The 113078-nt window shown below is 69.5% G+C and carries 106 protein-coding genes, 2 tRNA genes, 3 pseudogenes and 1 riboswitch (1 of these 112 running past the window's edge); of the genes and pseudogenes, 52 read left to right on the forward strand and 59 right to left on the reverse strand.

The genetic code is table 11. From position 1 onward, the window contains the following. The first annotated feature begins 31 nt into the window (after positions 1-31). The 3 genes from OG385_RS07990 to OG385_RS08000 are packed head-to-tail and all read left to right on the forward strand — an operon-like array spanning position 32 to position 2732. Positions 32-982: an ABC transporter substrate-binding protein gene (locus OG385_RS07990; RefSeq protein ID WP_266853169.1), complete on the forward strand. Its 951-nt coding sequence runs from the start codon at positions 32-34 to the stop codon at positions 980-982. 29 nt (positions 983-1011) lie between these two features. Continuing rightward, positions 1012-1950: an amino acid ABC transporter permease gene (locus OG385_RS07995; RefSeq protein WP_266853170.1), complete on the forward strand. Its 939-nt coding sequence runs from the start codon at positions 1012-1014 to the stop codon at positions 1948-1950. Beyond that, positions 1947-2732 carry an amino acid ABC transporter ATP-binding protein gene (locus OG385_RS08000; RefSeq protein WP_323183642.1) on the forward strand — a complete coding sequence of 262 codons (786 nt, stop codon included), beginning with the start codon at positions 1947-1949 and terminating at the stop codon, positions 2730-2732. Before OG385_RS07995 ends, OG385_RS08000 begins: the two co-directional genes overlap by 4 nt. A 175-nt stretch (positions 2733-2907) precedes the next feature. On the opposite strand, the pseudogene OG385_RS08005 reads toward OG385_RS08000, so the two are convergent. Further along, positions 2908-3629, reverse strand: a pseudogene (locus tag OG385_RS08005) (trans-aconitate 2-methyltransferase). Between the two features lie 219 nt (positions 3630-3848). Here OG385_RS08005 and OG385_RS08010 point away from each other — a divergent pair. Next, positions 3849-4478, forward strand: coding sequence for a CGNR zinc finger domain-containing protein (locus OG385_RS08010; protein ID WP_266853172.1), 630 nt, complete (start codon positions 3849-3851; stop codon positions 4476-4478). Here OG385_RS08010 and sodX read toward each other — a convergent pair. After that, entirely contained in the window at positions 4382-4807 is a 426-nt protein-coding gene (gene sodX, locus OG385_RS08015) for a nickel-type superoxide dismutase maturation protease (protein WP_266853173.1), read from the reverse strand. The two genes, OG385_RS08010 and sodX, sit on opposite strands and share 97 nt — an antisense overlap. A 142-nt stretch (positions 4808-4949) precedes the next feature. Between sodX and sodN the strand changes: the two genes are divergently transcribed. After that, positions 4950-5345: a superoxide dismutase, Ni gene (gene sodN / locus OG385_RS08020; RefSeq protein ID WP_266853175.1), complete on the forward strand. Its 396-nt coding sequence runs from the start codon at positions 4950-4952 to the stop codon at positions 5343-5345. A gap of 7 nt (positions 5346-5352) precedes the next feature. On the opposite strand, the gene OG385_RS08025 is transcribed toward sodN, so the two are convergent. Further along, positions 5353-6507, reverse strand: a complete 1155-nt coding sequence (locus tag OG385_RS08025; protein WP_266853177.1) for a site-specific integrase — start codon at positions 6505-6507, stop codon at positions 5353-5355. Positions 6508-6531: 24 nt separating this feature from the next. Then, positions 6532-7032 (reverse strand): helix-turn-helix transcriptional regulator, encoded by a 501-nt coding sequence (locus OG385_RS08030; RefSeq protein WP_266853178.1) that lies wholly within the window; start codon positions 7030-7032, stop codon positions 6532-6534. A gap of 120 nt (positions 7033-7152) precedes the next feature. Here OG385_RS08030 and OG385_RS08035 point away from each other — a divergent pair, with 120 nt between their 5' ends. The 7 genes and pseudogenes from OG385_RS08035 to OG385_RS08065 all read left to right on the forward strand — a co-directional run. Continuing rightward, positions 7153-7347, forward strand: a complete 195-nt coding sequence (locus OG385_RS08035) for an AlpA family transcriptional regulator (RefSeq protein ID WP_030628141.1) — start codon at positions 7153-7155, stop codon at positions 7345-7347. Positions 7348-7490: 143 nt separating this feature from the next. Next, entirely contained in the window at positions 7491-8930 is a 1440-nt protein-coding gene (locus tag OG385_RS08040) for a DUF3631 domain-containing protein (RefSeq protein WP_266853180.1), read from the forward strand. A 315-nt stretch (positions 8931-9245) separates the two neighbouring features. Next, positions 9246-9815: a hypothetical protein gene (locus OG385_RS08045; RefSeq protein ID WP_266860707.1), complete on the forward strand. Its 570-nt coding sequence runs from the start codon at positions 9246-9248 to the stop codon at positions 9813-9815. Next, positions 9805-11502: a mobilization protein gene (locus OG385_RS08050; RefSeq protein ID WP_266853182.1), complete on the forward strand. Its 1698-nt coding sequence runs from the start codon at positions 9805-9807 to the stop codon at positions 11500-11502. Before OG385_RS08045 ends, OG385_RS08050 begins: the two co-directional genes overlap by 11 nt. A 785-nt stretch (positions 11503-12287) precedes the next feature. After that, positions 12288-14243 (forward strand): hypothetical protein, encoded by a 1956-nt coding sequence (locus tag OG385_RS08055; RefSeq protein WP_266853183.1) that lies wholly within the window; start codon positions 12288-12290, stop codon positions 14241-14243. After that, positions 14240-14653 (forward strand): hypothetical protein, encoded by a 414-nt coding sequence (locus OG385_RS08060; RefSeq protein ID WP_266853185.1) that lies wholly within the window; start codon positions 14240-14242, stop codon positions 14651-14653. The genes OG385_RS08055 and OG385_RS08060 overlap by 4 nt, the downstream gene beginning before the upstream one ends. Positions 14654-14723: 70 nt before the next feature. After that, positions 14724-14888, forward strand: a pseudogene (locus OG385_RS08065) (tyrosine--tRNA ligase); the annotation flags it as partial. Positions 14889-15041: 153 nt separating this feature from the next. Here the strand turns inward: OG385_RS08065 and OG385_RS08070 are convergent. The 4 genes from OG385_RS08070 to OG385_RS08085 form a co-directional block, all read right to left on the reverse strand. Further along, entirely contained in the window at positions 15042-15587 is a 546-nt protein-coding gene (locus OG385_RS08070; RefSeq protein WP_266853187.1) for an HAD domain-containing protein, read from the reverse strand. A 15-nt stretch (positions 15588-15602) separates the two neighbouring features. After that, complete coding sequence (locus OG385_RS08075; RefSeq protein WP_266853189.1) at positions 15603-16295, reverse strand: cyclopropane-fatty-acyl-phospholipid synthase family protein; 693 nt, start codon at positions 16293-16295, stop codon at positions 15603-15605. Next, positions 16296-17207 (reverse strand): phosphotransferase, encoded by a 912-nt coding sequence (locus tag OG385_RS08080; protein ID WP_266853190.1) that lies wholly within the window; start codon positions 17205-17207, stop codon positions 16296-16298. Between the two features lie 76 nt (positions 17208-17283). Continuing rightward, positions 17284-18033 carry a hypothetical protein gene (locus OG385_RS08085; RefSeq protein WP_266853192.1) on the reverse strand — a complete coding sequence of 250 codons (750 nt, stop codon included), beginning with the start codon at positions 18031-18033 and terminating at the stop codon, positions 17284-17286. Between the two features lie 203 nt (positions 18034-18236). On the opposite strand from OG385_RS08085, the gene OG385_RS08090 reads away from it, so the two are divergent. The 4 genes from OG385_RS08090 to OG385_RS08105 all read left to right on the forward strand — a co-directional run bounded on the left by OG385_RS08090 (position 18237) and on the right by OG385_RS08105 (position 25099). Beyond that, on the forward strand, positions 18237-19592 hold the full coding sequence (locus OG385_RS08090) for a tetratricopeptide repeat protein (protein WP_266853194.1): 1356 nt from the start codon (positions 18237-18239) through the stop codon (positions 19590-19592). Position 19593: 1 nt separating this feature from the next. Then, positions 19594-20124 carry an NUDIX domain-containing protein gene (locus OG385_RS08095; RefSeq protein WP_266853195.1) on the forward strand — a complete coding sequence of 177 codons (531 nt, stop codon included), beginning with the start codon at positions 19594-19596 and terminating at the stop codon, positions 20122-20124. A 204-nt stretch (positions 20125-20328) separates the two neighbouring features. Beyond that, positions 20329-23763, forward strand: a complete 3435-nt coding sequence (locus OG385_RS08100; RefSeq protein WP_266853197.1) for a serine/threonine-protein kinase — start codon at positions 20329-20331, stop codon at positions 23761-23763. Beyond that, complete coding sequence (locus OG385_RS08105; protein ID WP_266853199.1) at positions 23750-25099, forward strand: hypothetical protein; 1350 nt, start codon at positions 23750-23752, stop codon at positions 25097-25099. Before OG385_RS08100 ends, OG385_RS08105 begins: the two co-directional genes overlap by 14 nt. A 529-nt stretch (positions 25100-25628) precedes the next feature. Here OG385_RS08105 and OG385_RS08110 read toward each other — a convergent pair. Further along, positions 25629-26387, reverse strand: a complete 759-nt coding sequence (locus OG385_RS08110) for a tyrosine-protein phosphatase (protein ID WP_266853201.1) — start codon at positions 26385-26387, stop codon at positions 25629-25631. Between the two features lie 153 nt (positions 26388-26540). Between OG385_RS08110 and OG385_RS08115 the strand changes: the two genes are divergently transcribed. Both OG385_RS08115 and OG385_RS08120 read left to right on the forward strand, forming a co-directional pair. Beyond that, on the forward strand, positions 26541-27275 hold the full coding sequence (locus OG385_RS08115) for a helix-turn-helix domain-containing protein (protein WP_266853203.1): 735 nt from the start codon (positions 26541-26543) through the stop codon (positions 27273-27275). After that, a complete protein-coding gene (locus OG385_RS08120; RefSeq protein ID WP_323183643.1) occupies positions 27275-28060 on the forward strand; it encodes an MFS transporter in 786 nt (261 codons plus the stop codon). Before OG385_RS08115 ends, OG385_RS08120 begins: the two co-directional genes overlap by 1 nt. Here the strand turns inward: OG385_RS08120 and OG385_RS08125 are convergent. The 9 genes and pseudogenes from OG385_RS08125 to OG385_RS08165 form a co-directional block, all read right to left on the reverse strand. Then, positions 28014-28520 (reverse strand): DUF1349 domain-containing protein, encoded by a 507-nt coding sequence (locus OG385_RS08125; RefSeq protein ID WP_323183932.1) that lies wholly within the window; start codon positions 28518-28520, stop codon positions 28014-28016. The two genes, OG385_RS08120 and OG385_RS08125, sit on opposite strands and share 47 nt — an antisense overlap. 78 nt (positions 28521-28598) lie before the next feature. After that, positions 28599-28937 (reverse strand): annotated as a pseudogene (locus OG385_RS08130) (DUF952 domain-containing protein); the annotation flags it as partial. A gap of 9 nt (positions 28938-28946) precedes the next feature. After that, positions 28947-29381 (reverse strand): carboxymuconolactone decarboxylase family protein, encoded by a 435-nt coding sequence (locus OG385_RS08135; RefSeq protein ID WP_266860711.1) that lies wholly within the window; start codon positions 29379-29381, stop codon positions 28947-28949. A 395-nt stretch (positions 29382-29776) separates the two neighbouring features. Then, complete coding sequence (locus tag OG385_RS08140; protein WP_266853205.1) at positions 29777-30127, reverse strand: GntR family transcriptional regulator; 351 nt, start codon at positions 30125-30127, stop codon at positions 29777-29779. Beyond that, entirely contained in the window at positions 30127-31092 is a 966-nt protein-coding gene (locus tag OG385_RS08145) for a DUF1648 domain-containing protein (protein ID WP_266853207.1), read from the reverse strand. The genes OG385_RS08140 and OG385_RS08145 overlap by 1 nt, the downstream gene beginning before the upstream one ends. Positions 31093-31316: 224 nt before the next feature. Beyond that, on the reverse strand, positions 31317-31742 hold the full coding sequence (locus OG385_RS08150; RefSeq protein ID WP_266853209.1) for a DUF6304 family protein: 426 nt from the start codon (positions 31740-31742) through the stop codon (positions 31317-31319). Between the two features lie 242 nt (positions 31743-31984). Continuing rightward, the gene (locus tag OG385_RS08155) at positions 31985-32578 is read right to left on the reverse strand and encodes an N-acetyltransferase (RefSeq protein ID WP_266853211.1); all 594 of its coding nucleotides are present in this window, start codon (positions 32576-32578) and stop codon (positions 31985-31987) included. A 114-nt stretch (positions 32579-32692) separates the two neighbouring features. Then, positions 32693-33733: a family 2 encapsulin nanocompartment cargo protein polyprenyl transferase gene (locus tag OG385_RS08160; RefSeq protein ID WP_266853212.1), complete on the reverse strand. Its 1041-nt coding sequence runs from the start codon at positions 33731-33733 to the stop codon at positions 32693-32695. 111 nt (positions 33734-33844) lie between these two features. Then, the gene (locus OG385_RS08165; RefSeq protein ID WP_266853213.1) at positions 33845-35251 is read right to left on the reverse strand and encodes a family 2B encapsulin nanocompartment shell protein; all 1407 of its coding nucleotides are present in this window, start codon (positions 35249-35251) and stop codon (positions 33845-33847) included. Positions 35252-35428: 177 nt separating this feature from the next. On the opposite strand from OG385_RS08165, the gene OG385_RS08170 reads away from it, so the two are divergent. From OG385_RS08170 to OG385_RS08180, 3 genes are all read left to right on the forward strand, one after another. Beyond that, a complete protein-coding gene (locus tag OG385_RS08170; protein ID WP_266853215.1) occupies positions 35429-35875 on the forward strand; it encodes an Rrf2 family transcriptional regulator in 447 nt (148 codons plus the stop codon). 191 nt (positions 35876-36066) lie between these two features. Further along, positions 36067-37305 (forward strand): globin domain-containing protein, encoded by a 1239-nt coding sequence (locus tag OG385_RS08175; RefSeq protein WP_266853217.1) that lies wholly within the window; start codon positions 36067-36069, stop codon positions 37303-37305. Positions 37306-37372: 67 nt separating this feature from the next. Further along, positions 37373-38266, forward strand: coding sequence for a 1-aminocyclopropane-1-carboxylate deaminase/D-cysteine desulfhydrase (locus tag OG385_RS08180; RefSeq protein WP_266853218.1), 894 nt, complete (start codon positions 37373-37375; stop codon positions 38264-38266). Here OG385_RS08180 and OG385_RS08185 read toward each other — a convergent pair. After that, positions 38242-39840: a Na+/H+ antiporter gene (locus OG385_RS08185; RefSeq protein ID WP_266853220.1), complete on the reverse strand. Its 1599-nt coding sequence runs from the start codon at positions 39838-39840 to the stop codon at positions 38242-38244. The two genes, OG385_RS08180 and OG385_RS08185, sit on opposite strands and share 25 nt — an antisense overlap. A 44-nt stretch (positions 39841-39884) precedes the next feature. Between OG385_RS08185 and OG385_RS08190 the strand changes: the two genes are divergently transcribed. The 3 genes from OG385_RS08190 (at position 39885) to OG385_RS08200 (ending at position 41778) form a co-directional block, all read left to right on the forward strand. Next, positions 39885-40145, forward strand: a complete 261-nt coding sequence (locus OG385_RS08190) for a UBP-type zinc finger domain-containing protein (protein ID WP_266853221.1) — start codon at positions 39885-39887, stop codon at positions 40143-40145. A gap of 299 nt (positions 40146-40444) precedes the next feature. Next, positions 40445-40858, forward strand: a complete 414-nt coding sequence (locus OG385_RS08195; RefSeq protein WP_164265750.1) for an anti-sigma regulatory factor — start codon at positions 40445-40447, stop codon at positions 40856-40858. Positions 40859-40917: 59 nt separating this feature from the next. After that, positions 40918-41778, forward strand: a complete 861-nt coding sequence (locus OG385_RS08200) for an RNA polymerase sigma factor SigF (protein WP_266860713.1) — start codon at positions 40918-40920, stop codon at positions 41776-41778. Between the two features lie 203 nt (positions 41779-41981). On the opposite strand, the gene OG385_RS08205 is transcribed toward OG385_RS08200, so the two are convergent. After that, positions 41982-42410, reverse strand: coding sequence for a hypothetical protein (locus OG385_RS08205; RefSeq protein ID WP_323183646.1), 429 nt, complete (start codon positions 42408-42410; stop codon positions 41982-41984). An 82-nt stretch (positions 42411-42492) separates the two neighbouring features. On the opposite strand from OG385_RS08205, the gene OG385_RS08210 reads away from it, so the two are divergent. Next, positions 42493-43461 (forward strand): diacylglycerol kinase family protein, encoded by a 969-nt coding sequence (locus OG385_RS08210; protein WP_266853225.1) that lies wholly within the window; start codon positions 42493-42495, stop codon positions 43459-43461. Positions 43462-43781: 320 nt separating this feature from the next. Then, positions 43782-44039, forward strand: a complete 258-nt coding sequence (locus OG385_RS08215; RefSeq protein ID WP_004937597.1) for a WhiB family transcriptional regulator — start codon at positions 43782-43784, stop codon at positions 44037-44039. Between the two features lie 257 nt (positions 44040-44296). Here the strand turns inward: OG385_RS08215 and OG385_RS08220 are convergent, their stop codons facing one another. Next, positions 44297-45763, reverse strand: a complete 1467-nt coding sequence (locus OG385_RS08220) for a sensor histidine kinase (RefSeq protein WP_266860714.1) — start codon at positions 45761-45763, stop codon at positions 44297-44299. A gap of 470 nt (positions 45764-46233) precedes the next feature. Here OG385_RS08220 and nagB point away from each other — a divergent pair, with 470 nt between their 5' ends. Further along, the gene (gene nagB / locus OG385_RS08225; RefSeq protein ID WP_266853226.1) at positions 46234-47019 is read left to right on the forward strand and encodes a glucosamine-6-phosphate deaminase; all 786 of its coding nucleotides are present in this window, start codon (positions 46234-46236) and stop codon (positions 47017-47019) included. Positions 47020-47106: 87 nt separating this feature from the next. Here nagB and OG385_RS08230 read toward each other — a convergent pair whose 3' ends face one another. The 4 genes from OG385_RS08230 to OG385_RS08245 all read right to left on the reverse strand — a co-directional run bounded on the left by OG385_RS08230 (position 47107) and on the right by OG385_RS08245 (position 51803). Next, entirely contained in the window at positions 47107-48618 is a 1512-nt protein-coding gene (locus OG385_RS08230) for a glycoside hydrolase family 3 protein (protein ID WP_266853228.1), read from the reverse strand. A gap of 9 nt (positions 48619-48627) precedes the next feature. Beyond that, a complete protein-coding gene (locus OG385_RS08235) occupies positions 48628-49458 on the reverse strand; it encodes a carbohydrate ABC transporter permease (RefSeq protein WP_266853229.1) in 831 nt (276 codons plus the stop codon). Then, positions 49455-50441, reverse strand: coding sequence for a carbohydrate ABC transporter permease (locus OG385_RS08240; RefSeq protein WP_266853231.1), 987 nt, complete (start codon positions 50439-50441; stop codon positions 49455-49457). The genes OG385_RS08235 and OG385_RS08240 overlap by 4 nt, the downstream gene beginning before the upstream one ends. Positions 50442-50522: 81 nt before the next feature. Further along, positions 50523-51803: an extracellular solute-binding protein gene (locus OG385_RS08245; RefSeq protein WP_266853233.1), complete on the reverse strand. Its 1281-nt coding sequence runs from the start codon at positions 51801-51803 to the stop codon at positions 50523-50525. 304 nt (positions 51804-52107) lie between these two features. Here OG385_RS08245 and OG385_RS08250 point away from each other — a divergent pair, with 304 nt between their 5' ends. From OG385_RS08250 to OG385_RS08275, 6 genes are all read left to right on the forward strand, one after another. Next, a complete protein-coding gene (locus OG385_RS08250) occupies positions 52108-52872 on the forward strand; it encodes a GntR family transcriptional regulator (RefSeq protein WP_266860715.1) in 765 nt (254 codons plus the stop codon). Positions 52873-53116: 244 nt separating this feature from the next. Continuing rightward, positions 53117-53359 (forward strand): DUF3311 domain-containing protein, encoded by a 243-nt coding sequence (locus OG385_RS08255; RefSeq protein WP_266853235.1) that lies wholly within the window; start codon positions 53117-53119, stop codon positions 53357-53359. Next, a complete protein-coding gene (gene mctP, locus OG385_RS08260) occupies positions 53356-54987 on the forward strand; it encodes a monocarboxylate uptake permease MctP (protein WP_266853237.1) in 1632 nt (543 codons plus the stop codon). Before OG385_RS08255 ends, mctP begins: the two co-directional genes overlap by 4 nt. Before the next feature lie 143 nt (positions 54988-55130). Next, positions 55131-55291: riboswitch (cobalamin riboswitch) on the forward strand. Positions 55292-55418: 127 nt separating this feature from the next. Beyond that, positions 55419-57788 (forward strand): ribonucleoside-diphosphate reductase subunit alpha, encoded by a 2370-nt coding sequence (locus OG385_RS08265; protein ID WP_266853238.1) that lies wholly within the window; start codon positions 55419-55421, stop codon positions 57786-57788. Next, positions 57788-58813, forward strand: a complete 1026-nt coding sequence (locus OG385_RS08270) for a ribonucleotide-diphosphate reductase subunit beta (RefSeq protein WP_266853239.1) — start codon at positions 57788-57790, stop codon at positions 58811-58813. Before OG385_RS08265 ends, OG385_RS08270 begins: the two co-directional genes overlap by 1 nt. A gap of 60 nt (positions 58814-58873) precedes the next feature. Then, a complete protein-coding gene (locus tag OG385_RS08275; protein ID WP_266853241.1) occupies positions 58874-59095 on the forward strand; it encodes a hypothetical protein in 222 nt (73 codons plus the stop codon). A gap of 77 nt (positions 59096-59172) precedes the next feature. Here the strand turns inward: OG385_RS08275 and OG385_RS08280 are convergent, their stop codons facing one another. Beyond that, positions 59173-60792, reverse strand: coding sequence for an MFS transporter (locus tag OG385_RS08280; RefSeq protein ID WP_266853243.1), 1620 nt, complete (start codon positions 60790-60792; stop codon positions 59173-59175). Between the two features lie 201 nt (positions 60793-60993). Between OG385_RS08280 and OG385_RS08285 the strand changes: the two genes are divergently transcribed. After that, a complete protein-coding gene (locus tag OG385_RS08285; RefSeq protein ID WP_266860716.1) occupies positions 60994-61449 on the forward strand; it encodes a MarR family winged helix-turn-helix transcriptional regulator in 456 nt (151 codons plus the stop codon). Positions 61450-61483: 34 nt separating this feature from the next. On the opposite strand, the gene OG385_RS08290 is transcribed toward OG385_RS08285, so the two are convergent. Beyond that, entirely contained in the window at positions 61484-61708 is a 225-nt protein-coding gene (locus OG385_RS08290; RefSeq protein ID WP_266853244.1) for a hypothetical protein, read from the reverse strand. An 82-nt stretch (positions 61709-61790) separates the two neighbouring features. Between OG385_RS08290 and OG385_RS08295 the strand changes: the two genes are divergently transcribed. Further along, positions 61791-62756 (forward strand): helix-turn-helix domain-containing protein, encoded by a 966-nt coding sequence (locus OG385_RS08295; protein ID WP_266853246.1) that lies wholly within the window; start codon positions 61791-61793, stop codon positions 62754-62756. Positions 62757-62776: 20 nt separating this feature from the next. Here OG385_RS08295 and def read toward each other — a convergent pair whose 3' ends face one another. From def to OG385_RS08335, 8 genes are all read right to left on the reverse strand, one after another. Continuing rightward, a complete protein-coding gene (def, locus tag OG385_RS08300) occupies positions 62777-63424 on the reverse strand; it encodes a peptide deformylase (RefSeq protein ID WP_266853248.1) in 648 nt (215 codons plus the stop codon). A 79-nt stretch (positions 63425-63503) separates the two neighbouring features. Next, the gene (locus OG385_RS08305) at positions 63504-64487 is read right to left on the reverse strand and encodes a hypothetical protein (protein WP_266853249.1); all 984 of its coding nucleotides are present in this window, start codon (positions 64485-64487) and stop codon (positions 63504-63506) included. A 154-nt stretch (positions 64488-64641) separates the two neighbouring features. After that, a complete protein-coding gene (locus OG385_RS08310; RefSeq protein ID WP_266853251.1) occupies positions 64642-65931 on the reverse strand; it encodes an HD-GYP domain-containing protein in 1290 nt (429 codons plus the stop codon). Beyond that, complete coding sequence (locus OG385_RS08315; RefSeq protein WP_266853253.1) at positions 65928-67265, reverse strand: HD-GYP domain-containing protein; 1338 nt, start codon at positions 67263-67265, stop codon at positions 65928-65930. The genes OG385_RS08310 and OG385_RS08315 overlap by 4 nt, the downstream gene beginning before the upstream one ends. A gap of 231 nt (positions 67266-67496) precedes the next feature. Further along, complete coding sequence (rsrA, locus tag OG385_RS08320) at positions 67497-67811, reverse strand: mycothiol system anti-sigma-R factor (RefSeq protein WP_266853255.1); 315 nt, start codon at positions 67809-67811, stop codon at positions 67497-67499. Beyond that, positions 67808-68464, reverse strand: a complete 657-nt coding sequence (locus OG385_RS08325; RefSeq protein WP_266853257.1) for a sigma-70 family RNA polymerase sigma factor — start codon at positions 68462-68464, stop codon at positions 67808-67810. Before OG385_RS08325 ends, rsrA begins: the two co-directional genes overlap by 4 nt. Positions 68465-68709: 245 nt before the next feature. Then, positions 68710-69363 carry an alpha/beta family hydrolase gene (locus OG385_RS08330; protein WP_266860718.1) on the reverse strand — a complete coding sequence of 218 codons (654 nt, stop codon included), beginning with the start codon at positions 69361-69363 and terminating at the stop codon, positions 68710-68712. Between the two features lie 13 nt (positions 69364-69376). Beyond that, complete coding sequence (locus OG385_RS08335; protein WP_266853259.1) at positions 69377-70225, reverse strand: SOS response-associated peptidase; 849 nt, start codon at positions 70223-70225, stop codon at positions 69377-69379. 49 nt (positions 70226-70274) lie between these two features. Between OG385_RS08335 and OG385_RS08340 the strand changes: the two genes are divergently transcribed. The 4 genes from OG385_RS08340 to OG385_RS08355 all read left to right on the forward strand — a co-directional run bounded on the left by OG385_RS08340 (position 70275) and on the right by OG385_RS08355 (position 73788). Further along, on the forward strand, positions 70275-70961 hold the full coding sequence (locus tag OG385_RS08340) for a M50 family metallopeptidase (protein WP_266853261.1): 687 nt from the start codon (positions 70275-70277) through the stop codon (positions 70959-70961). A gap of 44 nt (positions 70962-71005) precedes the next feature. Further along, positions 71006-72346 carry a 3-phosphoshikimate 1-carboxyvinyltransferase gene (gene aroA / locus OG385_RS08345; protein ID WP_266853262.1) on the forward strand — a complete coding sequence of 447 codons (1341 nt, stop codon included), beginning with the start codon at positions 71006-71008 and terminating at the stop codon, positions 72344-72346. Between the two features lie 4 nt (positions 72347-72350). Next, positions 72351-73361, forward strand: a complete 1011-nt coding sequence (gene rsgA / locus OG385_RS08350; protein WP_266853264.1) for a ribosome small subunit-dependent GTPase A — start codon at positions 72351-72353, stop codon at positions 73359-73361. Positions 73362-73464: 103 nt separating this feature from the next. Next, positions 73465-73788: a multidrug efflux SMR transporter gene (locus OG385_RS08355; protein WP_266853266.1), complete on the forward strand. Its 324-nt coding sequence runs from the start codon at positions 73465-73467 to the stop codon at positions 73786-73788. A gap of 10 nt (positions 73789-73798) precedes the next feature. Here OG385_RS08355 and OG385_RS08360 read toward each other — a convergent pair whose 3' ends face one another. From OG385_RS08360 to OG385_RS08370, 3 genes are read right to left on the reverse strand one after another with little or no spacing between them, the layout of a single operon-like run. Beyond that, on the reverse strand, positions 73799-75961 hold the full coding sequence (locus OG385_RS08360; RefSeq protein WP_266853268.1) for an ABC transporter ATP-binding protein: 2163 nt from the start codon (positions 75959-75961) through the stop codon (positions 73799-73801). Continuing rightward, positions 75958-76893 (reverse strand): ABC transporter permease, encoded by a 936-nt coding sequence (locus tag OG385_RS08365; protein WP_266853269.1) that lies wholly within the window; start codon positions 76891-76893, stop codon positions 75958-75960. The genes OG385_RS08360 and OG385_RS08365 overlap by 4 nt, the downstream gene beginning before the upstream one ends. A gap of 14 nt (positions 76894-76907) precedes the next feature. Beyond that, positions 76908-77891, reverse strand: coding sequence for an ABC transporter permease (locus tag OG385_RS08370; protein ID WP_266853270.1), 984 nt, complete (start codon positions 77889-77891; stop codon positions 76908-76910). A gap of 291 nt (positions 77892-78182) precedes the next feature. Between OG385_RS08370 and OG385_RS08375 the strand changes: the two genes are divergently transcribed. Then, positions 78183-79874 (forward strand): ABC transporter family substrate-binding protein, encoded by a 1692-nt coding sequence (locus OG385_RS08375; RefSeq protein ID WP_266853271.1) that lies wholly within the window; start codon positions 78183-78185, stop codon positions 79872-79874. Between the two features lie 10 nt (positions 79875-79884). Here OG385_RS08375 and OG385_RS08380 read toward each other — a convergent pair whose 3' ends face one another. Continuing rightward, positions 79885-80493 carry a TetR/AcrR family transcriptional regulator gene (locus OG385_RS08380; protein ID WP_266853272.1) on the reverse strand — a complete coding sequence of 203 codons (609 nt, stop codon included), beginning with the start codon at positions 80491-80493 and terminating at the stop codon, positions 79885-79887. Positions 80494-80652: 159 nt separating this feature from the next. Between OG385_RS08380 and hisN the strand changes: the two genes are divergently transcribed. Further along, the gene (gene hisN, locus OG385_RS08385; protein WP_266853274.1) at positions 80653-81453 is read left to right on the forward strand and encodes a histidinol-phosphatase; all 801 of its coding nucleotides are present in this window, start codon (positions 80653-80655) and stop codon (positions 81451-81453) included. 138 nt (positions 81454-81591) lie between these two features. Beyond that, on the forward strand, positions 81592-81996 hold the full coding sequence (locus OG385_RS08390) for a cyclic nucleotide-binding/CBS domain-containing protein (protein WP_266853276.1): 405 nt from the start codon (positions 81592-81594) through the stop codon (positions 81994-81996). 182 nt (positions 81997-82178) lie between these two features. Here the strand turns inward: OG385_RS08390 and OG385_RS08395 are convergent, their stop codons facing one another. Next, positions 82179-83648 (reverse strand): catalase, encoded by a 1470-nt coding sequence (locus tag OG385_RS08395; protein ID WP_323183657.1) that lies wholly within the window; start codon positions 83646-83648, stop codon positions 82179-82181. A gap of 127 nt (positions 83649-83775) precedes the next feature. Between OG385_RS08395 and OG385_RS08400 the strand changes: the two genes are divergently transcribed. The 4 genes from OG385_RS08400 to OG385_RS08415 all read left to right on the forward strand — a co-directional run bounded on the left by OG385_RS08400 (position 83776) and on the right by OG385_RS08415 (position 87209). Next, positions 83776-84192 carry a Fur family transcriptional regulator gene (locus OG385_RS08400; protein ID WP_266853279.1) on the forward strand — a complete coding sequence of 139 codons (417 nt, stop codon included), beginning with the start codon at positions 83776-83778 and terminating at the stop codon, positions 84190-84192. A 194-nt stretch (positions 84193-84386) separates the two neighbouring features. Beyond that, complete coding sequence (locus tag OG385_RS08405; protein WP_266860720.1) at positions 84387-85151, forward strand: ABC transporter ATP-binding protein; 765 nt, start codon at positions 84387-84389, stop codon at positions 85149-85151. Continuing rightward, entirely contained in the window at positions 85148-86011 is an 864-nt protein-coding gene (locus OG385_RS08410; RefSeq protein ID WP_266853281.1) for an ABC transporter permease, read from the forward strand. The genes OG385_RS08405 and OG385_RS08410 overlap by 4 nt, the downstream gene beginning before the upstream one ends. A 64-nt stretch (positions 86012-86075) precedes the next feature. Continuing rightward, positions 86076-87209, forward strand: a complete 1134-nt coding sequence (locus OG385_RS08415; RefSeq protein ID WP_266853283.1) for an ABC transporter substrate-binding protein — start codon at positions 86076-86078, stop codon at positions 87207-87209. 95 nt (positions 87210-87304) lie between these two features. Here the strand turns inward: OG385_RS08415 and OG385_RS08420 are convergent. The 4 genes from OG385_RS08420 to OG385_RS08435 form a co-directional block, all read right to left on the reverse strand. Next, a tRNA-Met gene (locus OG385_RS08420) sits at positions 87305-87378 on the reverse strand. A gap of 149 nt (positions 87379-87527) precedes the next feature. Beyond that, on the reverse strand, positions 87528-89324 hold the full coding sequence (locus tag OG385_RS08425; protein ID WP_266853284.1) for a tetratricopeptide repeat protein: 1797 nt from the start codon (positions 89322-89324) through the stop codon (positions 87528-87530). A 228-nt stretch (positions 89325-89552) separates the two neighbouring features. Next, positions 89553-89626: transfer RNA gene (locus tag OG385_RS08430), tRNA-Met, on the reverse strand. Between the two features lie 105 nt (positions 89627-89731). Next, the gene (locus OG385_RS08435) at positions 89732-92608 is read right to left on the reverse strand and encodes a UPF0182 family protein (protein ID WP_266860722.1); all 2877 of its coding nucleotides are present in this window, start codon (positions 92606-92608) and stop codon (positions 89732-89734) included. Positions 92609-92744: 136 nt separating this feature from the next. Here OG385_RS08435 and OG385_RS08440 point away from each other — a divergent pair, with 136 nt between their 5' ends. Then, the gene (locus OG385_RS08440) at positions 92745-93305 is read left to right on the forward strand and encodes a PPA1309 family protein (protein WP_266853286.1); all 561 of its coding nucleotides are present in this window, start codon (positions 92745-92747) and stop codon (positions 93303-93305) included. Positions 93306-93403: 98 nt separating this feature from the next. Here the strand turns inward: OG385_RS08440 and OG385_RS08445 are convergent, their stop codons facing one another. The 4 genes from OG385_RS08445 to OG385_RS08460 all read right to left on the reverse strand — a co-directional run bounded on the left by OG385_RS08445 (position 93404) and on the right by OG385_RS08460 (position 96640). After that, entirely contained in the window at positions 93404-94498 is a 1095-nt protein-coding gene (locus tag OG385_RS08445; protein ID WP_266853288.1) for a PDZ domain-containing protein, read from the reverse strand. A 69-nt stretch (positions 94499-94567) separates the two neighbouring features. Next, positions 94568-94777: a hypothetical protein gene (locus tag OG385_RS08450; protein WP_266853290.1), complete on the reverse strand. Its 210-nt coding sequence runs from the start codon at positions 94775-94777 to the stop codon at positions 94568-94570. A 154-nt stretch (positions 94778-94931) separates the two neighbouring features. Next, positions 94932-95390, reverse strand: coding sequence for a molybdenum cofactor biosynthesis protein MoaE (locus OG385_RS08455; RefSeq protein ID WP_266853292.1), 459 nt, complete (start codon positions 95388-95390; stop codon positions 94932-94934). A 137-nt stretch (positions 95391-95527) separates the two neighbouring features. Continuing rightward, entirely contained in the window at positions 95528-96640 is a 1113-nt protein-coding gene (locus tag OG385_RS08460) for an SDR family oxidoreductase (protein WP_266853294.1), read from the reverse strand. Between the two features lie 241 nt (positions 96641-96881). Between OG385_RS08460 and OG385_RS08465 the strand changes: the two genes are divergently transcribed. Continuing rightward, positions 96882-98375 (forward strand): zinc-dependent metalloprotease, encoded by a 1494-nt coding sequence (locus tag OG385_RS08465; protein WP_266853296.1) that lies wholly within the window; start codon positions 96882-96884, stop codon positions 98373-98375. Then, positions 98372-98920 (forward strand): NUDIX hydrolase, encoded by a 549-nt coding sequence (locus tag OG385_RS08470; RefSeq protein WP_266853297.1) that lies wholly within the window; start codon positions 98372-98374, stop codon positions 98918-98920. The genes OG385_RS08465 and OG385_RS08470 overlap by 4 nt, the downstream gene beginning before the upstream one ends. A gap of 145 nt (positions 98921-99065) precedes the next feature. Here OG385_RS08470 and OG385_RS08475 read toward each other — a convergent pair whose 3' ends face one another. The 4 genes from OG385_RS08475 to OG385_RS08490 all read right to left on the reverse strand — a co-directional run bounded on the left by OG385_RS08475 (position 99066) and on the right by OG385_RS08490 (position 103026). Further along, positions 99066-99821 carry an AIM24 family protein gene (locus OG385_RS08475; protein WP_266853299.1) on the reverse strand — a complete coding sequence of 252 codons (756 nt, stop codon included), beginning with the start codon at positions 99819-99821 and terminating at the stop codon, positions 99066-99068. Positions 99822-99837: 16 nt separating this feature from the next. Further along, the gene (locus OG385_RS08480; RefSeq protein ID WP_266853300.1) at positions 99838-100518 is read right to left on the reverse strand and encodes an AIM24 family protein; all 681 of its coding nucleotides are present in this window, start codon (positions 100516-100518) and stop codon (positions 99838-99840) included. An 11-nt stretch (positions 100519-100529) separates the two neighbouring features. Continuing rightward, a complete protein-coding gene (locus tag OG385_RS08485) occupies positions 100530-102230 on the reverse strand; it encodes a TerD family protein (RefSeq protein ID WP_266853302.1) in 1701 nt (566 codons plus the stop codon). A gap of 199 nt (positions 102231-102429) precedes the next feature. After that, positions 102430-103026 (reverse strand): M48 family metallopeptidase, encoded by a 597-nt coding sequence (locus OG385_RS08490; protein WP_266853303.1) that lies wholly within the window; start codon positions 103024-103026, stop codon positions 102430-102432. Positions 103027-103223: 197 nt separating this feature from the next. Here OG385_RS08490 and OG385_RS08495 point away from each other — a divergent pair, with 197 nt between their 5' ends. After that, positions 103224-104366, forward strand: a complete 1143-nt coding sequence (locus OG385_RS08495; RefSeq protein ID WP_266853305.1) for a TOMM precursor leader peptide-binding protein — start codon at positions 103224-103226, stop codon at positions 104364-104366. Positions 104367-104407: 41 nt separating this feature from the next. After that, positions 104408-105979 (forward strand): AarF/ABC1/UbiB kinase family protein, encoded by a 1572-nt coding sequence (locus OG385_RS08500; RefSeq protein WP_266853307.1) that lies wholly within the window; start codon positions 104408-104410, stop codon positions 105977-105979. 205 nt (positions 105980-106184) lie between these two features. Here the strand turns inward: OG385_RS08500 and OG385_RS08505 are convergent, their stop codons facing one another. The 4 genes from OG385_RS08505 to OG385_RS08520 form a co-directional block, all read right to left on the reverse strand. Then, positions 106185-106514 carry a hypothetical protein gene (locus OG385_RS08505; protein WP_266853309.1) on the reverse strand — a complete coding sequence of 110 codons (330 nt, stop codon included), beginning with the start codon at positions 106512-106514 and terminating at the stop codon, positions 106185-106187. Further along, positions 106511-106879, reverse strand: a complete 369-nt coding sequence (locus OG385_RS08510) for a WhiB family transcriptional regulator (RefSeq protein ID WP_266853311.1) — start codon at positions 106877-106879, stop codon at positions 106511-106513. Before OG385_RS08510 ends, OG385_RS08505 begins: the two co-directional genes overlap by 4 nt. A gap of 131 nt (positions 106880-107010) precedes the next feature. Beyond that, complete coding sequence (locus OG385_RS08515; RefSeq protein ID WP_266860723.1) at positions 107011-107289, reverse strand: hypothetical protein; 279 nt, start codon at positions 107287-107289, stop codon at positions 107011-107013. 213 nt (positions 107290-107502) lie between these two features. Further along, positions 107503-109689: an ATP-dependent DNA helicase UvrD2 gene (locus OG385_RS08520; protein WP_266853313.1), complete on the reverse strand. Its 2187-nt coding sequence runs from the start codon at positions 109687-109689 to the stop codon at positions 107503-107505. Between the two features lie 207 nt (positions 109690-109896). On the opposite strand from OG385_RS08520, the gene OG385_RS08525 reads away from it, so the two are divergent. Continuing rightward, positions 109897-110154, forward strand: coding sequence for a mycoredoxin (locus OG385_RS08525; protein ID WP_266853315.1), 258 nt, complete (start codon positions 109897-109899; stop codon positions 110152-110154). 170 nt (positions 110155-110324) lie between these two features. Here the strand turns inward: OG385_RS08525 and OG385_RS08530 are convergent, their stop codons facing one another. The 3 genes from OG385_RS08530 to OG385_RS08540 all read right to left on the reverse strand — a co-directional run. Continuing rightward, positions 110325-111161, reverse strand: a complete 837-nt coding sequence (locus OG385_RS08530) for a M55 family metallopeptidase (RefSeq protein WP_266853317.1) — start codon at positions 111159-111161, stop codon at positions 110325-110327. Positions 111162-111224: 63 nt separating this feature from the next. Then, entirely contained in the window at positions 111225-112499 is a 1275-nt protein-coding gene (locus OG385_RS08535) for an extracellular solute-binding protein (protein ID WP_266853318.1), read from the reverse strand. Further along, positions 112496-113078: the final stretch of a hypothetical protein gene (locus OG385_RS08540; protein ID WP_266853320.1), read on the reverse strand. The gene runs 602 nt beyond the window's last position; the window shows 583 of its 1185 coding nt (coding positions 603-1185); its start codon lies beyond the right edge, outside the window; it ends in the stop codon at positions 112496-112498. Before OG385_RS08540 ends, OG385_RS08535 begins: the two co-directional genes overlap by 4 nt.

Below are 113078 nucleotides of genomic sequence, written 5' to 3' on the forward strand. Positions count from 1 at the left end.
CAGCTGTCCGATCCGCCGGAGGACCACCACCATGACCGCACGCTCCACGCGCCGCACGGCCGCAATGAAGTCCCGGACAGCCGCGGTCGGCGCGATCGCGGTCGCCGGCGCACTGCTGCTGACCGGCTGCGGCGACCAGACCAAGAACGGGCCCAAGAGCGACGGCACGGGTTCGGGCTCCGCACCGCTCGCGCATCTGCTGCCGCAGGCCGTCCGGTCCCAGGGCACCATCAAGGTCGGCTCCGACATCGCGTACGCGCCCGTCGAGTTCAAGGACAGCTCGGGCAAGGTCGCCGGGATCGACCCCGACCTGGGCGCGGCGCTCGGCAAGGAGCTCGGGGTGACGTTCCAGTTCGAGAACGGCACGTTCGACACCCTGGTCACCGGCCTGCGGGCCAAGCGCTACGACATCGCGATGTCCGCGATGACGGACACCAAGGACCGGCAGAACGGTGTGGAGAACGGCAAGAAGGTCGGCACCGGCGTCGACTTCGTCGACTACTACTCCGCCGGTGTGTCGATCTACACGCGGAAGGGCAAGGACGAGGGCATCAAGAACTGGGCCGACCTCTGCGGCAAGACGATCGTCATGGAGCGCGGCACGGTCTCCAACGACCTCGCCAAGGCCCAGGCGAAGAAGTGTCCGGCCGGCAAGAAGCTGACCATCCAGGCCTTCGACGACGACCAGCAGGCCCAGACCCGGCTGCGCTCGGGCGGCGCCGACGCCGGTTCCGCCGACTCCCCCATCGCCGCGTATGCGGTGAAGACCTCGGGCGGCGGCAAGGACTTCCAGATCGTCGGCCCGACGGTCCAGGCCGCCCCGTACGGCATCGCGGTCGCCAAGGGGAACGACCAGCTCACCAAGGCCCTCCAGCAGGCGTTGGACGCCATCATCAAGAACGGCACGTACGACAAGATCCTGGCCAAGTGGGGCGCCGAGCAGGGCGCGGTCACCGCGGCCAAGGTCAACGGCGGATCCTGACCGGACGCCGGCGCTGAGAGGTATCACCTATGACTGCTGACATGGAAAAGGTGAGCGGCGCGGTCGACGCGCCGCCCACCGGACCGCAGGCCATCAGGGCCATCCCGGTCAGGCACTTCGGACGGTACGTCGCCGCGGTGGTGGCCGTGGCCCTGCTGGCCTCGATCGTCTACGCGTTCTCCCAGGGCAAGATCAACTGGGGTGCGATCCCGGACTACTTCTTCGACCACCGGATCATCCACGGTGTGGGCCAGACGCTGCTGCTCACCGTGCTCTCCATGGCAATCGGCATCGTCGGGGGCATCATCCTCGCGGTGATGCGGCTGTCGAAGAACCCGGTGACCTCGTCGATCGCGTGGTTCTACATCTGGTTCTTCCGGGGCACTCCGGTCCTGGTCCAGCTGATGGTCTGGTTCAACCTGGGCCTGGTCTTCACGTACATCAACCTCGGTCCGATCTACAAGGACTACTGGTCGAGCTTTATGACGCCGCTGCTGACGGCGCTGCTCGGTCTCGGCCTGAACGAGGCCGCGTACATGGCGGAGATCTGCCGGGCCGGGCTGCTCGCGGTCGACGAGGGCCAGACGGAGGCCGCTCACGCGCTCGGCATGAGCCATGCCAGGACGCTGCGGCGCATCGTGGTCCCGCAGGCGATGCGGGTCATCGTGCCGCCGACCGGCAACGAGGTCATCAACATGCTGAAGACCACCTCGCTGGTGGCCGCGGTGCAGTTCTACGAACTGCTGCGGACGGCCCAGGACATCGGGCAGACGTCCGGGGCCGCGGTGGAGATGCTGTTCCTGGCCGCCGCCTGGTATCTGGTGCTCACGACGATCTTCTCCATCGGCCAGTTCTACCTGGAGCGCTACTACGCGCGCGGCTCCAGCCGCAGCCTGCCGCTGACCCCGTTCCAGCGGGTCAGGGCGAACCTGGCTTCCTTCAGCAACCGCTCGGGGGTGTCCGCATGACGGCGACGGTGAAGGCCGGGAAGACGGCGATGGTGAAGGCCGAGGGCGTCCACAAGTCCTTCGGACCGACTCAGGTGCTCAAGGGGATCGACCTGGAGGTCGCCCCGCGCGAGGTGTTCTGCCTCATCGGCCCGTCGGGCTCCGGCAAGTCGACGTTCCTGCGGTGCATCAATCACCTGGAGAAGGTCAACGCCGGACGGCTGTACGTCGACGGGGACCTGGTCGGCTACCGCCAGAAGGGCGAGAAGCTCTACGAGCTGAAGGACAGCGAAGTCGCTCTGAAGCGCCGGGACATCGGCATGGTCTTCCAGCGCTTCAACCTCTTCCCGCACATGACCGCCATCGAGAACGTGATGGAGGCGCCGGTCCAGGTGCGCGGTGAGGCCAAGGCCGTCGCGCGCGCCCGCGCCGAGCGGCTGCTGGACCGGGTCGGGCTCTCCGACAAGGCCGGCAGCTATCCGACGCAGCTCTCCGGCGGTCAGCAGCAGCGGGTGGCCATCGCCCGCGCGCTGGCGATGGAGCCGAAGCTGATGCTCTTCGACGAGCCGACGTCGGCGCTCGACCCGGAGCTGGTGGGTGACGTACTGGACGTGATGCGCGGCCTCGCGGACGACGGCATGACGATGATCGTCGTGACCCACGAGATGGGCTTCGCCCGGGAGGTCGGCGACGCGCTGGTCTTCATGGACGACGGCGTGGTGGTCGAGTCGGGCCACCCGCGGGACGTCCTGACCGACCCGCAGCACGAGCGGACGAAGTCGTTCCTGTCGAAGGTGCTGTGAGCGGTCGCACCAGGCGTACGTGAAGGGGGGTACGGGCGCGTCGGCCCGTACCCCCCTTCACGTTCCGCACGCCCGCCGGACGCACGCGGAGCCTTCCGCACGCATACCGGACGCACGCCGGGCCTTCCGCACGCATGCCGGTCCGTCGGGGACCGTCGGAGCCTTCGGGTCCCGGCTACTTCACGGCGAGCACCAGGGTGTCGGACGGCGAGGCCCAGACAGGTCGCGCCTCCGCGAAGCCCGCCGCGCGCAGGGTGTCCGCGTGCCACCGGGCGGACGGTGTGTCCCCCTCCGCGTGCTCGCCGTAGATCCGGTACCGCTCGGCGGTCGGTCCCGCGAGGACGGGGTCCTTGGCGGCGAGGGCCCACCAGTCCGCCCAGTCGAGGGCGCCCGCGGCCCCGGCGCGGTCCATGGCGGCGTGCCGGTGGGCACGCTCGGCCGCGTTGATCCGCGGCGTCCCGTCGTCGGTCATGTGGTCGGCGTTCATGTACACGCCGCCGTCCACGACGAGGGAGCCGATCTGCCCGTAGAGCGCGGCGAGCGGCTCGGTGTGGAGCCAGTGCAGCGCGGTCGCGGTGAGCACCGCGTCGTACTCCTGGTGCGGCAGCAGCCCGGTCCAGGCGGGGTCCTTGAGATCGGCGGCCACCAGGGTGACGCGGTCGTCACCGGCGAAGCAGCCCCCCGCGATGGCGAGCAGCGCAGGATCGAGATCCACGCCCGTACTGGTGGCTCCGGGGAACCGCTTCAGCAGCCGATCCGTGATACTTCCCGTACCGCATGCGAGATCCAGCACCCGGGGAGCAGGTCCCACCAGCGCCTCGACCTCCCCCATGGCCTTAAGGGCATGGGGGGACCCCCATCCAGCATGACCCGGAACCGCTCCTCGCGGTCGGGCATGTACCACTCCTGCTGCCGGTCCCAGCTCTCCTGCCAGGACTGCCAGTCCGTACCCGCCACCGACTCCGCCACCGCTTCCTCCACTGATCCGAAAACTGATCCGACCGCCGCGAACCCGTCCACAGCACCACCCAGGTACCCAGGTAATACCCTCGAAGGATGAGCAGCCATTACGGCCGCCCGCTCGTCGACACTAGACCGCCTCCGTAAGGACTACAAGTGGAACTGGCCTATTACTCGGACTACGCCGTGCGCCTGGTGAACACCGAGGAGCCGGCCCGCAACAAGGACTCCCTCACCTCGGTCGAAGCGGTACGCGAGCTCTTCGGCGCGAACGCGTCCGCGGCCCGGCGCGCCACGGACGCCGACGTCACCCGCTTCCGCTCGGTAAGGGGCAGGCTGCGCGCCGTGTTCAAGGCGGCGGACGAAGGGGACGAGACACTCGCGGTGGACCTGCTGAACTCACTGCTGCTGGAGTTCCCGGTCTCACCGCAGATCTCGGGCCACGACCACCGGGACGACGACGACCGGCCGCTGTGGCACATGCACCTGGCCGACCACCCGTCCAACGCGACGTCCGGCTACGCCGCCATCGCCTCGATGGGGCTCGCCTTCCATCTCACCGAGTACGGGGTGGACCGGCTCGGCCTGTGCGAGGCAGCGCCGTGCCGCAACGCCTATCTCGACACATCGACAAACCGATCCCGGCGCTACTGCTCGGACCGCTGCGCGACCCGCGCCAACGTGGCCGCCTACCGCGCGCGCAAGCGCCTGGAGACGTCCCGGTCCGCCAGCACCGGCCGCACCGCCGACGCCAGCCAGGAGAGCAGCACAGCGGCCGAGCGCTGACGGCCCGGCATGATGGGCCGGTACCTGGCCCGCACCCTCCCGAGCAGCAACTCCTCCGGTACGGTGCCGAACGCGCGGCTGTCCACGCCCTCGGCGTGCGTGTTGTCCCCCAGCACCCACCAGCCGCCCTCACGCCGCTCGATCAGCCGCTTCACGATCAGCAGATCCTGCTGCAGCGGATGGCGCAGCACAGCCACGTCGCCCGGCCTGAGCCCGGCGCCGTAATGCACCAGCAGCTGGTCACCGTGGAGCAGGGTGGGCACCATGGACGGCCCCGTCACCTCCGCCACACCCAACGGAGCCCGCGTCTCCCGCCCCTGATCCGTCATCCGGCACCTCCCGGTCCGATCGTCCACCAGTCCCATACTGACCCTGGACTTTTGTCCTAAGCCCCAGGGGGCACTCGCGAAATCGGGCCTCTCACGGAGTAATGTCCCACCCGAGAAGACGATCACGAGGAAGGACAGCTCCATGCTTTCCCGCCTGTTTGCCCCCAAGGTGAAGGTCAGCGCCCACTGCGACCTCCCCTGCGGCGTGTACGACCCGGCCCAGGCCCGCATCGAGGCCGAGTCGGTCAAGGCCGTACAGGAGAAGTACCAGGCCAACGAGGACCCGCACTTCCGGGCCCGCGCCACGGTCATCAAGGAAGAGCGCGCGGAGCTCGCCAAGCACCACGTGTCGGTGCTGTGGAGCGACTACTTCAAGCCGCCGCACTTCGAGAAGTACCCCGAGCTCCACCAGCTCGTCAATGACACCCTCAAGGCGCTGTCGGCGGCCAAGGGCTCGACGGACCCGGCCACGGGCCAGAAGGCGCTTGACTACATCGCCCAGATCGACAAGATCTTCTGGGAGACCAAGAAGGCTTGATCTATGGCTAGGCCGTCTGACCTGCGGTTTCGCTGGTCATGTCGCCTACCTGTCCGCACCCGGTCCGCAGGCCGCCGAGAACGGCGTCCATCACGGACCGGGTGCGGTCTTCTTCGCCCGGCCACAGATGTGCGTAGATCCGCAGCGTGATGACGGCGGACGCGTGGCCGAGGACCATCTGGACCTGCTTCACGCTCGCGCCGCCGGCGATGAGCGCGGAGGCGTAGAAGTGCCGCAGGTCGTGGGTCACCATGTGCGGCAGCTCGACGGGTTTGCGGCCCTCACGCTTGGCTGCTTCGCTCTCCCCCGCCTGGAGCGCCCTACGTGCGCAATTCCACTCGGTTTTCCAGCGGCGGTAGTTGAGCGGTTCCCCCTCCTCCATCGTGAACAGCCACTCCGTGGAGGGGCGCGCGGCGAGGTGCCCGAGGAGCGCGTCGGTGACGACCTCCCCGACCGGAACCGTGCGCCGGGACTTCGCGGTCTTCGGCGGGCCGATCTTCCCCGACTGGAGCCGCTGCCGCTCCACGCGAATGCTCCCGGCCTTGAAGTCGATGTCCGACACCTTCAGGCCCAGCAACTCGCCTATGCGCAAGCCTGACCCTGCGAGCATGACGACGGCTGCCCGGATGTACGGCGGCATCACGCGTGCCATGGCCTCCACCTGGGCGACGGTGGGCGGGGTGACCTCCTCGTCCGGCATGACCGGAAGGGTGATCCGGCGGCACGGAGTGGATGCGATGACCTTGTCGTCCACGGCCGCGGTCATGACGCGCACGAGGACGTCGTGGACGTTCCGGACGCTGCCGGGGCCGAGCTGGTCGGACAGGTGCTTGAAGAGCACCTGTATGTCATTACGGCGTATCGCCGCCAGTGAGCGGGCGCCCAACGCCGGTACGAGGTGGAGCCGGAGCGCATTGTCGGTGATGCGCTCACCCGCCTCGCTCGCGATGAGCGAGCCCTGCCACCTCTCGGCGTACTTCTGGAACGTGATGCGACCGGCGCGCGGGTCGACGTACTGACCGGTGACCACGCTGGTCGTGACTTCGTCGAGCCAGCGCTGGGCGTCGAGCTTCCGGTCGAAGTGGCGGGCGTGCTCCTTGCCGTCGAGGTCACGGTATCGGGCGCGCCATTTGCCGTTGGGGCGCTTCTGGATGTTCGCCAAGTGGCTTCTCCTCTGTGCTGGTTGTCAGTAGTGGCCCCCGTCCTCGATGTCGCCGCTGAGGACGCGGGCGTCTCGCTCGTCCCCCATGAGGCGGAGGCATTGCTCATGGATCGCCCGCGAGCTGTCCGGGTGGGCCTTGATGTGGCCGGCGACGGCGACCACGGCACGGTGCAGACGGTCGCGGGCGTCACGGGTTTCGTAGAACGCTTCGACGGCTTCCTGGACGAGCCGTCGGCTGTCGACGTCGAGCCCTTCGAGGGGCGGCGACATCAGCTCTTCGAGGGGGAGCTCGAAGACGCGGGAGAGGGCGAGCGCCTCGTCGAGGTTGATCCGGCGACGGGGTGAGCCGTTCTCGATGCGCCAGACGGCCGTCTGGTTCATCTTCACTCCGGCTCTGGTCACCCGTTCGGCCAGCTCGGTCGTGCTCCACCCTCTGACCTCGCGCTCCAAGGCCACGCGGCCCGCCACGTTGCCTTCGCTGTAGAGCAGCGGCACCTCGCCGCCCCCGGTCATGTCGTCGTCCATCGAACCTCCATCGCGACCGTCGCTATCCGAATTGAAACATGGGCTTCCCGGTTTGGCTAACCGCCGATCATGAGGTACTCCTTATGCAGATCGAATCGACGCCTAGCCGAATGGGAACGCATGCGATACCTGACCACCGCCGAGGTCGCCGAGCGCTACCGCACCGCCGAGAGCACCGTCCGCTACTGGCGCCAGCTCAAGAAGGGGCCGCGCGGCATCAAGGTCGGCAAGCGGGTCCTCTACCCCGAGGCCGAACTGCTGCGCTACGAGCGCGCGCTGATCGACGGCGGAGACGAGTGGGGCCTGGCCTCATGAGCCGCCGGACCGCCCGGACACAGGAACGGCCCTCGGCGCGCCTACGCCGAGGGCCGGAGATCCCCTTGCACCTCGCCCATCCCTGAACGAACTGGTCGGGGGCGAGACCTTGCCCGTCTCGCCCCCACCTGAGAGGAACATCTATGAAGGACCCTACGTCCCCCGCCACCTCGAAGGCATCCGGTGTTGCCTGGCCACCGATCGCGGTCCCGGGCCAGGGTCTGCCTCGCGACCGAGAAGCACGCCCCGCCATCGGAGGCCCGCCCGCCGATGCTCCGAGCCGGAGCTCACGCGATTCGCGACCTGCCGAAACTAGTGCCCCGACAACAGCGTCGGACAGCGCAGGCATTCCTGCTCCAGGCGGACCAGAGTCCCAAGATAGCGGCGGGCCGGCAGGCGCAGGCAGCGCGCTGCTGGACGACCTCCGTACGGCGATCGGGCGGTACGTGGTGCTGCCGAGCGACGAGGCCCTGACCGCGGTCACCCTCTGGGTCGCGGCCTCCCACATCCAGCCCGGCCTCCAGCACGCGCCACGGCTGGCGGTGGTCGGGCCGACCAAGGGGTGCGGCAAGTCCCGCCTCCTGGACGTCCTCTACGAGACCGTCCACCAGCCGATGATGACGGTGAACACCTCCCCCGCCGTCGTCTTCCGCGTCATCGGCAAGAACCCGCCGACGCTGCTGGTGGACGAGGCCGACACCATCTTCGGCCCCAAGGCGGGCGACAAGGAGGACCTGCGCGGCCTTCTGAACGCCGGGCACCAGCGCAACCGGCCCGCCTGGCGGATCTCCGGGCCGGAGCACAAGCCGACCGCGTTCCCCACCTTCGCCATGGCGGCGCTGGCCGGCATCGGCGACCTGCCGGACACGATCATGGACCGGGCGATCGTCATCCGCATGCAGAAGCGCAAGCCGGGTGAGCGGATCACCCCGTTCCGATCGCGATACTCCGTACCGGAACTGCACGCGATTCGCGACCGGCTGGCCGACTGGCTGGTCCCGCAGCGCGGCACCGTCGCGGGCGCGGTGCCGAAGATGCCCGTCGAGGACCGCGCCGCCGACACATGGGAGCCTCTCGTCATCGTCGCCGACCTCGCCGGCGGGCACTGGCCCGCGCGGGCACGTGCCGCTTGCCTCGCGATGACGCGCAACGAGGTGGTCCAGGACGAGCAGACGACACTGAAGACGCGGCTGCTGCGTGACATCCGCCGCGTCTTCGACCAGGAGGCCAGCAAGGAGGCCATGCGCAGCCAGGACCTGCTCGCGGTCCTCATCCAGGACGCCGAGGCCCCGTGGGCGGAGTACGGCACGAAGGGGCTGAACGCCTACCACCTGGCGAATCTGCTGCGCGACTTCGGTATCAGCCCGGCCAACTACCGATTCGAGAACGGCAGGCAGGCCAAGGCGTACGCCCGCAACCAGTTCGTGGACGCATGGGCCCGCTACTGCCCCGACCCCGCCCTGTCGGCATTCACCGCCGAGGTCCCGGCACATCCGACCCGGGGCAGGCCGCCCGCCCCTCCGTCCGGGACGCTGCCCACCGGCCCGCCGGGAGGGCCCGCAGGCCCCAGGCCCACTCGCTGACACCAGGTCCGCATCAATCCGTCGCATCCGTCCCCGCGCAGGTCAGCGCGGGGACGGATCTCCTCGGCGTTACGGATCACTCCGTACCTGCCTCCGTCTCCGTACCTGTGCTGACCAGCCACGCGACGGATGCGACGGATGCGACGACGGGCCACCCCACACGACTGACGGAGCACCACCATGCCCGAATCGAACGCCGACGACCCCACCTCCCGCCGCCGCAGGAAGCTGTTCAGGCTCACCCGACGACCAGCAGCAAGCTGGAGCGAACGAGCCTCTAACGAGGCTTCGTCCGCGCTTGCCCCCGCCTCAGGGATGGCGGAGGACAAGGCCGAGCGCCAGGGGGCGCCCGAGCCGAAGGAGGGGGTGGCCGAGGACTCCGGCCGGCCCGCAGCCGACTCCGCTCCTCCCAGTAGTCCGGCCGATGCCCCACCGCTCGTCGAGCAGCTCTCCTGGCGGGATCTCGACGCCCCTGCCCTGCCCGCGCAGATGAACCGCAAGCGCACCGTGGAGAAGCGCGACCAGGAGAAGACCATCCGCTTTACACGCACCGCAGTCCAGGTGATCAGCGCCGCCGCTCACCAGCGCGGTCAGAGGTTCGCCGGATTCGTCGGAGACGCGGCCCTGGCTGTTGCGCAGGGCAAAGCGGAGATGGTCGGCAGTCCGGAGGACGATCCACTGCGCCCGCTGATCGAGGCCGTCGAGGCGCACACGGTCGCGCTGAACCGCATCGGCGGCAACCTCAACCAGATCACTGCCGCCATCAACCGAGGAACCGTGCCCGAGCGCGCCGAGACGGTTCTCGACCACGTCGAGCAAGCAGCACAGAACAGCTTCCACCTCATCGACCAGCTCCTCGCGAACGGCACGGCTCATGGTTCCTGACGTCTCCACCGGCTCCGACAGCCGCGGACTGATCGCCTACCTCTTCGGCCCTGGCCGCCGCGACGAGCACACCAACCCCCACATCGTCGCCGCCTGGGACATGGCCGGCGCTCCCGACCCCGGCCGCGACCCGGCAGCCACCTACTCCCAGCTCGCCAGGCGACTCGACCACCACGTCGATCTCCGCACCCGCGAGCTAGGCGGCAAGAAGCCACCGCAGCACGTCTGGCACTGCCCGGTCCGCACCGCGCCCGGCGACCGCTACCTCACCGACGCCGAGTGGGCCGAAGTCGCCCGCCGCGTCGTGCACGCCACGGGCATCGCCCGCGACGGCGACGAGCGGGCCTGCCGATGGATCGCGGTACGCCACGCCGACGACCACATCCACATCATGGCCACCACCGTCCGCGCCGACGGACGCCGCCCACGCACCCACCAGGACGGCCGACGGGCCCAGGCCGAGTGCCGCAGGATCGAAGCCGAGTTCGGCCTGCGCCGGCTGAAGTCCGGCGATCTCACGGCACCCCGCATCCCCACCGGCGCCGAACGCGCCAAGGCCGAGCGCCAAGGTCAGACCGTGACGGCACGGCAGTGGCTGCGCGAGCGGGCGTACGCCGTCGCCGCTGCCGTACACAACGAGGCCGACTACTTCACCGTGCTGCAATCCCTCGGCGTGGAGGTCAAGACACGCCTCGGTCCTGAGACCGGCGACGTGATCGGCTACAGCCTCGCTGCACCGGGCGACACCAACGCGGCCGGCGAACCCGTCTGGTACGGCGGTTCCAAGCTCGCCCCCGACCTCTCCATCAACCGCCTCCGCGAACGCCTCCCCGAGCAGGAGGTAGCCGGCCGCCCCAGGTTCGCGGCGGACCCCGCCGAGCCGTGGCAGCACACCGTCGCCGCGATACAGACGGCGCACAACGCCCTCGAATCCGACGACGATGCCGCCGCCCAAGGCCAGCTCGCCGCCTTCGGCGACGCCCTCTACAACATCGCCAGCGCCACACCCGGCCCGCACCGCACAGAGCTACGCGCAGCGGCCACGGCGTTCAACCGCGCCCGCCGATCCGCCACCCGCGCCGACCACCAAGCAGCCCACGCCCTTCGTCAAGCCGCCAAGGAACTCGCCTACGCCTCCAACGAACCAGGCGGACTCGCCGTCGCCCTGCTCTTCGCCACCGTGCACCTGGCCCGCGCCGCCGCGAAGTGGCACGAGCAGCGCGGCCACGAACAGCAGGCCGCAGCAGCCGACGAAGCCTTCCACCACCTCCAGGCGGGCTACGAGCAGGCCGCCGCGCCTGTCCTAGCGGACCTGACGCGCCGCGCCCCACGAGCGGATACCGCCCGCCGCTTCGGGCAAGACCTCCGCGCGGCCCTTCCCGACCACGCCGACCGCATCATGGCCGACCCCACTTGGATCGCCCTGACCACAACCCTTGCCCAGGCTGAGAGTGCCGGCCACAACCCCCGACGTCTCCTGGCCGAGGTGGGCACCCAGCGAGACCTCGACAGCGCGAAGTACCCCGCCGAGGTCCTCGGCTGGCGCATCACCGCTCAGCCGAACCGGCGGGCACAAGCAGCTCGAAGGCAAAGCACCATCAGCGGCACATCGGCCGGTTCCGCCACGCCACACCCTCCGGCCACACCAGTGGCCACAAGGCCCAAAGATCGCAGTCGACACCGCTGACCCCGGTCAGTTGCCCATCTGCGGGGGCGTCCTCATCACGCCGTAGCCTGCCGGTGTCCGCTACCTCGCATAACCATTCATCCTCGGCACCCTGAAGCGGGGGCGTTCCGTCGAACAGTTCCTTGGACCGGCTGGAACCCCCGAGAGGCCGGGCAGGAGACGGCATCAACGGGTCGACGGCCTACCGTGTCGTGACTCATGACGAGGAGATCCCAACGCGCCAGCCCGCCAATCGAGGTCGTGTTCGTGCCGCCCGTTGCGTAACGAACGTCGACACCGCGAGGAGCGGGCCGGACCGGCCGCAGGCGTTGTCCGGTCTCCGTGTACCTGGCGAGTGTCCGCTGTAGTTGGCGAGCCGCACGTCGCTCGTCTCGGTGAATGTGGCGAAAACGGCAAACGGAGCTGGAGCGCCGCGCCCCGACGGCCCGTCAGATGGACCGGCAGGTCGCAGTCGGCCAGGCCGGGCAGTTCGCCAATTCTCCTGCGTCGCACGCCTGGACGGAGGTACGATCCTCACCGTCGCCGCCGCCGAGGGCGGCCTGCTGCGCAGCTGGCGGAGACCGCGATCTCCGTCGGCAAGACCCGAGTACGCCGCCCGCACCTCACGGGGCGGGTACCCGGATTCCGCCTTCAGGCCACCGAAGCGACGCCGGGTCAGCCCAGCGACGGACCGCGGTCCTCACCGGGGCGGGCACGGGTGCGTTGCGCTCCGATGGCGCTCTGCTCGCGTACGCCGATCACCGGCCGCGAGCACGCCTCGCGCTGGCCCACCCGATTGAGGCCATGTGAGCACCATCGAACGCCCCGACGAGCTCCCCGACATCCAGGTCATCGACATCCGCTCCGGCGACCGCTCCGCGCCGTTCGAGCACCGCGTCGCACCGGTCAGCCAGACCGCCAAGGCGATCAAGGCCCTTGAAAGGGACCGACCCGGCGTCCAGCTCACCGACGACGCCATTCACCGGATCGCGTACAGCGCGGTTGAGCCGGACCTCCTCACCGATCTCCGCCCGGAGGTCCGCCGCGTTGAGACCGGCTGGCTGACCGTCATCAACTACCGTGCGTACACCCTGATGCTGTCCCCCGCGGTGGAGAACGACCGGCTCCTCGACGAGGTCCACTACGCGGCCGACCCGAACACCGTGGCCCGACAGCAGGTCCTGTCCATGCCCACCGCGCACGAGACCGACGCCGCCCTCATCTACACCAACCCCATGGACGCCCTCCTCGACTCCGTCGACCGGGCATCCATGAAGGTGAGGAACCAGAACAAGCAGGAAGTCGGCCGGCGCATCGTGGAGCGCCCCCTGACGGCCGTCCCCGTCGTCTTCCTCAACCCCGGGCGCCGCCCCGCCGGAGACCTGGGTCTTATCGACGGCAACAGCCGCTGGGGGTCCTGCACCGCCTGCATCCCGGCCCCGACCGGCCTGATCGGCCCGGCCAAGAACAAGGAGCGCCCCCCGCTGCTCCCGTCGTACCTCATGAGCCTCCCCCTCACCGAACGGCGCAACTTCGTCCGGGAGGTCATCAAGAAGGCATACCGCGACATCAAGGCCGCCACCGGCACGAGCAAGGCCGCCCGCGCCAAGCGCGACCAGGCCGCCGTGCTCCTCAACGCCATGACCGTCCCAGTGGAGGTCGTCGTCGGCTACACCGACGACGACCCGAGCATGGGCATGCAGCGCTTCCCCGCCGCGGTCCGCTCGCTGCTGATGCGCATGAACATCGGAGTGAAGGAGTTCGCGGACGCCTCGAAGAACGGCATCACCGCCGAGGAGACCGTCACCGCCCTGTTTGATGCTGGCGAGCTCGGTAACAACGCCCAGGCCGTCAAGGACGTCCTCCTCGGCCGCGTCGACATCACCGACCCGATGAAGACCCTCGGCCTCAACGCCCTCCGCGACCTCCGGTTCGCGTTTATTGCCCAGCAGCTCACCCGCAAGGAGCCCAGGCTGCAGGCGATCACGGCCGCCAAACTCGACAAGAGCAACCTCCAGCTCTCCGGCCGCAGCGGCTTGGTCACCGAGCTCGGCCTGCGCTCGTACTCCACCTCCCTCGGTGAGGGCATTAGGCCCGTGCGCACTGCCCTGGAGAGCGGCTGCCTGTGGCAGGACCTCGTCGCCCACGAGTGGACTGTCGAGAACGTCGACAACGACAAGGCCGTGGACGGTCTTCTCCAGGACGCCGAGAACGGCGACATTCCCGCCAAGTTGCTCCTCGGCGTGCTCGCCATGGTCGCCCTCGTCACCAGCGGGAACCTCCTTGCCCCCGGCGGTTCCGCCGAGCAGATCGTCAACCACACGGTCATGCGCACCGGCATCGGCACGGTCGTCAAGGCCGTCCTCGAAAAGGAGGAGGGACCGCAGGTCCTCGCCGACGCGATCAAGCGGATCCGAGCCGGTGAGAGCCCGCGCTGGTGGACTGACGGACGTCTGGTCGAGCACGACGACTGGAAGGGCAGCGACTTCAACGCCCACCTGCGTCTCGCCGCCCTCCACGGGTTCAACCCCAAGAACGGGACGAGCGGGCTCTCCGGCACCGCCCGCGAGGAGAGGGCCCTCACGGACTTCCAGGCGTCCCTCACCGTGGCCGTCAACCGCCTCAACGACCTGATCACGCTGCGCAAGGAGAACGGCACCACCGACGAGCTCTCCTGGGAAAGCGTCGAAGCCTCCGTCAAGCAAATCCGTCTGATGGACAGGGCCCTCGTCCGCATCTCCGAGGAGGAGCCGCCCGGATGACCGACACCGTCTGGACCGGTCTCGTCGCCATCACCGACACCCGGTACGCCATGCTCGCCCAGCTCGCCGGCCAGTGGCTCGTCGAGGAACGGCCCAAGCCGGTCCCCATCGGCGAAAACTACGGGTACGAAGACAAGGCCATTTACGTCGTGGTCAACCGGGAGGGTCTCGCCTGCTACTGCGGAAGGACCGCTCCGACCCGGATGCTGACCCGGGGAGCCGCCGCAACCAGGCTCCACCAGCACGTCAGCCGCACCAGGTCGAAGAAGGAGGAGTGGGCCGAGTACTGGGTGATCCCGCTGAGCAGCGCTGCCCCCGACCACATCGTCTCCAGCCTGGAGAGAACCGTGGCCGCCCGCCTCGGCATCCCCCTCATGCACCGGGCGCGCATCCCGCGCGGGCGCGCCTGACCGCTGGCCGACGCCCGAAACGTACCTAGGCCCCGCACCCTCCCGGTGCGGGGCCTGCGTACTGCGCCAGGTCGTGGACCTGTTGGCGGAGGTCGGCCTGGTGGCGCACGGTGAAGGAGGGCGGCGTCTACGTGAACGACGTGAAGATGACGCCTAGGACGCCGTGTTCGGGGCCAGCAAGCTGCTGCACGGGCGGTGGCTGCTGATGCGGCGCGGCAATAAGAACCCGGCGGCGAACCACCGATCGCTCCGTTCGCCACCTTCGCCACGTTCACCGAGACAAGCGACGCCCGGCCCTGCCGTTCAGAAGCTGAACGGCGCCCGGGCAGGCGGTGCCCCCAGCGCACCCTGATGCTCTCGCTGTCCGAGGTAGCGAGAGCACCATTCGTCAGGCGGCTCGGGCTACGGGCAACTGCGCGACCCACCTCGTGACCTCGGTCAGGTGCTCGGGCTGTAGACCGAGGTGCGGGTCGGGCTGAACGAGGAGGGTTGCCGTTCCCATCGCGGTGCGCTCCATCGCCCATTCATGGTCGAGGCCGGTGAAGTCGTCGTCGATCCAGACGGCGGGAGCTCTGCCGAGCCAGGGGTCGACGTGGTCGCGTTTCCAGAGGTAGCCGTCGGGGTGACTGGTGGTGATCTGGGGGCGAGGCAGGTCGAGGTAAGGGAAGTCGGGCAGCCCCAGGAGGGGGCCGATGATCGTGGAGGCGCCCTTGCGCCAGCTCGTGCACCAGACGGGGGTAACGAGTCCGCTGGTCACGAGGTCAGTGAGAATGACGCCCTGTCTCGGGTCGAGCCAGATGGGCACGGGGTCGTCGGGGTGCCGACCGGCGGGCAGGACGGTGTGACGGACGTGGGTGGGCGGGATGCTGCCGTCGGCGGCCGGGAACGGGATGAGGACGCCGTCGATGTCCAGGAGCAGGTAGGGCAGGGTCATCGTTGCCTCCGTCGGTCAGCGTTTGCGGGCAGTGATCAGGAGGGTGGTGGGCCACGGGTCGCGGCGCGGGTGCCGCAGCTCCACCGTCGAGGTGACGCGCAGGCCCGCCCGGGAGAGGTGGGATCTCCAGCGGTGGGCGTCGAACTCCCATCGAGTGAGGGGCAATCGGGTGCGGTCGGGCATGGTGACGTAGTCCTCGCGCGGACGGTTGTCCGTGGATGGATGTCTTCCGGCCCGTGCCGGGTGAGGGACGGAGAAGGCCAGGACACCGCCAGGCTTCAGGCGTCGGGAAACGGCGGTGAGGAGGAGCGCGGGGGCGACGAGGCCGACGGCACCGAAGACGGAGTAGATCGCGTCGAAGGTCTGGCCGGTGGCCTGCAGATGGTGCAGTGCGTGGCCGGCGGCGAAGGTGGCGCCGTCGATGTGGCCGTAGTGGGAGCGGGCGCGGCGTACCTGGAGGCCGACCAAGTCTACGCCGGTGACGCGGGCCTGGTGGTGCTTCGCGAGGTGGGCCACGTTGTGGCCGGGGCCGCAGCCCAGCTCCAGGACGCGTTTGCCGCACAGGTCCCGGCCCAGGATCTCGGCGCCGGGACCGATGCCCGCGTGGGTGCTCCATTCCATCCGGGCCGGTGCGCTGAGGGCGTGCGCGGGAGCAGCGGCTGTGCGCTGGGCTGCGTGGGCGTACCAGGGGGAAATCTGGGCGAGCACCTAGACCTCCAGGAGTTGGACCACGTCGTTGAGGTGGCGGCGGACAACGGGGATGTACGCGGGGTCCTTGGCCGGGTCGTCGATCCAGCGGATGGCCTGCTCCATGAACCACTCCACGGCCCACATGCGGTGCCAGCCCAGGGCCCATGCCTCTGCGGCCAGTCCGCCCCGCGTGGCGAGGGCGTCCTCGTGCCCGCCCGCGGTGACGTACTGCTCCAGGAGCACCCGCATGCGGAAGGGGCTCGGCACGTCGGTGGTTCCGTGGTACGAGGCGAGGTCGATCAGGCCGGGCCCGGTGAAGGCGCGGGCGAAGTCGAGAAGGTGCCAGCCGTGTTCTCCGATGTGGACGCTCGTGGGGTGGAACTCGGAGTGGACCCAGCCGAACGGGTCGAGCGTCGCCCCCTGGACACGGGACTCGGCTGCGGCAGAGATCTTCTCCAGCGCGGTCTCGATGTCGTCGCAGTCCGTCCATCGGTCGGCTTTCCGCAGCCGCTGGAGGTGATCGAGGGCTCGGCCGGGCAGGGCTGCGAGGCCCGCTCCGTCGAGGAGGGGCAGACCGCCCGCGGGACGGGCGGCGTGGAGCATGACGGCGGCGGCGACACCGTCGAGGTCGTCGGCGTTCCGTACGGGAGTGCCGAGGTCGTCCATGAGCATCCCGAGCCACTTGTCCTGCGTGGCAGTGGCGTGGAGGGCGGGGACCGGGAGGCCGCGCTGGTATGCCGCCCGCAGGGCCTGGGCCTCGCGGTCGAAGGGCTCCTTGGCGTACTTGAAAACGGCTGTGGTGCCGTCGGGGAAGGTGACGCGTTCGACGCCGGACATGCCCCAGACGCGAATCTCGGCACGTTCGGGGAGGGGCTTGCCGACGAGGGTGCACAGGTCGTCCAGCAGGGCGGCGGACAGGCTCTGGTCCATGGGGGTCTCCAGGGGCTGGTGGGCTCCGGGGCGGGCGCGCGCGAGCTGGCCCGCCCCGGAGCCGTACTGGGGTGGGTTACTCGGCTGCGGTCACGCGGCGGGCGTAGACCTGCTCGATCCAGCCCGCCTTGAACTCGGCCAGGTCGTCACGGAAGTTGGCCATCGAGGCACCGTAGGGTGCGACGACGCCGCCGGACTGGTCCGGCACGGACTGGCAGCCGTGCACGAGCCGGCCGCCGAGCGCGGTGTGGGCCTTGATGGACTCGATCCGGCGGTGCTCGTTGAACCAGCCGCCGTGGTAGACCTCGTCCAGCATTCCGCCCGTCGCGTCGTCCAGGTCGAAGACGACGGACGTGGCGGCGGGGAAGAACCAGCACGGGCCGACGTTGGAGATGTGTCCGTCCAGCTCGACCTTGTTGAGCGCCATCAGCGTGGCCGCCTCGCGCAGCATGCGCAGGTGGTCGGCGGTGATCTGCGGGAGGTCGAGGCCGGCCAGGTGTTCCTCGCGGAAGAGGTACGTGTACACCCCGTACGCCGTCGCCAGCACGCGGGCCGCATCGGAGGTGGACTCGCCGTGGTTCTTGATGAAGTCGAGCGCGAGCTGCTCGACCGCGCTCTCGGTCGTCTCGTCTACGTCGAGGAGCTGGGCCTTCACCAAGTCCCAATCGGCGACGAGCCAGGTGCTGGACTCGAAGCGGAAGAAGTACTCGGCCGGGTTGATGATGATGCGCCGGCCGTCCACCTGGATGCCGGGCAGGCGGTTCCAGCGCGGGTCGAAGGCGTCGGGCAGCTCGACCGTGATGGTCGCGGTGTCGATGGTGGTCACCGTGTCTCCGTCTCTGATCGTCCGGGCCCGGGGCACAGGAATGCCCGAGCCCGTTAGGGCGTACGGAACTTGGGGGCCGCCCGGCCCGCGATGCCGTGAGTGGGGCGGCTGTCGATAAGTGAACCGTCCGCTACGCAGAGTGGGTACGGTGTGAGCGAGGCCAAGCGGTATACACGGTTTACGGATCCGGAGCGGAGGCGATCGTGCCGGCACCGACCAGCGCCAACTCCCGCCTGCGCGACACGATCAACGCCGCCGGGTGCACGTACGAGGCACTCGCCAAGGACGTACGCCGCATCGCCGCCGAGAACGGCGAACTGCTCCAGACCAACAAGTCGGCCATCTCCCACTGGGTGGGCGGTGCCCGCACACCGTCCGGCCAGGCAGGCCAGTACCTCGCCGAAGCCCTCTCCCGGCGGCTGGGCCGCGTCGTCACCCGAACCGAGCTCGGCCTCCACTCACCCGACACGGAGTCGCCACCGGACACCGACCCCGTCACCGCGGTCACCGACCTCGGCCGCGCGGACGTCGAGCGCCGCCGCTTCCTCGCCATCGCCGCCTTCACCACGGCTGGCGTCGCCATGCCGCTCCTGCACGACCACGAAGCCACCTCGCGGATGCTCCGCGCCCGCACCGCCCGCTCCCTCGTCGGCAGCGACGACATCGACGTCGTACGACAGATCACGGCAGCCTTCAGCGCCGCCGACGAACGCCTCGGCGGCGGCCACGGCCTGACCACAGTCACCGCGTACCTCGCCGACACGGCAGCCCCCATGCTGCGCGGCCGCTTTCCCACAGAAGCCTTACGCCAGGCCGCTTTCGGCGCTGTCGCCGAACTTGCCTACCTCGCAGGGTGGAAGCACCACGACCTTGGACACGAAGGCGCTGCCCAGCGCTACTACCAGGTCGGCTACCAACTCGCCTGCGAAGCCGACCCCCACGGCCACGCCGCCTGGATGATGCGTGCCCTCGCCCATCAATCCCTCAGCCTCAAGCAACCCCACCACTGCGTGGACCTCGTCAAAGGAGCCCTCACCCGCGGCCTCGGCCACGTAGACGGCCAGACCGAAGCCCTCCTCCACATCACGCACGCCCGCGCCTATGCAGCCGTCGGCGAGAATCCCTTGGCCGCCCGCGCTCTCCTCGCCGCCGAAGACGCCCTCCTGCGCGAGGACGGACCCCAGCCCAGTTTCTCCCGCGTCAGCGGCCCCGCTGCCGGCACCGTGGCCAGCCACACCGCACGCACGTTGACCGACCTCGCCGACCACATCGGCACGGAACAGCAGCACCGCGACGCCCTCACTCGCTGGGACCCGGAGAAGTACAAGCGCGTCCACGCCCTCACCCACGCCGACCTCGGCGACAGCCTCGCCGCCCAAGCCCGTGCCGACGAAGCGGTCGCGGCCTGGACCCAGGCCCTGGTCCTCATGGAGGGCATGACCTCAGACCGCACCCGCAAGGCGATCACCTCAATCCGCTCCACGCTTGCGATTTACCAGCGCCGCCGCGTCCCCGGAGCCGCAGATCTCACCCGCCGAGCCCGCGAGGCCCTCGCCTAACATGCCCAACAACCTGCCCGAAGAAGGGAACTCCGTGACTCAGCAGACCGACAACCGCCCCCCAGCCCTCAAGCCGGCGCTCGACTCGATGACGCTGCTGGTCGCGGCCGTCATTGTCCACGACAGGGCAACCAACCGCGTCGTGCTCCTCCAGCGCAGCGAGAACGCCAAGTTCGCCCAGGGCCTGTGGGACCTCCCCGTCGGCAAGAGCGAGCCCGGTGAGCCCATCACCGAGACTGCGGTCCGCGAGCTCTACGAGGAGACCGGCCTCGCCGTGAAGCCGGAGTCCCTCAAGGTCGCCCACATCATCCACGGAGCCTGGGGCGTCGAAGCTCCCAACGGCTTCCTCACGGTCGTCTTCGCCGCCCACGACTGGACCGGTGAACCCGAAAACCGCGAACCCCGCAAGCATGCCCAGGTCTGCTGGGTCGATACCGACGCCGTGCCAGAGGAGTTTGTAGACACGACTGCCAGCGCGCTCCACCGTTACCTGACTGCGGGGCCGCACGTTTCCCTGGGCGGCTGGGACTGACTCCGATGCCACCCAGAGGACCGAACGGGCCAGCCCCGGCGCCCAGGCGGCACCATCGAGAGGAACCTGCCAAGAATCGAGAAGTGCAAGCGGCGACCCACTTCGCAAGATGTGCAGAACGCGTGCAGATTTGTGTGAGCCACGGCATACTTGGCCGCAGTTCTCCCGGGGTGGGGATGAACGCACTGCTAAGGGGAGAGTCCGGTGCGAGAGCATGTGAATGACCGCTATTTTATTATCGAAGGATTCAAACGGTTCGGTGGACTTGGCGAGGTCCATAAGGCCGTCGACTTCGAAGCGGGCGGCTCTCATGTCGCGATTAAGTTCATTCGCGGCGTCCCAGACGAGCGCATTACCCGACAGCTCTTTCAACGGGAGTCAGAGGCGCTGCGCGCCGTTCGCCATCCAAATATTGTGCGTCTCCTTGATTCTGGTTGGGACACAGTACGGGAAAGCTATTTTTTGGTTCTCGAGTGGCTCAACGAATCACTGGCGGACCGTCTTGAACGAGAAGGCCCCTTCACTTGGGAGCGCCTAGCTTCAGGAGTTGCCCACCCGCTCGCAGAGGCATTGGCGCATGCGCATTTGAGTGGCGTTGCCCATAGGGACATCAAACCTCAGAATGTCATGTTTGACGATACCGGGTCACCCAAACTGGCCGATTTCGGGATCGCGAAAATAGAAGAAAAAATCAGCCCCCCAGGGCTGACCGTGGGAGATTTCAGATCAGAGCCGTATGCGCTACCTGATGGCGATATAGCCGCACTCCCGTACGTTCGAGACGTCTACGCTTTCGGCGTACTCCTTATTCAGGCCCTGTCTGATGAGACATTGAGGCGCCACCAAGATATCCAGCCAGCGCTGCAGCGAGCAAACGTTCCACCGGACGTCCGTCGACTCCTCGAAGACTGCGTTGCGAATGATGAGGTTCGGCGCCCTGCCAATGGAACAGTAGTAGCTCAAAGGCTGACCGCTATAGGCGATGCACGAGCCTCACGCCCAGAAGTCGGCGCAGGAGTAGTTTGGCTACAACTGACGCGTGCAGCGATCACGAAAATTTTGGGGGACCAAGGAGTCGACGATCGCCATGCGGCTGCAAGCATTATCCAGCGTGACCTCAGCAGAGGAGCACAGGGAGAATTCCGTTTCGATGCCGCAAATCAAATTCATGATCTAGAGACAGTCTATCTCACCGGCTATGAATACCAGATGACACTGAAGCGTCATCAGACAGAGCCGGCATGGGTAATCGTCGGAGTCAAGAAGTGTGAAGAAGAGTGGCGCGACAAGGCACAGCGGGTAGCTTGCCCCCTTGGTAGAAATTTCTCCTTCCAATGTTCTCGACCATCGGATATTGGCAGAGCAAAGAGCGGCCTCGATTCACTCATTGCTTCTCTTGCGAAGCACATGGAGGCGCGCAAAGAAGCGCACGTTGCTGCCCGCGGCCAAAAAGAAGAGAACGAGCTATTTGACAAATGGCTTCAGGTTCTCGACGCCCGCGAGGACCTAGCTCGTGGTGAACGACGCCCGCTAGACTATCGGGGTCGTGTGGTAGCCAGAAACGGGAGGGATGTCACTTTTTCGCTTGCCGAAGAAGTACGTCTCGATCTAGTTGGTCAAGAATGGGAAGTCGTAATCCCAGAGGCGCGACGTACTTTGGCCCGCGGAGAGGTCGTCAGCCATGAGGGGGAAGAGATCACACTGCGCTTCCGAAGGGAACCGCGCAACCTTCCCAACAGAGGGCAGCTGGTTCCGTATCTGGAAGCCACCAAAGTAGCTCTTATCCGCCAGCAGGAAGCAGTTGAGCGAATCAAAAATGGGACCGCAGTTAGACCCGATCTCCGCTCTCTGCTACTAGACCCAGCTAGTGCGTCGATTCCAGAGCAAATTGTCATCGAATCATGGCAGCGCGAGGAACTCGATGAGAGCAAGCGGCTGGCGGTCTCTTACGCCCTCGGAGCGAAGGATTTTTTGCTGATTCAAGGACCTCCTGGCACAGGCAAAACGAGCGTCATTACGGAGATCGTTTCTCAACTCCTGCAGAGTCGTCCTGAATCTAGAGTATTGATTGTTAGCCAAACTCACGTTGCGGTTGACAACGCACTCGGTCGACTTCACGAGGCAGGAATTCCCGGCTTGGTTCGCCTTGGCCGTCCGGAGGATCCACATGTAGATTCCACAGTCCAGCATTTGCTGCTGGACAAGGCTATGGAGCGATGGGCTCGCGGAATCCAGAAGCGGACCGAGGACTTCCTGGATGCTGAAGCCCAGCGTCACGGTATTGAAAAATCTCACCTTCGAGCCGCTCTGATGCTTCAGCAACTTGCTAATGTATTGGATGAGATAAGCGTTGTCGAAAACAGGGTGGCAAGCCTGTCGCAGTCCGAACCGTCTTCGGACCTAGCGACAGGACTGGGGTTGGCCGAAGATGTTGAGACGAATCGCGACCTCCTAGATAGATTGCTTGAGCGCAAAGAAGAGCTCCTCAGGTCAGGAAGGGCTGAGATTGCCGGGGAATTGACTCTCCGAGATGCAATTACGCCAGACGAAGCGCGCGATGCGATCGACCTACTGCTCGCGGGCACTAGTTCCGCGTTTAGACTAGTAAATCTCCTTAAGCTTCAAGCAGACTGGATGTTGCGGCTCACCTCCGACAAGAACCTGGCAACTGTATTTCTGAAGACAGCCAATGTAGTCGCTGGAACGTGCATTGGATTTCTTGGCCATCGAGCTGTTCGAGACCTAGATTTCGACCTTTGCATCCTAGACGAAGCATCCAAGGCGACGGCGACAGAAGCTCTTGTTCCTCTCGCGCGGGCCCGACAGTGGATACTGGTTGGAGACACGCGTCAGTTGCCGCCAATGGACGAAGACTTGCTGCGGTCGGCAGCGAAACTCGAGGAATACGGACTTGACCGAGGTTTTGTGTCGACTACGCTCTTCGACTATCTTATTGCAAAGACCACTTCACCCGTTCAACAAGAACTTGTTGAACAGTACCGAATGGTAAGGTCTATTGGCGATCTCGTCTCAACTTGCTTCTATGACGGCAAGCTGAAGTCGCCAAAGAATGACGGTGCTCACGAATATGACGCACTTTGGGGAGCGGTGTCGTGGATTGACACCGGAAGCCTTGGCGCTGCCCGCTTCCAGCAAGACGGCTCAAGCGGTTCTGTAGCAAATCGTGCCGAAGCAGCCTTGGCTGTGAGTAGGCTCAAAGCGATTGACACAGCGATTGAACGTGGGGCGATAAAGTCGTTCGGCGGGAGAAAGGTGTCAGCATTGGTAATCTCTCCGTACCGACTGCAGGTCGAAGAGATTCATCGCAAGCTTGCCAACGTTCAATTCCAGCACCTTGAAATTTCGGTCGAATCAGTTGACGCTGTTCAAGGACGCGAAGCTGATCTTGCTGTCTTTTCGGTAACGCGCAGCAACCCGCAAGGCAAGTTCGGATTCCTTGGGGAGAAATACTGGCGACGGATTAACGTCGCCCTGTCTCGCGCTAGATACGGGCTTACGATTATTGGGGATGCCGATTTCTGTAGGTCCAGCCCAGGAGCCCTGCAGCAGGTCGTAACCTATATCGAGGACCACCCGGAGGACTGCAAGATTTCGGAGGCTGAGCGTGTACGAATCTGATGCCTTCATCGCGAAGCGGTATGGCGATAGCCGCCCAGGACTGAATCTGGTTGCTGTTGCAGATGCAGCCCTTCCGGTGACTCAACTGAACGTGGACGTTCTTGCCCAGGAACGAAAAGCGATTCCCCTGCTTGATGAGTTCGTTATTCGGCTTGTCAGTAATGGGGTTCGCGACCCCGAAGAGATAGCGAATATACTCGGGCTTGATTTGAAGCTGGCCGAGTCCGCGATTGTGGAGCAGTTGGCGGCGGATAATTTGGCACGCGCAGCCGGACAGAAGACCCGTGTCGAGCTTACGCCCCAGGGCCGATTGATGGCTGTAGAACTCGAGGCGGTTCGCCCAGTCCATAGACTTCTGCCGGTCACGTTCGATCGACTGACTTGGGGCGTAGCATCATATCGTCCAGAATTTCTTGTGCCGAAGAAGGAGGCTGAAGAGGCAGGACTAGTTGTCTTGCCGGCCATCCGCAGTCAACGTATTGTGCCGGCCGATGTCACGGTTGCCAGTCTCAACAGACTTATCTCCGACGGGGCTGAAAATCGGCGTAACCTCGAGGTACTTGCCGTCGAGAAGATGGCACCAAAGAAGCATCGCTACCTTCCAGTGAAGCTTCTAGTTTTCTCGGATGATCCCCGAACCGAGATTCAACTTGGCGTTGTCGTAGATGGTCAACTCAGTGCACCTCATGAGCGTGCCCTGTTGAGTTCAGGAGGGCCATCTGCTCTCAATATCACTGTTGGTGAGCCAGCAAGCCGACCGCTTCTTCCAGCCGACCTTGAAGCCATCAGGACTCGTCAGCAAAGGCCATCATCCGACAATTCAACCTCGCCGCCGGTTGATTCTCTTGCAAAGCAAAAAGAAAGTAGCATCGAGGTACGCGACGTGAGCGTACATGAGCACCCAGACTTTCTGCGCGAGTCCCTCGCCGGCAGCAAGCAAAGACTGCTGATCGTTGCCCCATGGATAAAAAATTCCATCGTGGATACCACGTTTATCTCTAGCCTTGAAAGGCTATTGCGGAGAGGCGTTAAAATTCACATCGCCTACGGCATCGGAGAGGACGACCGGGACAGTCACGAAAGGGCGATTTCGAGGCTGCGAAATTTGGGTGGACGCTACAAGGAGAGTTTCACCTTTATCCGCTTGAAGAATTCTCACGCCAAGATTCTAATTTCGGATGACATCTGGATCAATACCAGCTTCAATTGGCTTTCATTCAAGGGGGATCCGAACCGGACTTATCGAATGGAGGAAGGGATCTTGGTTCGGGGCTCGAAGCGTGTGAACGAGGCTTACGAGAAGTATTTGCGAATGCTGGAAGAGCAAAAAGCGTAGGTTGCCTGCCTCTTGGCGCACGGCCACGCTCTCAATGGCCGCGGTTCGGTGTGGAGCAGGCCGCGATGACCGGCGCGGTTCACGAGGTCGGACGTGCACCACTCAGGATGATGGTGCAGGCCCATAGGCGCAGCACCCTCGTACACGAGCCAACCTAAGTCGGTCGAGTTGTGTTTCTGGGTCAGGAAGGCGGAGACCGACACCCTCACGTGTGTGGGCGGCGGGGTGGAATAGCTTGCCAGCGTTCTCCCTACTCCGCAGGATCGATGTCGGCGCTCCGCAGTCCGCACACAGTCCGCAGGACACCCGATCAGGACCGTCGCACCCCATCGCTGGCCAACAGCAAAAGGCCAGGTCAGCGACCCGCAGGGGAGATCCCCGCCGGTCGCCGACCTGGCCCGTTACTTGGAGACCAAGAAGGCCTGATCGCGGTGTTCGCACCCGACGGTCCGCAATGCGGACCGGAGCAGAAATCCGTGGGGCCCGACCGGCGCGACCGGTCGGGCCCCACGGTCGTTCAGGATCCCGCTCAAGCGGGCATGCGCTCCGGCCCTGGGGCCGGTTCCAGCAGGTTCCGCCGCAGCGCGGCAATCACCTCGTCCTGGATGTCCAGTTGGTCCGCGATGTAGCCGCGCACGGACCCGTACCGTTCGGTCAGGGCGGCCAGGAAGAGGCGCATCACGTCCTCGGGCGCGCGGCCGTAGCCGGGCCAGATCGGTCCCCGGCCGGGGTGTTCGGCCCGCCAGTCGGCGAGCAGGCGCTCGCTTGCCAGTCCGGTGAGGGTGAAGTCCTCGACGATGTCGGCCTCGGAGACCCCCAGGAGCGTCAGCACGAGCGCCGCCAGCAGGCCGGTGCGGTCCTTCCCCGATGTGCAGTGGAAGACGGCGGGCCGGCCCCCGGCGGCGGCGATCACCTCGATGGCCCGGCCCAGTTCCCTGACGCCGTCATGAGCGACCTCCAGGTACCGCTCGGCGAGGTACGGGCCGGTCGCGACGTCCGGGCCGAGGCTCGGCTGGTCGTAGGGGCGGTGCTCGACGCTGAGGTGGTGGTAGGTGAACGACGGGTGCTCGGGGACGCGGCCCTTGGCGTCGATCTCCCAGGAGTAGCGCAGGTCGATGACGGTACCGATGTCCAGGGTGAGGAAGCGTTCCCAGTCCGCGCCGCCGAGCTTGGCCAGCGAGTCGGCACGGAACAGCCTCCCCGTGCGTACAGTGCTGCCTCCGTCGGCCGAACAGCCGCCCGGGTCACGGAAGTTGTGCAGCCGCTGGAAAGGTAGGGGTGCGTTCATAGCGCGGCAGCCTATGCCGTGGACCACGGGACGGGCGCGGCGGCCGCCAGTCGAGCGGAACGCGAACCGGAACCGGAACCGGAACCCGAACCAGAAGCAGAAGCAGAAGCAGAAGAACTCTTCCGGAACAACTCTTCTGGTTCTACGGTCGTCATGGCCGAAGCACCCGCCCCGCCTGCATCCGAGCTGCCGGCACCCGACCCCCTCGCACCCGACCCCCTCGCACCCGATCCCGCGCACGACGTCACGCCCGACGCCGCCGCCCTGCGGGTTCTCGCCCACCCGGTGCGGCTCAACCTGCTGAGCCGGCTGCGGCAGTACGGGCCCGCCACCGCCCGGCAGCTCGCCGCGCACTTCGCGCTCGACCCGGGGTCGGCCAGCTACCATCTGCGCCGCCTGGCTGCGGGCGGGCTGATCGAGGAGGACTCCGGCCGCGGCACCCGCCGGGACCGCTGGTGGCAGGCGCGGCACCGGACCTCCTTCCACGATCCCGGCACCAACAGACCGTCGGAGCAGGCGGACAGCCGCGCCTACGCCCAGGCACTGCTGCTCGCCTACAGCGACCAGCTGCGCAGGCTGGCGGGTACGGTGCCGCTGCTGCCCGACGACTGGTACGCCGCCTCGGTCTTCAGCGACTACACGCTGCTTCTGACGCCGGATGAACTCAATGCGATGAAAGCCGAGTTGGCGGACGTCGTCGGACGCTACCGGGAGCTCGGTCACGACAGGCCGCAACGCGGCGCGGACAGCAAGAACAGCACGGACAGCACGGACAGCACGGACAGCACGGACGGTACGGAAGACGTGAACGGTACGGAAGGCACTGGCGGCCCCGTCCCCACCCCCGTCTCGGTCCAGTTGCAGTCGTTCCCGCTGCTCGACCGCTGATGACCGCCGCCCACCGGGACGCCAACGTCCTGCGCTGGCTGGGTGCCTACACCGCGTCCGTGACCGGAGACGTGACCTACTTCCTCGCCCTGACCTGGGCCGCGACCCGTACCGCCGGCCCCGCGCAGGCCGGTGCGGTGCTGGCCGCCGGAGCTGTGCCGCGGGCTCTCCTGATGCTCGGCGGCGGTGTCGTCGCCGACCGGTTCGGGGCGCGCCGTGTGGTCGTCGTCAGCGATCTGGTGCGGTGCGCGGTCATCCTCACCGCCGCCGCGTTCATCTGGCTCGCGGGCGCCCGGCTCTGGCTGCTCTACGTCCTGGCGGTCGTCTTCGGCACCGTGGACGCGCTGTTCATGCCCGCTGTCGGGGCACTGCCGCCGCAGCTCACAGGGCCGGTCCAGCTCGCCCGGGTGCAGGGTATGCGCAGCCTGTCCATCCGGTTCAGCAACGCCGTGGGGCCGATGGCCGGCGCCCTGGTGCTGGCAGCCGGTGGTGCGGCCGGTGCCTTCGGGGCGTCGGGGCTGCTCTTCTGCGGGTCGCTGGTGCTGCTCATCGCCGTACGCGTACGCCCGGTTCCGGACGCCCCGGCCGGGCCCGGCCGCACGACCGCCGGGCAGGACTTCCGGGCCGGTCTGCGCTACCTGCGGGAGAATACGTCCTGCCGTATGTCCCGCACGTCTCGCGCATCCCGCACGTCCTGCTCGCGCCGACAGCCTTCAGCCGCCTGGGCCAGCGGCCCCGTCAGCCGTGCAGCCGCCGGTCGGCGGGGCCGACCGCGAACCGGGTGAAGCGGACCCGCAGTCCCGCACGCTGCGGTGAGCAGCAGTACGGGCCCGCCGACGCCTTCGCTGCGGGGTCGAGCGGCGTCAGCCGGATCATCCGCCACGGGTCGCCGTCGGCGCGCGCCCGCACCGTCACCGCGTCCCCCGAGCGGCTGGCCCGGACCGTGACCGGCCGGCCCGCCCACTCCGGGACCGGCGCCATGGACCAGTCCGACACACCGCGGGTGGCCACCGCGCCCACCTGCGGTGCGCCGTCCGTCATCTCGACGCCCGCCTTGATCCAGTTCTCCTCGTCGGTGCGGACCAGGACGCCCGCCTGGTCGTAGAGCGTGTCGAAATCGGCCAGGAAGGTCACCTCGACCGCCGATCCCGCACTCAGCTCGGTCAGCAGCGCGTGTCCGTCGTCACGGACGAAGCCGTAGCTGGTCGTACGCCAGAAGTCGGTCCTGTCGCGGGTGGTCACCACCAGCTCCGCGCCGTCCGTCGTGGCGTGTGCGGGCGGGTTGAGCCAGGTCCCGTCCGACCAGTCGAGCGCGTAACCGTCCCGCCAGGGAACGACTTTGGTGACCGCGTCCACCGGGAGCGGCCCGTAGATGTGCGGGAAGGCGTCGGCGCCGGGCGCGGGGACCTCGTAGCGCAGCGGTACGGAGAGCAGCTCGCTGTCGATGACGAGCACGACCAGCTCACCGTGACCCCTGTCGCTCCCCGTCCCGCCCCCGCCCCCGTAGAGGAAGTCGGCGACCGCGATGAGCTGGCCGCGCGTCGAGCAGTGGATGAAGCCCTCCTCCTGGAGGGTGCGGCCGCGGGTCGACATCTCGTACGTGCCGGCCGCGCGGGCCGCCTCCCACAGGGAGCGCTCGGTGATGTGCAGCAGTTCCGTCATGGTCCAACGCTATGCCTGCCCGGGAACGCCCCGGCCGGGGAAACGCTGCTCCGGAACGCCGTGCGCCGACCCGCCCGGCTTCTCCGGGTCGGTGAGCAGACCGTGTTCGGCGAAGACCTTCTTCGCCACGGCGGTGGCGTTGAGCGCCTTGGGCATCCCGCAGTAGACCGCGGAGTGCAGCAGCGCCTCGACGATCTCCTCCGCACTGAGGCCGACGTTGAGCGCGGCGTTGATGTGGACGTCGAGCTGCGGTTCGCAGCCGCCGAGGGCGGTGAGCATCCCCAGGGTGACCAACTGCCGGTCGCGCAGCGCCAGCTGGGGCCTGGTGTAGATGTCGCCGAAGGCCCAGGCGACGATGTGATGCCCCAGGTCGGGCGAGATGTCGGCCAGGGAGTCGATCACCTGCCGGCCGCCCTCACCGACGACGCGGTCGAGCATCCCCATCCCCCGCTGCAGACGGTCCTGCCGGGTCTCGGCAACGGTGTCGGACGAGAGTGCCGTGGCGGCCTCCGGGGTGGCCGGATCGCTCGGGGTACTCATGGCTGCTCCGTTCCGGACTGCCCGTCGGGTATCGGGCAGCCGCGCAAAGTGACCGTACGAAGTAGGTGTACGGGTGGACGCGAACGGGGTGACCGTACGAGATGGCCGTACGGGTCGGCCGTACAAGGTGGTTGAACATTCGCCGTTCGTAGAGAGACGGTAAATGGTGGGCCTTGTACGGGACCCCGCCGGGGCCGGACAGAATGTGCGGGACGGGCAGACGGCAGTGGGTGTACGGCAACGGGTGTACGGCAACGGGTGTACGGCGCGGCAGGGGTGGTGGTCGCCGCCGCGCAGCCTCAGAGAGCCTCGCGCACGAGGGCCAGTACGGCTTCGTCCGTGAGGCCCAGCTCCCTTGCCTCCGCCGCGAGTTCCCGTACCCGTACGAGCAGTCGCGCCCGCGCCCGGGAGGGCCCGCCGACGACCACCGCGCCCCTCCCCCTGCGCAGTTCGATCAGGCCCTCTTCCCGCAGCCGCTGGTAACCGCGCAGCACCGTATGGACGTTGACCCCGAGCGAGTCGGCGAGGACGCGGGCGGCGGGCAGCCGCTCGCCCGCGTCCACCCGGCCGTCCGCGACGGCGCCCCTGACGCACGCGGCGATCTGGTCCGCGAGCGGGATCGCTGATGACGGGTCGATCCGGAAGAGCATCAGCCGTTCGCCTGCCGCTCGGCCAGGGTGTTGAGCAGCGCGGCGGCGTCGGACGAGCCGTCGATGGTGACGGCGAAGTCGCGGCCGTTCGTGCGCCGGACCACGATGGCCTCCCCCGAGCGGAGGATGAGCCCGGAGCGGCCCGCGCGGAACCGGTAGCCCCAGCCGCCGAAGTCCTTCAGGGCGTCTATGTCGCGGCTGGTGGCCTGCTCGACCTGGTCCAGCGGCACCCGGATACGCGGCCACGGCAGCCACCCGGTGGAGATGGTCAGGCCCCGGCGGTCCACGGTGACGTACGGCCTGGCGAAGGCCATCAGCACCAGGCCGGCCACGACAGGCGTCACGGCGGCCTGGGGGCCCGAGACGGTCAGCGCGACGGCTCCGGCGACGACGACGGTCACCGCGAGCACCAGAAGCGGGCGGGCGCCCGCGTGGCGCGCCCAGCCGGCGGTCTCGCCTGCCGCGAGGTCGATCCGCTCGACGGGCCCTTCGGCGGGCGGCGGCAGCACGGACGGTACGAAACGGGCCAGCCACCAGCCCGCCCCGCCCGCCAGGACCGCTACCCCGACGGCGGTCGCGACCCGCCAGAACGGGAAGTCGACGGGGGTGTGCAGGTTGGCGTACAGGATCTCGGCCATGAGTGCGCCGATGAAGCCGGCGAGCGCCCAGCCCGTGACGATCAGGCCCCGCGCCCCGCGGGCGATCAGCATCCAGATCACCCCGAGGCCGATCAGGAGCCCGGTGGTGACAAGTACGTACTCCAGGTGCCCCGCCGTGTCGTCCGGGCGGCCGCCGCTCCCGAAGTGGCTCGCCAGGCGGTGCGGCAGCCGGTTACGGAGCTGGCTGAAGACCGCAAGATCGACGGCGTAGGCGAGCAGGAAGGGCAGCCCGGCGACTGTCGCGCGCCGGATACGGCCGGAGCGACGGCCGGACCCCATCGCGGCCCCTGTGGTGTTCTCCATCATTCCCGCATTCCCCCGTTCCTCCTATTGTTCGCATGCAAGTAGAACAATGCGCCGACGGGACCGTCAAGAGGAGGGGCGACGGGAATGGGGCGAGGCGAGGTGACAGCGCAGTGGGCACAGTCGTCACAGGGCAGCGGCCCCTCGCCGGCACATGAGGTGAGCATGTGTGCCGATGAGGGGCCGCTTACCGGGAACGGACGGGAGCCGGCCGGAGCTGAAAGACCCTAGACAGCTGCGGAGAAGGGTGCCTGGAGGGTGGAACCGGGCGGAAGTTGCTCCTGGATCAGGGCGACCGCGGCGCCGAAGTCGCCCTGGTCGTTGCCCGATACGTAACTCGTGCCGCCGTAGTGCAGTGTGACGCCGAGATCGGTGGCCGGGCGGCGCAAAGCCAGCAGGCAGCTCAGCGTGGCCTGCTGGGCCGTACTGTCACCGGCGACGACCGGCAACGGCATGTCCCACTCCAGGACGCAGTCACTCAACGGCTCGGCCCCCTCAGGCACTTCACCCACCGGCTCGAACGAGTCGAACGAAGCTCCGGCGTAGTCGACTCCCCTGATCCGGGTGCGGAGTTGACGCTCTACGGCGCTGATCACTAGGGCATCTGATCCATGGCTGTCCCGGTACCAGCCGGCCCATGACTGTGGTGTCATGAGCGCGACTGTAGCGCCGCCACCAGCTCGGCGTCACCAAGAGTGATCAAGTCCGGAATTACTGGTTCCTGGTGCACTTCGCGCCCGACATCCCTTTCCTGACGGGCCGAAAGGTCCGGTAACGTACCCGCCCGCACCACCCGGCGAGCGCACGTACGAGCGCACATACGAGTGACCGGCCGGACCACCGAACGGGTGAGCCACCCCCACCGTCGCCGCGCCCCCTCGCCCTGCCCCGTGGATCAGCCGCGCGGCTCGCGCCACATCGGCCACATCTGCGGACCGTCGGGCAGCTGGACCGCGGTACCCATGAACACGAACCCGAGCCGCTCGTAGAGCCCGCGGCTGCGCGCGCTGCTCGCCTCCAGATACGCCGGAACACCTTCCCGGTCGCAGCGCTCCAGTACGGGCGCCATCAGCGCGGTCCCCAGGCCCTCACCCTGCCGTTCCGGAGTCACACCGATCATCAGCAGGTAGACGTGCGCCCGGTCGTGCGGATGGAGTTCGCCCGTCAACCGCCCCACCAGTTCGGCCCGTTCGTTCTCCGGGTCGGCGGCCTCCCGCATCCGGGCGGGCGTGTCGTCCTCCTCCTCCGGTACGCCGGCGGGAATGTCGAGCCAGAGCGCCATCGCCGTGTGGTCCTCGGCGAGGTCGACCCGGCCCTCGGTGAGAGCCACGTCGATGAAGACCCCGAGGAACTTGCCGTGCACCTCCCTGCGGTGGGCTTCCTCCGGGAACACCCAGTTGCTCACCGGGTCCCGCATGAAGGAGTCGTCAAGAAGCCGTACGAGCACCTCGCGGTCGGCCTCGCCCGCCTGTCGTATCGCCACGCCCATGGTCCGGTCCTCTTCTCTCGCCGTTCACGTCGCTCCATAACTCGCAGACGTGATCCTAGAGTTGGCCGGACCGGACCATGGGCGTACAGCGGCACAGCGGCACAGCGGTACGGATCAGCGGCTGCGCCGCGTCACATACTCCGCGAGGGAGAGCAGGCCTCCCGCCGCCGCGAGATCGGGAACCGCGCGGGAGAGATGGCCGACGGCTCTGGCCATCCGGTCGGCCGCCTCGGTCTGCGCCCAGTCCCGGCCGCCTGCCCGGTCGACGGCGTCGGCGGCCCGTCTGATGCCGTCCGCGTCGAGCGGGCCGCCGTACAGCTCAGCCAGCTCCGCCGCCGCCGCGGTGCCCGAGCTCAGCGCGGCCACCACCGGCAGCGACTTCTTGTGGGCGGCGAGATCCGCACCGGCCGGCTTGCCGGTGTGGGACGGCTCGCCCCAGATGCCGATCAGGTCGTCGATCAGCTGGAAGGCGAGCCCGGCCTCCCGGCCGAACGCGTCCATCGCCGCCGCTGCTTCGGGTCCGGCGCCCGCGTAGAGCGCACCCATCGCGCAGGCGCAGCCGAGCAGCGCCCCGGTCTTGGCCTCGGCCATGCTCAGGCACTCGTCCAGGGTGACCTCCGCACGGGTCTCGAAGGCGCAGTCCGCCTGCTGTCCCGCGCAGAGCTCGATGACGCAGGCCGTGAGCCGGCCGGTGGCCGCCTTCGCCGCGGGGTGCGGGTCCTCCGCGAGCAGCCGCAGGGCCAGTGCCTGCATCGCGTCCCCAGCTATGACCGCGTCGGGTATGCCGAAGACGGTCCAGGCGGTCGCCCTATGCCGCCGGGTGGCATCCCGGTCGATGACGTCGTCGTGCAGCAGGGTGAAGTTGTGCACCAGCTCCACGGCGGTGGCAGCCCGTACCGCCTGCGGGATGTCTCCGTTCAGCGCCTGGACAGCGGCCAGGACGAGCGCGGGTCTGATCGCCTTGCCCGCCTGCCCCGCGGCCGGCAAGCCGTCCGACTGCTCCCAACCGAAGTGGTACATCCCGATGTTCCGCATGGGGCCGGGCAGGGACTCCAGCGCCGAGCGGAGTTCCGGGTCGACGACGGTGCGGGTGTGTTCCAGGAGCGCTGCGGCCTCATGCCCTCCGGTCGCAGCGTCCGTTCTGGTCATGGTCATGGTTCGCTTCCTCTGCGGCGTGCGTACGGCTCGGTCGCCACGAGCGCCCCGGACGCACCGGTCCCCGCAGCGGTCTGGCCGCCGTCCGGGCCGGCCGTCCGGGGCGTCACCTCACTGCCAGCGGCTGACTTCGACGTTCTCCAGCACTCCCAGGGCGTCGGGTACCAGCACGGCAGCGGAGTAGTAGGCCGTCACCAGGTAGGAGATGATCGCCTTCTCGTCGATGCCCATGAAGCGGACCGACAGGCTCGGCTCGATCTCGTCGGGGATGCCGCTCTGCTGGAGTCCGATGACGCCCTGTTCGGACTCGCCGGTCCTCATGCAGATGATCGATGTGGTGCGGGCGTCGCTGACCGGGATCTTGTTGCACGGGAAGATCGGCACCCCGCGCCAGGCGGGCACCTGGTGGCCCCCCATGTCGACGCTCTCCGGTACGAGGCCGCGCTTGTTGCACTCGCGGCCGAACGCGGCGATGGCCTTCGGGTGGGCGAGGAAGAGCTTCGATCCGCGTCGGCGCGAGAGGAGTTCGTCCATGTCGTCCGGGCTGGGCACTCCGTCGTGCGGCTGGATCCGCTGGCCGTAGTCGCAGTTGTTGAGCAGGCCGAACTCACGGTTGTTCACGAGCTCGTGCTCCTGGCGCTCCCGCAGCGCCTCGACCGTGAGCCGCAACTGGTGCTCGGTCTGGTTCATCGGCTGGTTGTAGAGGTCGGCGACCCTGCTGTGGACCTTCAGCACGGTCTGGGCGACGCTCAGTTCGTACTCGCGGGGCGCGCCCTCGTAGTCGACGTACGTGTGCGGGAGAACCGCCTCACCGCGGTGGTCCGCGGAGAGGTCGATCGCCGCTTCGCCGTAGCTGTTGGTGCGCTGTGCGGGCAGCGAGGCCAGCCCGGCGAGATGGTCGCGCAGCGAGTCGGCGCGCTCCGCGAGGTTCAGCACGTCCGCCCTGGTCAGTTCAAGTGCGACGCACGCGGTGTCGGCGCGGGCCGTGTAGTCCCAGGTCGCATCCTCGTCCAGCAGCGCCTGGTCGCCGAAGTACGCACCGTCGGCCAGCGAACCGAGGACGGTCTCGTCCCCGTAGGGCCCCGTGCCGACCTTCTGGACCCGGCCGTGGGCCAGCAGGAACACCCGGTCCGCCGTGTCGCCCTCGGCGGCCAGCACATCGCCCTCCGCGAACTCCCGCTGAGTGCAGCGCTGCGCCAGCTCGGCCAGGGCCGCCTCGTCCGCGTAGTCCCGCAGGGCGGGCAGCTCACCGAGCTCGGCCGGGATGACCTGGACACGGTCACCGGTCTGCACGAACGTCACGCGGCCGTCACCGACCGAGTAGCTCAGCCGCCGGTTCACCCGGTACGTACCACCCTGGACCTGGACCCACGGGAGCATCTTCAGCAGCCACCGTGAGGTGATCTCCTGCATCTGCGGCGCGGACTTGGTGGTCGTTGCGAGGTTCCGCGCAGCTGCCGTGCCCAGACTCTGCTGCGGCGGTGCCTGCGTGTCGCGAACCTCTTCACCAACGGACATCTGACGCCCCTTCAATCATCGACTGACGTGCGTTGAAGAGCCTTTCAGCGGAGACCGGTGGCGCGCCATTACACAAAAGAGTGTGACTAATAGGGCTTTGAGGTGGGCACAGGGTCGTTCGTTGCCCAGGACGGTCATAACTTGCATCCCTTATGCAAGTTATCTACCGTGACCCCCATGCGGCTGACCAGATTCACCGACGTGGCACTGCGCGTACTGATGCGCCTCGCCGTCACGGAGGACGGCGAGGCGCCGGCGACCCGGGAGGTCGCGGCGGCCATGCGCGTGCCGTACAGCCACACCGCGAAGATCGTCGCCCGCCTCCAGCACCTCGGCCTGGTCGAAGCGCGCCGGGGTCGCGGCGGCGGCCTCAGCCTCACCGGAACAGGCCGCTCCGCCTCCATCGGCGGGCTGGTCCGTGAACTCGAAGGACCCGGCGACGTCGTGGAGTGCGAGGGTGCCACCCCGTGCCCGCTCCGTTCGGCCTGCCTGCTGCGGGGCGCTCTGAGCCGGGCGCAGGAGGCGTTCTACGCGTCACTGGACCCGCTGACCGTGACCGACCTGGTCGCCTCCCCCACCGGACCGCTGCTGATCGGCATCGGCAGCCGCCCCGACAACGGCTGACCGCGCCGGCACCGCACCGCACCAACTCCGCAACCCCTGGACCACCACTCACCGGTACAGCCGCGCAGCCACTCATACGTCGTTCGTAGCCAAAAATACGCATCTCACATACCAATTCAAGAGCGAGACCAAGAGCGACACCCAGAGCAGGACCCAGAGCAAGAAACCAGAGCAGGAACCAGGAGTCCCCGATGCTCAGCGAGCCGTCGACCGTCACCGTCCGAGCCACTCTCCCCGCCGTCGGCGCGGCCATCGGGGACATCGCCGATCTCTTCTACTGCAAGCTGTTCGACGCCCACCCGGAGTTGCTGCGCGACCTCTTCAACCGTGGCAACCAGGCATCCGGCGCCCAGCGGCAGGCACTCGCCGGCTCCATCGCCGCCTTCGCCACCCAGCTGGTGGAGCACCCGGACACCCGCCCCGACGTCATGCTCGGCCGTATCGCCCACAAGCACGCCTCACTCGGGATCACCCCCGCCCAGTACGGCGTCGTGCACACCCATCTCTTCGCCGCCATCGCCGAGGTGCTGGGCGACGCGGTCACCCCGGAGGTTGCCGCCGCCTGGGACGAGGTCTACTGGCTGATGGCCAACGCCCTGATCGCCCTGGAAGCCCGTCTCTACGCGGAGTGGGAGGCCGTCGCGGGCGACGTCTGGCGCGCGTGGGACGTGGTGTCCAGGACCGAGGAGACCGCCGACACCGCCACCTTCCGGCTCCGCCCCGCCGACGGCTCGCCCGCCCCCGGCTTCCGGCCCGGCCAGTACGTCTCCGTACAGGTCCGGCTCCCCGACGGGGCCCGCCAGATCCGCCAGTACAGCCTCTCCGGCGCCCCCGGCGGACAGCTCCACTCGATCACCGTGAAGCGCGTGCGCGACGACGCTTCCCCGGACGGCGCTTCCCCCCACAGCCGCAGCGCTTCCCCGGACGGCGAGGTCTCGCACCACCTCCACGCACACGTGCGGACCGGCGACCGGCTCCGGGTCTCCCTCCCGTACGGCGACCTCGTCATCGGCCCGGACGCGGCGGACGCCCCGCTCGTGCTCGCATCGGCCGGAATCGGCTGCACCCCGATGCTGGCGATGCTGGAACACCTCGCGAGCGCCGGACACCCCGCCCCGGTCACCGTCGTGCACGGCGACCGCACCCCGGCGGACCACGCCCTGCGCGCCGAACACGCCCTGCTCGCCGGGAAGTTGCCGGACGCCGCCGCGCACTTCTGGTACGAGCGCCCCGGGCCGGAGCACCCGGCCGACCGCACCGGCCTGGTCGATCTGAGCGGCCTCCCCTTCGCGCCCGGGACCCAGGCGTACCTCTGCGGGCCGCTGCCCTTCATGCGCTCCGTGCGGACCCAGCTGCTGGCCGGCGGCGTGCGGGCCGCCGACATCCACTACGAGGTGTTCGGCCCGGACCTCTGGCTCGCCGCGAGCTGACGGCCGGACCGGACGGACCGGACGGACCGGCCCCGCGCGCCGGACCCCCGGGGCGGACAATGGGCCCATGCCCCCTGGAGACCCCGGCCACGACCGGCTGCGACCGCTGCTGCCGTCGCCGCTGGAGCCGCTCGACGACGAGCGCTTCGCCCGGCACGGCGTACAGCTGCTGCTCAAACGTGACGACCTGATCCACCCCGATCTGCCGGGCAACAAATGGCGGAAACTCGCACCCAATCTGACGGCAGCAGCCGGGCGGACCGTGCTGACGTTCGGTGGCGCGTACTCCAACCATCTGCGGGCCACCGCCGCCGCGGGCCGGCTGCTCGGCTTCCCGACCGTCGGTGTCGTACGCGGGGACGAGCTGGCCCACCGCCCGCTCAACCCGTCCCTCGCGCAGTGCGCGGCCGACGGTATGCGGCTGTACTTCGTGGACCGCACGGCCTACCGGGCCAAGGCGGTCCCGGCCGGTCTCGACACCACCGGGATGTACGTCGTACCCGAGGGCGGCAGCAACACCGCGGCCGTGCACGGCTGCGGCGCGCTCGGCCGGGAACTGCACGGGCTCGCCGACACCGTCGCGGTGGCCGTAGGCACGGGCGGCACACTCGCGGGACTGGCGGCCGGCCTCACGGCGGACCAGCGCGCCATCGGTTTCCCCGTCCTGAAGGGCGGCTTCCTCGCCACCGAGGTCGCGACGCTCCAGCAGGCCGCTTTCGGGGCCCGGACCGGTGACTGGCGGCTGGACGACCGGTTCCACTTCGGCGGATACGCCCGCACGCCACCGGAACTCGAAGCCTTCGCCACCGGATTCGAGGAGCGGCACGGAGTCCCCGTCGAGCGGGTCTACGTCGCCAAGATGCTGTACGGGCTGACGGAGCTGGCCGCCGACGGCGCCTTCCCGCCGGGCACCCGGGTGGCCGCCGTCATCACAGGTCAGCCCGTCTCCTCCTCGCGGTAGGCGGCCGCCTCCTCCAGATCGAGCCTGCGCAGCAGCGTCCTGAGGAGTTCGTCGTCGATGCTCCTCCGGTCGCGCAGTTCGACGAAGACCTCGCGCTCGGCGCCGATCATCGCCCGTGCGAGCCGCCGGTAGGTGTCGTCGGCGCTCTCGCCGGTGTGCTCGTTCACCGTGCCGAGCCGTTCCCAGACCGCGTTCCTGCGCCGCGCCATCACGGTGCGCAACCGGTCGGCGAGCGGTTCCGGGAGGCCGTTGTCCTCTTCGGCGAGCATCGAGTTCAGCAGGTTCTCGGCCGCCTGCGACGCCTCGTTCTGCGCCTCGGCCTCGGCGAGCGTCTCGGCGTGCGCGTCACGGCCCGGGATCTTCAGCAGCCGGATCAGCGGCGGCAGGGAGAGCCCCTGGACGACCAGGGTCGCGATCACCGTCGTGAAGGTCAGGAAGAGCACCAGGTTCCGGGACGGGAAGGGTGCGCCGTGCGCGGTCAGCGGGATCGAGAAGGCGATGGCGAGCGAGACCACGCCGCGCATTCCCGCCCAGCCGATGACGACCGGCGCGGTCCAGTCCGTATCGGGTTCGCGTTCCCGGATCCCGCTGAAGAGCATGCGCGGCAGGAAAGTGGCGGGAAAGACCCAGACGAAGCGCACCACCACGACGATCACGAAAACGACCGCCGCATACCAGGCGGCCTCCCCTGCGCCGTAAGCGCCGAGTCTCCGGAGCACAAAGGGAAATTGCAGGCCGATCAGCGCGAAGACCGTCGATTCCAGAATGAAGGAAACCATTTTCCAAACGGCCTCCTCCTGGAGCCTGGTGGCGAAGTCGACCTGCCAGGAACGGTGTCCCAGATAGAGCGCGACGACCACCACGGCGAGCACCCCCGAAGCGTGCACCCGCTCCGCCGCCGCATAGGCGACGAAGGGAATGAGCAGCGAGAGGGTGTTCTGCAGCAGCGCTTCCTTGAGGTGGGTGCGCAGCCAGTGCAGCGGCACCATCAGGACCAGGCCGACACCGATTCCGCCGACCGACGCCAGAGCGAATTCGCCGAGCCCCTCCGCCCAGGAGACCCCGGCGCCGACCGCGGCCGCCAGCGCCACCTTGTAGGCGGTGATCGCGGTCGCGTCGTTGACGAGCGATTCGCCCTGCAGGATCGTCGTGAGCCGGGAGGGCAGCCCGAGGCGCCGGGCGATGGCGGTGGCCGCCACCGCGTCGGGCGGCGCGACCACCGCACCGAGCACCAGGGCCGCGGTGAGCGAGAGATCCGGCACGATCAGATAGGCGAGCCAGCCCACCACCACGGTCGCGAAGAGCACATAGCCGACCGAGAGCAGCGCGACGGGCCGCAGATTGGCCCGCAGATCCAGGTACGAGGAGTCGACGGCCGCGGTGTGGAGCAGCGGCGGCAGCACCAGCGGCAGGACGACCCCGGGATCCAGCGTGTACTCGGGCACCCATGGCAGATACGCGGCGCCGAGCCCGACCGCGACCAGCAGCAGCGGCGCCGCCACCGGTGTCCGGCGTGCGATGCCCGCCACCGCCGCGCTGCCCGCCACCAGTGCCACCAGCGGCAATGCGTCCATGGGTCTCCCCGCCCTCGGTCCCGGTCCGTCGTAACCTGGCAATCATGAGCGAGTGCCAGCATGTTGCAGAACTGCCGCGCCCCCAGCCGGTCCCGTCGAGTGACACCTGTCCCGAGTGCCTGGCCATCGGGAGCCATCCCGTACAGCTGCGCCTGTGCCTGGAGTGCGGGCATGTGGGCTGCTGCGACTCGTCCCCGTACCAGCACGCCACCGGGCACTTCAAGGAGACCGGGCACGCGGTGATGCGGAGTTTCGAGCCGGGAGAGAGCTGGCGGTGGTGCTTTGTCGACGGTTCGATCGTCTGAGCTCTGGGTACGTCAACCGTTCGCTGCGTCTTTCCAGTTGGCCGAAGCACCCCGGGAACCCCGCGGAGCCGCCGGACATTCCGGAGAATCACAGCGCCCGTAATCGGATGTGCACACCCCTGGCGACCGTATGTACTCATGGGCTTACCATGAGTGACAGTCGTGGGGTGGGGGTCCTGGCGACAGGGAACCTTGGATCGCGATAGCGTCACGGCGTCAGGAAGCGACCATGTCACGCACGGTTGCGGGAGCAGAATTTCCCCGACCATGAACGAGCTTGTGCCACCTTGGAGGTGAGGGTGTCCCAGATCGCAGGCGAGCCCGGGACCCAGGACTTCGTGGAAGTCCGGCTGCCCGCTGCGGGTGCCTACCTGTCTGTGCTGCGTACGGCCACGGCCGGCCTCGCGGCACGTTTGGACTTCACCCTCGACGAGATCGAGGATCTGCGCATCGCGGTCGATGAGGCCTGCGCGATCCTGCTTCAGCAGGCCGTGCCGGGCTCCGTACTGAGCTGCGTGTTCCGCCTCATCGAGGACTCCCTCGAAGTGACGGTGTCCGCACCCACCACGGACGGCCGCGCACCGGAGCGCGACACCTTCGCCTGGACAGTGCTCTCGGCACTGGCGGGCAAGGTCGAGTCGACGGTGGCCGACGACCGTACGGTCAGCATCAGTCTGTACAAACAGCGCGGCGCTGGACCTGGACCGGCGTGAACGGGGACGGACCGGTGCGGGACGACGAGCGCGGCGCGCGGGCGCTGGGCACGGGGGACATCCCGGAGCAACAGGCCCGGCCGCATCCGGTGGAAGGCCTTTTGGAGTCGGCGGATCAGGCGGGCCTCATGAGCGAGCATCACGAGCACCACGAGCAGCACAACCCGCGGGACCGCAGCGGGGCGCGGGCGCTCTTCATCGAGCTGCGCGAGCTCCCGGACGGTTCGCCCGCAAAGGCCGAACTGCGCAACAGACTGGTGCGGATGCATCTGCCGCTGGTCGAGCATCTGGCCCGCCGCTTCCGCAACCGCGGGGAGCCGCTGGACGATCTGACCCAGGTCGCCACGATCGGTCTGATCAAGTCGGTGGACCGGTTCGACCCGGACCGCGGGGTGGAGTTCTCCACGTACGCGACACCGACGGTGGTCGGCGAGATCAAGCGGCACTTCCGCGACAAGGGCTGGGCGGTGCGGGTGCCGCGCCGCCTCCAGGAGCTGCGGCTCTCGCTGACCACGGCCACCGCGGAGCTCTCCCAGCAGCACGGACGGGCTCCCACGGTCCATGAGCTGGCGGAGCGGCTGGGCATCTCGGAGGAAGAGGTCCTGGAGGGCCTGGAATCCGCGAACGCGTACTCGACCCTGTCACTGGACGTTCCCGACACGGACGACGAGTCGCCCGCGGTGGCGGACACCCTGGGCTCGGAGGACGAGGCGCTCGAAGGCGTCGAGTACCGCGAGTCGCTCAAGCCGCTGCTGGAGGATCTGCCCCCGCGAGAGAAGCGGATTCTGCTGCTCCGGTTCTTCGGGAACATGACGCAGTCGCAGATCGCCCAGGAAGTCGGGATCTCACAGATGCACGTCTCGCGGCTGCTGGCCAGGACACTGGCACAGCTGCGGGAGCGCCTGCTGGTCGAGGAGTAGACGCAGCAGCCGGGGGGCATGGGCGGCGCCTGGGGGCTGTCGTCACAGTGCCGTCGTTGCCCGAAGGGCGGCCGCGCGGCGTCCGGTGCGTGCGATCGCAAGGCGCCGGAATGTTCTCGTAGCGGAGCTACTAGGGCATTTCGGCAACGCCGCGAGCGTGCGTGCCAGACGCCGCGCGGCAGGCGGCACTTTGACGACAGGCCCTAGGCCCCCCGCGCGCCCCTGATCCCCAGCGCCTTGGCCGTCGTCGGGTTCACCAGCAGGACGAGCGCCGCCAGGGCCACCACTGCGAGCACCGCACCCGCCGGGATCAGCGCACCCTGCGCGGAGAGCAGCGTCCAGGCCACGGGCAGCGCGATGATCTGGGTGACGATCGCGGGGCCCCGGCTCCAGCTGCGGCGGAGCAGCAGTCCACGGGCAGCGATCAGCGGGATGAGGGCGAGCACGATCAGCGTCAGGCCGGCCAGTGCGGACTGCCCGGGGCTGTCGCCGTCGGCGAACACTCCCTGCCCGATCACATAGAGCCCCCCGGCGGCCAGCGCCGCCCCTTCCAGCGCGGCCAGCGCCGCGGCGGCGGTCAGACGGGTGGGGCGGGGTCCGCTGGGCTGCTCTGCGGTCTGGTCGGTACTCACCCCTGCAGGGTAGCGGGCACCGTGGGGGCCGGATCGAGGCCGGGGCTCGGCCCGGTTCCGTGCGGTAGGTAATCTTCTGGTCATGCGCGCACTCCTCGTGGTCAATCCGGCAGCAACCACCACCAGTGCCCGCACACGTGACGTACTGCTCCACGCACTCGCCAGCGAGATGAAGCTGGAGGCGGTCACGACCGAGTACCGGGGGCACGCCCGTGACCTGGGCAGGCGGGCCGCGGAGAGCGACGACATCGACCTCGTCGTCGCGCTCGGCGGTGACGGCACGGTCAACGAGGTGGTCAACGGACTGCTCCACCACGGCCCCGACCTCGAAGGGCTGCCCGGCCTCGCGGTCGTCCCCGGCGGCTCCACCAATGTCTTCGCCCGCGCGCTCGGCCTGCCCAACGACGCGGTGGAGGCCACCGGCGCACTTCTGGACGCGCTGCGTGAGCGCCGCGAGCGGACGGTCGGCCTGGGTCTGGCGGCCGGCACCCCGGGCACGGCGGACGAAGGGGTCCCCTCGCGCTGGTTCACGTTCTGTGCCGGACTCGGGTTCGACGCGGGTGTCGTCGGCCGGGTCGAACAGCAAAGGGAACGCGGAAAGCGGTCCACGCACGCCCTCTATGTGCGTCAGGTCGTCCGCCAGTTCCTCGACGAGCCCAGCCGCAGGCACGGTGCGATCACCCTGGAACGCCCGGGTGAGGACCCGGTCACGGACCTCGTGATGTCCATAATCTGCAACACGTCTCCCTATACCTACCTGGGCAATCGCCCGATGTACGCCTCCCCCGAGGCCTCCTTCGACACCGCGCTCGATGTGCTGGGACTGTCGAAAATGTCACCCGCTCATGTGGCACGTTTCGCTACTCAATTGCTCACTTCGACGCCCGAACGAGGCCCCCACGGAAAGCACGCGGTTTCACTGCACGACCTGACCGACTTCTCCTTGCATTCCAAGGTCCGGCTCCCCTTCCAGATGGACGGCGACCACCTGGGACTGCGTACGAGCGTGACGTTCACAGGCGTACGCCGTGCACTGCGTGTGATTGTGTGAGTGGAAGGACCCAAAGTCCTTTAACTCGAACGTTTGGGCTGGGATCCACCCCATGGAAGTACGGCTGTGACCTAGCCGACACCGAGGAATCAAAAAAAACTTTCCAGAAGGGGTTGTATCCGCCGCTGAGGTTTGCGAATCTCTACATGGCGCTCGGGACGGCCCGCAACACCGGCCTCCCTGAAAGCCAGAACCCCTCCTCAACACACAGGACCGCAACCAGGTCATCTGGAAGCCGGCCCTTCACTTGTCGGGGGATTCGTGAAAGCGTTCACATTCACAAGCAACCAGCACGCAACACCCTAAGAGAGGTAGCAGCCATGGACTGGCGTCACAACGCCGTTTGTCGTGAGGAAGACCCGGAGCTGTTCTTCCCCATCGGCAACACCGGTCCCGCGCTGCTGCAGATCGAGGAAGCCAAGGCCGTCTGCCGCCGCTGCCCCGTCATGGAGCAGTGCCTGCAGTGGGCGCTTGAGTCCGGCCAGGACTCCGGCGTCTGGGGTGGCCTCAGCGAGGACGAGCGCCGCGCGATGAAGCGCCGTGCCGCTCGCAACCGGGCGCGTAACGCGACCGCCTGACCACCCTGTTACACGAGCTTGAGCCAGGCGGCGCGCGTACAGCGAGTACGCACCACCGTCGCCCCCGAACCGCAGCGCGCAGTACCCCCGATGCGCACGCAGTAAGAGAACACCGGGAGAGTTCCTCTCCCCCAGCACACAGAGATGAGCCCCGGACCGAAGTGGTCCGGGGCTCATCTCTGTGTGCTGGGGGTGTCGTCTGTGTGCTGGTTGTGCCGGTGGGCGCTGTGCCGGTGGGGCGCCCGTCCCGGGCGGGCCTACGCGTCGCCCGGGACCGGTATGTCGAGTACCACATGGGTGCCGTGCCCGGGAGCCGGGACCATGTCGAACGAGCCGCCCAACTCCCCCTCCACCAGCGTCCGTACGATCTGGAGCCCCAGGTTCCCCGCCGTCTTCGCGTCGAACCCGTCCGGCAGTCCGCGGCCGTCGTCCTGCACCGTGATGAGCAGCCTGGCGTCCTCGCGCAGCCCTCCCCGGACGGCGGAGACCTCGACGGTGCCCAGCTCGCCCGGCCCGAAGGCGTGCTCCAGCGCGTTCTGCAGGACTTCGGTCAGCACCATGGCGAGCGGGGTGGCGACCTCGGCGTCCAGGATGCCGAAGCGGCCGGTACGACGGCAGTCGACCTTGCCCGGTGAGATCTCGGACACCATCGCGATGACGCGGTCGGCGATCTCGTCGAACTCGACGCGCTCGTCCAGATTCTGCGAGAGCGTCTCATGGACGATCGCGATGGAACCGACGCGCCGCACCGCCTCGTTGAGCGCTTCCCTGCCGCGGTCCGAGTCCATCCGCCTGGCCTGGAGGCGCAGAAGTGCCGCCACCGTCTGGAGGTTGTTCTTCACCCGGTGGTGGATCTCCCGGATGGTGGCGTCCTTGGTGATCAACTCGCGTTCGCGACGGCGCAGTTCCGTGACGTCCCGCAGCAGCACCAGCGAGCCGATCCGGGTGCCCTTCGGGGAGAGCGGGATGGCGCGGAGCTGGATCACCCCGTCGTTCCCCTCGACCTCGGTCTCCCTCGGTGCGTAGCCGCTGGCCAGTTTGACCATGGCCTCGTCCACCGGGCCGCGGGACGGCGCGAGGTCGGTGGTCAGCTGGCCGAGGTGCTGGCCCACCAGGTCGGACGCGAGCCCGAGGCGGTGGTAGGCGGAGAGGCCGTTGGGGCTGGCATACAGCACCACCCCGTCCGCGTCGAGCCTTATCATCCCGTCCCCGACCCGGGGGGACGCGTCCATGTCGACCTGCTGGCCCGGGAAGGGGAACGATCCCGCAGCGATCATCTGGGCCAGGTCGGACGCCGACTGGAGGTAGGTGAGTTCGAGGCGCGAAGGGGTACGGACGGTGAGGAGATTGGTGTTGCGGGCGATCACCCCGAGCACCCGGCCCTCCCGGCGTACGGGGATGGACTCGACCCGTACCGGCACCTCCTCGCGCCACTCCGGGTCGCCCTCGCGCACGATCCGTCCCTCGTCGAGCGCGGCGTCGAGCAGCGGACGCCGGCCGCGTGGAACGAGATGGCCGACCATGTCGTCCTGATAGGAGGTGGGGCCGGTGTTCGGCCGCATCTGGGCCACGGACACATAGCGGGTGCCGTCGCGGGTGGGCACCCACAGCACCAGATCGGCGAAGGACAGGTCGGAGAGCAGCTGCCACTCCGAGACCAGCAGGTGCAGCCACTCAAGGTCGGTGTCACCCAGAGCGGTGTGCTGGCGTACGAGATCGTTCATGGAGGGCACGTGTGTGAGCGTACCCGCCGGATTCTTTCTGCCGTACGCATGGACATGAGCAAATGGTCTAGTCCACAATGTGCGTGCAAAGACTTCCGCTCTCCCCGCACAGGAGAGTGGAGACGAGGTACGCGGCGCTCTCTGCCCTGACTGCGCCAAGTCCTCCCCACGGCCGCCGGGCACCGCACACCTGACGGCCGATGCAGCTGAGGGCTGCGGTGCCGTACGGCCGGGCTGAGGGTCCCGACCGCACCGGCGCCGCGGCCCGCAGTCGTTTCCGGGCGATGCCCGCGCGCATCGTCCCCCGCGCCCGCACCCCACCCGCGCCCCGCGATCCACATGCGGCCCACGCACCTTCGGCCGAACATGAGATGAGGGCATGAGTGAGGGGGAACCCCTGGCGGGAAGGGCACGCTCTGCTAGATTGGTCTATACCACTTGTTTGCACTCTCCAGATCGGCAGGCTCAGCGTGGAAGTTGTCATCGTCCCGGACGCCAAGGCAGGCGGCGAAGTCATCGCGGAGGCCATGGCCGGCCTGCTGCGCCGCAAGCCCGACGCTCTGCTCGGTGTCGCCACCGGATCGACCCCGCTGCCCGTCTACGAGGCACTGACCGCCAAGGTGCGCGCGCGGGCCGTCGACCCGGGGAGGGCCCGGATCTGCCAGCTCGACGAGTACGTGGGACTGCCGGCCGGGCACCCCGAGTCGTACCGGTCGGTGGTGCTGCGCGAGGTCGTGGAACCGCTCGGGCTGACCGAGGCCTCCTTCATGGGCCCCGACGGTTCGGCCGAGGACATCCCGGCGGCCTGTGCGGCCTACGACAGGGCGCTCGCCGAGGCCGGCGGGGTCGACCTCCAGCTCCTGGGCATCGGCACCGACGGGCACATAGGCTTCAACGAGCCCTGCTCCTCGCTCGCCTCCCGTACCCGGATCAAGACGCTCACCGAGCAGACCCGGGTCGACAACGCCCGGTTCTTCGACGGTGACATCGACCAGGTGCCGCACCACGTCATCACCCAGGGCATCGGGACGATCCTGGAGGCCCGCCATGTGGTGCTGCTGGCCACCGGTGAGGGCAAGGCCGAAGCCGTGGCGCAGACCGTCGAAGGGCCGGTGGCCGCCGTGGTGCCCGCCTCCGCGCTCCAGCTGCACCGGCACGCGACGGTCGTCGTGGACGAGGCGGCCGCGTCCAAGCTGAAGCTGGCCGACTACTTCCGTGCGACGTACGCCTCGAAGCCGGAGTGGCAGGGCCTGTAGCGGGACAGCCGGGCAAGCGGGACGAACCAGAAGGGCCGGGCACCTCGCGGGTGCCCGGCCCTTCTGGTTCGCTCTCCGCCCGGTCCGTTACCGCCCGGCGCCCGCAATGAACTCGGCCGCCGCACGGCCGCAGACCCGCGCCGCGCCGTGCGTCGCCAGATACAGCGCCCCGCGCGGCTCCGCCCGCGGCACGCCCATCTCGACCACGACGGTGTCGGGCCGGGCCGCGAGCAGCGCGTCCAGCGCGGCCGTCATCCACGGGTGGCGGTGGGCGTCGCGGACGACCGCGACGATGGTGCGCTCCCCTGCCGCCGCGAGCACGTCGGCCGGTGCGCTGTCCGCTCCGTACCCGCCGGTCCCGGTGCCGGGCAGCAGCGCGCCCAGCTCGGCGGCGATGCCCCACGGGGTCTCGTCGCCGACGGCGATGTTCGCCCCCGGGGTGAAGGCGGCGACATACGGGGCCGTGGTCAGCGGCGGGTGGTCCGACGGAGTGGCGCGGAGCGCCCTGCGGGCCGCGACCAGCCCGATATCGGTGCCGGGCGCGGTCCCCTCCTGCGACGCCGCGCCCGGCTCCGAAGCCCCCCTGGCCCGGCGTGTCCACCCCGCGAGCGCACGTACGCGCGCGGCGGCGTCCGCCAGCCGTTCCTCGGGCAGTTCGCCCGTCCGTACCGCCGCCACCAGTGCGTCGCGCAGCCGCAGTACGGTGCCCTCGTCCGAGAGGCCGCCGCCCACGCAGATGGCATCGGCGCCCGCCGCGACGGCGAGGACGCTGCCGCGCTCGATGCCGTACGTCGACGCGATGGCGCGCATCTCCATACCGTCGGTGACGATCAGCCCCTCGTAACCGAGCTCGCGGCGCAGCAGCCCGGTGAGGATCTGCGGGCTCAGCGTCGCCGGGCGCTCGCGATCGAGTGCGGGAAGCAGGATATGCGCACTCATGACCGACTTGGAACCCGCGGCGATCGCGGCCCTGAACGGCACGAGTTCGCGGGCGTGCAGCGTCGCGAGGTCCACGTCGATCCGGGGCATCGCGTGGTGCGAGTCGACGGCGGTGTCGCCGTGGCCGGGGAAGTGCTTGGTGCAGGCCGCGACTCCGGCGGCCTGGAGCCCCTCGACGTACGCGGCGGTGTGCCGGGCGACCAGCGCGGTGTCGGCGCCGAAGGACCGTACGCCGATGACCGGGTTGTCCGGATTGGAGTTGACGTCGGCCGACGGGGCCCAGTTGAGGTTGACCCCGCAGTCGGCCAGCCGCCGGCCCAGTTCGCGCGCGACGGCCCGGGTCAGCTCCGGGTCGTCGACCGCGCCGAGCGCGAGATTGCCCGGAAAGGAGGAGCCGGTGCGCACTTCGAGGCGGGTGACGTCGCCGCCCTCCTCGTCGATCGCGACGAGGATGTCGTCCCGCTCGGCACGCAGCTGTGCGGTGAGCGCGGCGACCTGGGGCGCGCTGGTGACGTTGCGGCCGAACAGGCCGACGGAGGCGAGCCCTTCGCCGATCCTGCGCAGCAGCCAGTCGGGGGCCGTGGTGCCGGCGAAGCCGGGCTGGAGGATGGCGAGGGCGTCGCGGGTGAGCTTGTCCGTGCCCGTGGTGGTGGTCGTCATGGAGCGCCGTTATCCCTTCACTGCACCGGAGGTGAGACCACTGACCGCCTTGCGCTGCAAGTAGACGAAGAGGATCAGGATCGGGATGGCGAAGAGCGAGGAGGCCGCCATGGTCGCGCCCCAGTCGTCGCCGAACGCCGTCTGGAACTGGGAGAGCCACAGCGGAAGCGTCTGTGACCCGATGTCCTTGTTGAGAATGAGCACCAGCGGGAACTCGTTCCACGCGGTGATGAAGCCGAAGAGCGAGGTGGCCATCAGTCCGGGGCCGAGCAGCGGGAGGATCACCTTCACGAACGCCTGGGGGCTGGTACAGCCGTCGACCATGGCGGACTCCTCCAGCTCCTTGGGCACCGCGGCCACATAGCCCCGCAGCGTGAGGATCGTGAAGGGCAGCACCATCATCATGTAGAAGACCGTCAGCGGGACCAGGCTGTCCAGCATGTCCGCGTCCCGGACCAGCATGTAGACCGCGATGACCATGACCTCCCAGGGCGCCATCTGCGCGATCATGAAGGTCAGCAGCACCCCGCGCTTGCCCTTGAAGCGCATCCGCGCCATGGCGAACGAGGCGAGCAGCGCGATCACCAGCGACGAGAGCACCGAAATGACGGTGACCAGCACGGAGTTGCGCACCAGCGTCCAGAAGTGGTCCGCGCCGAGGACCTTGCTGAAGTGCGAGAAGGTGAAGTCCGTGGGGAACCACACGGGGGTGTCGGTGATGATGTCGCCGGTCGGCTTGAAGGCCGTGCTGAACATCCAGTAGACGGGGAAGGCGAAGCCCACGAAGAGGATGATCGCCGTCGCGTTGGGCCAGAACCGGCCGAACAGTGAGCGCCTCACAGCTCGTCCTCCTCTTGCTTCAGTACGGTGCGAAGGTAGTAGCCGGTCAGCACGAGCAGCACGATGATCGTCAGGAACGAGATGGCCGCGCCCATGCCGAAGTGCTGGTTCCCGACGCCCTCGACGAAGGCGTACACGGGCAGGGTCTCGGTGAGCCGGTCGGGGCCGCCGCCGTTGATCGCGAAGAGCTGGGCGAAGGACTTGAAGACCCAGATGACTTCGAGGAACGTCGTGGCCAGCAGGAACGGCTTGAGGAACGGGAAGGTCACCGAGGTGAAGCTCTTCCAGGCCCCGGCGCCGTCGAGCGACGCGGCCTCGTACAACTCCTTCGGGATGGTCGTCGACGCGGCGTAGAGGTTGATCGCCACGAAGGGGATCGACTGCCAGACGATCAGCAGCGTCACGACCGAGAAGGTGGAGAGCTGGCTGCCGGTCCAGTTGAAGGCGGCCATCGAGTGCCAGCCGAGGCTGTCCAGTACGTAGTTGACGACACCGAAGCGCTGGGCGAACAGCCACTGGTAGACGGTGGTGGCCGCGATGATCGGCATGGCCCAGGCGAGCACCAGGCCGAGCATCAGGAGCAGCCGCATCTTCTTGCCGAGGCGGGCGAGCAGCAGGCCGATCAGCGCGCCGAGGATCATGATCAGCACGACGTTCGCGGCGGTGAAGAAGATCGACCGCTCGACGACCTTCCAGAAGTCCGAGCCGCCCAGGACGTCCTGGTAGTTGGAGAAGCCGTTCCACTCGGTCAGGTGGAGGATCAGCTGGCGCGGGTTGAGGTTCTGGAACGACAGCATGCCGTTCTTGACCAGCGGGTATCCCAGCAGCACCGCGGTGGCGAGCAGTGCGGGCAGCAGGAGCAGATAGGGCCCCGCGCTCCCGGCTCTCCTCCTGGGCGCCGCCGCCGGGCCGCCGGGTGGCGCGTCTTCCTTGCGGGGGCCGGCCTTGGGGACCGAGTCCGCTTGATCGGTCTGCACTGACATGCTCGCCATCTCTTCTTGAGCCGTACGGTCGAGATCCATGCGGGGACGCCGGGGGCGGTGGCCCGCCCCCGGCGTCTGCGGTCAGCTCTTCTGCGCCAGGCGCTTGTTGATCTCGCCCTCGACGGAGGCCGCGGCGGCGGCCGGCGACTTTCCGGTGAGGACCGAGGTCATATAGCTCTTGATCGGGTTGGGCTCGTTCTCCACGGCGGCCCACTGCGGGATGAGCGGGGTGGTGCCGCCCGACGTCGCGGCGGCGGGGGCAGCGGCCTCACCGGCGGCGTTGCCCTTGAGGTTGGAGTCGAGCGACGCCTTGTTCGGGACGATGCCGCTCTCCTTGGCGAGCGCGCCCTCGAACTTGTCCCCGAGCGCCATCTTCAGGAACTCCTTGGCGAGGTCCTGCTTCTTGCTGGCCGCGGCCACCGCGAAGTTCGAGCCGCCGAGGAAGACGCCCTCGGGCTTGGCGGCCGTCTCACCGGGGATGGTGAAGTAGCCGATGTCCTTCTCGATCTTCTTGTTGGCCGCGATGGCCGTAGCGGCCTCCCAGCCCATGCCGACGAAGGCGCCGACGTTGCCCTTGGCGAAGACCTCGGCCTGCTGCGGGGTGGCCTCGTCCTTGTCCTTGGGCGCCTTGGAGTACGACTGGTACTTCTTGTAGAGCTCCATGGCGGCGGAGACCTTGGGGTCGGCGAGGTTGGAGACGTACTTGTCGCCTTCCTTCTTGACGAGGTCCGCGCCCTGGCCGATGGTGAGGCCGTCGAAGAAGTACCAGTTCTGGCCGGGCAGGTAGATGGGCTCGGCCTGGCCCTTCTTCTTGATCGCGTCGAGGTCCTTGAAGAACTCGGCGCGGGTCTTCGGGGTGCCGGTGATGCCGGCGTCCGCCCAGACCTTCTTGTTGTAGATGACCACGCGGTCGGCGAAGTACCAGGGCGCGGCGTACGACTTGCCCTGGTAGACCGAGGACTTGCTGAGCGACGGCGTCCAGTCGGCGCCGATCTCGCTCTTCAGGTCGCTGAGGTCGGCGAGGCCGCCGGTCGCCGCGTACGCCGGGGTCTGGGTGTTGCCGACCTCGATGACGTCCGGCGGGGTCGACTCGGAGAGAGCGGTGGTGATCTTCTGCTGGATCCCGTCCCACTTCTGCGTCTGGAACTGGACCGTGGCGCCGGTCTTCTTCTTGAAGGCGGCCTTGAGGTCCTTCGTCCAGCCGGGAGGCGTGGAGCCGTCCATCGCCCAGACGGTCAGGGTCTGCCCCTTGTAGCCGTCGGCCCCCGCCTTCTTGCTGTCCTTACTGTCGTCCGAGCCACAGGCCGCGACGCTTGCCAGCATTGCCGCCACACCGATCGCCGCGATGAGTCCGCGCTTCACGACACCCTCCTCAGGGATGCAAAAAACATTCCCCCCACCACCCGAGAACGCCGTTCTGCCGCAACCAGTGCGACCGGTACTGCCCGTGGGGCTGGGACCTGGTCTTTAATGGTTTAGACCAGTACCGGGAGCTTGGCCTAGACCTATTGGGGTGTCAAGGGTGTATAAGAAAGGCTGTCGTGTCCGTTATCGGACCGACACCTGAGGGAGGGCGTCGTCCCATGACCGGACCGTGCCACCATGTGAGCCGCGACAGACGGAGGAGCCGGTGACGGCAGCAGCGCAGCACTCGGGAAGGCAGGCCATGGGCACCAGCGGGGGGACGACCGAGACGGAGAACGCGGCGCCCGGCCGCACCGCGCGGGTGCCCAAGTACTACCGCCTCAAGCGTCACTTGCTCGACATGACGGAGACGCTGCCGCCGGGCACACCGGTGCCACCGGAGCGGACTCTGGCCGCCGAGTTCGACACCTCGCGCACGACCGTGCGGCAGGCACTCCAGGAGCTGGTCGTGGAGGGCCGGCTGGAACGCATCCAGGGCAAGGGCACCTTTGTGGCCAAGCCCAAGGTCTCGCAGGCCCTACAGCTCACCTCGTACACCGAGGACATGCGGGCGCAGGGTCTTGAGCCCACGTCCCAGCTGCTCGACATCGGCTATGTCACCGCGGACGACACCCTCGCGGGACTGCTCGACATCACGGCCGGCGGACGGGTGTTGCGCATCGAGCGGCTGCGGCTCGCGAGCGGTGAGCCGATGGCCATCGAGACGACGCACCTGTCGGCCAAGCGCTTCCCCGCACTGCGCCGCTCGCTCGTGAAGTACGCCTCGCTCTACACCGCGCTGTCCGAGGTGTACGACGTCCGGCTGGGCGAGGCCGAGGAGACCATCGAGACGTCACTGGCCACCCCGCGGGAGGCCGGACTGCTCGGTACGGACGTGGGGCTCCCGATGCTGATGCTCTCGCGCCACTCGGTCGACGAGCGGGGCGAACCCGTGGAGTGGGTGCGCTCGGTCTACCGCGGCGACCGCTACAAGTTCGTGGCACGGCTGAGGCGGCCGACCGACTAGGCCGGGGGTCCGGGGGTCGCCCCCGGGCAGGCACAGCGTCGCACGGCTACGGCGGCCGACCGACTGAGGCCGACGGGGACTGGTCCGGTCCAACACCCAGCGGAAACGGCACTCTCCGCCCAAATCCCCCAGGAGGAACGGTGTTGCCGTTCCGGTATGCGGATAGGGCTTCCGCCGCATGAGCATCCTCGCCTAGATTTCCTGCGCGTTGTACCAGGTGCTCAGTGAGGGGACGGACCGCACCATGCCCGAGAAAAGACCGGTGATCACGCCGGTGCGCGTGATCATCGCGGTATGCCTGATCGCACCCTTTGTCGCCATGCTCTGGGTGAGTTCGTACGCGAAGGTGGACCCGGCCTTCATCGGTATCCCGTTCTTCTACTGGTACCAGATGCTCTGGGTGCTCATCTCGACGGCGCTCACGATGACCGCGTACAAGCTGTGGCAGCGTGACCAGCGCTCCCGCAAGGGGGGTGCGTCCGCATGAAGGACGGTGTGAACGGCGTCGCGCTCGGCGTCTTCATCTTCTTCTTCGTGGCCGTCACGGTCGTCGGCTTCCTGGCCGCCCGCTGGCGCCGCGCCGACAACGCGGCCACCCTCGACGAATGGGGCCTGGGCGGACGGTCGTTCGGCACCTGGGTCACCTGGTTCCTGCTCGGCGGCGACCTCTACACGGCGTACACCTTCGTCGCCGTCCCCGCTGCCATCTACGCGGCGGGTGCGGCCGGATTCTTCGCCGTGCCGTACACGATCCTGGTCTACCCGCTGATCTTCACCTTCCTGCCGCGGCTCTGGTCGGTCTCGCACAAGCACGGGTACGTGACGACGTCGGACTTCGTCCGGGGGCGGTTCGGCTCGAAGGGGCTCTCGCTGGCCGTCGCGGTCACCGGCATCCTCGCCACGATGCCGTACATCGCCCTCCAACTGGTCGGCATCCAGGCAGTGCTCGACGTCATGGGCGTCGGCGGCGAGGGCAGCAACTGGTTCGTCAAGGACCTCCCGCTGCTGATCGCGTTCGCGGTGCTCGCCGCGTACACGTACTCGTCGGGGCTGCGGGCCCCGGCTCTGATCGCGTTCGTCAAGGACGGCCTGATCTACATCGTCATCCTGGTGGCGATCATCTACATCCCCATCAAGCTCGGCGGCTTCGACGACATCTTCGCCAAGGCGGGCCACGCGTTCTCGCAGACCAACCCGGCGACGGGCAAGCCGCGCGGGGCGCTCGCACCGGGCGCGGCGGGCCAGTGGGGTTACGCCACGCTGGCACTCGGGTCGGCGCTCGCGCTGTTCATGTACCCGCACTCGATCACGGCGACGCTCTCCTCGCGCAGCCGCAACGTGATCCGCCGCAACACCGCGATCCTGCCGCTGTACTCACTGATGCTGGGGCTGCTCGCGCTGCTCGGCTTCATGGCGATCGCCGCGGGCATCAAGGTGAAGAACGGCCAGCTGGCGATCCCGCAGCTGTTCGAGAACATGTTCCCCGACTGGTTCGCGGGCGTCGCCTTCGCGGCCATCGGCATCGGTGCGCTGGTACCGGCCGCGATCATGTCCATCGCGGCGGCGAACCTCTTCACCCGCAACATCTACAAGGACTTCATCAAACCGGGCGCGACCCCCGCCCAGGAGGCCAAGGTCTCCAAGCTGGTCTCGCTCGTGGTGAAGGTCGGCGCGCTGCTCTTCGTGCTCGCCATGGACCCGACGGTGGCGATCAACTTCCAGCTGCTGGGCGGCATCTGGATCCTCCAGACGATGCCGGCGCTGGTCGGCGGGCTCTTCACCCGCTGGTTCCACCGCTGGGCGCTGCTCGCGGGCTGGGCGGTCGGCATGGTGTACGGCACGCTCGCCGCATACGGTGTGGCGAGCCCGACCCAGGCGCACTTCGGCGGCTCCTCCAAGGAGATCCCGGGCATCGGGCAGATCGGCTACATCGGTCTGACGGCGTTCGTGCTGAACGTCGTGGTGACGCTGGTGCTCACCGTCGTGCTCAACGCGGTGAAGGCACCGGCCGGAATCGACGAGACCTCCCCGGAGGACTACACGGCGGACGCCGGTGACGAGGGCGTCCAGGTGGAGCTCCCGCCGGCCACAGAAGCCGCCCCGGCAGCCCACTGAGCCCGCACACCCACCCACTGAGCCGTACGGCCTGCCACTGAGCCGCAGGCTCCGCCAGGGGCCGCCGCGCCTCCCTCCCGGGAGCTGCGGCGGCCCCTCGCCATGCCGCCTCCGCCCCTCCCTTCCGTCCTCCACGACACAACATATGGGGGGTGCTTTCCGGCGGGCACCCCACATGTATGCTCATGCTCGCTGTCGCCGCAGGGGAATCCGGTGCGAATCCGGAACTGTCCCGCAACGGTGTGATCAGTGCGCTTTCGCGCACCGTGGAGTCCGAGGACCTGCCGACGGCGCATCCGGCTCGACCGAACCGGATGGGAAACGTCCGGGCCTCGCGGTTGGGCCTGCGGATGCTGTGCGGTGTGCTGCTCTGCTGTGCCCGTACGCACCCGTGCCCCCGCCGGCCCCAGCCGAGCGAGGGAGAGCGCACCGTGACCATCGCGCCCACCGCACCTGTCTCCGAGCAGGTGTCGGATGCCCCGGGAACCGTACTTCTGCGGACCCTGACCGACCTCACCGCCGATCTCACCGACACCGACCCCGGCAAGGTCGCCGCTGCCGCCCTGCGCGGGCGCAACGCGGCGTCGGACGAGGCCGAGTTGCGGGAGCTGGCCACCGAGGCGGCCGCCGGTCTCATCTCCGAGGACCCCGCGTACTCACGGCTCGCCGCCAGGCTGCTCACCCGGACCATCGCGGACGAGGCGGCCGGACAGGGCGCGGTGTCGTTCTCCTCATCGGTCGCCGTCGGACACCGCGAGGGCCTGATCGCCGACCGTACGGCCGACTTCGTACGGCTGCACGCCGAGCGGCTCGACGCGACCATCGACACCGCGGCCGACGACCGCTTCGGATACTTCGGGCTGCGCACTCTCTACAGCCGCTATCTGCTGCGCCACCCGCTCACCCGCCAGGTCATCGAGACGCCCCAGCACTTCATGCTCCGGGTCGCCTGCGGTCTCGCCGCCGACGAGTCCGCGGCCGCGCTGGACGAGGTGGCCGCGCTGTACGGGCTGATGAGCCGTCTCGACTATCTGCCCTCCTCCCCCACGCTCTTCAACTCGGGCACCCGCCACCCGCAGATGTCCTCGTGCTATCTGCTGGACTCGCCGCTCGACCAGCTGGACTCGATCTACGGGCGCTACCACGAGGTGGCGCGGCTGTCGAAGCACGCGGGCGGCATCGGCCTCTCGTACTCCCGTATCCGCTCCCGCGGTTCGCTGATCCGCGGCACCAACGGGCACTCCAACGGCATCGTCCCCTTCCTCAAGACCCTCGACGCCTCCGTCGCCGCGGTGAACCAGGGCGGCCGGCGCAAGGGCGCCGCCGCCGTCTACCTGGAGACCTGGCACTCGGACATCGAGGAGTTCCTGGAGCTGCGCGACAACACCGGTGAGGACGCCCGGCGTACGCACAACCTCAACCTGGCCCACTGGGTGCCCGACGAGTTCATGCGCCGGGTCGACGCGGACGGCACCTGGTCGCTGTTCTCGCCCGCCGACGTGCCGGAGCTGACCGATCTGTGGGGCGACGCCTTCGACGCCGCCTACCGCAAGGCCGAGGCCGACGGGCTGGCCAGGAAGACCATCCCCGCGCGGGAGCTGTACGGGCGGATGATGCGCACCCTCGCGCAGACCGGCCAGGGCTGGATGACCTTCAAGGACGCGTCGAACCGTACGGCCAACCAGACCGCCGAGCCCGGCTCGGTCGTCCACTCGTCGAACCTGTGCACCGAGATCCTGGAGGTGACGGACGACGGCGAGACCGCGGTCTGCAACCTGGGCTCGGTCAACGTCGGCGCGTTCGTCTCGGGCGACTCGCTCGACTGGGAGCGTCTCGACGCGACCGTTCGCACCGCGGTCACCTTCCTCGACCGTGTCGTGGACATCAACTTCTACCCGACCGAGCAGGCGGGCCGCTCCAACGCCAAGTGGCGGCCGGTGGGCCTGGGCCTGATGGGGCTCCAGGACGTCTTCTTCCAGCTGCGGCTGCCCTTCGACTCACCACAGGCGAAGGCGCTCTCCACCCGGATCTCCGAGCGGATCATGCTCGCCGCCTACGAGGCGTCCTGCGACCTCGCCGAATCCGCCGGCCCCCTGCCGGCCTGGGAGAAGACCCGTGCGGCGCGCGGGGTCCTGCACCCCGACCACTACGCGACCGAGCTGACCTGGCCGGAGCGCTGGGACGCACTGCGCGCCCGGATCGCGAAGACCGGGATGCGCAACTCGCTGCTCCTCGCCATCGCACCGACCGCGACCATCGCCTCGATCGCCGGGGTGTACGAGTGCATCGAGCCGCAGGTCTCCAACCTCTTCAAGCGCGAGACGCTCTCGGGTGAATTCCTCCAGGTCAACGCGTACTTGGTGAACGAGCTGAAGGAGCTGGGCGTCTGGGACGCGCAGTCCCGTGAGGCGCTGCGCGAGGCCAGCGGGTCGGTGCAGGGCTTCAGCTGGATCCCCGAGGAGGTCCGGGCGCTGTACCGCACGGCGTGGGAGATCCCGCAGCGCGGTCTGATCGACATGGCGGCGGCCCGTACTCCGTACATCGACCAGAGCCAGTCGCTGAACCTCTTCCTGGAGACGCCCACCATCGGGAAGCTCTCCTCGATGTACGCGTACGCGTGGAAGCAGGGCATCAAGACCACGTACTACCTGCGTTCGCGTCCGGCGACACGCATCGCGCGGGCGGCGCGCTCCGCCACCGCCGCAGCCACCATCCCCGCACAGCAGGATCCGGCCGCCGCCGACGCGGACGCCATCGCCTGCTCCCTTGAGAACCCCGAGTCCTGCGAGGCCTGCCAGTAATGAGTGACGAGACCCTGAAGACCGCGAAGAACCTGCTGGACCCGGGCTTCGAGCTGACCCTGCGTCCGATGCGCTACCCGGACTTCTACGAGCGCTACCGTGACGCGATCAAGAACACCTGGACGGTCGAGGAGGTCGACCTCCACTCGGACGTGAGCGATCTGGCCAAGCTGTCGCCGGGTGAGCAGCACATGATCGGCCGGCTGGTCGCGTTCTTCGCGACGGGCGACTCGATCGTCTCCAACAACCTGGTGCTGACGCTCTACAAGCACATCAACTCCCCCGAGGCGCGGCTGTATCTCTCCCGCCAGCTGTTCGAGGAGGCCGTGCACGTCCAGTTCTATCTGACGCTGCTCGACACCTATCTGCCCGACCCGGAGGACCGCGCGGCGGCCTTCGACGCGGTCGAGGAGATCCCCTCCATCCGTGAGAAGGCGCAGTTCTGCTTCCGGTGGATGGACTCGGTGGAGAAGATCGAACGGCTGGAGACGCAGGCGGACCGCCGCCGCTTCCTGCTGAACCTGATCTGCTTCGCCGCCTGCATCGAGGGGCTGTTCTTCTACGGCGCCTTCGCGTACGTGTACTGGTTCCGCTCGCGGGGGCTGCTGCACGGTCTGGCGACCGGCACCAACTGGGTGTTCCGTGACGAGACCATGCACATGAACTTCGCGTTCGAGGTGGTCGACACGGTCCGCAAGGAGGAGCCCGAGCTCTTCGACGACGCGCTGCGCCAGCAGGTCACCGACATGATGCGCGAAGCGGTCGAGGCGGAGCTGCAGTTCGGCCGGGACCTGTGCGGCGACGGGCTGCCGGGGATGAACACGGAGTCGATGCGCGAGTACCTCCAGTGCGTCGCCGACCAGCGGCTGACCCGGCTGGGCTTCGCCCCGGTGTACGGCTCGGAGAACCCGTTCTCCTTCATGGAGTTGCAGGGCGTGCAGGAGCTGACGAACTTCTTCGAGCGGCGCCCTTCGGCGTACCAGGTCGCGGTCGAGGGCTCGGTCTCCTTCGACGACGACTTCTGAGCCCGTCCGGTCACCGGATACTCCTCACCGGACCCGGCCGGACACCCGGCCGGGCAGGGAGTGCTGTACCACGGTGGGCGCTACTACTTCTCCACCTCCCACGCCGACGGCTACGGCACCCTCTACAGCTGGGACGGGAATCCCCGGCACCAGAAGAAGCGCACTCCGTGGGCCAAGGACGCCGAGAACCTGACCTATGGGGGCGGCGGTTCCCTGTGGGGTCTGACCGAACTCCAGGGCCACCGCACCGTGTTCGAGGTGCCCCTGTCGCACTTCTCGTAGCCGGACGGCGCGCGGGCCTCTCTCCCCGGCCCGCGCGCCGATCGATGTTCGCGGCAGCGGGTGCGCCGACGTGACCGCTACACCGGGCCGGAGCGGCCGTGCACCGGTGCGGAGGATGGTGCCAAGGCGCCGCCGGACGGGCCCTGGACACCGGCGTCGGCGGTGGACGCTTCCGTGGGCTGTGACCGCGGCGCCGGGGCACGGTCCTGGCGCGGGTGGCGCGGGATGAGCGCGAGTGCCAGCAGGGCCGCGACGAGGGCGATCCCGGAGCAGGTCAGGAGCATGTCGTTCATGCCATGGACGAAGGCGCCGCGGGTCGAGTCCAGGAGGGCGGCGCTGCCGCTCCGGTGGGCGATCTGCACGCCGGAGGCCGCACTGTCGCGGACGGCACCGGCTGTGCTCGGGGGCAGGTGGCCGACGTCGACGCCACCGCGGTAGCCCGAGGTGAGGACGGTGCCCAGGATCGCGATGCCGATGGTGCCGCCGGCCTGGCGCAGCGCTTGCAGGAGGCCGGACCCCGAGCCCGCGCGTTCGGTGCTCAGCACACCGAGGGCGGAGTTCATGGCCAGGGGCAGGGTCATGCCCACGCCTGTCCCGAGAGCCGCGGTCCACAGGGCGGTGACGGCGTACGGGGTGTGGACGGTGGTGGTGGCTCCGGCCGCCAGGGCCGCGGCGGCCAGCAGGAGTCCGGCGGTGAGGGCCGGCCGGTCACCGGTGCGCCGGGCGATCCGTCCGGCGCACCGGGTGCCGGCGGTCATACCGAGGAGCATGGGCAGCAGCTTGAGGCCGGTGGCCAGGGCGCTGCTCCCCTGGACCGCCTGGAAGTACTGCGGGAGGGCATAGAGCAGGCCGAACAGCGCGAAGCTGGAGAGGGTGGCCATGAGGACGCCGACGTTGAAGGTGCGGCTGCGGAAGAGTGCGAGGTCGATCAGCGGGTGGCTGGTCCGCCGCTGCCATCCGGCGAACGCGGCGAGCAGAAGGGCACCGGCGGCTGCGGGCAGCCACAGGTCCGGGGAGAGCCAGCCGTGCGAGCCGGCCTGGATGAACCCGTAGGTGACGGCGGTGAGTCCGGCGGCCGACAGAGCCGCTCCCGGAAGGTCGACCGGATGGGCGACGGTGCTGCGGGATTCGGGGACGAAGCGCGCGATGGCGAAGGCGCCGAGTGCGACCAGGGGCAGATTGACCAGAAAGACCGAGCCCCACCAGAAGTGGCTCAGGAGCAGCCCGCCGAGGATCGGACCGAGCGGCAGCCCCATGGCGGTGGCGGTCACCTGCAGGGTCCTGGCCCGGGCACGTTCCGCGGGTTCCGGGAAGAGCGCGGGCAGCACGGACAGGGACAGCGGCATCATGAAGGCCGCCGCCGCGCCCAGCAGGCACCGGCCCGCGATCAGCAGGGCCGGAGTGGTGGCCACGGCGCACAGGGCCGAGGCCACGCCGAACAGCAGGAGGGCGGCGATGAGGAGCTTCTTGCGGCCGAAGCGGTCGCCGAGACCGCCGGCCGGGATCATCAGGGCGGCCAGCACCAGGGTGTAGGAGCTGCCGGTCCACTGGAGCTGCCCGGAGGTCATGTGCAGGTCGGTGGCGATCTCGGGCAGAGCCACATTGAGAATGGTGGTGTCGAGTCCGATGGTGAGCATGGCGAGCACCAGGGCGCTCAGGGCGAACCAGCTGCCGCGGTGGGTCGTGGTCGTGGACACGGCGGGCCTCCGTTCGTGGGGGCGTGATGCCCTGGGGTGTGCCGCACAGCCCCAGGTACGTAACTCAGGTACCCTTTTATCGGGCACCATGCCCCGCGGTCTGCGGGGTGGATGAGAGCAAGCATATACCTAAGGTAGGTAGTTTTCGACATGGCGGATCCGGCACCCGACGATGCGGCTCGGGACGCGCTCATCCAGGAGATGCTCAGCGGCCTGCTGCCGCGGCTCAACAGGCTCAGCCGCGCCATCACCCGCGGCCGTCTGCCGGAGCGGGCGATCGAGGCCACCGGCCTGTCGCTGGACAGGCCGGGCGTGACCGTCCTGCTCACGCTCCACAGCGCCGACGCCCCTCTGCGGGTCGGTGAGATCGCCGACCGTATGCAAGTGGTCGGGCCGCACGTCACCCGTCACGTCACCGCGCTGGAGAAGCGCGGGCTCGTACGCCGCGTCGCCGACCCGAGCGACCAGCGCGCCCGGCTGGTCGAACTGACCGGCTCCGGATCGGAAGCGGCCGACGCCTACAAGCGGAACCTGTTCGGCTGGATCGCCGGCGTTCTGGCCGACTGGCCCGCACAGGACCGCGAGGGCCTCGCACGACTCCTGGGGCGTCTCGCCGACGACACGGCCGCGCATCTCGACGCGCTCGACCAGGACTGACCGGAGCGCCGCCCCGGCCGTCCGCGCGGCAGGGTCAGGCGCCGCGCATCACCTCGCTCCGGGCCGCCCGGCCCCGGACGGCGGGGCGGTTGAGCGCCCGACCCTCCGGCTCTCTTGCGGGAGCGCCCGGTTCGGGATCCCCCCGGCGCTGGGCGAGCTGCCGGTCGATGCGGCGCTCGCGGGCGTGCCAGATCAGTGAGGGCAGCGCCAGGATGACGAAGACGGCGAGCACGGTCAGGTAGTCCAGGAAGGTGTCCATGCCGTCAACTGTGTCGCCGGACGGCCGGAAGAATCAGTGGCAGGACTGACATGCACCGTCGAATTGCTGCCACACTTGGTCCATGATGAAGAACGTCGTCGTGGTCCTGATGAACGGCGTCAACCCGTTCGAACTCGGCGTGGTCTGCGAGGTGTTCGGCCTCGACCGGAGCGACGAGGGGCTGCCGGTGTACGACTTCGCGGTGGCGTCCGCCGAAGGGCCCGTGCTGGAGACGCACGCCGGGTTCACGCTCAGCACCGAACACGGCCTGGAACGGCTCGAAGAGGCCGATCTGATCGCGGTGCCGGCCGCCGAGTCGCGGGGGAACCGCGACTACCCGCCGGCCCTCCTCGACGCGCTGCGCCGGGCGGTGGACCGCGGGGCCCGGGTGCTCAGCGTCTGCTCCGGTGTCTTCGTGCTCGGTTCGGCGGGGCTGCTCGACGGCCGTCGCTGCGCCGCGCACTGGCGCCACGCGGACGAACTGGCCCGCGCCTTCCCCCTGGCCAGGGTCGAACCCGATGTGCTGTACGTGGACGAGGACCCCGTCATCACATCGGCCGGGACAGCAGCCGGCATCGACGCCTGCCTCCACATCGTCCGCAAGGAGCACGGCCCGCACGTCGCCAACAGGATCGCCCGGCGGATGGTGGTCCCGCCCCATCGCGACGGCGGCCAGGCCCAGTTCGTCGAGCGCCCGGTGAGCCCCGAGCGGGCGGACAGCGTCGCCGAAGTCCTCGGCTGGATGGAACAGCATCTGGACGAGGAGCAGACCGTCGAGCAGCTGGCGGCCCGCGCCCTGATGTCACCGCGCACCTTCGCCCGCCGCTTCCAGCAGGAGACGGGGACGACGCCGTACCGCTGGCTGCTGCGCCAACGGGTGCTGCTGGCACAGGAGTTGCTGGAGGCCTCCGACGAGACGGTGGACTCGATCGCGGGGCGGGTCGGCTTCGGTACGGGTGCGGGGCTGCGCCACCACTTCCTCCGTACGCTCGGCACCACCCCGAACGCCTACCGGCGGACGTTCCGGGGCCCGGTCGGCACGGCCTGACCGGGGCCCGGCCGGTCAGGTCAGAGGTTGGGGACGGTCTCGTAGCGCGGCGTGCCCTCTTCCATCTGCCGGAGCGCGTCCTTGCGGTCGCGCTTCGACAGGCGGTCGATGTACAGGTAGCCGTACAGGTGGTCCGTCTCGTGCTGGAGGCAGCGGGCGAAGTAGCCGGTGCCGCGCACCTTCACCGGGTTGCCTCCGGCGTCCTGGCCGGTGACCTCCGCGTAGTCCGGGCGGGCCAGCTCGGCGTACGCGGTCGGGACGGAGAGGCAGCCCTCGTTGGACTCGTCGAGCCGGCGGCGCTCGGCCGGGGTCTCGGTGAGCACCGGGTTGCAGACGGCTCCGACGTGGCGCCTGCCGTCGTCGTCGAGGCAGTCGTAGACGAAGACCTTGAGGTCGACACCGATCTGGTTCGCGGCCAGGCCCACGCCCTCGGCGGCCTTCTGGCTGGCGAACATGTCGTCGATCAGCTGGGCCAGCTCGGCGTCGAACGAGGTGACGTCCTTGCACTCCCGGTGGAGCACCGGGTTGCCCACGACGGTGATGGGACGGGCGGTGCCACGGGCGCGGTGGGCCTCCTCGCGCTCCTCGCAGTCCTCGGTGTCCACGACGAAACCGTCATTGACCTGCTGGTCCGTATCGACCTGCTGGTCCGTCTGCTCCTGCGACATGTCCGCCGTACGCCTTCCTCAAAAAAACCTGGAACGATCCCGTACAGCCTAACGGGCTGTTCCACAGGAGGAAGCGGGGTCAGCAGACCTCTTCGAGGTCCCGCCACTCCCGGCTGTCCGGGCTGTCGGCGACCCAGCCGTCGAGCAGTCCGCGCACCAGTCCCGCGGGGGCGGCTATGCCGCACTCGCGCTCCGCGACCCAGAGACCGCCCGCCGTGCGGTGGCCGAGCGGGCCGGGGTGGCCGGGCTCGCTGTGGTCGTGCGGATCGGGGGGCTGCTCGCCTTCGCCCTCGTCGCTCTCCATCTGCGACTCGGAGCAGGCGCGGCAGAGCAGCCGGACGGAGGACGACCAGTCCTCGGCGGCGAACCCGGCGTCGGCCGCCAGCTGCTCCAGGGCGTCCCGGTCGGCCTCGGTCGCCGCTTCGAGCAGCACCACCCAGGTCGGCACCGGCGAGGGCGCCCACAGCTCGATCTCGTCGAAGACGGGGTAGGAGGGCCCGGCGGCGGTGACGCGCTCGCCGTGCGGGACGCCGTCGTGCAGGACGACCTCGCCCCAGCGCCTGCCGGACGACGGCAGCGGGATGGAGAGCACCTCGACGCGGGCGGGGTCGAGCCGACGGCCCCAGACCACCTCGGCCTCCCCCTCCGGGGAGAGCCGCACGGCGGCGGAGCCGAGGTCCATACCGACCGGCTCACCGCTGGCCGCGGGCTCGCCCGGGACCCGCAGCCCGTACGCCTGCCAGGCCCGGCGGGCCAGCGGCCAGTCCTGCAGCGCGGTGGCCGCGATCCCGACGTTCCACCAGTCGGGGGCGCCCGCCTCGCGGTCCAGGAGCGCCACGGCGCGCAGCCCCGCGGTCCGTGCCCGGTCCCAGTCGTGCCGGAACTTGTGCAGCAGGGCCAGATTGAACCAGGACTCGGACAGCCACGGTTCGAGATCGGCCGCGCGCGTGAGCAGCGCTCCCGCGTCGTCGTACCGACCGTCGCCGATCAGCGTGAACGCGCGGTCCGTGGCCTGCCGCCAGGATGCGGAGGGCCGATGCCGTACCTTCCCGAAGATCCTCACGATTCCCGCCTGCCGGTAGCTGAAAGGTCTCTGCTTCCCGGGCTCCGATTCCCCCGGACGCCCTCTCTTCGCATCCAACCATGCCCGGTCGGAGCGGCGCTCATTACCCACTGGTTACCCGCTCCGGGGCCCGGATTCCGCCCCCGGGGCAACGTCAGGCGACACCGCCGCGGGAGAGCACACGGGCGAGGGATTCCACGACTTCCGGCTGGTAGTCGTGGCCGGTTCCCAGGCGCAGCCGCTCCAGCGCGCCGAGCGGTCCGCCGGCACCTCTCACTCCTTCACTTTCCCCGGCCAGGTCCTCGTACGCATTGACGGCCCGGACAATCCGGGCGGTGAGCGGCTGCTCCCGGTACGGATCCGCCTGCCGCTCCACGATGACGGCGACCTTCGCGTCGACTCCGGTCTGGCGGACCACGGCGCCGCCGAGCAGCGCGATCCGGCGCTGCTCGGCGGGCGGCAGCGGCGCGGTGGCGCCGCCGGGGACCGGGTCGACGAGGGAGAGCTGGCCGATGTCGTGCATCAGGGCCGCGTACTCCAGGACGGTCAGCGCCGGTTCGGAGAGACCCAGCTCCCGGCCGACGGCCCGGCTGAGCCCGGCGACCCGGCGGGCATGGCCGTGCGGGGTGTATCCGGCGATCTCGGTGGCGCGGGCGAGCGAGGTGATGGTCTGGCGGTAGGTCGTGCGTACCAGCGCGTGGCGGCGCAGCGAGAGCTGGGTGAGCAGCAGCGGTACGGAGAAGACGGGCAGCGCCCACAGCCCGGCGACCGCGACACCCAGCGCCATCACCACACCGGTGGCGCAGACGGCCGAGCCGATGCCGGCGAGTGCGCGCAGTTCGTCGCGGAGCAGCGGCCCGATGGGGACTCCCCCGGTCGGGCGGGACCGAGCGCCAGGGGCTGGGGAACGGGTGCGCGCGTGTGCCATCGCGGCGGCCAGGACGGCGTCGCAGAGGGCGGTGAGGCCGAGCAGCAGGAGCAGCACGACGGCGTACGAGGGGCCGCGCACCGCCCAGGCGGCTGTCCGCCCCGAGCCGCACAGGGGCTGGAAGCAGGCGGCGGCGAAGGCGACCGTGAGCACCCGGCGGGCCAGCTGGTCGGCGGTGGGGCCGCGGCCGCGCGGGACGTGCGGCGCGGTGCCGGCGAGCGTGCCCGCCACGACGACGGCGACGACCTGGGGGGCGCCGTGCACGGTGGGGTGGCCGCCGTTCTGGCCGAGCAGGGCGTAGGCGAGGGCTCCGGCGGCGCCGAGCGGTGCGGGTTCGCGCTCGCTGCCGGGGCCGGTGCGGCGGGTGAGTTCGCCCGCGGCGACGAGTATCCCGAAGGCGAGCGCGGTGTCCCGGTCGCCGACACCGTGCCAGAGGGTCCAGCCGAGCCCGGCCGCGGCGACCAGGGCGGCGGCGCCGTGGACGAGGCACACGGCGCGGGGGGTACGGGCGCTCACGCGGGGCGCTCCGCGTCGGCGGGCGGGCCGGGCGCAGCGGCCGGGGCGCGGGCGGGCGGGACGGCGGGCGGGCAGGCGTCCGGTTCGTCGGCGGTGACGGCGGGGTGCCAGCCGCTGCGGGCGAGCGCCCGTACGAACGCCTGGACCATCAGCGGGTCGAACTGCGTCCCCGCGCACCGCACCAGCTCCCGGAGGGCGGCGTCGACGGGTCTGGCCCGGCGGTAGGAGCGGGTGGACGTCATGGCGTCGAAGGCGTCGGCGATGGCGACGACCCGGGCGAACTCGGGGATCTGCTGCCCGGAGAGCCCGTAGGGGTAGCCGGAGCCGTCGAGCCGTTCGTGGTGGTGGAGGATGGCGGCCCTGGCCTCGCCGAGGAAGCCGATGCCGCGGACCATCTCGTGCCCGTACTCGGGGTGCAGCTCGATGACGCGGCGCTCGTCGGGCGTCAGCGGCCCGTCCTTCCTGAGCAGCCTGGTGGGCACCCCGAGCTTCCCCACGTCATGGAGGATCCCGGCGAAGCGCAGCGCCTCCAGACGGTCGCCGGCCATGCCCAGCTCGCCGGCGATCATCGCCGACGCCTGGCCCACGCGTTCGCTGTGGCCGCGGGTGTACTGGTCCTTGATGTCGACGGCCTGCACGAGCGCCCGGATCGTCGCCCGGTGGGCGGCACGCTCGCGGTGGTACTGCGCGAAGACCCAGCTGGAGATGTACATGGGCAGCAGGACGAAGAGGGCGGCGGGCGGCCCGAAGGGGCTGCGCCACAGGACCGCCATCATGAGCCCGGCGAGCCCGTGCACGGTGTACGGGGCGAGTGAGCGCAGCAGCGCGTGACCCGCGGTGCGGACGGGCAGCCGCTCGGCGGTGGCCCGTACGGCGCCGTCCAGTGCGGTCAGGGCCAGGCAGAGGACCAGGGCGGCGGCGAGCGCGGGCAGCAGGGCGTACGGCAGGCCGGGTGTCCGGGTCGGCCCGCCGAAGAGCGCGGAACGCCCGAGTTCCGCGGCGGCCTGCACCGCGAGGGCGAGCTGCGCGGCGTGCCAGACGCGCCGGATGCCGTACGGAGAGTGCTCGGCGGCGCCGAGCAGCGCCCCGGGCACGGCGGCGATGGCGGCGGCCGCGGGCGGCAGGAGCAGGGCGGCGGCGACGAGTACGGCGAAGAACGACCCGGCCCCCGGCGATCTGCGGGCGAGCAGCTCGCATCCGGCGTAGACGGCGGCGAGCAGGGCCACGGCCGTCCAGGGCGTGGCGGGGTCGGTGACGGCGGGCAGCACACAGCCGACGGCGCCCAGGACCGCGCACAGGATGCAGGCGCGCGCTGTCCGCGGCAGTGCCCGCATGGCGGCCTCCTCCTCCGGTATCCGCACGGCTCCGGCGTCCGTACAGGTTGGGGAGAATAGGCGCGGGCGGGCAGCCGGGGGGCCGCATCGGCGGATCAGCAGCCCATCGGGTGACAGTCCCGAGGCGGAAACCGGGCCGGGTACGGCAAACGCAGCGGGACCGCGGCACGTGCGCCGCGGTCCCGCTGTCTGTGTCTGTGCGCCGGGAGGCCCTGCCGTCCCCGCGGCCGGTCACTCCTGGGCGGCCGCCGACCGGTCGGTGACGGTGATGTCCTGGTCGGGCACCGCCTGTCCCGAGCGGATCAGATCGATGCGCCCCATGACCTTGGACCGGAGGTCCGCCGGTACGTCGTCACTGCCGCAGCAGCGCTTCACCAGCTTCTTGACGGCCTGCTCCAGGCCGTACTTCTCCAGGCACGGGGAGCACTCCTCGAAGTGCACCTCGAACTTAGTGCAGTCGTTGTCCGGCATCTCGTGGTCGAGGAACTCGTACAGATGGTCCAGGACCTCGGAGCAGTCCGTTTCGTGCGGCTCTCCGCAGCTCATGAGCCCGAACCTTTCGCTTCGTTCGACTCTCCGGCGCCCGCGGGGACCAGCCCGCGGTCGCGTGCGTAGTCCTCCAGCATGCCGCGCAGCTGACGGCGGCCCCGGTGCAGCCGGGACATGACCGTCCCGATGGGTGTCCCCATGATGTCTGCGATCTCCTTGTACGCAAAGCCCTCGACATCGGCGAGATACACCGCGATGCGGAACTCCTCGGGGATCGCCTGGAGCGCGGACTTCACATCCGAGTCGGGCAGGTGGTCGAGCGCCTGCGACTCGGCGGAGCGCAGCCCCGTGGACATGTGCGACTCGGCCCGGGCGAGCTGCCAGTCCTCGATCTCCTCGGCGGCACTGCGCTGAGGCTCACGCTGCTTCTTGCGGTACGAGTTGATGAACGTGTTCGTGAGGATGCGGTACATCCACGCCTTGAGGTTGGTCCCCTCCCGGAACTGGTGGAACGAGCCGTACGCCTTCGCGTAGGTCTCCTGCACCAGGTCCTCGGCATCGGCCGGGTTGCGCGTCATGCGCAGCGCGGCCGAGTACATCTGGTCGAGGAAGCCGAGGGCATCCCGCTCGAAGCGGGCATTGCGCTCCGCGGCCGTCTCTTCCGCATGGCCGTCTTCGGTCCCTGTGTCGGTCCCAGTGACCGGACCCACCTCCTCCAACGCCTTGGCGGATCCGAAAGCGGACCCACTCGAATCGGAGGATAGACGACGATCCGGTCCGCCCGCCGCCCGGGAAGGAGCGCCCTGGGCTGCCGAAAGCACGGTCCACTCCAGGTCAGCGGCGTTCGGGCGGCGCGGGCAGATGGTCGAACCCATGCGACGGACTCCCTCTCCACGTACAAGCTTGTGTGCACCGGTGTCCAGCACCGATGTTCCCCACAACAGCGCTCCCCGACTCAGCATTCCCGCAGCCGCACGGCCCATCTGCCCACCGCGTCCGTGATGGTCCTGAGCGCCTGCTCCTGGCCGGTGGCGGCCCGCTTCGGTACCGCGAAGCCGTGATCGGCGTCCGCCACCTCCACCAGCTCGAAGTCCCCGGCGGTGAACTCGGCTGCGCCCGGGAACTCGGCCGGCCGGCCGAACGGATCCCTGGCGCCCTGTACGACCAGAGTGCTGACCCCGGTCCCGGTCAGCTCCCGCCGCCGGGACTTCTCCGGCTTCCCCGGCGGATGCAGCGGAAAGCTCAGCGCCAGGACACCGCGGGCGCCCAGCTCCCCCGCGGTCCGGCAGGCCACCCGGGCCCCGGCGCTGCGCCCGCCCGCGACCACCGGAAGTCCGGGTCTGCGGAGCGCGGGCCAGACCGCGCGCCAGCCGGTGTCCAGGGTCTTCGGCGCGGGCGCGACCTTCCGGCCCGCGACCCGCCAGGGCTGCTCGACGAGCGCGACGCCGACCCCGAGCGGCGGCAGCGCGGCGGCCAGCGCCTGGAGGTCGCGCGCCTCGATACCGCCGCCGGCGCCATGGCCTAGGGCGATCACGAGGTGCGGGCGGGCGGCGGGATGCCAGGTGATGCGGGCTTCCCCGGCGGGGGTGTCGACACTCTCCACGATCATGCTCTGAGTCACATCAGAAGAGTGTGCCCTCCTCGGGGGCCTCCAGTGCGGTCAGCAGCTCCGGGCCGTTGTTGCGAACATTGCTGACCGCCGTGGACACCGGGTACGCCCGTACGAGTCCGGCGGGCGGCGGATCGAGCAGCGGGGCCAGCCGGTGAGGGTCCGTGTGCCCGGGATCCAGCCAGTCGTCCCAGCGGTCCGGGGGCAGTACGAGCGGCATCCGGGGATGGATCGCGGCCAGCGTCCGCGGGGCTCCGGGCCCGTCCGCTTCCCCCTGTGCCTGCCCCTGTCCGGCGAGCGGGGTGGTCTCGGCCTCGGTCGTGAGGATCGTGCAGGTCGCCCACCATGCCTGCGGGTGGTCGCCGGGCAGCGCCGGGTCCCGCCAGAACTCGTACAGACCGGCGAAGGCCATCACCGAGCCGTCGGCGGGCGTCACGAAGTAGGGCTGCTTACGTGCCCGCTTCTTCTTGCCCTCGACCTCCAGCTGACGCTCGTCCGGTTCCGTCATCCACTCGTAGTAGCCGTCGGCGGGGACGATGCAGCGGCGCGCGGCGAAGGCCCGGCGGAACGACGGCTTCTCCTGGACCGTCTCGGCCCGTGCGTTGATCATCCGGGCGGCGCCCTCGGGCGATTTCGCCCACGACGGCACCAGTCCCCACTTCAGATTCCGCAGCTGGCGAACCGGACGGCGCGATGCCGCGTCTTTCAACGGACGCTCCAGTACGACCTGGACCGTCTTGGTCGGTGCCACGTTCCAGTCGGGGACCACCGTCTCCGACCGGAACGGGGCATCCCCCTTCTCCACCCCGAAGACCCCTGCGAGATCCTCGGGTCCACGACTCGCTGCAAACCGTCCGCACATATGTGCCAGACTGCCACGCCCCCCGTCTCCCGAGGAGCCCCTCCCCACCATGGACCGCGTCTTCGCCGCTCAGTCCGACCCCGACCAGTGGCTGGTGATCGTCACCGGCGTCGTCGCACTGCTCGCGGTCCTCCCGCACCGCATATGGCGGCTCACCCGCAACGCCGTCACCATCGCCCACGAGGGCGGCCACGGGCTGATCGCCCTGGTCACCGGGCGCCGCCTGGACGGCATCCGGCTGCACTCCGACACCAGCGGCCTCACCGTCAGCCGCGGCAAGCCGCACGGCCTGGGCATGATCCTCACCGCGGGCGCCGGATACACCGCGCCGCCGCTGCTGGGGCTCGGCGGTGCCTGGCTGCTCGCCGCCGACCACATCACGCTCTTCCTCTGGGCCGCCTGCGTCCTCCTTCTCGCGATGCTCGTGATGATCCGCAACGCGTACGGGGCGCTCACCGTGATCGTCACGGGCGCCGCGTTCGTCCTGATCTCCTGGCTGACCAGCGCCGAGGTGCAGGCGGCGTTCGCGTACACGGCTGTCTGGTTCCTGCTCATCGGCGGTGTGCGCCCGGCCTTCGAGCTCCAGCGCAAGCGGGTGCGCGGCCATGCGGGCGATTCGGACGCCGACCAGCTCGGCCGGCTCACCCATCTCCCGCCGACGGTGTGGCTGCTGCTCTTCCACGTCGTCTCGCTCTGCTCGCTCATCGGCGGCGGGCGCTGGCTGCTGGGCCTGTGAGACGGGCGGCGCCCCGGTGGTCCGGCCATCAGTAAAGTGAGGCCATGACCGAAAGTTCCGTGCACACCGCTCACTGGCCCGCCCCGTACGCGTCCGGAGGCGTCGACGCGACGGTGACCGTGCCCGGATCGAAGTCGGTCACCAACCGTGGACTCGTCCTGGCCGCCCTGGCCGCCGAACCGGGCTGGCTACGCCGCCCGCTGCGCTCCCGCGACACGCTTCTGATGGCCGACGCCCTGCGGGCACTGGGCGTCCGTATCGAGGAGACCGTGTCGTCCAGCTCCGCCGCGGTGGGCGCGACGGGCGGTACGGGCGAGGCCTGGCGGGTGATCCCGGCGGGGCTGCACGGCCCGGCCACCATCGACGTCGGCAACGCCGGTACGGTCATGCGCTTCCTGCCGCCGGTCGCCGCACTCGCCGACGGTCCCGTCCGCTTCGACGGCGACCCCCGCTCGTACGAACGCCCGCTGCACGGCGTCGTCGACGCGCTGCGCGCGCTCGGTACCCGGATCGACGACGACGGGCGCGGGGCGCTCCCGCTGACGGTGCACGGCGGCGGGGCGCTCGACGGCGGCCGCGTCGAGATCGACGCGTCGTCCTCGTCCCAGTTCATCTCGGCGCTGCTGCTCTCCGCGCCGCGCTTCAACCAGGGCGTCGAGGTACGGCACACCGGAGCCACGCTGCCCTCGCTGCCGCACATCCGGATGACCGTGGACATGCTGCGCGCGGTCGGCGCCCAGGTGGACGAGCCGGAGACGGGCGGCGAGCCGAATGTCTGGCGGGTCTCCCCCAGCGCCCTGCTCGGCCGGGACCTGACCGTCGAACCCGACCTCTCCAACGCCCAGCCGTTCCTGGCGGCCGCCCTGGTCACCGGCGGCCGGGTCACCATCCCCGACTGGCCCGCGCGCACCACTCAGCCGGGGGACGCGCTGCGGGAGATCTTCACCACGATGGGTGGCGGCTGCGAACTGACCGAGAGCGGCCTGGTGTTCACCGGCTCCGGCCGGATCCACGGCATCGACGTGGATCTGAGCGAGGTCGGCGAGCTGACCCCGGGCATCGCGGCCGTCGCGGCCCTCGCGGACTCGCCGTCCACGCTGCGCGGCGTGGCCCATCTCCGGCTGCACGAGACCGACCGGCTGGCCGCGCTGACCGCGGAGATCAACGGGCTCGGCGGCGATGTCAGCGAGACCGCCGACGGTCTGCGGATCCGCCCGCGCCCGCTGCACGGCGGCGTCTTCCACACCTACGACGACCACCGCATGGCCACGGCCGGCGCGGTCATCGGGCTCGCCGTCGACGGCGTAAAGATTGAGAATGTGGCGACAACCGCCAAAACACTCCCCGACTTCACTGAGATGTGGACCGAAATGCTCAAGGCCTGACGCGATGCGCCGATACGGCAAGAACCCCGACGAGGACGACATCCGCGTCCGCCCCAACCCCAAGGGCAACCGCCCCCGTACGAACATCCGCCCCAAGCACGAGGAAGCCGCCGAGGGCATGGTCCTCACGGTCGACCGGGGCCGGCTCACCTGTCTGGTCGACGGGCGCGCGGTGACCGCCATGAAGGCCCGTGAGCTGGGCCGCAAGGCCGCCGTGGTGGGCGATCAGGTCATGATCGTCGGGGATCTCTCCGGCGCCAAGGACACCCTGGCGCGCATCGTGCGCATCCAGCCACGGACATCGGTGCTGCGCCGCACGGCCGACGACGACGACCCGTTCGAGCGGGTCGTGGTCGCCAACGCCGACCAGCTGGCGATCGTCACCGCCCTGGCCGACCCCGAACCGCGCCCCCGCATGATCGACCGCTGCCTGGTGGCCGCGTACGACGGCGGGCTGTCGCCGCTGCTCGTCCTCACCAAGTCCGATCTGGCCTCGCCGGACGAGCTGCTGGCCTCCTACGGGGCGCTCGACATCCCGTACGTGGTGACCAGTCGCGAGGAACTGGCGAAGGGTGAGGCGGCCGACCGGGTCAGGGACTTCCTCAACGACAAGGTCACCGCGTTCGTCGGGCACTCGGGCGTCGGCAAGACGACCCTGGTCAACGCGCTGGTGCCGGAGGACCGGCGGCGCAGCACCGGCCATGTCAACGCGGTCACCGGCCGCGGCCGGCACACCACGACCTCGGCCCTGGCGCTCCCGCTGCCGGACGATCGCGGCTGGGTCGTCGACACCCCGGGGGTGCGCTCCTTCGGACTGCACCATGTGGACCCCTCGCGGGTCATCCTCGCGTTCCCCGATCTGGTGCCGGGTACGGAGGAGTGCCCGCGCGGCTGCAGCCACGACGAGCCGGAGTGCGCCCTGGACGCCTGGGTCGCCGGGGGCCACGCCGACCCGGCACGGCTGGACTCGCTGCGCAGGCTGCTGGCCACCCGGGAGCGGCGCGAGGGCGACTGATCCACCGGGTTTGCCGCCCGGCCGATCCGGCTGAATGCATAATCGCTGCAACTGAGACCGGACCCGGCATGATCGAACGACAGGCCCTATGGGGAGGCACTGAATGGCGTGGCTGCTGGTCGTGGTCGCGGGACTGCTGGAGACCGGCTTCGCCGTGTGTCTCAAGCTCTCGCACGGATTCACCCGGCTCTGGCCGACGGTCGCCTTCGCCGCGTTCGCGCTGGGCAGCTTCGGGCTGCTGACACTCTCGCTGCGGAAGCTGGACGTCGGGCCCGCCTACGCCGTGTGGACCGGCATCGGCGCGGCGGGCACCGCCATCTACGGGATGGTCTTCCTCGGCGACATCGTCTCGACCCTCAAGCTCGTCTCGATCGCGTTCGTGATCGTGGGCGTGATCGGGCTGCAGATCTCCGGGTCGGCGCACTGAGCACGGCGGCTCACACCACCGCGCGCACCGCGGGGAAGTGACAGGCCGCCACATGGTCGGCCGCGTGCTCCTGGTCCACCGGCACCTCGTTCTCGCAGCGCGCCCGCTCGTCCGCGCCGAGCTCCGCGAAGACGGGGCAGCGGGCCCGGAAGCGGCAGCCCTCGTAGCGGTGGGTGGGGCTGGGCGGGTCGCCGGGCAGCAGGATCCTGGTGCGCTGCCGCTCGCGTTCGCGCACCGGGTCGGGCAGCGGCACGGCGGAGAGCAGGGCCTGGGTGTACGGGTGTCTGGGCCGCTCGAAGACCTCGTCGACCGTCCCGGACTCGACGGTGCGCCCCAGGTAGACGACGCTCACCCGGTCCGCGATGTGCCGCACCACGGACAGGTCGTGCGAGACGAAGAGATAAGCGAGACCCAGCTCGGACTTGAGCCGCCGCAGCAGGTTGAGGACGCCCGCCTGCACGGACACGTCGAGCGCGGAGACCGGTTCGTCCAGGACCAGCAGCTTCGGCCCGACGGACAGGGCGCGCGCGATACCGATGCGCTGCCGCTGGCCGCCGGAGAACTCGTGCGGGAAGCGGGTGGCGTGCGCCGGGTCGAGGCCGACCTGTCCGAGCAGTCCGGGGACGCGTCCGGCCGCGGTCCTGCGGTCCGTGCCCTGGGCGCGCAGCGGCTCGGCGACGATGTCGCCGACCGTCATCCGGGGGTCGAGGCTGGCCATCGGGTCCTGGAAGACGATCTGCACCTGCCCGCGCAGCGCCCGGCGGGCGGACGCGCCGAGCCCGCCGAGCGACTGCCCGAAGAGCTCGATCTCGCCGCCCTCGGGGCGGACCATGTTGAGCAGTTCGAAGAGCGTGGTGGACTTGCCGGAACCGGACTCCCCGACGAGCGCCAGGGTCTCGCCGCGGCTGATCCGCAGATCCACCCCGTCGACGGCGTGCACGGTGCCGACCCGCCGTTTGAAGGCGCTGCCCTTCAGCACGGGGAAGGTCTTGACGAGCCCGCGCACACTCAGCACGGTGGCGGCGCCGGTGTCTGCCTCGGCGCCGGCATCGGCCTCGGTCCCGGGGGCAGTGCCGGAGCCGAGGCAGACACCGGCGCTCCGGTCCTCCTCGCCTGCGGCGCGGGCCTGCGGGATGTCCGGGACCGGGAAGACATCGAGCGGGCCCAGCCGCTTCGCCGCGATCTCGTCCGCCCGTACACACGCGACCGCGTGCCCGTCCACGGTCCGCAGAGCGGGCTCCTCCGTCAGACAGGGCTCCCCGGCCAGCGGGCAGCGCGGCGCGAACGGGCAGCCGGGGCCCGTGCTCCCGGCCGTGGGAGGTGAACCGGGGATCGGCACCAGCACCTCACCGGCGGTGTCCAGCCGGGGCACCGCGCCGATCAGGCCCAGCGTGTACGGCATCCGGGGCCGTTCGAAGAGGTCTTCGGCGGACGCGCTCTCCACGATCCGCCCGGCGTACATCACCGCCACCCGGTCCGCCGCGCCCGCGATCACCCCGAGGTCATGGCTGACCAGCACCAGCGCGGCGCCGGTCTCGCGCTGCGCGGTGCGCAGCACATCGAGCACCTGCGCCTGGATGGTGACGTCGAGTGCCGTGGTCGGCTCGTCGGCGAGGATCACGTCGGGGTCGTTCGCCATCGCCATCGCGATCATGGCGCGCTGGCGCATCCCGCCGGAGAACTCGTGCGGATACGACCGCGCCCTGAGCGCGGGCTCCGGGATGCCCACGAGGTCGAGCAGTTCGACGGCGCGCGCCCTGGCCGCGTCGCGCGAAACGTCCTGGTGGGCCCGGACCGCCTCGGCGATCTGGTCACCGATCCGGTAGACGGGGGTGAAGGCGGAGAGCGGGTCCTGGAAGACCATGCCGATCCGGCTGCCGCGCACCGCGGACAGCGTGCGGTCGGTGGCGCCGACCAGCTCCGTGCCGTCGAGCCTGACCGATCCGCGTACGGCCGCGTTCCCGGGCAGCAGTCCGAGGACGGCGAGCGCGGTCGCGGACTTCCCCGACCCCGACTCCCCCACCAGACCGAGCACTTCACCGCGCCGGAGTGAGAAGCTCACACCGCGGACGGCCGGGACACCGTCGAAGTCGACCTCAAGGCCGCTCACTTCGAGCACCGGCGTACCGGGTTCCGCCGTGTCGCGTACCGAGGTGTCGGATACCGAGGTCATCGCTTTGCCCCCTTGCGGCTGCGGCGCCGGCGCGAGGTCGGGTCCAGCGCGTCGCGCAGCCCGTCGCCCACCAGGTTCACCGCGAGAACGAAAATGATCAGAAGCCCCGCTGCGAAGAAGAACATCCAGGGGTAGGTGACGGCCGCCCCCGTCGTGGAGGCGATGAGCGTGCCCAGCGAGACGTCGGGCGACTGGACGCCGAACCCGAAGTACGACAGCGCGGTCTCACTCATCACCGCGCCGCCCACCGCGACGGTCGCGTCGATGATGAGGAAGGAGGCGATGTTGGGCACCACATGGCGCCAGATGATCCGGAACGGCCCGACGCCCATGTACTGCGCGGCGCGCACGAATTCACGCTCCTTCAGCGACAGCGTCATCGACCTGACCACCCGTGCGGTGATCATCCAGCCGAAGACGGCGAGCAGCCCGACGAAGGCGAACCAGCCGCCGTCCTGCAACCGCGGCGAGATGATCGCGATGATGAGGAAGGAAGGGAAGATCAGCAGCAGATCGACGAAGAACATCAGGATCCGGTCGGTCCAGCCGCCGAAGTACCCGGCGCAGGCGCCGGTCAGCGAGGCGAGGACGGTGGAGAACAGGGCCACCAGCAGGCCGATCAGCAGGGACTTCTGGAGCCCCCTGATGGTCTGCGCGAAGACGTCCTGCCCGATGCGGTTGGTGCCCCACCAGTGCCGGGCGCTCGGTCCCTGCCGCAGTGCGGTGTAGTCGATGTGGCTGTAGTCCCAGCGGCTGATCAGCGGGCCCGCGAAGGCCAGCACGAAGAGCAGCAGCAGGACGACGGCTCCCGCGAGCGCCCCCCGGTTGTGTACGAAACGGCGCAGCACCACACCGGCGCGCCCGGCGGGACGTATCGGCTCCGCACCCTGGCCGGCCGCGTCGGCGGCGGCGGTCTCTATGACAGCGGTCATGGTGTCCGTACTCCTCAGGCGTTCCGGATGCGCGGGTCGAGCGCGGCGTGCAGGACGTCCGCGAGGAAGCCGGAGAGCAGCACCAGCACGGCGGCGAACACATTGACGGCGACAACCGAGTTGACGTCGTTCTTGCCGATGGAGGAGACGAACCACTCGCCCATGCCGTGCCAGCCGAAGATCGTCTCGGTGAAGGTGGCGCCGGTGAACAGCGCCAGGAATCCGTAGCTGAAGTATGTCGACATGGGGATCAGCGCGGTCCGCAGCCCGTGTTTGAGCAGGGCCGTGCGCCGGGTGAGGCCCTTGGCCCGTGCGGTGCGCAGATAGTCCGAGCCGAGGACGTCGAGCATCGTGGAGCGCTGGTAGCGGCTGTAGCTGGCGATGGTGCCGAGCGCGATGGAGATGGTCGGCAGCAGCAGATGCACCGACCGGTCCTTCAGCACGGCCAGGAATCCGGAGTCCACGCCGGGGGTCTTCTCGCCGGTGAACTCGATGAAGTCGGTGCCGGTCTTCTGGTTGAACCAGATCGCGCCGATCTTCAGCAGCACCGCGAGCAGGAACACCGGTGTGGAGAGCAGTACGAAGGAGATCAGGGTGACCGTGCGGTCGGAGAGCCGGTACTGGCGTACGGCGGTCCAGGCCCCGGCGAGTACCCCGATGACCGTGCCGAGGATGCTGCCCAGGAGCAGCAGCCGCAGGCTGACCCCGATCCGGCGGCCGAACTCCGCGTCCACGGAGGTCCCGTCGATGGTCTTCCCCAGATCACCGCGCAGGGCGTGTCCGGCCCAGCTGGTGAAGCGGGTGAGGAGCGGCGTGCGGTCGTTGACGCCGAGCATGGTCAGGTGGTGGTCGACGGCGCTGGGTGAGAGGGGCGGCTGACGCCCCTCGTAGTACGCGCGCGGATCGAGCGCGAGTGAGGCCAGCAGGTACGACAGGCAGATGGCGACAAGCAACAGGACGGCGTAGTAGCCGAGTCGCTTGGCCAGGAAGGCGGCCACAGGTGTTGGTCCTCCGCTGGGGTTCGGGCGCTGGGGATCGTGGTGGGATCACGGCCGCGGCAGGCCCCATCGGTGCCTTTGCCCGGTGTTGATCGGGTTCCGATCATCCGGTGCTGTTCATCGGGTGCTTTTCGTCGGCTTGTTGATCCAGCTTGACCATAAATTGTTGCGTGCACGCAAAGAATGCATAACAGCATCACCGTTGCTCTCCCGCTGGGCAACGGGATCGCCTTACCGTCTCGGAAGCCTGTGGCCTCGATCAGGTCACCTTGAACCGAAGGAAGAACACCGATGCGCAGAACCAGCGTTGTCGCCATCGCCGCAGCACTGTCGGCCACTCTGGCGGTGGCGGGCTGCAGTTCTTCCGACGACGGCGGCGACTCGGCCAAGAAGCAGGCCGCTCCGCAGGTGGACGGCCAGGACATCAACGCGCATCCGGTGAGCGACCTGAAGCAGGGCGGGTCGCTGCGGTTCGGGATCGACCAGTGGATCGACCAGTACAACGTCAACCAGGTCGACGGCCAGCAGAGCGACGGCGCGGACCTCGACGCGGCGATCCTGCCCGACCTGTTCGACCTGGACGCCAAGGGGGTCGGCCACCCCAACCCGAACTTCGTGGTCTCGGCGAAGGTCACGTCCACCAGCCCCCAGGTGGTGACCTACCAGCTGAACCCGAAGGCGAAGTGGTCCGACGGAAAGCCGCTGAGCTGGCAGGACTTCCACGCCCAGTGGAAGGCGCTGAACGGCACCGACAAGGCGTACGAGGCGGCCGACACCACCGGCTACAGCCAGATATCCAAGGTCGAGCAGGGCGCCGACGCGCATGGCGTGAAGATCACCTTCGCCACGCCGTACGCCGACTGGCAGCGCCTCTTCGACCCGCTGTACCCGGCCGCGTACATCGACACGCCCAAGAAGTTCAACACCGGCTGGACGCAGAAGGCCCCGGTCACCGGCGCCGCCTTCAAGGTCGGCTCGTACGACAGGACCGGACAGACCGTCACCCTGGTCCCGGACCCCAAGTGGTGGGGCAACAAGCCCAAGCTCGCCTCGATCGTCTACCGCGTCCTCGACCTCAGCGCGAACACGGAGGCCTACCTCAACAAGGAGGTGGACGAGGCCCCCGCACTGCTGCCCGAGGACTACAAGCGGCTGGTCAAGGACCCGGACACCGACATCAGGCGCGGGGCGCGCTGGGACGAGGTGCACATCACGCTCAACGGCGGCCGTGGTCCGCTCAAGGACATCCGGGTGCGCCACGCCCTCCAGGCGGCCACCGACCGCAAGGGCATCAACGCGAGCTTCGCCAAGGACCTCGCCTTCGAACTCAAGCCGCTGGACAACCACTTCTACATGCCCAACCAGCAGGGCTACCGGGACAACACCAGCGAGTTCGACAAGTTCGACCCCGAGAAGGCGAAGAAGCTGCTGGACGAGGCGGGCTGGAAGAGCGCGGGCGAGGGCAAGCCGCGCACCAAGGACGGCAAGAAACTCACCCTCGACTACATCCTGAGCGCGGGCGGCAGTTCGTCGCAGACGGACCAGGCCGAGCTGGTGCAGCAGATGTACGGCGCGGTGGGCGTACGGGTCGAGATCAAGAAGGTCCCGGCCAACGACTACTTCACCAGGTTCGTGGACACCGGCAACTTCGACCTCGTCAGCTTCCGCAATGTGGACGAGGTCTACACGAGCAGGATCTACCCGGTCTTCCAGCAGCCGAAGGGCAAGAACCTCTTCCAGAACTTCGGCTCGGTCGGCTCCCCGAAGATCGACGCACTGATGAAGCAGGCCGGCGAGACCACCGACCACGCCAAGGCCATCAAGCTCTACAACGAGGCCGACGTGGAGATCTGGAAGCTCGGCCACTCGATCGAGCTGTACCAGCGCCCGCAGATCTCGGCCATCCGCAAGGGCCTGGCCAACTACGGCGCGACCGGCCTCGCCGACGTGGACTACACCAAGGTCGGCTGGCTCAAGAAGTAGCCCGCGCCGCTCACGCCGCCCGCACCACGGCGTCGCGCACCAGGTGATCGAGGGTCAGATCACCCGGTGCGACGATGTGCGAGAGCGCGAGGCGTACGGCCACCTCGCAGCGGTACACGAGGTCGGCCGCCTCCGCGTCGAGGTGCCCGGCCGCCAGCACCAGGGCCGCCCGGTGCCGTACCGCCGCGATCAGCTCGCCGGGCGCGGGCGGCCCGGAGTCCGCACGGCGCTGCGCGGGGACGTACGGCCCGGCGGAGTGCCCGGCGCGGTGGGGTGCGGGGCCGGGCGCGGGCAGCCGCCCGGACCAGCAGCCGGTCAGCAGCGCCCGGACCAGCGGGTGCGAACGGGCGGCGGCGACCGTCCACTCGGCGACAGCCACCATCCGCTCGCGCTCCGCGGCCGGCCCGGCCAGCGCCCGGTCCACGCCCTGGAGGTACCGGTCGGCCTCACGCCGCACCAGGGCGCGGGCCAGGCCGTCCTTGGTTCCGAACTCGTTGTAGAGGGTCTGCCGGGAGACCCCCGCCGCTGACGCCACATCCACCATGCGCACGCCGGGCCAGTCGCGGTCGGCGAGGGCCGCGAGGGCGGAGTCGAGCAGGGATTCGCGCGCTGCGGGCATCGTCGCCTCCGGGGGCGGTACGGCTCTGCGCTCAGAGTTGACGGAGGCCGCGGGGGTGTCAATACCCAGCGCCGCGACGGGCCGGGTGGCCCTGGCGCCGCACCGCCGCCGACAGGGCCCTGTGGCTCGATCGGGGGCCCGGTGGATACTGTGACGACCATGCCCGACTACCACGATGATCTGCGCCTCGCCCATGTCCTCGCGGACGCCGCCGACGCGGCGACCATGGACCGGTTCAAGGCCCTCGACCTGAAGGTCGAGACGAAGCCGGACATGACCCCCGTGACGGAGGCCGACAAGGGCGCCGAGGAGCTGATCCGCGGACAGCTCCAGCGCGCCAGGCCCCGCGACGCGATCCTCGGTGAGGAGTTCGGCCTGTCGGGCACGGGCCCCCGTCGCTGGATCATCGACCCGATCGACGGCACCAAGAACTACGTACGCGGGGTCCCGGTCTGGGCCACCCTGATCTCCCTGGCCGTGGCGGGCGACGAGGGCCACGAACCGGTGGTCGGCGTGGTCTCCGCGCCGGCGCTCGGCCGCCGCTGGTGGGCCGCGAAGGGCGGCGGCGCGTACACCGGGCGCAGCCTGACCTCGGCCACCCGGCTGCACGTCTCCAAGGTCTCCAAGGTCTCGGACGCCTCGTTCGCGTACGCCTCGCTGGGCGGCTGGGAGGCGCAGGGGCGCCTCGACGGCTTCCTGGATCTGACCCGGGACTGCTGGCGGACCCGTGGGTACGGGGACTTCTGGCCGTACATGATGGTCGCCGAGGGCTCGGTGGACATCTGCGCCGAGCCGGAGCTCTCGCTCTGGGACATGGCGGCCACCGCCATCGTCGTCCAGGAGGCCGGCGGCGAGTTCACCAGCCTGGACGGGGTGCGCGGGGTCGAGGGCGGCAACGCGGCCGCGTCGAACGGGCTGCTCCACCAGGATCTGCTGGGCTATCTCAACCAGCGCTACTGAACAACGAACAACCGCCCAGGACTTCACCCTCCCGGACCCTTGCCGGGTTCACGAGCTGATGCGACTCTAAGAGTCCCCCCACTTGTGAACTTGTGAATTCAGGCGCATGCTGGATTCCCCCAGGAGGTGGCACTCCCCATGCTCGTCCGCGACGCCATGAGCACGGTGGTCCTCACCATCGGCCCCGCGCACACGCTCCGACAGTCCGCCACTCTGATGTCCGCACGCCGTATCGGTGCGGCTGTCGTCCTCGACCCCGACACCTGCGGGGTCGGCATTCTCACCGAGCGCGACATCCTCAACGCCGTCGGCGGCGGCCTCGACCCCGACCGGGAGACCGCGGGCGCCCACACGACCACGGACGTCGTCTTCGCGGCGCCCTCCTGGACCCTGGAGGAAGCGGCCGCGGCGATGTCGAACGGCGGCTTCCGCCATCTGATCGTGCTCGACGGTGTCGGCCCGGTCGGCGTCGTGTCGGTGCGCGACATCATCCGCTGCTGGGCGCCGGACAGGCGCGAGGCCGCGGCGCTGGTCTCCTCCTGATCCGTCCGACCGACCCGCCCGACGCCACCCGTCCGACCGACCTGCTCGGCTGACCCGTCCGTCCGACGCCGTCAACTCGTCGGCCCGGACGGCTCGATGTAGCCGGAAGGGCCGGACCCCCGCAGAGATCCGGCCCTCATCCGGCTTGCTGCTCAGCCGGCGCGCCGGCCGGCCGCCGCGGTTCAGGCGCGCAGGGCCTGGACCGCCGCCTCCAGCCGCTTGCCGAGGTCACCGTCGGCCTGGCGGAAGTTGTTGACCGCACGCTCGGCGATGTCGTCCCGCGAGACCTGCGAGATGAAGCCGGCCAGGTTCTCGACGAGCCTGCCCTTCTCGTCCTCGGTCATCTGACGGTAGAGGTTGCCGGGCTGGACGAAGTCGTCGTCCTCCGCGTGGCTCGGCGCCGGGTGGTTGCCCGTGGCGCCGCTGACCTGGGTGGACTTCCAGAGCGGCTGGTCCGTCTGGAAGGGGCCGCCGAAGCTGTTCGGCTCGTAGTTCTTGGTGCCCTTGTGACGGCCGTCGTACAGCACGCCGTCCCGGTAGTTGGTGTTCGCCTCGGCGGCGTGCGGGCGGTTCACCGGCAGGTGGTCGGCGTTGATGCCGACGCGGTAGCGGTGGGCGTCGCCGTACGCGAAGAGACGGCCCTGCAGCATCTTGTCCGGCGAAGGACCGATGCCCGGAACGAAGTTGGCCGGCGAGAAGGTGGACTGCTCGACCTCCGCGAAGATGTTCTCCGGGTTGCGGTTGAGCTCCAGCTTGCCGATCTCGATCGGCGGGTAGTCCTCGTGCGGCCAGACCTTGGTCAGGTCGAACGGGTTGAAGCGGTAGTTGGCCGCGTCGGCCGCCGGCATGACCTGGATCTGCACGGTCCAGGACGGGAACTCACCGCGCTCGATGGACTCACGCAGGTCGCGCTGGTGACTGTCGGGGTCCACACCCGAGAGGCGGTTGGCCTCGTCGGTGGTGAGGTTCTTGATCCCCTGGTCGGTCTTGAAGTGGTACTTGACCCAGAAGGCCTCGCCGGCCGCGTTGTTCCACTGGTACGTGTGCGAGCCGTACCCGTTCATGTGGCGGAACGACGCCGGGATACCGCGGTCACCGAAGAGCCACGTCACCTGGTGGGTCGACTCGGGGCTGAGGCCCCAGAAGTCCCAGACGTTGTCGGCCTCCTGCGAACCGGTGTACGGGTCGCGCTTCTGGGTGTGGATGAAGTCGGGGAACTTGATGGCGTCCTTGATGAAGAAGACGGGTGTGTTGTTCCCGACCAGGTCGTAGTTCCCCTCCTCCGTGTAGAACTTCAGCGCGAAGCCGCGGGGGTCGCGCACCGCGTCCGCCGAGCCGAGGTTGCCCGCCACGGTCGAGAAACGCAGGAAGGTCTCGGTCTGCTTGCCGACCTCGGAGAGGAACTTCGCGCGCGTCCACTGCGAGACGTCGCGGGTCAGCGTGAAGGTGCCGTACGCACCGGCGCCGCGGGCGTGCACGATGCGCTCCGGGATGCGCTCACGGTTGAAGTGCGCGAGCTTTTCGAGGAGCAGCTGGTCCTGAACCAGAACGGGACCGCCGGCGCCCGCGGTCTCGCTGTTCTGGTTGTCGCCTACCGGAGCTCCGGTCTCCGTGGTGAGTGGTCCCTGCGTCACGAGCGCCTCCTGCGTCATACCTGATAGGTCCTGTCCCTTGGCGTGTGCCGTTCCCGATCCTACGATGGACTTTGTCTAAGTCAAGTGATAGTCCAAAGTCACACCAGTTCGGGACTCGACCCTCTCTCCTGTTAGGCTGGGCCTTATGAGTGACCTGTTGGAACGCCTGCGCGACCGCGGCTGGCGGATGACCGCCCAGCGCCGCGTCGTGGCCGAGGTCCTCGACGGGGACCACGTGCATCTGACCGCCGACGAGGTGCACGCCCGCGCCGCGTCGAGGCTGCCGGAGATCTCCCGGGCAACGGTCTACAACACCCTGGGCGAGATGGTCGTCCTCGGCGAGGTGATCGAGGTCTCCACGGACCGCCGCGCCAAGCGGTACGACCCGAACGCACACCGGCCGCACCAGCACCTGGTCTGCGCCCAGTGCGGCTCCATCCGTGATGTGCACCCCGCGGGCAACCCCCTGACGGACCTCCCGGACGCGGAGCGCTTCGGCTTCACGATCTCCGACGTAGAGGTGACATACCGGGGCATCTGCCCGGCCTGCGCCGCAGCCTGACCCACACCCGCACCTCCAGCGAAGCCCCGGGGCGAACATCCCCCGGGGCTTCGTCGTGCGTGCACGCCCCTTCCAGTATCTGACGACCCGTCATATCCTGCGGCGATCATCCGTCCGCACCCTCCGCAAGGAGACATCCCGTGGGAGACCCGCACCCGCCCCCACTCACCCCCGAACCAGCACCCGACCGGTCCGTGAAACTCCACGCCCGGTCCCTCACCCGCGCCTTCGGCCGCGGCCGCACTGCCCTGGACGCCCTCGGACCCATCGATCTGGACATCGCCCCCGGCGAGTTCACCTGCATCGTCGGACCGTCGGGCTGCGGCAAGTCCACCCTGCTGCGGATCGCGGCCGGACTGCTGCGCCCCAGCACCGGTGAGCTGGCCATCCGCACCACGTCCGCCCGCCCGGCCGCGATGATCTTCCAGGACTACGGCATCTACGACTGGAAGAACGTCCTGGCCAACGTCCGGTTCGGCCTCGACATCCAGCGCGTACCGCGCAAGGAGGCCGACCGCCGCGCCCGCGACTGGCTGGCCCGTATCGGCCTTGCCGACTTCGCCGACGCCTACCCCGCGGCCCTCTCCGGCGGTATGCGCCAGCGCGTCGCCATCGCCCGCGCCCTCGCCGTGGAGCCCGAGATCCTGCTGATGGACGAGCCGTTCGCGGCTCTCGACGCACAGCTGCGCACCATCCTCCAGGACGAGCTGCTCGAACTCACCCAGACCACCCGCACCACGGCCCTCTTCATCACCCACAGCCTCGAAGAGGCCATCGTCCTGGGCGACCGCGTCCTGGTGATGTCGGCGCGCCCCGGCCGGATCATCGCCGAGCGCCGGCCGCCGTTCCCCCGGCCCCGGTCCGGCGACATGCGGTCGACGCCCGAGTTCACCGAGCTGAAGTCCGAGCTGTGGGAGCTGCTGCGCGGCGAGGTACGCGGAGAGGCGGTCCCCGCATGAGCACAGCGGTCAAGGTCCCGAAGGACGGGCTGCTGGTCAGACGGCCGGGCCCGCAGGAACTCCACCCCGTGCGCACCCACCGCAGGCGCCGCACCCTGGAGCTGGCACTCGCCGTCGCCGTACCCGTGGTCCTGATCCTGCTCTGGCAGCTGGCGGCGGACCGGTCCTGGATCGACGACCGGGTCTACCCCGCACCGTCCACCATCCTCTCCGACGGCTGGGACCGCGCCGCCCAGGGCGTGCTCTGGCCCGATGTGTGGGCCACGCTCAAGCGGGTGCTCGGCGGCTATGCGATCGGCACCGTTTCGGGGTATGTACTCGGCCTGCTGATGGGCTCGCTCGCACTCGTACGGGCAGCGCTGGAACCGCTGCTCGACGCGCTGTACGTGGTCCCGAAGCTCGCTCTGCTGCCGGTCTTCCTCAACATGTTCGGACTGGGCGAGGGGCCGCAGATCGCGCTGGTCGCCGCCACGGTCTTCTTCTTCGTCTGGATCTCCACGATGGCGGCGGTGCTCGCCGTCCCCGCCGGGCACCGCGACGCGGGGCAGGTCTTCGGCGCGTCACCGTGGCAGATGTTCCGGCACGTCCTGCTGCCGGCCTCACTGCCCGCGGTGCTCGTCGGGGCCCGGATCGCGGCGGGGGTGGCGGTGCTCGTCATCGTCGCGTCCGAGCAGATCGCGGCGTCCAACGGCCTGGGACATCTGATCTTCGACTCCCGCGCGCTCTTCCAGAACGACGTGATGTTCGTCGGGATCGTCTGTGTGGCCGTCCTCGGGGTGCTCTTCTCCGAACTGGTGCGGATCGCCGGCCGGTTGCTCACTCCCTGGGCTCCGCGCGACCGCGGTCGCAGCCAGTCCTGAACACCGGCCCGTCCGCCCGACCGGGTTCATCCGCAGCCCCCATGTCCGTACGTACGGAGGCTCCATGCGTATCAGCACGCTCTGCACGACCCTGTTCGTCGCCGGTTCCCTGCTCGTCTCCGCCGGGTGCGCGAAACACGACAGCAGCGGGCCGGCGCCCGCTGCGAAGCCCCGCCCGGTGAGAGCCGTAGCGGGCTGCGCCAAGGGCTGGACCGACCCGTCCGACCTCGCCCCCGGCCGGGCACCGGCCCGCTGTACGAAGGGCGCGCCCGCCCCCCGGCCGCTGGCGAAGAAACGCAAGCTGGTCGTCGCGACCGGAACGCTGGCCGCGGAGTATGTCGCACCGCTCGAAGTGGCCGTGGAGAAGGGCGAGTTCAAGAAGGAGGGACTGGACGTCCAGCTGAAGGTGCTGCCGACGCCGGACGGTCTCCCGCTCCTCGCCAAGGGCGATATCGACGCGCAGTGGGCGGCGCCCGAGGCAGCCGTGATGAACGGCATCCGAGGCGGGTTCGACATCAAGTGGGTCGCCGGGAACTTCTCCCCCGACCCGGCGTCCAAGAGCGGCCTGTGGGCGCGGGTGAAGGACGGTGAGTCCCCTTCGTCGGTGACCATGAAGGGCAGCAAGATGGGCACGATGATCGGCAAGGGGTCGGTCGTCACCTACGCGATGGAGAAGGCCCTCCAGAAGCACGGCGGCAGTCTCAACTCGATCGGCTTCCAGCAGCTCGGCTCGGCGGACGTCCTGACGGCGCTGCAGAACGGCGGGGTCGACTCGGCCTGGCTGCTCGACCCGGTCTGGCGCAAGGTCGACGGGAACGCGAAGTACACCTTCCTGGGCGGCCAGCCGCTGGGCGAACCGCTCGGCGGTCTGCTCTTCGGCCCGAATCTGCTGACCAAGGACCCGGACGCGGGTGTCGCCTTCCTGCGGGCGTACATCCGGACCGTGAACACGTACTTCGCCGGCGACTACAAGGCCGACAAGGTCTTCACCGCCTCGCTGGCCGAGCTGCTGAAGACCGACAAGTCGGTGCTGACCGCGACACCGTCGCTCCGGATGGACTGGGAGATCCGCAAGGGCACGACGGACCGGCTGCAGAAGGCGTACCGGGACGCCGGGGTCGAGCAGGGCGACCCGCTGCCCGAGAACAAGGTGGTGGACCGCTCGCTGTACGGGGAGGCGGTGGGCCACAAGCCCTGATACGCGCGACGCACGGCTGACAGCCGTACATGCCGAAACATGCGGAAACATGCCGAAGGCCCGGACTCTTCCGAGTCCGGGCCTTCGGTCTTCAGTAGCGGGGACAGGATTTGAACCTGCGACCTCTGGGTTATGAGCCCAGCGAGCTACCGAGCTGCTCCACCCCGCGCCGTTGTGTTTGTAACCCTACGTGGGGACCGACGACCAGTGCAAATCCGTTCCCGCGGGCAGGACGGGACGGGCGGGGCAGGACGGGCGGGGCGGGCCGGCCGGCCGGTGACAGCGGCGACCGGCCCCTGCGCACGACCGGCCGCGCTGTCACGCGGTGAGCTCCTGGCGCAGCGCCTCGCTGAGCCGCGCCGCGCGCTCGGCGACCTCGGCGGGGCCGAGCTCCACGGCACGGTTGCACCACTTCTGCCCCTCGCCCAGCTCACCCCGGCGGATGGCGAGCAGGGCGAGGCGCAGGGCGGCCCGGCCGTGCCCGGCGTTGGCTGCCCTGGCCCACCAGAGACCGGCCTCGCGCTCGTTCCCCTCGCGGGCCAGCAGCAGCCCGAGGTTGAAGGCACCGTTGCGGCTGCCCGCCTCGGCCGCCTCGCGGTACCAGCCCGCAGCGGCCTCGACGTCGTTGCGGGAGGCGGCGAGCATCCCGACCCGGACCTGGGCACGGCGGTGCCCCTGCTCGGCGGCGCGCTCGTACCACTCCTCGCACTCGCTCTTCTCGGTGACGGGCTCGCCGAGCACGGGCGGGCCCGGCGGCGGCATCCTGGCGTCGAGCAGCGCGCCGAGCCGGAAGGCCGCCTCGGTGCTGCCGCCGCCCGCGGCGCAGCGCAGGTGGCGCTCCGCGGTGTGCTCCTCGCCGTCCCTGAGCAGCGCTATGCCGACCTGGAGCGCGGCCTCGGTGTGCCCGGCCGCGGCCGCCCGCTCGTACCAGACGAAGGCGCCGCGGTCGTCGTCCCGGCCGGCGTGCAGGATGCCCAGGTTGAAGGCGGCGTCCACGCTGCCCGCCTCGGCCGCCTTGGAGAACCACGGCTCCGCGCCGGCCGGGTCGCCGTTCTGCAGGAGCAGGACGGCGAGCGCGTTGGCCGCCTCCCGGTGCCCGGCATAGGCGGCGCGGCGGTACCACTGCTCGGCCTGCGCCGTCCGCTCCTGGGCGGCGCAGAGCAGGGCCAGGTTGTACGCGCCGTTGACGTCGCCCGCGTCCATGGCGGCCCGGTACCAGCGCTCAGCGGTCTGCTGCTCGCCGCGGGCGGCGTGCAGCGCGCCCAGTGCGTTGGCCGCGTTCCCGTCACCGTCCTGGGCGGCACGCAGCCACCAGACGGCGGCGCTCTCCTCGTCGCCCGCGTCGCGCAGCAGGAAGCCGAGCGCGCAGGCCGCGCGGGCCTCGCCGTCCTTGGCGGACGTCAGGTACCAGCGGCCGGCCTCCTTGAGCTCGCCGCGCTTCTCCAGGATCACGCCGAGGTGCAGCGCGGCGCGGCGGTGGCCGCGCGCGGCGGCCTGCCGGTACCACCGCTCGGCCTCGGCCGCGGGGGCCTTGCCCGCGGCAGCGCGGTCCAGTGCGCGCGCAAGCCGGTAGGCGGCCTCCCGGTGGCCCTGCTCGGCGGCGGCGCGCAGCCAGCGCTCCGCACCGATGTCACCGCGGTGCTCCAGCAGGTCCGCGAGGGCGTACGCCCCCAGCGCGTGGCCCGACTCGGCGGACTGGCGCAGCCAGTATTCGGCGGCGGGCTCGTCGCCGCGTTCCCGGTGGTGTCTGCCCAGCGCGTGGGCCGCGGCGGCGGAGCCCGCGACTGCGGCGATGCGCCACCAGCCGGCCGCCTCCTCGGCGTAACCGCGCTGGTGCAGCAGCACGCCCAGGTTGTTGGCCGCGGCCCGGTCCCCCTCCCCGGTGGCGGCGCGCAGCCAGCGCTCCGCGCCGTCGAGGTCCCCGCGGCGCAGCAGCAGCGCACCCAGTACGCTCATCGACGCGGTTTCACCGCTCTCGGCACCGCTCCGGTGCCGTGCCTCCGTCTCGGCGTCAGCCGTTTCCTCCGCGTCGACGGCGTCGTGGTCGTCCTCGGCGTGCCTCTGCACAAACCGCCCTGTCTCCAACAGAGTTGCCCTGTCCCCCATAAGCACCATCGTCCCACTACGTGCAACTCGCGCACACCTGGTATATCGCAGTCGACTAGGTCACTACAGCGTTTTGTCGACTTCCCGCAGCGCGGTAAGTGAAACATGAACCAGTCCCAACTTCCCGTAGGCAACGCCTTCTTCACAGGAGTCGCACGCACGGGCAACCGGGCAGCCGCTTCGGACACGCATGAAGAAGGCCCGGATCTCTTTCGAGATCCGGGCCTTCGACTTCAGTAGCGGGGACAGGATTTGAACCTGCGACCTCTGGGTTATGAGCCCAGCGAGCTACCGAGCTGCTCCACCCCGCGCCGTTGTGTTGCAACCGTACCACGGCACGGGGGGCCGCTTTACCGCCCCGCGATCGGGCCTGATCAGGGCTTTTCCCCCTGATCAGGCCCGGGCCCGGCTACCGGTCAGCCGCTCTTGCCGCTCGGCTTGACCTTGGCCCCTGCGTCGGACGCCCGCTGGAGGGCGTCCTGCAGGTCCTTCTGCGCCTTGCCGTAGGCGCTCCAGTCCTGCGGCTTCTTCGCCAGCGCGGCCTGACCGTCCTCGTACGCCTGCTGGGCGTCGGCGATGGCCTTCTTCACCGTGCCGTTCGCCGGCGGTCTCGTGGTGTTCCCGGTCGACGGCGGGTTCGTCTCCTGCCCGGCCACCCCGAAGACCTTGTCCAGCGCCTGGGGCAGGGTGTCCTCGAACGCCGTGGTGTCTCCGTCCGGTGAGTCGGCGTCCGCGTACGAGACGGCCACCTTCTTCAGCAGCGGATAGTGCGCGTTGTTGCCCTGGGCGTACACCGGCTCGACGTAGAGGAACCCTCCGTCCAGTGGCACCGTGAGCAGGTTCCCGTACTCGATGTCCGAGTCGGCGCCCTTCATGTCCCGGACGAAGTTGCCCACGCTCGCCAGGCCGTTGAGCTTGTTCTGCACCTGTTCGGGGCCCGGCACTTCGGAGTTGACTCTGAGGAGTCTGATCGTGCCGTAGTCAGGGCTCGCGGCGTCCGCGTCCACCGCCATGAAGCCGCCCAGGTTCGGGCGCCCGCTGGGGGTGAACGTCGTGGTGAGCGAGAACTGCTGTTTGTCGCCCTTCTGGCCCGGCATCCTCAGCGACAGATAGTAGGGCGGTACGGCCCTGTTGTCCCTGGTCGTCGGGTCGTTGGGCACCTGCCAGGCATCACTGCCGCTGTAGAACTGCTTCGGGTCCTCGACGTGGTAGAGCGCCAGCATCTCGCGCTGGACCTTGAACATGTCCTGCGGATAACGCAGATGGGCCTTCAGGTCGGCCGGGATGTCCGCCTTCGGCTTGACCGTGTGCGGGAACGCCTTCATCCAGGTCTTGAGGACCGGGTCCTTGGTGTCCCACTGGTACAGCTTCACCTGGCCGGTGTAGGCGTCGACCGTGGCCTTCACCGAGTTGCGGATGTAGTTGACCCGGTTCTGCTGGGCGACCACCGCCCGCTGGTTGTCGGTCAGCGAGTCGGCCGTGCTGTCACCGAGCGTCGTACGGGATGCGTACGGATATCCATTGGTGGTGGTGTATGCGTCGACAACCCACTGGATTTTCCCGTCCACCACCGCCGGATAGGAGTCGCCGTCGATGGTCAGCCAGGGGGCGACCGCCTCGACGCGCTGCTTCGGCGTGCGGTTGTAGAGGATCTTCGAACCCTTGCCGATCGCTCCCGAGTAGAGCATCTGCGGCTCGTTGAAGGCCACCGCGTACGCGGCGCGGTTCAGCGGGTTGGAGATGTCCACCCCGCTCTTGCCCTGGTAACTGGTGTTCTTCTCACCGTTGCTCTCGTAGTCGAGTTCCTTCTGCGGGCCCCCGACGATCGAGTACTGGGTGGTCTTCTCGCCGTAGTAGATCCGCTGCCGGTAGTCGGGGAGAGATCCCGAGGTCGGCAGGCCGGACTCGGTGAAGACCGGGGCTCCGTTGCTGTCCGTGGCCGTGCCCTTGGCCGCGATGGCGCCGTAGCCGTGGGTGTACGTGAAGTGGTCGTTGATCCAGTTGTGCTTCGGGATGCCCGCGATGTTCAGCTCGCGCAGCCCGATCACCGTGTCCTGGCCGTTGTACCGGTCCACGTCCAGCGTCGCGGGGAAGCCGTAGTACTTCCGCTTCTGTTCCTGCTGCTGGAAGGTCGGCGAGACGACGTTCGGGTCGATCAGCCGGTAGCTGGCCGCCGAGTTCGCGTCGTTGCGCTGCTTGGTCGTGTCCTTGGTGTTGCTCTTGCCCGAGTACTGGTCGACCTTGGTGTCGTCGATGTTGTACGCCTGGCGCGTGGCCTTGATGTTCTTCTGGATGTACGGCGCTTCCTTGGCCTGCTCGTTCGGCTGGACCGTGAACTTCTGCACGATCGCCGGGTAGAGCCCGCCGATCAGGATCGCCGAGAGCACCATCAGACCGAAGCCGATCACCGGCAGCTGCCAGGTGCGGCGCCAGAGCGTCGCGAAGAACAGCAGCGCGCAGATGACCGCGATGCAGAACAGGATCGTCTTCGCCGGGAGATAGGCGTTGGCGTCCACATACCGCAGGCCCGTCCAGTTGCCCGTGGCCTTGAAGTCGCTGGACTTGACCGCGAGTCCGTACCGGTCGAGCCAGTACGCCACGGCCTTGAACGCCACGAAGATACCGAGCAGCACCGACAGATGGCCGGTGGCCGCCGATGTGGCGCGCGCGCCGGGGCTCGTGACGCGCAGCCCTCCGTACAGGTAGTGCACCAGCGCGGCGGCGATCAGCGAGAGCACCGCGGCGGCGAAGCCGAAGCCCAGCAGGAAGCGGTACCAGGGCAGATCGAAGGTGTAGAAGGACACGTCCAGCTTGAACTGGGGGTCCTTCTGCCCGAACGGCACACCGTTGACGAACATCAGCCAGGTGCGCCACTGCCCGGAGGCGGAGGCACCGGCGATCAGCCCGACGACCGCCGTCACCCCGAGCAGCAGCCACTTCTTGTACGGGGCGATGCCCATCCGGTAGCGGTCGAGGTTCTGCTGCTCCAGCGACATCGCGCTCAGCGGCGGCCGGAGCCGGTGCGCCAGCCAGATGTTGAGGCCGACGGCGGCCCCCATCAGTACGCCGAAGACGAGGAAGAGCCCGATCTTCGTCCACAGGGTGGTGGTGAAGACGGATGAGTAGTCGACGGATCTGTACCAGAGCCAGTCGGTCCAGAACCCGGCGAACATGATGAACGCCATGGCCAGGACGATCAGCACGCCCAGTGTCATCAGCAGGGTCCGGGCGCCGCGGGACGGCCGTCCCACTCTGATCCGTGGCCCGGTCGGGCCTCCGCCGCGGTCCGGCATCTGGAAAGCCAACGTGCGCACCTCGAAGTTTGCGGTCGTGTGGAGCAGGCCCCGCGATCGTAGAGCCCACTCATGCAACTTACTGAGGCTTTACCCAGTTCCCGTTCCCGGGGTGGAAGAGGGCAGGATATTGCCCATGCCCAACCTTTCTTCGCCCTCAGGCCCTCCGATGGCCGCCAGTCCGCTCACCGTGGCGGTGCTCGAAATCGACGAGTACGCGTCCGGTCTCGGCTGGGACCAGCCCGCCCGACTCTTCGCACTCGTGGACACCGCGAAGCTCCGCACCCAGGAACCGGGCCTGGCCGCCCAGCTCGGTCTCGATGACGGCGAGCCCGCCGCGTCGCTGACCCCCGTCGAACAGGACGAGATCCCGGACACCACCCCGCTCGACGAGTTCCTCGCCACCATCGCCTGGCCCGACGCGGTGGCCGGCTGCGCGATGACGGTGGAGCGGCTGATGCTGCCGCCGTCGGCCGAGGCGTCCGTACCGGACGGGATGGACGAGGCGCAGCTGACGGCCTGGGTGGCCCAGCACCCGGACCGGCAGGAGGTCCGGATGACCGTGGCGGTACTGCGGGACGGCACCCGTGAGTCGGCGCTGCGGCTGCGCGCGAAGGACTCGCCGAACGAGGTGCTCACCGGCTCGGAGCTGGTCCCCGGCCTCGCCGAGGCGCTCTCGGTGACGTTCGAGGCGTAAGCGGCGGGACGGGCGGCCGGGCTGCTCCGCCACGTGTCCATGCGGCTGTGTGCGTACCGCCTCTTCACGCGCGTACGTACACGAAGACGCCCGCGTGGCTACTTGGCAGAGCAGCTGGGCAGTCCGGCGGTGTCCCCGGAGCGGATCTTGTCCATCGCCTGCTTCGCGTCCTTCATCGCCTTCACCTTCACCAGGGTGAGGCCCGACGGGGTGTCGGCGGCGGCCGCAGCGCAGTTGTCGCTGGGCGTCAGGAAGTACCGGGCGCCCGCCTGACGCGCGGCGACGAGCTTCATCTCGATGCCGCCGATCGGCCCGACCACGCCCTTGTCGTCGATGGTGCCCGTACCGGCGACGAACTTGCCGCCGGTCAGGTCGCCCGGCGTCAGCTTGTCGACGAGGCCGAGGGAGAACATCAGCCCGGCGCTGGGGCCGCCCACATCGGCGAGCTTGATGTCGATGTGGAACGGGAAGGTGTGGTCGGTGCCCGCCTGGATGCCGACGATGGCCCGGCCCGGGTCCGGTGCGGGGGCCTTCTCGGTGACGATGGACACGTTCTTCGTGCCCTTCGGCTCGGCGCCCGCCTTCTCCGCGGCGGCCGCGGTACCGGCCGGCACGACGGTGAAGACGACCGACTGGCCCGGCTTGTGCTGGGTGACCAGCTTCGCCACGTCGGCGGGCTCGGTGACGGCCTTGCCGTCCACGTCCTTGATCACATCGCCCGCGTGCAGCTTGCCCTGCGCGGGGCTGCCCTTGACCACCGTGGAGACCACGGTCCGCGACTTCACGGGGATACCCAGCTCGTCCAGGGCGGCGACCTTGGCGCTCTCCTGGGACTGGCTGAACTCCTCGGCGTTCTGCTGCGTCGACTGCTGCTCGGTCGTGCCCTCCGGGTACAGGGTGTCGTGCGGAACGACCACACTGTCGTGCGCGAGCCAGCCGTAGACCGCCTCGACCAGGTTCATGCGGTAGTCGGAGCGGGTGACCCTGACGGTCACCATGTTGAGGTGACCGGTCGTCGGGTACGTCTTGCGGCCGGCGATCTGCAGAACCGGCTGGCCGCCCGCCTTGCCGAGCGTGTTCACGGTCGGCCCCGGGCTCATCTCGGCGTACGGGACGGTGAGGAACACTCCGCCGCACAGCAGGGCGATCAGCACGAGAGTGGACGTGAGCAGCGTCAGGGTGCGGCGTGGCATGGAACGACAGTACGGGACCAGTCTGTGGCGCACCGCTCGGGGCCGGGGCCCGGATCAGGTCGGGCCGGATCAGGCCGCGCCGCCCGGTGCCGCGGCACCAGCAGCGTCAGAGGGCGTCTCGGAGTCGGCGCTCTCCTTCTCCATCGCCTCCCGGAACCGGGCGTAGCCGGCGAGTTCGGCTCCGTCACCGGCCGTGCGCTGCCGCGTGGCCCACTTGCCCCACAGGGCAGCTCCCACCGCGGCGAAGAGCGGAATCAGCAACCAGGCGAGCGCACCCATAACCGACCTCCGGACCCCCGTGAACAGTCGCGAACCGACTGATCAGCAGATTAGTCATCTGCTGCTCCAACGCTCACGGCAGGGGTGCGGTTACGCAAATCGATCACATGGCGGAAAGCGTCACCCGATAGAGGTGGCCCGGCCCGGAACGGGGTCAGATACCGACCCACTCCTCCGTGCCGTTCGAGAACGTCTGGTGCTTCCAGATCGGCACTTCGTGCTTCAGGTCGTCGATCAGCATCCGGCACGCCTCGAACGCCTCGTTGCGGTGCGCGCAGGACACCGCGGCCACCACGGCGAGGTCGCCCACCGCGAGATCGCCCACCCGGTGGATCGCGGCCAGCGCCCGCACCGGGAACTTCTCGGTGACCCGCTCGGCGACCCGGCGCATCTCGTCCTCGGCGGAGGGGTGGCAGGAGTAGCCGAGGGCGTCGACGTCGGTGCCGCCGTCGTGGTTGCGCACCGTACCGACGAAGAGCGCCGTGCCGCCGGCCGCCTCGTCACCCACGGCCTTGAACACCTCGTCGATGCTGAGCGGGGTGTCACGGATCGCCAGCAGCCGGATGGGGTCCTGAGCCGCGTGTTCGCCGGGGTGGTCGTCGGTGAGTGCCATGACGTCAATGGTGCCGTACGGGGCCGACAGCACGTAAGGGCGCTTTCGACCGGTAGCGGCGCCTGCCCCTTGGAGCGTCCTACAGGGCCGGCCCGTGGACGGCCGGCCGCCCGGCCGTGCGGTCGGCCGGGGCACCGTCAGATACGGCCCCGACGCGCCCGGCGGGCCCGGCGCACCAGTGCCGCCGTACCGAGCAGGGCGACCGTCGCGCCCGCCGCGCCCGCGGCAGTGGCGTCCTTGCGGCCGAGCCTGCGGCCCGCGACGGTGTGCCGCCCGGCGACCTCCTCCAGGAGCTCCGCGAGGACGTCCTCGTTGGTCCACCGGGGCCGCCAGCCCGCGTCGTGCAGCCTGCCGACACTGACCACCCAGGGGTGCATTGTGTACGCCAGGTCACCGGCGGGCGACGGGGTGAGGCCGATCCGGTGCAGCCGGGCGGCGGCGCCGAGGGCGACGGCGGACGGCAGTTCCATCCGGCGGATGCCGCTGAGCTCCTCGACCTCGTCCTGTTCCAGCCAGCCGTCGCAGCCGACCGCGAACTCCCCGTCGACCTTTTCGAGCGCGGCGTACTCCAGCGCGCTGACCAGGTCGTCCACATGGCAGAACTGCCAGGTGGGGCGGGTGCCCGCGACCACGAGCAGCCGGGGGGACTCGAAGTAGCGGGTCAGCGCGGTGTCCGTACCGCCCACCAGGACCGTGGGCCTGACCACGGTGACGTTCAGACCGGGGTGCGCACGCGGCGCGCGGCGGCCGAGCCGCTCGATCTCCAGCAGGTCACTGACACCGGTGGCCTCGGCGGTCGCCCGCAGTTCGGCGTCCTCGGAGAGCGGGATGTCGTTGTCCGGCAGGGCGCCGTAGACCATCGCCGACGTGCAGAGCACGACACGGTGGACACCGGCGGCAGCGGCGGCCGTCAGGACCGTCTGGGTGCCGCGGACGTTGTAGGCGGAACGGGCGGCCGCGTCGGTCTCCAGATCGAGGTCGAGCGCGAGGTGCACCACGACGTCTGCGCCGCGCAGCTTCTCGGCGATCGCCGGGTCGCGCACGTCAAGGATGTGCCACTGGGCCTCGGCCACGTCGCCGCGCCGCTCGTCCATGGCCACGACCCGCTTGACCTCGTCGGACTCGGCCAGCCGCCGGGTCAGCAGGGCACCGGTACCGGAGGCGGCTCCGGTGACCGCGACGACGGGTCCTCGGGAGGGCTTGGTTGAGAGGTTTCGCGCTGCGCGAACCTGCGGATCTGGGGAACTCACCGGGCGTCTCCAGCGGTTGTCTTCAGTACGTACGCGAACTGACACGTACGGACCAGGTGGCGTCCATCCTGCCGCAGCCCATGCGTCAGCCAAGCACTGAGCCCTCATCGGGCACCGGTGTCTGTGGAGAGCCGCCCGGTCGGACCCGGCCTGACCGGGCGGTCACCCCCTACCCTGGGTGGTGTTGTCGGGCAATCGCTGTCGGCCAGTCGGCCGACGGCCCTACGAGCCGAGGAAACCCGTGAGTGACACTCCATTCGGATTCGGCCTTCCGCCGGAGGAGCCGGAGGACGGCGACGAGGGCAAGAGCAAAGGCAGCCAGGGCGGCGGAAGCTCCCCGCAGAATCCACTCGGGTTCGGTCCCGGCAGCGGTGGTGACAATCCGTTCGCGGCGATGTTCGGTTCGATGAACCCGAACGACCTCGGCGCAGCCTTCCAGCAGCTCGGCCAGATGCTGAGCTACGAGGGCGGCCCGGTCAACTGGGACATGGCCAAGGACATCGCACGGCAGACGGTCGCCCAGGGCACGTCCGACGGCACCAAGGACACCAGTGTGGGCCCGGCCGAGCGGTCGGCGGTCGAGGAGGCCGTACGTCTGGCCGACCTGTGGCTGGACGGCGCGACCTCGCTGCCCTCCGGGGCCACTACGGCCGTCGCCTGGAGCCGTGCCGAGTGGGTCGAGGCGACGCTGCCGGTGTGGAAGGACCTCGTCGACCCGGTCGCGGAGCGTGTCGGAGCGGCCATGGGCGGTGTACTGCCCGAGGAGATGCAGGCCATGGCGGGCCCGCTGCTCGGCATGATGCGGTCCATGGGCGGAGCCATGTTCGGCCAGCAGATCGGGCAGGCGGTCGGTGTCCTCGCCGGCGAGGTGGTCGGCTCCACCGACATCGGTCTGCCGCTCGGCCCGGCCGGCAAGGCCGCGCTGCTCCCGCTGAACATCGAGGCCTTCGGCAAGGACCTGGGCATCGACAAGAACGAGGTGCGGCTCTACCTGGCGCTGCGCGAGGCCGCCCATCAGCGGCTCTTCGCACACGTGCCGTGGCTGCGCTCGCATCTGTTCGGCGCGGTGGAGGGGTACGCCCGCGGCATCAAGGTCGACACCTCGAAGCTGGAGGACGTCGTCGGCCAGCTCGACCCCTCGCACCCCGAGCAGCTGCAGGAAGCCCTTCAGCAGGGCATGTTCCAGCCGGAGGACACCCCGGAGCAGAAGGCCGCACTGGCCCGTCTGGAGACGGCGCTCGCGCTGGTCGAGGGCTGGGTGGACGCCGTGGTCCACGAGGCCGCGAAGACCCGTCTGACCTCGGCGGACGCACTGCGCGAGACGCTGCGCAGGCGCCGGGCATCCGGTGGTCCGGCCGAGCAGACGTTCGCCACGCTGATCGGCCTTGAGCTCCGTCCGCGCCGGCTGCGGGACGCCTCGCGGCTGTGGGCCTCGCTCACGGACGCACGGGGTGTCGACGGCCGGGACGGCCTGTGGGAGCACCCGGACATGCTGCCGACCGCTTCCGACCTGGACGACCCGGACGGCTTCGTCCACCACGAGCACCTGGACTTCTCCGAGCTGGACAAGATGCTCGGTGAGGCCGCCGGCGGCAGCGGCAGGGCGAGCACCGGCAAGACCGATCTGACCAAGGACACCGGCGACACGAGCGCTGCCGGACCGGAGGACAGCACCGGCGGGCAGCCCGGCGCGAAGGACGACAACGACGAGAAGAAGGACGACTCCGGCCAGTGACTCACCAGGGCACCCTCCGGGACGACGCGATCCGCGTACTGAAGGGTCACGAGGGCCAGGACGAGCTGCGCCAGAGCTATCTGGACCATCTGTCGGCCCACCCGGACGGGATGTGGAAGGCCTGCGGGTCCGGGCATCTCACCGCGAGCGCTCTGGTCCTGGCCCCGGAGCGCGGGCAGGTGCTGCTCACCCTGCACCGGAAGCTGCGGATGTGGCTCCAGATGGGCGGGCACTGCGAGCCGGGTGACACGACGATGGCGGGAGCCGCCCTGCGCGAGGCGACCGAGGAGTCAGGCATCGAGGGGCTGACGCTGCTGCCCGGCGGCCCGCTGAGGCTGGACCGGCACTCGATTCCGGCGCCCTGCACCCAGCACTTCGATGTGCAGTACGCGGCCCTGGTCCCGCCGGGAGCGGTGGAACTGATCAGCGACGAGTCGCTGGACCTCCGGTGGTTCGCCTATGACGAGGTGGCGGACGTCGCCGACCTGTCGGTCCGGCAGCTGGTGGACGCCGCCCGCACGGCGCTCGGAAAAGCGACCGTCTGAGCAGCGACGGCAACTGCTGACGGACGGGGGCGGTCTCCGAAGAGACCGCCCCCGTCCGGTTCCGCGCACCGTTCGCGGTGTTCAGTTTGCGCGGTGGTCAGTTTGCGCGGTGGTCAGTTTGCGCGGTGGTCAGTTTGCGCGGTGATCAGTTCCAGACGTTGCCCTGGTTCTGGCCGTGCGCGCCCTGCTGTCCCATGCCGAACTGCGCCAGCACCCCGTCCCCGATGTTCGCGTGCTGAGGCGGCATCACCTCGCTGGGCTGGACCAGTGCGAAACCCTGGCCCAGGAAGCTGAGCTCCCAGCCCTCACCGGTGCTGCCGCGCCGACGCCGCACGCCCGACGAGTGCGTCTGCGCCTGCATCTGCACCCGCAGACCGGACGACCAGGCGACCACCGCGTCCGCATCGGCGTTGATGTACCTGTCCGGCGTGACCTGCATCATCAGCGGCTGGCCCGAGGTCATCAGCGCGACCCTGCCCCGGCCGGTGATGTGGAGCTGGTACTTGCCCGATCCCGAGATGCCGTACTGGCTGTCGACCGCGACGACCGTGTGGTTCAGGCTGGAGTCCATCGCGAGCACATAGGCGCTGTCCACGGTCAGCCCGTCCTGGTCGACGTCGACCAGATGCACGTGCTGCGCCAGATTGGCGAAGTAGACCGTGCCCTGCCCGTGGCAGCGCATCAGGTCGAGCCCCTCGCCCGTGTACGCCCGCGCGCGCTGCTGCTGGTTCGACTGGTACTCACCGTCGAATTCGATCAGCCCCTGGTACGCGACCATGGCGCCCTTGCGGGCGAGTACATCGTCGTGTCCGGTCAGCTCGACCCGCAGCAACTGCGGGTTCTGCACCGTGTACCGATCCTGGGTCTGCTGTTCCGTGTAGTTGAAAAGCGGGCTCTGCATGGTGTTCTGGCTCCCCTCAGTTCCGGATCCGCAGACGGTCGGTGCTGTCCTCGCTCGGCTGTACGACGACGATGCCCTGCCCGGAGAAGGCCATCTGGTACGCCTCCCCGCTGCCCCGCCCGATCAGCGAACCGGCCTTGAAGCTGCGCTTGCCCTTCACCTTGAGATTCGGCGACCAGGCGACCAGGGCGTCCGGGTCGACATACGTCTCGTCCTCGCCCCTTCCGCAGTCGACGACGATCGGGGTGCCGCGCGAGGTGATGGCGACCCAGCCGCTGCCGGACACCTGGATGTTCCACAGGCCCTGGCCGGCGAACTTCGCCATGCCCTTGACCCGCTCCACCCCCCAGGTGAGGCTCGCGTCGAAGGCGAGCAGATTGCTGCCGTTGACCGACAGCGCGTCGTTGTCGAGGTTGATGATGACGACGTCCGCACCGTAGTCGGCGAGGTAGAGCAGGCCGTCGCCCGAGCACTTCATGAGGGGTGCGCCCTCGCCGGTGATCCAGTCACGGGCGATCTGGCGGACGGCGGGCGGATTCGGCTCGTACTGCACGAAGCCCTCGTACGCGACCATCGAACCGGTCCGTGCGAGCAGGTCCTGTCCTGTCTGCATGGCGACCTTCAGCATCTTGCTGCCGTGGTTCTCCATGCGGGCCGTGACGGGGGTCGGGGCGAAGCCCGCGAGCTGCTGGTTCATGACGGGCTCCCTCAGACCTCGTACGGCTGGACGATGATGAAGTTCCCGGGGGCGCCCCGGAACTGGAGGTTCACGCTCTCGCCGCTGTCGCCCGCATAGGCGTTCTGCCGCAGCCGCACCTGGCTGGAGACGATCACCTGCGAGGCGGACGACCAGGCGACGACCGCGTTGCAGTCGGCGAAGGTGGTCGGGGTGACCGGCAGGACCACCGGCACACCGTGCGTCTTGACGATCACCGTGCCGGTGCCCTGGAACTGCATGGTGAACAGCGCCCCGCCGGGAATGCCGTGGCCCTCGATCCTGCGGACCTCGTACTGCAGGGTCTCGTCGAAGGCGAGCACGTTCTCCGCGGAGACGCAGATGCCGTCGCCCTGGAGCTCGATGGGGTGCAGATGGGTGCTGTTCTCGGCGAAGAAGACCTGACCGCGGCCGGTGCAGCGCATCAGCTGCATCTCCTGGCCGGTGGCATGTCCCACGATCCGCCCGGCGAAGCCGGCTCCCTTGTAGCTGAAGTCGACCTTGCCCTGGTACATCACCATGCTGCCCTGACGGGCGAGGACGGGGGTATCACTGACGGTCAGGTCGGCCCGCATCAGGTACTTGTTCTGCGGGGTCCAGCGCTGCCCTGTGTCCGTTTCGCGGTACTTCTCGAAGGCGGCCTGCAGCCCGGGGCCCGCGAGGGTCGGCTGATGCTGCCCATAGGGGGCGGGCCCACCGTACGGAGCGGGCTGCCCGGGTGGCGGCTGCTGGCCGTAAGGGTCGGGGAGACCGGGCGGGAGGCCGCCGTACGGGGCCGGGGCGCCCGGCGGCTGGGCCTGGCCCGGGAACTGGCCGAACTGCGGCGGCTGTTGCTGCTGCGGAAGCTGGGGCGGCTGTGCGTACGGCGCAGGGGCGGGGGGCGGGGTGGCGGCCCCTTGCAGATGCATCGGCGCGGCCATGGTGGGCGCCGAGTGGATCGGCGGCGGGGTCGGCGCGGGCAGAGGAGGCGGGGTCGCCGCAGGCAGCGGGGGCGGGGTCGCCGCTCCCCCGGACGCGGGCTGGGGCGTCTGAGCCGGCGGGGCCTGGGGCGGAGCGGCCGGTGCGCCGAAGGAGGGGGCCGGGTCGGGAGCGGCGGCGGGCGGAGCGAAAGCGGGCGCGCCGAAAGCGGGTGGGGCGGCGGCCTGCTGCGGTGCGGCGGGCTCCTCTTCGGCGACCTCACCGCCGAAGTTCCTCAGCAGTGCGTCGAGTCCACCGTCGAAGCCCTGGCCTACGGCCGCGAACCGCCAGACGTCCTTCAGATAGAAGTCGCCCAGCATGACGGCGCGCTCCGTGGTGAACTCGGAGCCGGTGAAGGCGTATCTGACGACCTCGTCGCCACCGGCGACGATACGGATGTACCCGGGCCCGATCTGCGACATCTGGCCTGCGCCGTCGAGCGTCGCGGTGAACGAGAGCTTCTGGACGGTCGCGGGGATGCGGTCGAGCGTGACACGGAAGGATTCGGTGTCACCGGCCTGTGCGCCGAGGAGCTGGATCGACTCCTCCGGAGACTTCGGCTGGTTGAAGAAGATGAAATACCGGTCGTCCGAGAGCTGTTCGTCGGCGTCGAGCCCGAAGCAGCTGATGTCGAAGGTCAGTCCGGCGCCCGCGATCTGTACACCCACATACAGATCCGTGCCCGCTGTCAGGTCACTGATCCTGGCCTTGTGGCCGCGTTGGAATTGCCTGGCCATACGTAACGACCGTCCCCCATCCCGAATATGTTCCTTCGCGTCAGGCTAACGGCTGGGACCGACATCCGGCCAAGCCGGGACAGGCCCGGTACGCAGCCGGTACAGAATCGCCGGGGCGGCCGGTACGGAGTCACCCGGGGTCAGTCGCTGATCACGGCGGGTGTCACCCGGCGTCACGGGCGACAGGTGACCGGCGCTGTCACTCGCCGCGGGCGGCGGGCAGCTGCGGCAGCCGCTCGGCGGCCACCACCCCTTCGAGATACCCCCGGGCCCGCTCGGTTCGCGGATACGCCTCCAGGAGCTGCCAGAAGCGGGGGCCGTGCCCGGGCACCAGAAGATGGGCCAGCTCGTGGAGCAGCACATAGTCGACGACGTACTCCGGCATCCCCTGGAGCCGGTGCGAGAGCCGGATACTGCCCTCCGCCGGAGTGCAGGAGCCCCACCGGGTGTTCTGGTTGGTCACCCACCGCACAGAATCGGGGCGGGCCCGGCCCGCGAAGTACTGCTCGGACAGCCGCGCCGCGCGGTCGGCGAGCTCGGTGTCGCCGAGGACCCGCTTGCTCTCCTGGGCGGCGAGCTTGTCGAGCATCACGGTCACCCAGCGCCGTTCCTCGGCGTCCGACATCCGGGCGGGGATGAGCACGATGGTCCGGTCGCCCTCCCGGTAGGCGGAGACCGTTCTGTTGCGCCGGGAGCTCCTGCGGACCTCGACCGGGCTCGTCGCCGGGCCGCGGGGCGGCTGGCTCTTCGCGCTGCGCGGTGGACTTCCGGCGGTGTGCAGAGGGTCGACGGGCACGCCTCGACGTTACCCGCTGTCAGTGGGGGAAGTCCCGTGCCCATGGCGGTTGAACCTTGATCCATTCCACAGAGTGCAGCATTCGAATGATCAGCCCACCGGCCCTGTGGATAACTTTCCGCACTGTCCGCGACCTGAGGGCATTCTGACAACAGAGCCGCCGGGACAGCCCGGCGGACCGTGAACGGGGGCGTGCGATGCATCCGATGGTGAAGCCCGCGCTGCGGCGCGCATGGCGGGACCGGCAGGCCGTGCAGTTCGGGGTGACTCCCGCACAGGCGGTGGTGCTCGGCCCGGTGGACCCGGCGACCGGCTGCCTCCTCGGGCTGCTGGACGGCACTCGCGGGATGGAGCGGCTGCGGGAGGAGGCGCGGGCCATGCGGCTGCCGGACGGCCAGGTGGACAAGCTGGTCGACCGGTTGGCGAAGGCGGGGTTGATCGACGATGCGACAGCCACGGGTGCGGCGGTCGACGCGTTACGGAAACGGCCCGGCACGCTGGACCGGCTCCGCCCCGATCTGGCATCACTCTCGCTGGTCCATCCGGAACCGGGCGGCGGTACGGCCCGTCTCGCGGCCCGGCGGGCCATACGGGTCCAGGTGAGGGGCGCGGGCCGGGTCGGGGGCACCGTGGCGGCGCTGCTCTCGGCCTCCGGGGTGGGGCGGGTCGATGTGCTGGACGGCGGCTCTGTCACCTCGGGGGACGTGGCACCGGGCGGCCTTCCGGCGGATGCCGTCGGGGAGCGGCGGGACTCGGCGGCGCGCCAGCTGATCCGGCGCGTCGCGCCCGGTCCGCCACCACGCGCCTCGGCCTCCGCACCCGGCGGCGACGGCGGACCGGGGCTGTCACTGATCGTCATCGCACCGCGCGACGGATTCGATGCCTACGTGCCCGACCCGGCACTCTCCGCGGAGTGGGTCGCGTCCGGCACGCCTCATCTCTATACGGGCGTGCTCGAAGGGACGGGAGTGGTGGGGCCACTCGTCCTGCCGGGAGGCACAGCGTGCTCGGGCTGCCTTGCGCTGCGGCGGGGTGAGCGTGATCCGGGCTGGCCCCGGATGGTCGCGCAGTGGCGCTCGGGCAGACGCGGCTCCGTGCCGGCGTGCGATCTCGGCCTGGCCACAGCGGTGGCGGGGCTGGCGGCAGCACACGCGCTGGCGTTTCTCGACGGCGAGCTGCCGGCGTCGACGGGGTCGCGTTGGGAGGCGTCCCTGCCGCTGCTCGACTGGCGATCGGCCCGTATCGCACCCCACCCCGACTGCCGCTGTGGTGCGGGTGGGCACACTGAAGGGGAGCGCGCCTCGGCGGCCGGGGCTCCGCACGACACAATGGCCGGGTAACCGCCGTACGCTCCACGGCAGTCTGGGATTTGGAGGGGCGCATGTCTGATCTTCCCCGGAAAGCGGTCACACGTACCGCCAAGCTGGCGGCACTCCCACTCGGTTTCGCCGGCCGCGCCACCTGGGGCCTGGGCAAGCGCATCGGCGGCAGATCCGCGGAGATCGTGGCACGCGAGGTGCAGCAGCGCACGGCCGAGCAGCTCTTCAAGGTCCTGGGCGAGCTGAAGGGCGGGGCCATGAAAATGGGGCAGGCCCTCTCGGTCTTCGAATCCGCCCTTCCCGAGGAGGTCGCGGGGCCCTACCGGGCGGCGCTGACCAAGCTCCAGGAATCCGCCCCTCCCATGCCGGTGCAGACGGTACATGCCGTGCTGGAGGCTCAGCTGGGGACGGAGTGGCGCGAGCTGTTCGTCGATTTCGACGACAAGCCGTCCGCCGCCGCGTCCATCGGTCAGGTGCACCGGGCGGTGTGGCACGACGGGCGCCGGGTGGCGGTCAAGGTGCAGTATCCGGGGGCCGGTGAGGCCCTGCTGTCGGATCTCACCCAGCTGAGCCGCTTCGCCCGGCTGCTCGGGCCGCTGATTCCCGGCATGGACATCAAGCCGCTCATCGCCGAACTGCGCGACCGGGTGTCGGAGGAGCTGGACTACGAACTGGAGGCGGAGGCTCAGCGGGAGCACGCGGAGGAGTTCGCCGGGGATCCGGATGTGGTGGTGCCCGATGTGGTGCACCAGAGCGACCAGGTGCTGGTGACCGAGTGGATCGACGGAACCCCGTTGGCCGACGTGATCTCGGACGGCACGGACGAACAGCGGGACCGGGCCGGGCAGCTGCTCGCGCGGTTCCTCTTCTCGGGCCCGGCCCGCACGGGACTGCTGCATGCCGACCCGCATCCGGGCAACTTCCGGCTGCTGCCCGCAGAGGAGGACGGGACCGATAGGGAGGGGACCGATGAGGACGCGAGCACCGAGGACGGCGCTGAGGACGACGGCACTGTAGAGGGGGCCTCGGCGCAGTGGCGGCTGGGGGTGCTCGACTTCGGGACGGTGGACCGGCTGCCGGGCGGGCTCCCCGCCACGATCGGTCACGCCCTGCGGATGACCATCGAGGGTGAGGCCTCCGCCGTCTACGAGATGCTCTGCGATGAGGGGTTCGTCAAGGAGTCCATCGATCTCGATCCGGAGGCGGTGCTGGAGTATCTGGTACCGATCATCGAGCCGGTGCAGGCAGACGAGTTCACGTTCAGCCGGGGGTGGATGCGGGCGCAGGCGGCGAGGATCGCCGATCCCCGCTCCCCCGCCCACCAGTTGGGCAAGCAGCTCAATCTGCCGCCGTCCTATCTGCTGATCCACCGGGTGACACTGAGCACCATCGGGGTGCTCTGCCAGCTGGGTGCGACCGTGCGGCTCCGGGACGAACTCGAAGCCTGGATGCCCGGGTTCCTGCCGGAGACCACCGAAGCCGAGTTCCCGGACCAGGCCACACGCCAACTCCCTGAACAGGTCAAGGAACAGGCCAAGGAACAAGTCGGGGAGCAAGTCGGGGAACACGTCGAGGAACGCGTCACGGACGAAGTCCCGGAGGAGGAACTGCCTCCCGCCCAGGCGCGTGCCTGACCGGACCGGTTCTGGTGACTGCGGGACATGCCCGGGGACATGCCCGGGGGCCGGTCGCTCCGACCGGCCCCCGATGTCCTCCGCGCTTTCCGCGCATCCTCCGTGCTGCTGATGTGCTGCTGATGTGCTGCTGAGCTTGCCCAACTGCCCTGCTGCTCTGTTCCTTCTTCACCGCTGCGTGACCGCTGTTACTGCATGACCGCTGTTACTGCATGACGGCCATGGCGAGCGCACGGCGGGCGCGCAACGACACGCGCTCGGCGCGGCGTTGCATACGGCGGGCGGCCATCAGGCGCAGGGCCTGACGCTCGACGTCGGCCTCCCTGCGGCGCTCGTGCATATGAGCACGAGCCATGGCTTCTGGGATGAGTTGCATCTCACGGGTCCTGTTCTGACGCGACGCGGTCGCGCCGATGGTGGTGACGACTGGTGTGGCGGAGCCGGACGGCTCGCTGGTGGAAGAGGTCATCGGGTCCTGCTTCTGGGGATCGTGCTTGTGGGGGCGGTCAATCGTTCCGGGGCCGGTGAGATTCATGCCGCGACCGGGTTCTTGCGCGGACGTCCACGCGGCCTCTTGCGGGCGACGACGACGCCCTGGACGAAGAGCTCGCCACCCCAGACGCCCCACGGCTCGCGACGCTCCTTGGCGCCGGCGAGGCAGGCCTCGACGAGCGGGCAGGTACGGCAGAGCGACTTGGCGTACTCGACATCGGCCGGGGTCTCGGCGAAGAAGACCTCCGGGTCGTAGGCACGGCAGGGAACGGGCACATCGAGGTTCTCGATGGCGTCGTCGAGAACGGTGAGCGCGGTGAGCGGGAACACGGTGGGATCCTCCGGGGCAACAGGGGGCGAGAGCGTCTGTGAGGGCGGTACGGACGGGGCGTGCGCTTCGATTTGCACGGTGATTTCATTCCTCGTCTGGTCGTTCCGGTCTGTTTGACCGAAGGTCGTCTGGTGGCCCAGTACAAACAAAAGGGCCGCGGATCCCGGGTGGGGTTCCGCGGCCCTGAAGGCGCCTGCCTGATGCTGAATCAGACTGGATCACTCCAGGGTTCGAGCCCACGGAAGGCCCACATCGTGTGATGCTGCGTTGCCTGCGTCCCGAATTCGGCACCGGCTGCCTCAAACGCATAGGACGGCATCCCCGCGTTTGCTACTGCTGCTTCCGGTGCCTGGGTCGGTCGCTCATTACGGTCCCGAATGGGAAGGCCCGCCAGGGAAACAGGGCTGACGGCGGAGACGCCGGACAGACCGGTTCCACGGAGAGAGGAGCCGAGCAGGCAGGTGACGACGACCGAGCGGTCGGTCATTTTGGTCTTCGTGATGGTTGCCACTGGTCTCGCCTCCTCTCGGCGTCTCGGGGAGCTGGGCCCGGGGGCCTCGTCCCATTCGTATATAGGTCAGGTACAGCTGTAGTGAAGTACAGCACAGAACCAGGGCTTCAGAGAAGTCGCTGTTCCCGTGGTTAAGAACCTAAGGGGGTTCCCGGGGCGTGCGCAAACTATTTTTTCAACGAGTTTCAGTCAGTCTTCTCCGCTGTCGCCCGTAGGCTCCTGACCTGCACAGATCTTCAGCACGTCGGCCCCGAACCGCGCGATCTTCCGGGCCGGGACGCCGGCGATCCGCGTCAGCTCGGTCTCGCTGGACGGCACAGCCTCCGCGATGGCCATCAGAGTCTTGTCGGTGAACACGCAGAACGCGGGCTGTCCCGTCTCCGCCGCCTGGACCGAGCGCCACTCGTGCAGCCGCTCGTACAGCGCCTCGTCCATGTCGGAAGGGCAGTCCTCGCAGCGCATCAGTTTCATCTCGCCGCCGTCGGTCAGGCTCTTGCCGCAGACCCGGCACCGCACGGGCCCGCGGTGCTTGCGGCGGGCCGCCGCACCCCGCTCGATCCCGCCCGAGCCACCGGCGCCGCCGGGCAGTCCGGCGACAGGACCACCCGTCGAGCCCGGTCGCAGACTGCTGAGGAAGCGGCTGGGGCGGCGGGAGGCCCTGCCGCCGGGCGACCTGGACAGCGCCCAGGAGAGCGTGAGGTGCAGCCGGGCCCTGGTGACGCCCACATAGAGCAGCCGGCGCTCCTCCTCGACCTGCTCATCGGTCTTGGCGTAGGTGATCGGCATCATGCCCTCGGTCAGCCCGACCAGGAACACCGCGTCCCACTCCAGACCCTTCGCCGAGTGCAGCGAGGCCAGGGTGACGCCCTGGATGGTCGGGGCGTGCTGCGCGGCCGCCCGCTCGTCCAGCTCGGCGACGAGGTCCGAGAGGGTCGCTCCCTCCCTGGCCCTGGCGAAGTCCTCGGCCAGGCGCACCAGCGCGGCCAGAGACTCCCAGCGGTCCCGGACCGCCCCGGACCCGGCCGGGGCCTCCGCCCGCCACCCCTTGGTGCCGAGCACCGCCCGCACCTGGGACGGCAGATCCACCGCGTCGTCGAGCAGTGGGTCGTTGCCGCCGGCCCGGGCGGCTCCGCGCAGCGCGACGCCGGCCTCCCGCACCTCGGGCCGTTCGAAGAACCGCTCGGCGCCGCGCAGCTGGTAGGGCACCCCCGCGTCGGCCAGCGCCTGTTCGTACACCTCGGACTGGGCGTTGATCCGGTACAGCACGGCGATCTCGGACGCGGGGACGCCCGCTGCGATGAGATCCCGGATCCGGCGCGCGGTGCCCTCGGCCTCGGTGGGCTCGTCCCCGTACTCCTTGTAGACGGGATCGGGCCCCGGGGAGCGCTGCGAGATCAGCTCCAGGCGGTGCTCGGCGGCGCGGCCGCGGGCCTGGGCCAGCAGCCCGTTGGCCAGGTGGACGACCTGCGGGGTCGAGCGGTAGTCCCGGACCAGCTTGACCACCGTGGCCTGCGGATGGCGGACCCGGAAGTTGAGCAGGTGGTCGGGGGTGGCGCCGGTGAAGGAGTAGATCGTCTGGCTGGCGTCGCCCACGACGCAGAGGTCCTCCCGGTCCCCCACCCACAGTTCGAGGAGCCGCTGCTGCAGCGGGCTGACGTCCTGGTACTCGTCGACCACGAAGTGCTGGTACTGACTGCGGATCCGGTCGGCGATGTCGTGCCGGTCCTGGAGGATGCCGACGGTCAGCAGCAGCACGTCCTCGAAGTCGATCACTCCGCGGTCGCGCTTGAGCTGCTCGTACATCGAGTAGATCTGAGAGATCTCGGCCGGACTCCGGGGCGCCTCGCGGGCCGACTTCGCGATGACCGCCGGATAGTCGGCGGGCACGGTCTGGGTGACCTTGGACCACTCGATCTCGCCCGTCACGTCCCGCAGCTCGTTGCGGTCGAGCCGGACACCGCAGCGCGCCGCGGCCTCGGCGACCAGCTGGACCTTGCGCTCGACGAGCCGGGGCACCTCGCCGCCGACCGCCTTGGGCCAGAAGAACTGGAGCTGGCGCAGCGCCGCCGAGTGGAACGTACGCGCCTGGACACCACCCGCGCCGAGCTGGCGCAGCCGCCCGCGCATCTCGCCGGCCGCGCGGTTGGTGAAGGTGACGGCGAGCACCGTGGAAGGCTGCAGGATCCCGGCGCGCACCCCGTAGGCGATGCGGTGCGTGATCGCGCGCGTCTTGCCCGTACCGGCTCCGGCCAGCACGCACACCGGACCGCGCAGGGCCGTCGCGACCTCGCGCTGCTCGGGGTCGAGACCGTCGAGCACCGCGTCGGCGGAGTCCGGAACCTGCGGGAAGAGAGAGGCGTGCGTTGCTGCTGTCACCCCGCCATGCTGCCAGGTCCCACGGGACCGGCGGGTCCGTTGTCCACAGGGGCCCGGTCGCAGTCGTACTAATGCGGGAATGGTGGCCGGGTCACTTACGTTCTACGGCATGTGACTTCCCGGGGCCGCGCCCCGGGAATCCCCATGTATCGGACGAAGCAGCACAGAAGGCTGCGGGCGAAGCAGCAGCAGAGGAGCGCGAGAGACATGTCGGGCACTGTGACGATGTACAGCACCACGTGGTGCGGCTACTGCCGTCGGCTGAAGGGCCAGATGGACCGCGAGGGCATCGCGTACACCGAGGTGAACATCGAGCACGACGCCGACTCCGCGGCCTTTGTGGAGAAGGCGAACGGTGGCAACCAGACCGTCCCGACGGTTCAGGTGGTTCCGGCCGACGGTGGCGCCGAGGTCGTGATGACCAACCCGAGCCTTGCCCAGGTCAAGCAGGCGCTCGGCGTCTGACCCGGGAGCAACGCACGAGACCCCGCCCGCCCAGGAATCACGGGCGCGGGTCTCGTCTCTGTCCGGCTGCTCAGCTCTGCCCGGCTGCTCAGCTCTGACCGGGTACTCGGCTCTGCTCGGTCTGTCCGGCTGCTCAGCTCTGTCCAGCTGCTCAGCTCTGTCCGGCTTGCTCAGCAGTACGGCTGCTGGTCGGTCAGTGACGCCGCTACCCGCATGAAGACACCGAAGAGCCGGTAGAGCTGCGGAACAGCCCCGGCCACCTCGACAGTGCGCGAGTCCCGCAGGCTGACTCCGGGGATCGCTTCGAGCTGGCTGGCGACGGTGGCCGACTGCCACCGCACCGCCAAGGTCGCTGCGGCTTCCGTGTGCGGCGGCCGTGAGCGGGAGCCGGCACGGCGCACCCCCTCAGTGGCGGCTTCCTCGATGGCCTTGCGCGCTTCGGTCGCAGGCCTCATCCGCGCGCTGAAGCGATCCCTGGCGTACTTGACCGGAGCCGTGACGACCTGGGCGTCCCAGGCCGTCACCTCGTCGCAGGCCGCGTCATCGCCGGAAAGCATCGCCACGGGCACCCCGAGTGCAGCGGCCGTGGCATGCGCGAATCCGATCTCTCCCATGGGCCGGTCGTCCAGCCACATGTCCTCGATCTCGTGACCCATATAACTGTGGCTGAGCACGCCCAGGGCACCGGCACGTGAGTGGTAGCCGACGCACAGCACCGCATCGAAGTCACCGTCCAGACCTTCGAGCATCCCCATCCGCTTGGGCTTGCCCCTCACCAACTCCGCCTCGGGGTGCATCTGATCCACCAGCAGGTTCCGCATCGATCCGTGTGCGTCATTGACCAGCACCCTCGTGGCACCGGCCGCGAGCGCGCCACGCACGGCCGCGTTCACGTCCTCGGTCATCATGACCCGACCGTGCTGGTAGTCCTGCCCGCCGATCTGCACGTCCTGGGCGCCCACCAATCCGGTGACGCCCTCCATGTCGGCACTGATGTACACCTGCACGCCGCTGCCTCCGCTCCGGCCCCGGCGACCGCCGAGACCCTGATGATCACCACACTGTCGGTTCTAGGATGCCGGGCTCCCGCACACGCCCGGCAGCAGGTCTGTGCCCGTCAGTCTGCGGCGTTCCTGTTCGAGCTGCGCCAGCAGTCTGTTCCGGGTGGCGCTGTCGGGTGTGCTGAGGAATTTCAGCACCGCGTGCTGGAAGGCGTCGCGCAGAGTGGGCGGCATGGTGTCCGAGGCGTCGAAGCACAGCTCGTGCGTCGGCGCCTCGCTCGTTCCGCCGGTGAGGAGCGTCGCCGCCCGCCGGCCGAGCGGGTCGGTGGGCTGGGGGTCCGACGCGCTGGGGAAGTGCGGTTTCAGCTTCGGTGCGGCCTGTGCCATCCAGATCCTGCGCCCCTCGGGGCCGGCCAGTTTGCTGAGCAGTTGCATCGCCGCCGGGCTGTCGCGGAACACAGCGGCCATGTCCGCCGACACCTCGTACGCGTCCTTGTGGCCGCCCAGCCCCGGAATCGTGTCGGCCGACGGCCTGAAGGTGATGTCGGGGCCGTAGAGATAGCGGATGAAGGTTCCCGCGTGCTCCTCCGTGCAGGTACCGGAGTTGAGCAGCCCCTTGCCGCCCTCCCCGGTGTACGGGATGTCGAGCGCGCTCCTGGTGTTCTGCCCGGCCATCAGCGACGCCCAGGTGCTCCACGCGTCCCGTACCTCGGGGCTGGTCCACGGCAGGACGCCGGTGGCCCACTGCTCGTACCGGTCGGGGCCGGACCTGTGCAACAGGATGTCCTCGATCCAGTCGGTGCCCGGCCAGCCCGTGGTGGCCTGTGCGCTCATACCGAGGCACCAGCTGTGCGGCCTGACCGGCTGGGTCGTCCTGGTCCACACCAGGCTCTTGATGTCGACCTTGAGCGGGACCCAGTAGGTGTGCCTGGCGCCGTTGACGACCAGTTCGGGGGCCCAGGGCGGGTACGCCCTGCTCGCCAGGTCCCCGGTGAGCGGCGTCAGCGCACCCTCGCGTGCGTACTCCTGGAGCTCGCCCTGGCTGTTGAGGATCGCCACGTCCGGCGGTGCGTCCGCCTCCAGCTGCGCGACCAGCGTCTCGCGCAGCGAGCTGGTGCCCTGGTAGCTGTAGGTGTACGGGGTGCCGTTGTCCAGCAGGTCCAGCGTCCTGGTGAAGGCGGCCGCTTCGTTCCCGGTCCACGGTCCGAGGACGACGACCGTCTGCTTGCCGCCGCCGGAGCAGCCGCCGCCGAGCGCGGCGGCCAGCAGGGTCAGCGTGGCGGCCAGCAGCAGACGCAGCCGGCGCCGACGGCGCGGACCGCTGCCGTGAGTCGTCCGCGTCACTGGAAGTCCTCCCGCCTCGGGACCCGTACGTAGTCGCGCCGGTAGGCCAGCAGCGCCCAGCCGGTGACCGCCGCGCCGAACAGTCCGGCCGGCAGGATGAACCCCGTCACCGCCGCCCAGCCCGCGCAGTGCGCCCGGCGCATGGCGCCGGCGATCCGCTGCTGCAGTTCGTCGATCGAGCCCGGTGCGGCCGCCGTGCCGGCGGTCCGTGACAGCTGGACAGCCGGTGCGGCGGAGGACACCCGGGCCAGCTCCCCGTCCGCGATCCGCCGCACGGCCGCCTGTCCGTGCTGCACCTGCACGGTGCCGAGTACCAGCACCGGCACGGCGAGCAGCGGCAGTACGGTCGCTGCCAGCGGCAGGCTCAGCAGCCGGAACCGCGCTTTCAGGAAGGTGAGCGTCCGGAACAGTCCGACCGCCAGCAGGGCGTACGCGGCGCAGGCGACGGCGGCGAGGATCACTGGGCCGGTGCCCCAGCCCGCCTCGTGGTCCAGATCCGCGCGCAGGCTCCGCTCCAGCGAGCCGATGCGGTCCTGGATGGTGGTCGCCTCGTAGCCGCGTACGGTGCGGTCGGCGCAG

The sequence above is a fragment of the Streptomyces sp. NBC_01306 genome (genome assembly GCF_026340465.1).
GTDB lineage: Bacteria > Actinomycetota > Actinomycetes > Streptomycetales > Streptomycetaceae > Streptomyces.

Excerpts from the sequence above, each read along its gene's own strand:
- OG385_RS08160 (WP_266853212.1), bottom strand. The coding sequence starts at position 33,733 with ATGACCATGACCAGAACGGACGCTGCGACCGGAGGGCATGAGGCCGCA.
- OG385_RS08290 (WP_266853244.1), bottom strand. The coding sequence starts at position 61,708 with ATGGACACCTTCCTGGACTACCTGACCGTGCTCGCCGTCTTCGTCATC.
- OG385_RS08145 (WP_266853207.1), bottom strand. The coding sequence starts at position 31,092 with ATGATGGAGAACACCACAGGGGCCGCGATGGGGTCCGGCCGTCGCTCC.
- OG385_RS08095 (WP_266853195.1), top strand. The coding sequence starts at position 19,594 with ATGCCCAACAACCTGCCCGAAGAAGGGAACTCCGTGACTCAGCAGACC.
- OG385_RS08515 (WP_266860723.1), bottom strand. The coding sequence starts at position 107,289 with ATGACCGACCGCTCGGTCGTCGTCACCTGCCTGCTCGGCTCCTCTCTC.
- mctP (WP_266853237.1), top strand. The coding sequence starts at position 53,356 with ATGAAGGACGGTGTGAACGGCGTCGCGCTCGGCGTCTTCATCTTCTTC.
- OG385_RS08250 (WP_266860715.1), top strand. The coding sequence starts at position 52,108 with ATGGGCACCAGCGGGGGGACGACCGAGACGGAGAACGCGGCGCCCGGC.
- OG385_RS08175 (WP_266853217.1), top strand. The coding sequence starts at position 36,067 with ATGCTCAGCGAGCCGTCGACCGTCACCGTCCGAGCCACTCTCCCCGCC.
- sodN (WP_266853175.1), top strand. The coding sequence starts at position 4,950 with ATGCTTTCCCGCCTGTTTGCCCCCAAGGTGAAGGTCAGCGCCCACTGC.
- OG385_RS08390 (WP_266853276.1), top strand. The coding sequence starts at position 81,592 with ATGCTCGTCCGCGACGCCATGAGCACGGTGGTCCTCACCATCGGCCCC.
- aroA (WP_266853262.1), top strand. The coding sequence starts at position 71,006 with ATGACCGAAAGTTCCGTGCACACCGCTCACTGGCCCGCCCCGTACGCG.
- OG385_RS08475 (WP_266853299.1), bottom strand. The coding sequence starts at position 99,821 with ATGCAGAGCCCGCTTTTCAACTACACGGAACAGCAGACCCAGGATCGG.
- OG385_RS08330 (WP_266860718.1), bottom strand. The coding sequence starts at position 69,363 with ATGATCGTGGAGAGTGTCGACACCCCCGCCGGGGAAGCCCGCATCACC.
- OG385_RS08480 (WP_266853300.1), bottom strand. The coding sequence starts at position 100,518 with ATGAACCAGCAGCTCGCGGGCTTCGCCCCGACCCCCGTCACGGCCCGC.
- OG385_RS08255 (WP_266853235.1), top strand. The coding sequence starts at position 53,117 with ATGCCCGAGAAAAGACCGGTGATCACGCCGGTGCGCGTGATCATCGCG.
- OG385_RS08455 (WP_266853292.1), bottom strand. The coding sequence starts at position 95,390 with ATGGCACTCACCGACGACCACCCCGGCGAACACGCGGCTCAGGACCCC.
- OG385_RS08400 (WP_266853279.1), top strand. The coding sequence starts at position 83,776 with ATGAGTGACCTGTTGGAACGCCTGCGCGACCGCGGCTGGCGGATGACC.
- OG385_RS08240 (WP_266853231.1), bottom strand. The coding sequence starts at position 50,441 with ATGTCAGTGCAGACCGATCAAGCGGACTCGGTCCCCAAGGCCGGCCCC.
- OG385_RS08210 (WP_266853225.1), top strand. The coding sequence starts at position 42,493 with ATGCGCGCACTCCTCGTGGTCAATCCGGCAGCAACCACCACCAGTGCC.
- OG385_RS08070 (WP_266853187.1), bottom strand. The coding sequence starts at position 15,587 with ATGACCCTGCCCTACCTGCTCCTGGACATCGACGGCGTCCTCATCCCG.
- OG385_RS08030 (WP_266853178.1), bottom strand. The coding sequence starts at position 7,032 with ATGGACGACGACATGACCGGGGGCGGCGAGGTGCCGCTGCTCTACAGC.
- OG385_RS08505 (WP_266853309.1), bottom strand. The coding sequence starts at position 106,514 with ATGAATCTCACCGGCCCCGGAACGATTGACCGCCCCCACAAGCACGAT.
- OG385_RS08220 (WP_266860714.1), bottom strand. The coding sequence starts at position 45,763 with ATGAACGATCTCGTACGCCAGCACACCGCTCTGGGTGACACCGACCTT.
- OG385_RS08230 (WP_266853228.1), bottom strand. The coding sequence starts at position 48,618 with ATGACGACCACCACCACGGGCACGGACAAGCTCACCCGCGACGCCCTC.
- OG385_RS08410 (WP_266853281.1), top strand. The coding sequence starts at position 85,148 with ATGAGCACAGCGGTCAAGGTCCCGAAGGACGGGCTGCTGGTCAGACGG.
- OG385_RS08115 (WP_266853203.1), top strand. The coding sequence starts at position 26,541 with ATGGCCGAAGCACCCGCCCCGCCTGCATCCGAGCTGCCGGCACCCGAC.
- sodX (WP_266853173.1), bottom strand. The coding sequence starts at position 4,807 with ATGACGGATCAGGGGCGGGAGACGCGGGCTCCGTTGGGTGTGGCGGAG.
- OG385_RS08360 (WP_266853268.1), bottom strand. The coding sequence starts at position 75,961 with ATGACCTCGGTATCCGACACCTCGGTACGCGACACGGCGGAACCCGGT.
- OG385_RS08270 (WP_266853239.1), top strand. The coding sequence starts at position 57,788 with ATGAGTGACGAGACCCTGAAGACCGCGAAGAACCTGCTGGACCCGGGC.
- OG385_RS08150 (WP_266853209.1), bottom strand. The coding sequence starts at position 31,742 with ATGACACCACAGTCATGGGCCGGCTGGTACCGGGACAGCCATGGATCA.
- OG385_RS08355 (WP_266853266.1), top strand. The coding sequence starts at position 73,465 with ATGGCGTGGCTGCTGGTCGTGGTCGCGGGACTGCTGGAGACCGGCTTC.
- OG385_RS08395 (WP_323183657.1), bottom strand. The coding sequence starts at position 83,648 with ATGACGCAGGAGGCGCTCGTGACGCAGGGACCACTCACCACGGAGACC.
- OG385_RS08425 (WP_266853284.1), bottom strand. The coding sequence starts at position 89,324 with ATGGTGCTTATGGGGGACAGGGCAACTCTGTTGGAGACAGGGCGGTTT.
- OG385_RS08135 (WP_266860711.1), bottom strand. The coding sequence starts at position 29,381 with ATGGGGATGCTCGACCGCGTCGTCGGTGAGGGCGGCCGGCAGGTGATC.
- OG385_RS08045 (WP_266860707.1), top strand. The coding sequence starts at position 9,246 with ATGGCGGAGGACAAGGCCGAGCGCCAGGGGGCGCCCGAGCCGAAGGAG.
- rsgA (WP_266853264.1), top strand. The coding sequence starts at position 72,351 with ATGCGCCGATACGGCAAGAACCCCGACGAGGACGACATCCGCGTCCGC.
- rsrA (WP_266853255.1), bottom strand. The coding sequence starts at position 67,811 with ATGAGCTGCGGAGAGCCGCACGAAACGGACTGCTCCGAGGTCCTGGAC.
- OG385_RS08185 (WP_266853220.1), bottom strand. The coding sequence starts at position 39,840 with ATGGACGCATTGCCGCTGGTGGCACTGGTGGCGGGCAGCGCGGCGGTG.
- OG385_RS08435 (WP_266860722.1), bottom strand. The coding sequence starts at position 92,608 with ATGCCGGACCGCGGCGGAGGCCCGACCGGGCCACGGATCAGAGTGGGA.
- OG385_RS08050 (WP_266853182.1), top strand. The coding sequence starts at position 9,805 with ATGGTTCCTGACGTCTCCACCGGCTCCGACAGCCGCGGACTGATCGCC.
- OG385_RS08485 (WP_266853302.1), bottom strand. The coding sequence starts at position 102,230 with ATGGCCAGGCAATTCCAACGCGGCCACAAGGCCAGGATCAGTGACCTG.
- OG385_RS08450 (WP_266853290.1), bottom strand. The coding sequence starts at position 94,777 with ATGGGTGCGCTCGCCTGGTTGCTGATTCCGCTCTTCGCCGCGGTGGGA.
- OG385_RS08190 (WP_266853221.1), top strand. The coding sequence starts at position 39,885 with ATGAGCGAGTGCCAGCATGTTGCAGAACTGCCGCGCCCCCAGCCGGTC.
- OG385_RS08140 (WP_266853205.1), bottom strand. The coding sequence starts at position 30,127 with ATGCTCTTCCGGATCGACCCGTCATCAGCGATCCCGCTCGCGGACCAG.
- OG385_RS07995 (WP_266853170.1), top strand. The coding sequence starts at position 1,012 with ATGACTGCTGACATGGAAAAGGTGAGCGGCGCGGTCGACGCGCCGCCC.
- OG385_RS08120 (WP_323183643.1), top strand. The coding sequence starts at position 27,275 with ATGACCGCCGCCCACCGGGACGCCAACGTCCTGCGCTGGCTGGGTGCC.
- OG385_RS08525 (WP_266853315.1), top strand. The coding sequence starts at position 109,897 with ATGTCGGGCACTGTGACGATGTACAGCACCACGTGGTGCGGCTACTGC.
- OG385_RS08080 (WP_266853190.1), bottom strand. The coding sequence starts at position 17,207 with ATGGACCAGAGCCTGTCCGCCGCCCTGCTGGACGACCTGTGCACCCTC.
- OG385_RS08165 (WP_266853213.1), bottom strand. The coding sequence starts at position 35,251 with ATGTCCGTTGGTGAAGAGGTTCGCGACACGCAGGCACCGCCGCAGCAG.
- OG385_RS08170 (WP_266853215.1), top strand. The coding sequence starts at position 35,429 with ATGCGGCTGACCAGATTCACCGACGTGGCACTGCGCGTACTGATGCGC.
- OG385_RS08340 (WP_266853261.1), top strand. The coding sequence starts at position 70,275 with ATGGACCGCGTCTTCGCCGCTCAGTCCGACCCCGACCAGTGGCTGGTG.
- def (WP_266853248.1), bottom strand. The coding sequence starts at position 63,424 with ATGTCGCAGGAGCAGACGGACCAGCAGGTCGATACGGACCAGCAGGTC.
- OG385_RS08500 (WP_266853307.1), top strand. The coding sequence starts at position 104,408 with ATGTCTGATCTTCCCCGGAAAGCGGTCACACGTACCGCCAAGCTGGCG.
- OG385_RS07990 (WP_266853169.1), top strand. The coding sequence starts at position 32 with ATGACCGCACGCTCCACGCGCCGCACGGCCGCAATGAAGTCCCGGACA.
- OG385_RS08110 (WP_266853201.1), bottom strand. The coding sequence starts at position 26,387 with ATGAACGCACCCCTACCTTTCCAGCGGCTGCACAACTTCCGTGACCCG.
- OG385_RS08335 (WP_266853259.1), bottom strand. The coding sequence starts at position 70,225 with ATGTGCGGACGGTTTGCAGCGAGTCGTGGACCCGAGGATCTCGCAGGG.
- OG385_RS08295 (WP_266853246.1), top strand. The coding sequence starts at position 61,791 with ATGATGAAGAACGTCGTCGTGGTCCTGATGAACGGCGTCAACCCGTTC.
- OG385_RS08180 (WP_266853218.1), top strand. The coding sequence starts at position 37,373 with ATGCCCCCTGGAGACCCCGGCCACGACCGGCTGCGACCGCTGCTGCCG.
- OG385_RS08415 (WP_266853283.1), top strand. The coding sequence starts at position 86,076 with ATGCGTATCAGCACGCTCTGCACGACCCTGTTCGTCGCCGGTTCCCTG.
- OG385_RS08285 (WP_266860716.1), top strand. The coding sequence starts at position 60,994 with ATGCTCAGCGGCCTGCTGCCGCGGCTCAACAGGCTCAGCCGCGCCATC.
- OG385_RS08155 (WP_266853211.1), bottom strand. The coding sequence starts at position 32,578 with ATGGGCGTGGCGATACGACAGGCGGGCGAGGCCGACCGCGAGGTGCTC.
- OG385_RS08035 (WP_030628141.1), top strand. The coding sequence starts at position 7,153 with ATGCGATACCTGACCACCGCCGAGGTCGCCGAGCGCTACCGCACCGCC.
- OG385_RS08365 (WP_266853269.1), bottom strand. The coding sequence starts at position 76,893 with ATGACCGCTGTCATAGAGACCGCCGCCGCCGACGCGGCCGGCCAGGGT.
- OG385_RS08440 (WP_266853286.1), top strand. The coding sequence starts at position 92,745 with ATGCCCAACCTTTCTTCGCCCTCAGGCCCTCCGATGGCCGCCAGTCCG.
- OG385_RS08040 (WP_266853180.1), top strand. The coding sequence starts at position 7,491 with ATGAAGGACCCTACGTCCCCCGCCACCTCGAAGGCATCCGGTGTTGCC.
- OG385_RS08495 (WP_266853305.1), top strand. The coding sequence starts at position 103,224 with ATGCATCCGATGGTGAAGCCCGCGCTGCGGCGCGCATGGCGGGACCGG.
- hisN (WP_266853274.1), top strand. The coding sequence starts at position 80,653 with ATGCCCGACTACCACGATGATCTGCGCCTCGCCCATGTCCTCGCGGAC.
- OG385_RS08060 (WP_266853185.1), top strand. The coding sequence starts at position 14,240 with ATGACCGACACCGTCTGGACCGGTCTCGTCGCCATCACCGACACCCGG.
- OG385_RS08215 (WP_004937597.1), top strand. The coding sequence starts at position 43,782 with ATGGACTGGCGTCACAACGCCGTTTGTCGTGAGGAAGACCCGGAGCTG.
- OG385_RS08315 (WP_266853253.1), bottom strand. The coding sequence starts at position 67,265 with ATGCGGGCACTGCCGCGGACAGCGCGCGCCTGCATCCTGTGCGCGGTC.
- OG385_RS08445 (WP_266853288.1), bottom strand. The coding sequence starts at position 94,498 with ATGCCACGCCGCACCCTGACGCTGCTCACGTCCACTCTCGTGCTGATC.
- OG385_RS08375 (WP_266853271.1), top strand. The coding sequence starts at position 78,183 with ATGCGCAGAACCAGCGTTGTCGCCATCGCCGCAGCACTGTCGGCCACT.
- OG385_RS08000 (WP_323183642.1), top strand. The coding sequence starts at position 1,947 with ATGACGGCGACGGTGAAGGCCGGGAAGACGGCGATGGTGAAGGCCGAG.
- OG385_RS08380 (WP_266853272.1), bottom strand. The coding sequence starts at position 80,493 with ATGCCCGCAGCGCGCGAATCCCTGCTCGACTCCGCCCTCGCGGCCCTC.